Source organism: Phyllobacterium chamaecytisi (assembly GCF_020164455.1).
Classification (GTDB): Bacteria; Pseudomonadota; Alphaproteobacteria; order Rhizobiales; family Rhizobiaceae; genus Phyllobacterium; species Phyllobacterium chamaecytisi.
The window spans coordinates 57,672-173,014 of record NZ_JAIQWW010000015.1 but is presented as its reverse complement, the minus strand read 5'-3'; the positions used below and the strand labels follow the sequence as shown (position 1 = coordinate 173,014).

Sequence of the window (115,343 nt, the reverse complement as noted above, 5' to 3'; positions counted from 1 at the left end):
CGATTTGCCATCGAACCACGCACCGGATGACTGGAGCTGTCTGACCCCACAGCGAACGAAGGAAATTCGCTTCAAACCATCCAATCACCTGCTCAGTTCAAGAAGAGGCGTTTTATATTCTTGGTTGACGCAGGCGTTCGATCCATGTGCTGGTCCGCCGCATAGGCAAGGGCAAGGCCAACAATGGCTCGAGTGGTTTCATTCGTTGACCATCCTGCTACTCCCGCCTCGCTCGCAAGCGTATCGATCGCACGCCGGAACTCTGCTCCCAGGGCCATCTGACAATCGAAGCTCCGGCTCGGATAGTCGGTCGGACGCATCGGTCTCTGGATACGCATGTTCTCCTCCCTATGCCATGCACGAACTCTCGGGAAATGCGACAGACACCAAATTGTCTAGTGGCACCTGAGAAGCCTCAAATGCATGCGCTCGCGCCTATTTGCCTTACGCAGAGCGTACTTCCCAACCAGCGTCCTCTCGGTCAGCACAGAAACCAAAAACTTCGGATTGTGCTCCTCAACATCCGAACCTGATTGCCCGACGTAGCGCTTTTGGCAAAGAGGTAGAATGTTATCCCCCGCAAAATAGTATACGTGATTCATTCAAGTCTTCCCCTCCAGAAAGAGCTAAACAAATTTATCAATACAATAGTTATTTCAGATTACGGAAATATATACTGCAAATTTTGTCTGTCAATGGACAAACGTTTTTTGAAATAAAACTTTACCTAAAGGATATACCAACACTGATAAACGTTTGTGCGCGTCAATTTTTATTGACCGTCTGCGAAGTTAGGCATTGCTTGCGACAATCGGCTTCGATCAAAATTCGTACTCTGCTGCTCGTTTTTCCACTTTCCAGTGCTGCGAACGGCATGAGGGCGCATGAACATGGCCACGTCATCCCTTTAGTTTTCGTATCCAAAAATATGCGCCATAACTTTCCCTCTTTCACCCACCGGAAATGATTCAAAGTATCGATTAGAGTCTTCCAATGTAAAGCAATCCTTTATATATTTTGAAATTTGTGTCATAATACAATCCAGAGAAAATATAACCGATTATTCGGTCAAATAATGACAGACAATTCTACGATTGTCCATTAGCGGACAATGCATTGTGTCATTTTTTTATTTCGATATTTATAGCATTTCATCACGCAGGATTCTCTGTTCCCGCGAGAAGGGACGAGGATGTCAGCTTCACAATTTGCGTTTGAGAACAAGCTTCTCAGGCATATGCGCGCGAACGATTTTGAACTGCTGGCTCCGCATCTCGAAGCACGGAAGTTGCCGTTGAGGCACGTGATCGAGAAATCACAAACGCCCGTCACCGACGTCTACTTTCTTGAAACAGGCCTTGCCTCGATCGTCTCAAGAATGCCCGGTGGCCGCGACATCGAAGTGGGCGTGTCCGGCAGTGAGGGGATGACGGGTTCCTCGGTTGTTCTTGGCGGGATGCAATCGCCGCACGACAGCTACATCCAAGTAGCTGGTGTCGGCTACAGTATCGCTACTGTAGATCTTCAACGCGCCATGGAAACAAGCACTCCGCTGCGCAACTACCTGCTCCTCTATGTCCAAACCATGATCATCCAGACGGCCTCGACCGCATTGGCGAATAGTCAGGCGGACGTCTCATCCAGAATGGCTCGTTGGCTCCTGATGGTGCATGACCGCACCCACGGTCCAGACATTGTGCTGACGCACGAATTCCTGTCGGTCATGCTTGGAGTGCGGCGGCCATGGGTGACGGAAACCTTGCATGTCCTCGAAGACAAACGGTTGATCCGGGCAAAGCGAGGACAGATAACCATTGTCGATCGTACCGGGCTTATGGCCGAGGCCAATGGTTTCTACGGGGTAGCCGAGGCAGAATACAGACGGCTTCTCGGGATAAGCCTCGCCCGCTAGAGCCTTTCATGCCTGATAGAAACGAGTGGAGTGTGACAATTTTCTCGTCCCCGCCTCCCATCGCGTCATATTTTGTTCTATCATTTTGCCATCGCAACGAATTCTGGTGATTGATGCCTTCCGAAACCCCTGAAAAAAAGCCCGCGCGGACCCGGCGGCGTACGCCCGCCTATGTCAAAGCCACGCGCGGTGTGAAGAACTGGCGCGAAGCTTCCGAGTGGCTGGCCTGGCGGGATATCGAGGACATCGAATGCATTACCCCGGATCAAGCCGGTGTGGCGCGCGGCAAAATGATGCCGTCGAAGAAATTCACATCCAATACCTCGCTGGCGCTGCCTTCCGCCGTATTCATGGCGACGATCTCGGGTTCCTATCCGGAAGATGGGCATGGATTCTCCTATCCTGAGGATGACGGCGATCTGAAGCTGATGCCGGATCTCTCCACGCTCTCCGAAGTACCGTGGGAAAGCGATCCGACGGCGCAGGTCATTTGTGATCTCGTCAACAAGGACGGGGAAGCGGTGGAATTTACCCCGCGCAACGTATTGAAACGGGTTATGGCCGCTTATGCCAAGAAGGGCCTGAAGGCGGTCGTCGCGCCGGAAATCGAATTCTACCTCGTCAAGAAAAACCCCGATCCGGATTATCCCCTGACCCCGCCTGTCGGACGCTCTGGCCGGGCGATCGGCGGCGGACAAGGCTATTCCATCGCTGGCGTCAACGAGTTCGACGAACTCATCGACGATATCTATCATTTCTCCGAAAGTCAGGGGCTCGAGATCGACACGCTGATCCATGAGGAAGGCGCAGCGCAGCTGGAAATCAATTTGCGGCACGGCGATCCGATCGAGCTTGCCGATCAGGTGTTCCTGTTCAAACGCACCATCCGTGAAGCCGCATTGAAGCATGACATGTATGCGACGTTCATGGCGAAGCCTATACAAGGCCAGCCGGGTTCCGCGATGCATATCCACCAGTCGATCATCGACAAGAAAACCGGGCGCAATGTTTTCTCCAATCCGGATGGAACGGAAAGCCCGGCGTTCCGGCATTTTATCGGCGGCATGCAGAAGCATGTCCCGGCCTCGCTGGTGATGTTTGCGCCCTACGTGAATTCGTACCGGCGGCTGACACCGGCGGCCTCTGCGCCCGTCAACGTTAAATGGGGCTACGACAACCGTACCACGGCATTTCGCGTACCGCGCTCGGATCCTGCGGCGCGACGTGTCGAAAACCGTATCCCCTCCTCCGATGCCAACCCTTATCTGGCACTGGCGGCATCGCTCGCCTGCGGATTGATCGGCATGAACAACAAGATCGAGCCGGACGAGCCTGCCTCCACGACCGTCAACGACAATCTGATCGAATTGCCGCGCGGGTTGATCGAGGCGACGATCCTGTTCGAGCAGGACAGGGAACTGGTGGCCATGCTCGGCGAATCCTTCGCAATCACCTACGCCGCAATCAAACGCGCCGAGTTCGAGACCTTCATGGAGGTCATCAGCCCGTGGGAACGCGAGTTCTTGCTGCTGAATGTGTGATCCGGAAGAGGATACTTTTTGCGGCACAACTGCTGTGCGTGGTTCGACAAGCTCACCATGAGGGAGATAGTTGATTGCAAGCGGCCAAGTTCTGCAAGGTTGGTGATTGCTTGCAGTCCACCACCTCCCTCATGGTGAGCTTGTCGAACCACGCACAGCAGTTGCGCAGTAGATCAATGTAGAAGTTTGCAAATATGCCCTACCAATCACCAATTTCCCCCGGCATCTCCTGGTACGAGACTGCGGTCGATGACCGAACCGAATATCCGGCGCTGGATGGATCGCGCAACGCCGATGTCGTCATCATCGGAGGCGGCTTTACCGGCCTCTCCGCTGCCGTGCACCTGGCGTCGGCAGGTGTCGACGTGGTCTTGCTCGAGGCCTGGCGCTTCGGCGATGGCGCATCGGGGCGCAATGGCGGCCAGCTCGGTACCGGCCAGCGCGCCTGGGCGGAAGAACTCGAGGCGCAATATGGTTTCACGCGCGCCAAGGCGCTCTTCGATCTTGCCGAGGAAGCGAAGACCCATCTCTTGCAATTTGCCGAGACGCACAAGATCGACATCGAATATGTGCCGGGACAAATGTCCGTGGTGCACAAGAAGCGCTACCTGAAGGACTATCGGGCGCATGCGGAACTGATGGCGGAACGCTTCGGCTATCCGCATATCCATTATATGGACGCCGCGGAAACCGCGGAACGCCTTGGTTCGACGCGCTATCTCGGCGGAACATATGACAAGGGCACCGGCCATATCCAGCCGATGAAGCTGGTCGTCGGCACAGCAAAGGCGGCGGCGCAGGCCGGTGCGCATCTCTACGAGAACAGCAAGGTCACGGGGATCAAATCCGAAAATGGCCGCGTGACCGTTACGACGCCTTTCGGCAACGTGACGGCGGCGAAGTGCCTGATCGCCGTCAATGCCTATGGCGGAAATCTCGAACCAATCAGCGCTTCGCATGTGATGCCGATCCGCTCGTTCATCGGCGCGACGGTGCCGCTCGGGCCAGACAGTCCGGTGCTGCCGGGCGGCGAAAGCGTCGACGATTCGCGTTTCGTCGTGCGCTATTTTCGCCGCTCCAGGGATGGCCGGCTGCTGTTTGGCGGGCGCGAGGCCTATACGGCCGACAACCCGCTCGACATCAGCACACATATCCGCCGCCAGATCGCCGAGATTTACCCGGCGCTCGCCGATATCGAAATCACCCAGGCCTGGGGCGGTTCGGTGGGCATTACCCTGCCGCGTCAGCCATTTGTGCGCGAGGTCATGCCGAACGTGATTTCGGCCGGGGGCTATTCCGGCCACGGGGTGATGCTGTCGAACTTCGTCGGCAAGCTCTATGCCGAGACCATCGCCGGCAACCGCGACCGCCTGAAGCTGCTGGAGGAGCTGAAAGTCCCTGCCTTCCCGGGTGGGCGCACCTTCCGGGCGCCGCTGTTGTTTCTGGCGCTTAGCTGGTACGCGCTGGTCGATAGAATCTAGACTTCCACAAATAAAAAATCCAAAAATTCTTACGTCTAAGTATATGTTTTCTGTAATTATTCTGGATTATTCGTTAGATATTACGGATTATACTTTGATGTAACTAAATATAGGTATAGACTGTTATACTGCGACTGTGGGGTTCAAGGCCCCATAACGGTTGACCGCCCCGCAGCCCGAGAGGGCAGCGCTTGCCCTCTCACCAACGGGGAGGATTTAATTATGGCAACATTATCGCAATTTTACAGAAATATCCTGAATGTAGGCAGCGCGACGCTGCAAGAGGGTACAAACGTCAATGATCCACTACCAGTATGGACGCTGCCGCTAGGCGCCCAACACTATTACAACGGGCTGGATGGAAACGACACTATCACCAACCTCCTCCCGCTGGCCGGAAACAGTTATATCGAAGGCGGCAAGGGCGCTGATACCCTAACCGGCGGTCTTCTCACCGAGGATACGGTTGGATATCTGAACTCACAGTTTGCTGTCAACGTCACACTGACTGCCGCCGGAGGCATCACACTCAATGCTCAGAGCGGCGATGCCGTCGGCGACATAACTGCAGCTGGCTTCGAAAATCTCGTGGGATCCATGGGCGACGATTTTCTGAGAGGCAATTCATTCTCAAACAAAATTCTCGGCATGGGTGGTATCGACAGCATCAGCGGCAATGGCGGCGACGACTGGCTGTATGGTGGTGATGGTTCTGATCAGCTGAATGGCGGTGATGGCAATGACCAACTCTATGGTGAAAATGGCAATGACATCATATCTGGCAATGCCGGCAACGACATATTCGATGGCGGCCTTGGCAACGACACCATGCATGGCGGCGACGGCGATGACGTCTTTATCGTCGGGGCAGGTAACAATACCGACGGCAAAGATTATTTCCGCGGCCAGAGCGGCATTGACACGGTGGACTACTCAGCCAGCACTGGCCCCGACGGCATAGAAGTCAGGCTCGATTCAGAACCAGGTGAAGATGGCTTAGGCTATTACGATGCAGCCGGAGACAGATACGAGAGTATCGAAAACGTTGTTGGTTCTGCGCGCAACGATGACATCTGGGGCGGCAGTTCGATCAATACGATGTGGGGAGGCGCCGGGCGAGACAGATACCGCTATGAGGAACTTGCCAATCTCAATGGTGACGTTGTGCGTGATTTGAACACCGAAGAGGGGGATGTCATCAAACTGGAGGGTATAAGAGATCCCCAAATTACTGAACTCAGGAATGTGCCAGGACACTATGCGGACTTTACGGTTGAAGCTGGTAGTCAGTCAGGCACCATCAGAGTTTATTATACACCTCAGGTGGTGGGCTTTCCCGACGTGGATACCGTGTTTGGCTTATAGTTTTCGGCCGAAAGCCTGCCTCTAGCGAAGGAGGGCAATGGATTTGCCCTCCTTCGATCATCCTAAACCTTCCGCACAATAACACTGCCCACCGAATACCCCGCGCCGAACGAGCAGATGACGCCGAGGCTGCCCGGAGCCAGATCATCGGAATATTTCGAGAAGGCGATGATCGAACCGGCGGATGACGTATTGGCATAATCCTGCAGGATGTTCGGTTGTTCGCCGGGTTCCGGCTCGCGGCCAAGCACCTTGACGCCGATCAGGTCATTCATGCCCTTGTTGGCCTGGTGCAACCAGAGCCGCGACAGGTGGGCGGGCGCGATATTCTCGTCGGCGAGGTGGGTGAGAATAAGGTCGGAGACGATCGGCACCACCTGCTTGAATACCTTGCGGCCCTCCTGCTTGAACAGCATGTCGCGGCGGTCGGCCATGTGGCCTTCGCGCGTGCGGCGCAGAAAGCCGTTATTGTTGCGGATATTGTTGGAGAATTGCGTCAGGCAGCGGGTCGATACGATCTCGAAACGGTCCTTCGCGGTGGCCAGATCATCGCGCTCGAGCAGCACGGCGGTGCAGACATCGCCAAAGATGAAATGGCAATCGCGATCGCGCCATTCGAGATGCGCGGAGCAAATCTCTGGATTGACCATGAGGATCGCGCGGGCCGAGCCGGAGCGGATCATGTCGGCAGCGGCCTGGATGCCGAAGGTGGCCGACGAGCAGGCAACATTCATGTCGAAGCCGAAGCCTTCGATGCCGAGCGCCTGCTGCACCTCGATGGCGATGGCCGGATAGGGGCGCTCGTGATTGGAAGCGGCGCAGATCACGGCATCTACATCCGACACATCCCGCCCGGCTTTGGCGAGGGCAAGGCTGGCGGCATGTACGGCCATCTGCGCCATGACGGACAGGTCCTCGTCTGCGCGCTCGGGCAGGACCGGGTGCATGATCTCCGGATCGAGGATGCCGGATTTATTGAGGACATAGCGGTTTTCAATACCGGACGCGCGGACGATGAAATCCTCCGCTGACATGGTTATCGGCGCGCGTGTTCCTGCGGCGATCTCGTCGGCGTAGAGCTCGTTCTGCCGTGTGGCATAGGTGTTGAACGCCTCCACCAGCTCGGCATTGCTGATGGACTGTTCCGGCGTGAAAACGCCCGTACCGCTGATGACGACTTTATGCATGGCGCTTCCAAAATTTTGTGTTTGAAAAGCGATAGAGTTTCCGCGCGTTTCGCGCAAGTTGTGCCGTTAGGTTTGAAGCTCTCCGCATTTTCAACGAGGCTCCCATAGTAGAGCCCTCGCTCAGTCCTTCATAAGGAACTACCCTCCCCGTCATCCTCGTCCTCGGGTTAAACCCGAGGATGACCCGAGGACCCATGACTAAGGTGCTCCTGATTTCCATTGGCACAACGCAAGAAGCGCGTCATTAAAAATTCTAGATCTCTGGAACGCTCCACAGCAGTGGAACCCGTAGTGCTCCTTTGCCGTGGGTCCTCGGGTCATCCTCGGGTTTAACCCGAGGACGAGGATGACGGAGGTGGGGTCCGTCATGGCGGAGGAGTAGGTGGTCTACGACGAAGGTAGTCCGAATTGAGCCTCGTCTTGTCATCAAGGGTTCATGTGAGGGTCATAGCCTTTCCCCGTTAGAGCCCGTTTGGAAACCCTGCTGCGGCGGTCATCTAACGCGATTTTCTGCGCTTCCGGTGCTCACGTACTTAAGTACGCTGCGCTCCGGTTCTCGAAAACCACGCCACATGCCTCGCCGCAGCGAGTTTCCAAACGGGCTCTTAACCATTTGGGGATCTGGTCATGACGGTAAACGCAACTGATGCCAGTCTGCGCGCAGAGCATCCACTCGACAAACCAAGCAGTCTCGGTCAATGGCCGAATTATGCTGTCGTTGCCATCCTCCTCGCCGGGCTTGTCTATGTCGGTTATTCCCTCACCAATGAGTTGACCAGCTCAGTCGCGGTGCCGTGGATACTTCTCGGTCTGGCGCTGCTCATCGCGCTCGGCTTCGAATTCGTCAATGGCTTCCACGACACGGCAAACGCCGTGGCGACGGTGATTTATACCAATTCGCTGCCCGCCGAACTTGCCGTGATCTGGTCCGGGTTCTTCAATTTCCTCGGCGTGATGACGGCGAGCGGCGCTGTTGCTTTCGGTATCATTTCGCTGCTGCCGGTGGAGCTGATCATGCAGGTCGGCTCCAGCGCCGGTCTCGCGATGGTGTTCTCGCTGCTGATCGCTGCGATCCTGTGGAACCTCGGCACCTGGTATCTGGGCATTCCTTCCTCAAGTTCGCATACGCTGGTCGGATCGATCGTCGGTGTGGGCCTTGCCAACCAGTTTCTCGCTCCGGCGGGCACCGTGACGAGTGGCGTCGACTGGTCCAAGGCGACCGAAGTCGGCATGTCCCTTTTAATATCGCCGCTCGTTGGTTTTGGCGTCGCTGCGTTGCTTCTGCTGGTCATGAAAGTTCTCGTCAAAAGCAAAGCGCTTTATGAGGCACCGAAGGGCAGTACGCCGCCGCCCTTGTGGATCCGGGCCCTGCTCATCTTCACCTGCACAGGCGTTTCCTTTGCCCATGGCTCGAACGACGGCCAGAAGGGCATGGGGCTGATCATGCTGATCCTGATCGGCGTCGTTCCGACCGCCTTTGCCCTGAACCGCACGCCGGACGTCAATTATCTTGAGGCCTATAAGGCCGCTTCGACCGCGGCGAGCACGGCGTTGCACAAGTACGCCAAGCCGGAAATTGCGGTTACCGATGCCCGCGAGGTGGTCAACAATGCAGTTCGCACCAAGACATGGAACGACGAGATGTCCGCAGCATTGCCGCGCTTTATCGATGAGACGAGCGCGTCGATCTCGCCCTACGGTTCGGCTGCCAATGTGCCAAACGGTATGGTCAGCAACACGCGCAATGACATGTATTTGATCGGCGAGGCGCTGAAACTGGTCGAGAAACAGAAGCCCCTGCCGCTGCAGGATGCGGAAATGACAGCCGTGAAGTCCTATCACAAGGCTATCGACAACGCGACGAAGTTCATCCCGACATGGGTGAAGGTCGCCGTGGCACTGGCTCTCGGCCTTGGCACCATGGTCGGCTGGAAGCGTATCGTCGTCACCGTCGGTGAGAAGATCGGCAAGACGCACCTGACCTATGGACAAGGTGCATCGGCAGAACTTGTGGCGATGGGGACGATCTTTACTGCGGATAGCCTGGGCTTGCCGGTGAGTACAACACACATCCTGTCGTCGGGCGTTGCCGGTACGATGGTCGCCAACGGTTCAGGGCTGCAGATGTCAACCGTGCGAAACCTTGCCATGGCGTGGATCTTGACCTTGCCGGTCTCGATCGCGCTGTCGTTCACGCTGTTCCTGATCTTGCGGCATCTAATCTAGAAGCAGGCATTAGAACAAATTGGCCGGCTTTGCCGGCCATTTTTTTTACCATACTCGGCCAACCCAACCTTTGTAGTTGGCAAGTTCGTCGAATATCGTGTCGGCGGAGATCAATGGCAGTTCATGATTTATTGCTGTCGCAGCAAGCATCCGGTCGAACGGGTCGCGGTGAGCCCAGTCCATGGTACCGGCATTCAAACTGATCTCCGGAGTGAGCGTGGCAAGGCGACCATATTGCTCATCAAGGATGTGCGATAGGCTATTTAGATGAGGCTGCATCTCCGGCCATTTGCCGATGCGAACTTTCTGGGCGATTTCGAAAAAGCTGACTGGCGAAATAAATACAGCCTCTGCCTCTTCGATCATCGATAAATGTTTTGCTGGCAACAAATTGTCTTCAAGCAAAAACCAAGCCCATGCGTGGGTGTCAAGAAGGATTGATTTCACTCACGTCCTTCCCAAAGCGCCAACTCTTCTTCGGACATAGGTTCGAAGAAATCCGGCGCTGTCCCCGCGAGTTCCTTCAAGACCCCTACTTTGAAACGGCTCTTGGGAATCGGCACTATTTTGACGACAGGATTCTTGCCCTTGGCAATGATAACCTCTTCGCCAGCCAAGGCCGCGTCGATCAGTTTCGACAAATTGGTTTTGGCTGCGTGAACTGTAACCTGCATTGAAGTGCTCCATTAGCTAACTTAGCTAATACCATCGATTTTCGATTTCTACAATCGAAAGCTCACGCAGCCCGTCGTGACTTAGAGCCATTCCGTTTCTCTTCAAATCACGGAATGGCTCTAAGTTTGTTTCTACGCAATTCCGGACGGAAAACCGGTTCCCACTTTTCCTGGAATTGCTCTAGGTTTGTTTCTACGCAATTCCGGACGGAAAACCGGTTCCCACTTTTCCTGGAATTGCTCTAAGCGTCGGGGTAATCCGCACCCAGGGTCACCTTTTCCCACGCGCCGAAATCCTTCTGAAGGTCGGCAATCTTGGCGTGGGCGTTCTGGAATGCCTGTTTACCGAGCAGCAGGCGTAGCGGCGGATCCTTGGCTTCGACCGCCTGGATGATCGCCTTGGCCGCACGGACCGGATCACCCGGCTGATTGCCGCTGATGTTGCGGATCATCTCGGCGCGCTGACCAGACGTGGCGCGATAGTCTTCGATCGTATGTTTGGCTTCATTCGCCGAGCGGCCGGCCCAATCGGTGCGGAATGGACCTGGCTCGACGATAAGCACCTTGAGCCCGAGGGGCGCGATTTCCTTTGATAGGGCTTCCGACAGCGCTTCGACGGCGAATTTGGTCGCAGTGTAGAAACTGACAGCAGGGTTGGCCACCAACCCGCCTTGCGAGGAGATATTCACGACGGTGCCCGAGCGCTGTTTGCGCAGGGTCGGCAGGACTGCACGTGTCATATTTGCAAGACCCCAGACGTTGATCTCGAACATCTGCCGCACCTCTTCCATCTCGCTCTCCTCGAAGGAGGCGAAATAGCCGATGCCGGCATTGTTGACGAGTACGTCGATGCTTCCGAAGCGTTCTGTCGCGGCCTTGACGGCGTTTTCAATATCCTCAGGCTTGGTCACGTCGAGCTTCAGCAAAAGCGCATTGTCCTCATGGCCTTTGGCAATGTCTTCGATCTGTGAAACGTTGCGAGCGGTGACAACGGTCGGATAACCAAGCTCAAGCGTATGGCGCGCAAGTTCGCGGCCAAAGCCGGTTGAACAGCCAGTGATGAACCAGACAGGTTTCGATGTCATGTTTATGTCCTTGAAAGATGGGAGCGCCACGGGGGTCCGAGCGGGCCAGGGCAGCACAGGGGAAAATTTGGCTACACTGGTAATGTAGCTCACCTAGCCCATGTTTCAAGGTTTATCGTTCGATCAGATGCAGCGCCCGCCATCAACTTCCAGTGCAACGCCGGTAATAAAGTCGGCCTCGCTCGAGGCAAGCCACAACGCTGCATTGGCGACGTCGAGCGGTGTGGACAGGCGGCCAAGCGGAACCGTCGCCTTGAACTGCGCACGCTTTTCCGGCGTGTCTTCACCCATGAACAGGCCGAGCATCGGGGTTTCGCCCGCGACCGGGCACAGGCAATTGACCCGGATATTCTTCGGTGCAAGTTCGATCGCCATGGATTTGGTGGCGCTGATCGCCCAGCCCTTCGACGCATTGTACCAGGTGAGACCAGGCCGCGGGCGCAGGCCCGCCGTCGAGGCGGTTGTGATGATCGAGCCACCGCCCTGCCTTTCCATGATAGGCACCACGGCGAGCGCGGAATAGTAAATCGCTTTCATATTGACGCCGGTGATGAGATCGAACGTCGCCTCGTCAACGCCGAGCATCGAGCCATTGCGGTGGGTGAAGCCGGCATTGTTCACCATGATGTCGATCCGGCCAAACGCGTCCATCGCGGCCTGTACCATGACGTCCACCTCCTCCTTGCGCGTAACGTCGGCATGAACGGCAACGGAGGTCTTGCCAATGTCCGCGGCGACTTTCTCGGCGCCCACAAGGTTCAGATCAGCAACGACGACATTGGCCCCTTCCCCGGCGAAGCGCTTGGCCATTGCCTCGCCAAAGCCCGATGCTCCTCCGGTGATGATTGCTGTCTTGCCTGCCAAACGCTTCATGTCTTCTCCTCATACATGGTGGTGATTTGATCAATCGTGGCGGAAGATGATCGTCTTGGTCGCGGACATGTCGTAAAGGGCCTCGAAACCCTTTTCTCGACCATGACCGGATTTCTTGAAGCCGCCAAATGGCAGTTCGACGCCACCGCCCGCGCCGTAGGCATTGACGAAGACCTGTCCCGCACGCACGCGCTTGGCAACGCGATGCTGGCGCGCGCCATCTTTGGTCCAGATACCGGCTACGAGGCCATAGTCCGTGTGGTTGGCGAGCCTTATGGCCTCCTGCTCGTCGTCAAACGCGAACAGCGTGAGCACCGGGCCGAAAACCTCCTCCTGGGCGATAATGGCCGTCGGATCGACGGCACCGAACAGCACCGGTGCTACATAGTAGCCGGTGGCCGGGGCGTGGACGTCGATAGAACCTTGCGCAATGACATCGATGCCTGCTTCGGCAGCCAAAGCGATATAGTTTTCAACCCTGCGTTTCTGTGCCGGATTGATCATCGCCCCAAGGTCGAGATCGGCATCGTGCGGGCCGGCAACGAGCTTGTCAAAACGCTCGCCCAGCGCTGCAGCGACCTCATCGTAGATCGGACGCTCGATGAGAATGCGGCTGCCGGCCGAGCAGGTCTGCCCACCGTTCTGGATGATTGCATTGACGAGAACAGGGAGCGCCTTTTCGATATCCGCGTCGGCAAAGACAATCTGCGGTGACTTGCCGCCAAGCTCCATCGTAACGCCGCGATTGTTCGCGGCAGCGGCCTGTTGGATGGATGTCCCGGTTGCGGGAGAACCGGTGAATGTCACATAGTCAACACCGGGATGCGCTGACAAGGCTGCCCCTGCCTCGCGGCCATAGCCGGTGATGACATTGAGGACGCCATCCGGGAAACCCGCCTCGATGGCAAGTTCGCCGATACGGATCGTCGAGAGCGATGCGTCTTCGGCTGGCTTGATGACCAGTGTGTTGCCCATGGCAAGCGCCGCGCCAACCACGCGCGCCATAATCTGCATCGGGTAATTCCACGGAATGATCCCGGCAACGACGCCATGCGGTTCGCGCAGGGTCAGTGCCGTATAGCCATCGAGAAACGGGATCGTATCGCCATGGATCTTGTCGGCCGCACCGCCGTAGAACTCATAATAGCGCATGGCTGCGGCAACGTCCGCCCTGCCCTGGCGAATTGGCTTGCCGGTATCGCGCGATTCGAGCGCTGCAAGTTCATCACCGTGCTGCTCGATCAACTGGCCGAGCTTGGTCAAAAGCCTGCCGCGCTCGAAGGCTGGCATCCTTGACCAGGGACCATGATCGAAGGCCTCGCGCGCGGCGCGTATGGCACGATCCACATCATCGGCATCGCACCCCGGAATGGTAGCAAAGGCCAAGCCATCGGACGGACACAAAACAGTGATCGTTTCCTGGCTTAATGCGGCAACAGGTCTGCCATTTATGATATTCAGGAAATTCTTATCCTGTGCGACAACTCTGGATAGATTATGTACCATGATCACATCCCATTCGTTGCAAGCCTATTGGAAAGGATACGAATTGGAAATGCATTTTGACGCAGTTCGTGCTTCAGGACTGGCCATTTTAAATCGATTAGATTATACAACCCGCAAAGTCAGGCATAGCGAGACTCTCCCATGACAAGTCAGATTATCCCGGTTGATCCCTTTGATTGCATCGTGTTCGGAGGCACCGGCGACCTTGCCGAGCGCAAGCTGATCCCGGCGCTTTATCAACGCCAGCGCGGTGGCCAGCTTTCAGAACCGACCCGCATCATCGGCGCCTCCCGTTCGCCCATGTCAAACGACGACTACCGCAAGTTCGCGGAAAACGCGATCAAGGAATTCGTGAAGCCGACCGAATTCGACCAGAACCAGGTCGATCAGTTTCTGGCGCGTGTGTCCTATGTCGCGGTCGATGCCACCTCCGACAATGGCTGGGAGGAGCTGAAGGCTGAGATTGGCAATGATACCAAACACGTCCGCGCCTTTTATCTTGCCGTCAGTCCATCCCTCTTCGCCGACATCTCAAGCCGCCTGAAAAGCTACAAGCTGGTCCATGACCACACGCGCATTATCGTCGAGAAGCCGATTGGCCGCGACCTTCAGTCAGCCATCGCACTCAATGATACGATCGGCCACGTTTTTCACGAACAGCAGATTTTCCGCATCGATCATTATCTCGGCAAGGAGACTGTGCAGAACTTGATGGCGCTGCGCTTTGCCAACGCGCTGTATGAACCTCTTTGGAATTCGGCCCATATCGACCACGTGCAGATCACCGTTGCTGAATCTGTCGGGTTGGAAAATCGCGCTGGCTACTACGATACGGCGGGTGCACTTCGCGACATGGTGCAAAATCACATCATGCAGCTGCTCTGCCTCGTGGCGATGGAGCCGCCGGCATCGATGGATGCGGATGCGGTGCGCGACGAAAAGTTGAAGGTGCTGCGTTCGCTGAGCCCGATAACGTCGAAGAACGCCGACGGGCTTACTGTCCGCGGCCAATATCGGGCTGGCGCTTCTTCAGGCGGCGCAGTGAAGGGCTACATACAGGAGCTAGAACACCCCAGCAACACCGAAACATTCGTCGCCATCAAGGCCGAGATCGCCAACTGGCGCTGGGCCGGGGTGCCGTTTTATCTGCGTACGGGCAAGCGCCTGGCATCACGTGCTTCCGAAATCGTCGTGTCGTTCAAGCCAATCCCGCATTCGATCTTCGGTGAGAGTGCTGGCCGCGTTGTCGCCAACCAGCTCGTCATCCGCCTGCAGCCGGACGAGGGCGTCAAGCAGTGGATGATGATCAAGGACCCGGGCCCGGGCGGTATGCGCCTGCGTCACGTTCCTCTGGACATGACCTTTGCCGAATCCTTCGCTGCGCGTAGCCCCGACGCCTATGAACGGTTGATCATGGACGTGGTGCGCGGCAACCAGACGCTGTTCATGCGGCGCGATGAAGTGGTCGCAGCGTGGCAATGGGTGGACCCGATCCTGAGGGCATGGGCCGAAACCGAACAGCCACCGGCAGGCTATACTGCCGGCACGTGGGGTCCATCGGCGGCCATCGCGCTTATCGAACGCGACAACCGCACATGGCATGAACCTGAGTGAAATTTGATCCCATGACAGCAGATCCGAGATTGACCAGTTTTGCCGATGGCAATGCGCTTGCCGAAGCCCTCGCTTCGACCGTTGCGGCGCGTCTGGCGGACGCTGTGGAGGCACGCGGCAAGGCTGTGCTGGCCGTATCGGGCGGCACAACCCCTGCCCGGTTTTTCAAGGCGCTGTCACTCAAGGATTTGCCGTGGGACAAGATCACGATCACGCTGGTGGATGAGCGTTTCGTACCGCCGACCAGCGACCGTTCAAACCAGAAGCTGGTGACAGAAATGCTTCTGCAGAATCACGCGATCAAGGCCAGGTTTGTAGGCCTCTACAATCACGCGCCGAACGTCGAAGAAGGTGCTAAAATGGCAGGGCAAGCCATTGCGGGGATTGGACAGCCATTCGATGTCGTCATTCTCGGCATGGGCGGCGATGGTCATACCGCGTCGTTCTTTCCCGGCGGAGACCGATTGAGCGATGCGATATCGCCAGATCAGCCAGAGCTGGTGCTGCCGATGCATGCAGAAGGCGCAGGCGAGCCAAGGCTGACGCTGACACTGCCGGCAATCGTCAATGCACGCTTCGTGGCGCTGCATATTGAAGGCGCGGGCAAGCGTACGACCCTTGAGGCGGCTCTTGGACGTGGCGCGACAACCGACATGCCGATACGCGCGATATTGCGATACGAGCCGATTGAGCTCGAGATTTTCTGGGCTCCCTGAGGCTCGGAGCGTGTGATTGCCGGGAAGGCTCCCAAACTTCCGGGCAAACGCCATAAGGAGACATGAAATGACCGTCCTGCAACGGGTGAAAAGCATTACCCATCGCATCTGCGAACAGTCGAAGCCGACACGCGATGTCTATCTCGATCATCTTCGCGAAGCGGCATCGCGCAAGCCAAAGCGTTCGGCGCTCGCCTGCGCCAATCTCGCCCATGGGTTTGCAGCCTGCAGCCCTTCCGACAAGGCGGCGCTCGCTGGCGATGTCGTGCCGAACCTCGGCATCATCACCTCCTATAATGACATGCTTTCGGCGCACCAGCCCTTTGAGACCTATCCGAACCTGATCAAGGCCGCGGCGAAGGAAGCTGGCGGCGTAGCGCAGGTTGCGGGCGGCGTTCCCGCCATGTGTGATGGCGTGACGCAAGGCCAGCCCGGCATGGAGCTCTCGCTGTTTTCGCGCGACGTTATTGCCATGGCGACCGCCATCGGCCTGTCGCACGACATGTTCGACGCGGCAGTCTATCTCGGCGTCTGCGACAAGATCGTGCCGGGCCTCGTGATCGGCGCGCTTACCTTCGGCCATTTGCCGGCCGTGTTCATTCCCGCAGGCCCGATGACCACCGGCCTTCCCAATGACGAGAAGGCCAAGACGCGCCAGCTCTATGCGGAAGGCAAGGTCGGGCGCGAAGAACTGCTCGAATCCGAATCCAAGTCCTATCATGGGCCTGGCACCTGCACGTTTTACGGCACGGCCAATTCCAACCAGATGCTGATGGAGATAATGGGCCTGCACATGCCGGGTTCGTCGTTCATCAATCCGGGCACGCCCTTGCGCGACGCGCTGACGCGTGAAGCGGCGAAGCGGGCGCTTGCGATTACGGCACTTGGCAATGAATACACGCCGGTCGGGGAAATGATCGACGAACGCAGTATCGTCAATGGCGTTGTCGGTCTGCACGCCACGGGTGGCTCGACCAATCATACGATGCATCTCGTCGCCATGGCCGCCGCTGCCGGCATCAAGCTGACCTGGCAGGATATCTCTGACCTCTCAGACGTCGTGCCGTTGCTGGCGCGCGTTTACCCCAATGGTTTGGCCGACGTGAACCATTTTCATGCAGCTGGCGGCATGGGTTATATTATCCGCGAGTTGCTCGATGGCGGTCTTTTGCACGAAGACGTCAAGACCGTATGGGGCGGTTCGGAAGGTTTGCGCGCCTATACGATCGAGCCGAAGCTTGGTGAAAACGGCACTGTGTTGCGCGAGCCGGTCGCTGCGGAAAGCGCCGACAAGAAAGTTCTGTCGACCTGCAAGCAGCCATTCCAGGTGACAGGTGGTCTTAAGATGCTCAAGGGCAATCTCGGCACGGCGGTGATCAAGACATCAGCCGTGAAAGCCGACCGGCACATCATCGAAGCGCCAGCCATCGTCTTTGACAGCCAGGCAGCGCTGCAGGATGCCTTCAAGGCCGGGAAACTCGACCGCGACTTCGTTGCAATCGTGCGGTTCCAGGGGCCTCGCGCCAATGGCATGCCTGAACTGCACAAGCTCACGCCAGCGCTTGGCGTGCTGCAGGATCGCGGCCATATGGTTGCCCTGGTCACGGACGGGCGCATGTCCGGCGCGTCCGGCAAGGTTCCGGCGGCTATTCATGTGACGCCGGAAGCGCTCGATGGCGGCATCATCGGCAAGATCCGGGATGGCGATGTGGTTCGGCTCGATGCGGAGATCGGTACGCTCGATGTGCTGGAGGACCCGGAGGTTCTCGCAGCGCGTCCGACACCCGAGGTGGATATCAGCCACAACAGCTACGGCATGGGACGCGAACTCTTCGCGGCCTTCCGCAATGTTGTTGGGAAGGCGGAAAACGGGGCATCTGTTTTCGGACTTTAGTCGCATTGCGCTCGTGTGTAGACACTCCTATATTGGTGTCTACACACGAGGGTTTGTCATGCCACTGAATATTCGCAACGAGGAAGTGAACCAGCTCGCGGCAAAGCTGGCGGCTCGCAAACATATTACCAAAACTGAAGCCGTAAAACTTGCGCTGGAAAAGGAATTGCGGCTAACCGACAAGGAAGTCCCGCTTTTAGAGCGTATAAAAGTGATACAGGACAAGATAGCGGCCTACCCTGACAGGGAAGGTGTTGTCATCGACAAGGCATTTTTTGACGAACTCAGCGGCGATTATTAATGTTTGTTGATGCATCGGTTATGGTGGCTATCCTGCTGAAAGAGCCCGGGGCGGAAACGTATGCGGGGCACCTTGAAGATACAGACTCCCAGCTCATCACATCGGTTATAGCGGTATGGGAAACCACTGCTGCCCTCTTCGGCAAGAAGGGCATCGCCATGTCGCAAGCTCAATCGCTGGTAACAGCATTTATCAATGAAACGAGTATCGAGGTTGTTGCCATCTCAAATGACGACCTGTCATTCGCGTTACAAGCATTCGAGCGTTATGGGAGACACCAGTACCCAGCCGACAATCGCAATAGCGCGCTGAACCTTGCGGATTGCTTCCACTATGCCTCGGCAAAATCCCATCGAGCACCGATCCTGACCAAAGATGCCGGCTTTGCCCTCACCGATCTCGAAGCCATCGGCCCCGCCAAGGATCAATAGGTTGTGCGGCGCTCGTCGGAGGGTGAGCGGCCGAACTGCGCACGATAACTCTGGGCGAAATAGGAATGCGACGTGAAACCCGTCGCCAGCGCCACGTCCAGGATAGGCGAATGGGTCTGGCGCAACAGTTCACGCGCCCGCTCGAGGCGCAGGCTCATATAATAACGCCCCGGCGTCATGTTGAGATGGCGCAGGAACAACCGCTCCACCTGCCGGACCGACAGGCCAACGGCCTTGGCCAGTCGCACTGCGGATTTCGGTTGTTCGAGATTGTCCGCCATGAGCTCGACGATCTTGCGCAACTTTTCCGATTTGCCGGTGAGATCACGTTCGGGGCCGACACGCTGGCGGTCGGTCTGCGAGCGGATGCGTTCGTGATGGAACTGGTTCGCCACTTCATTGGCAAGCGCCGGGCTGAAGTCCTGCTTGATGATCTCCAGCATCAAATCTATCGAAGTCGTGCCTCCGGCGCACGTGTAGCGCTTTCGGTCGATTTCGAAGACATTGCCGGTGCACTCGATCTGTGGAAACCGCTCCTGAAAGCCGGCGCGATTTTCCCAGTGTATGGTGCAGCGATGACCTTCCAGCTGCCCCGCCTCCGCCAGAATGTAACTGCCTACATTCAGTCCGCCGAGCACGGCGCCGCGGCGTCCCAGGGTGCGCAAGGTGGCGATGACCTTGGCCTTGTCCTCAAACTCAGTCGTCATCCCGGCACAAATGAAGGTGATGTCGGCGCTGGGCAAATCCGCCAGCGCATATTGCACATTGATCTGCAGTCCATTCGAAGCTGTTACCGCTGCACCATTGGCGGAAACGGTAGTCCATGAATAGAACGCCTCCTCCGACATGCGGTTGGCCGTGCGCATGGTATCGATAGCCGCCGCGAGGCTGAACATCGGGAATCTGTCGACGAGCAGAAAGGCAAAGGTTCTGGTGACTTTGAGGGCTTCTGGCATGCGTTGTTCTAACCGGATTCCCTGTAAGAGCAAATGGATCAGAAGCGCGGCGGCACTTCGCCGATCGAGCGATAGGCGGCGACAAGCGTGTTGGCCATCAACATGGCGATGGTCATGGGCCCAACGCCCCCCGGAACTGGCGTAACCGCACCAGCGACCGTTGACACGTCAGCGAAGTCCACGTCACCAACGAGGCGGGTCTTTCCCTCGCCCTTTTCGGGAGCTGGAATGCGGTTGATACCGACATCGATAACCGTTGCGCCGGGCTTGACCCAATCGGCCTTGACCATTTGCGGCCTGCCGACGGCAGCAACCAGAATATCGGCTGTCCGGCAAAGGGCGGAGAGATCCTTGGTCTTGCTATGCGCAATGGTAACTGTGGCATTGTGGGCGAGCAAAAGGTTGAACATCGGCTTGCCGACGATGTTTGAACGGCCAATGACCACCGCGTTGAGGCCGGAAAGATCACGTCCCAGGATACGCTCGATCAACAGCATCGACCCGGCCGGGGTGCAGGGTACGAAAGCCGTCTCGATTTCGCCGGTGCCCAGCTTGCCGACATTGACGAAATGGAAGCCGTCAACATCCTTGTCCGGCGAGATGGTCTGGATGATGCGGCCGGAATCGATGTGCTTCGGCAAAGGAAGCTGGACGAGGATGCCATGGATCAGCTGATCGGCATTGAGTTTTTCAACCAGCGCGACGAGCTCGTCCTCTGAAGTATCCTCCGACAGAGTATATTGGACGGAGTGAAAGCCGCATTCACGCGCCTTCCTGCCCTTTGACGCAACATAGACCTGACTGGCCGGGTCTTCGCCAACGATAACAACGGCGATGCCGGGTGTGATCCCGCTGGTTTCGATCAGATCGGCGGCAGAAGCTTTGACCTTCGAAACCACATCCTCGGCAATTTCCTTGCCATTGATCGTCACTGCCATGTGCTGCTCCTGGAAGTTCACGGTTTTGAGCGCCATTCTGTTGATTTTACGCGCCAACAATACCGCCATAACGGCGTTCACTGACGCAATAGCGAAAGCGTCTCTATAGAGCAATGCGATGATACGACGCTCAGAGCCCATGTGGAAAATCTACTACGGCGGTCATCTGACGCGATTTTCTGCGCTTCCGGTGCTCACGTACTTTATGTACGCTGCGCTCCGGTTCTCGAAAACCACGCCATATGCCTCACCGCAGCGACTTTCCAAACGGGCTCTCAGGGCTTGGCGAACGCGATGAATCCAAGCATGATCGCGAAATCTTATTCGAATCCGGAATTCATGATGCGCTATTCAGCTTTCAGCCTTTTGAAAAATGCTCTCAACGGCAACAAGGACTGGAAACCCGCCTGGCGCAAGCCCGATCCGAAACCAGCCTATGACGTGGTGATCATCGGGGGCGGCCATGGGCTTGCTACCGCCTACTATCTGGCCAAGGAACACGGCATGCGCAATATCGCTGTCGTTGAAAAGGGCTGGCTCGGATCCGGAAATATTGGCCGTAACACCACAGCCATCCGCTCCAACTATCTTCTTTCAGAGAACCAGCATTTCTACGAAGCGTCGATGAAACTATGGGAAACCATGTCCCACGACCTCAACTACAACGTGATGTTCTCGCAGCGCGGCGTAGTTAATCTTGCCCACACGCTACCGCAGCTCGATGTCTATGCGCGGCGCGGCAACCAGATGCGGCTCAACGGCATTGACTGCGAATTGATGAATCCGCAGCAAATCAAGAAACTCATCCCCGGGCTGGACATCAGCAGTAACACGCGCTTTCCCATTCTTGGCGGTTTGATGCAGCGTAGTGCCGGAACGGCTCGGCACGATGCGGTCGTATGGGGTTACGCACGGGCCGCTGACCAGCTCGGCGTCGATATTATCGAGAATTGCGAGGTCACCAGTTTCCTGAAGGACGGCGACACCGTCACAGGCGTCATGACAACACGCGGGCCGATCAAGGCCAAGAAAGTGGGCTGTGCCGTCGCCGGACACACCAGCGAGCTCATGCGGCGCGCCGGTATCGATCGCCTGCCACTTGAATCGCATGTGCTGCAGGCCTTCGTCTCGGAAGCGCTGAAGCCTGTGGTCGATACAGTGGCGACGTTCGGCGGCGGGCATCTCTATTTCAGCCAGTCCGACAAGGGTGGCCTTGTTTTTGGCGGCGATATCGACGGCTATAATTCCTACGCGCAGCGGGGCAACCTGCCGGTGGTGGAGGATGTGATGAGCGAATTCGTTGCGCTCATCCCGGCGCTGGCGCGCGTCAAGCTGCTGCGCTCGTGGGGCGGGATCATGGACATGACCATGGACGGCTCGCCGATCATCACGACGGGCCCGCTGCCGGGCATGTATCTCAACACTGGCTGGTGCTATGGCGGCTTCAAGGCGACGCCGATCTCAGGAAAATGCTTCGCCTGGACAATCGCCAAGGATGAGCCGCATCCGCTGTCTGCACCCTTTACACTGGACCGGTTTTATCGCGGCTACGTCATTGATGACAAAGGGCAAGGCCCGACACCAAGATTGCATTAAAAGCCGCACCAGCCCATGCCGCGTTATCTCTCCCCTTGTGGGAGAGAAAGGATTTTCTTGAGTTTAGCCCCTTCGCTAAATTCTTAGAAAATCCAAGTGAGGGGGTAGTTCAGTGAAGCAAATCCCCTCTCTTGCGATTTCTAGCACTTAGCAAGGGCTAAGATGCTGAAATCGCGTTCTCCCCCGCAAGGGGGGAGATAAGAACTCAGCCGGCGCGCAAACGCAGGACTTCGCGCAACGCGGCGATCTCGGCCAACATTTCCTCGATGTTCGAATTGTCATGATGGCGTGGCTCGATCAGCGCGTCAGCATGCTCGTAGAGAAACTCGGCAATCGCGGCCTCGTCATCGGCGGAATGCGGTGAGTTCTCGAATTCAGCTGTGTCAGACACCATGGCCCGCGTTTGCGCACGACGGATTGCTGCGCCAAGCCGAGATTCAGAAGGTACTGCGGTCGCAGGGCTAGTGCTTTCGGGCAAAACGGTACGCCTCGTTCCGGATGGCGGCACCGGATCGGCGGGCGGTTCATCCTCGGCATAAACAGGCGCGCGATTTCCAGCGCGGAAGCTTTCGATCATGCCGAGCAACACGGCAATGCCGAGACCGGTCGAAAGCCCGCCGAGCAGGCCGCCAATTGCAACGAGCTTGCGCGAACCGCCCGTGCTTTCAAGCGCCGGACGCGCCGGGGAAATGACGCGGATATTCGTTGTGTTCATGCCTTCGAGTTCGCCAGTTTCTTTCGCGCGCAACAGGAAGGCTTCGTAGACTTCGCGCTTGGCGGTGACTTCACGTTCGAGCTCGCGCAGCTTGACCATGTCCTCGTTGTTGTTGGCGGTACGCGCTTTCAGCTGTGCCAGCCGTGATGACAGGTCCTGTTCCTGCTGGGTGGCACGCTGTAGTTCCACCTGCACCGAGGACGCTATACGGCCGAGCTCGTTACGGATTTCGTTGCGGACACCGGTCGCTTGGGACTGGGCTTGAATAAGCTGCGGGTGGCGTGGTCCAAGCTTGGTAGCGAGGCCGTCCGCCTGTTGCTTCAGTGCCCCGTATTGCGAGCGAAGGGCGACGATGACACCCGAGCGGAATTCTTCCGGCAGCGTGTTGCCGAGCACGCCTTCGACGGAAGTATTGCGGATAGAGTCGGCCTGCGCCTTTAGCCGGATCGTCTGGTTGCGCGCCTGCGTGAGTTCATCATTCGTGCGCGTGATTTCATCATCGCTGATCAACCTGCCCTGTACGTCGACAAGGTCATTTTCTGCCTTGAACTTCTGCACGGCATTCTCGGCGTCCTGAACGCCTGCGCGCAGGTCATTGAGACGCGCTGTCAGCGACTCAGTGGCCTGCCTTGCAGTATCGGACTGGATATTGCCCTGCTCCTCGCGGAAAACATCGGATACGGTATTGGCAATCAAGGCCGCCTTCTGCGGATCCCTTGATTTCACAGTGATATTGAAGATGAAATTCTTTGTGCTCCGCTCCACCTCAAGATGGTCGTAGAGATTGCGCAAGAGAACGGTTTCACGCGTTGTCTCATCCGGCGTGCTATCGGTAGAAAACAGATCCTGGATTGAAGCTAAAAGACCTCGCTCCTTAAGGTCGCCATTGAATTCCGGATCCTTGGCAAGTCCTGTGCGATCGATCACCTTGGTCAACACGCTGCTCGACTGAATGACGCGCAATTGGCTTTCGGCGATGGCTAGCGAAGCGTCGACGGGCAGCTGGCTCGACGAAATCTCCTTGTCGACGATCTTGAGATCGCGCGGATCGACAAGCACTTCAACGGTCGACGCGTAAAGCTTCGGCAATGTCATCGCATAGCCAACGCCAAGGAGCGTGCCGATGATTGTTGTTGCGACAATCAATCCCTTGGAACGGCCAACGCGATTGATAACGATACGCGGGTCAACGAGTGGCCGCCATTCATCGCTTTGATATTCGACCGGCTGTACGTCCACTTTGCGCGGAGCCGGCCGGCGCACCGGAACCGGTGTGACAACAGGTTCAGGGTCCGGCTCTAGCTCTTTGTTTTCCGGACGGAAACCCGGTTCCCACTTTTCCTGAAACTGTTCTGTTGGCTCGGGTTCGGATCTTGCAGTGACGATTGGAGTTTCCGGCTCGGCACGGACTGGTTTTTCAATCAACGGCAAAGATTCTTCGCGCTGTGGCGTAATTTGTTCGGCGGCATCGACGCGGCGGTTGAGCTCTGCCTTGATCGCGGCCATGTCGGCGCGCATGCGATTGACCGCATCCTGCTCGGCTTCTTCGGAACTGAGGTCCTCGGGAATATCACTCAACGATGGTTGCGAGATTTCGCTGCCGGCCGCCAAGCGCAAAGCGCGCATGCGGTGATAGTGCTCAAGATTATCCTCGCCGCGAATGGATGTGCTTAAGGGTTCGGGGTCGACATGAGTCTCTCCCGCCGGTTCCGGCTGACTGGCAAACGAGAGAAGCGAGCGCCGCGGCCGCTTCGCCGTCTCGTTTTCGCGATTACTCATTCCCACTTCAACTCCACGATCGCCCAACCAAGGCGATTCAATTGCGGCACCACAACCACAGTTAATTCAACCTAAAGTTCTATGGAAAATAAATCGTTAATTATCAGCACCCTTAGGTTAGACATCATCTATACCACGTTTCAAAACGGCTAAAACAAGCCGTTAAGTCTTTTGATGTAGAAATCCGGCGAATTCACGCTTGAGGCAGTGCTTTCCCCGCAGCCTTGATTCAGGCATATCCGGCAGGACATGGAATTGGTTGCACGCCATCTGAAAGCCAATGCGGGGCTTATCCGCGACTATTTCTCCGTGATCAGTGGTTCGGCGGGACGGCTTGTCATTTCGCTCGCCTATTTCGTTGCGCTTGCCAATACACTTTCGATCGCAGAGTTCGGTCTGTTTGCCACGGCATCAGCAACCGGTGTCGTGCTGTCACGCCTCGTTTCCTTCGGCTTTGTTTCACCGCTTTACCGGATTTCCACCGTGAAGCCGCAACTGATTGGCGCCTATACGGGCGGCTTTCTCGCGGCGGTGGTTGTATCATTGCCGTTCTTCATTCTTGCGGCCTATCTGATGCATCTGGTCTTCTTCGGTGCAGACCTAGCGCTTGGCACCTTTGCAGTGATCGTCGCAGCAGAAGCATTGCTTTGGCGGTCGCTGGAAGTTGTGGTCATCGTCAATAACGGTATGAACCGCTTTGGCCGGGCAGCATTGCTGGTTATTATCGGTACGGCATTGCGGGCAGCAGCGGCAGTGCTGTTCGCGTTCTCAAGCGTGACCAACCTCGCAATATGGAGCTGGTGGTATGCGGGGGCGAACGGCGTTGCGCTTCTTGTCGCAATCATCTTCTTCTACCCGCGTGTGCGGCTGCGGCTTATTCCCAAACTCTACCGCCGCAGGCTGGCGGATTCTTTTGCCGTCACAGGTGCCGAGGTACTCTTCTACGTCCAGTCCGAAATGGACAAGCTGCTGGTGCTTGCAGTCGGCGGACCACAGACGGCGGGTGTCTATGCCATCATCATGCGGCTTGTCGATCTGACCGCCCTTCCCGTCCGCTCATTCAACATGATGCTGGTGCAGAAGTTGATGCGAACGCCGGACATGCTGAAATCACTCAAAATCCGAGGCGGGCTGGAGCTTGGCGTATTTCTGGTGTCGACACTCGGACTGGCGGCGCTTGCCATCTTCCTCACCATTTTCCCGCGAGCGCTTGGAGCGAATGTTGCTTCGGTCGTTTCGCTGTTGCCCTTGGTCCTGCTCGTACCGGGACTGCGCAATCTCATCGAATACCAAGCGGAAATCCTTTATGCGCGCGGCCAATCTGGCTGGCGTGCGCTCAATCTGGCCTTGCTCGGCATCGCCAAGGCTGCACTGCTTTCGTGGATTCTTGTCGTGTTTCTCGATACCCACGATTGGATGATCTGGCTGAATGCCATGTTCGCCGTGCTTTATCTGTTGTCGGCATATCTCACATATAGAGCTATAAAAAAGCCGGCGCGGCGCGTGTGAGAATTTGCTACGCTAACAATTTCCGGATGCGCGCCGTATCGTCGCCTATGAAGGATTGCATGCCGATCGCGACCTGTTCCGGTGTCATCGCTTCGACAAAGGCAAGGAACTCCGCGTCCGTTGGCGCAGGCGCAAACCAGTAGACCCGGCAGAATTCAGCGGCGTCATGATAGTGCCCTTCGGCCATCAGCACTTCATCGGCATAGCGGCCATAGATCATGCATTCGGAAAACCGGCGGGAACGCCCGATCGCCGCGATCCAATGGCGGCCGGTGATCCTCTCGATATGATTGCACATGGTCAGCAAGGCGTCTCGCCGCCAGGCTATCAAGGTGCCGATATAGTCGTGTCCTGCGGCGCTCACCGGGACGAGCCCAAGTACCTGCCCCGCCTGTTCGGACCAGATGAGTTGATCGCCGGGCACAGGACGCAACAAATCGCCATCGCGGCGAAACAGCCGCAAATCGCTGCCACGCCAGACCGAGGCGCAATCGAAAGGTTTCAGGAAAGCGACATCGGAATCGATGTAGAAGAAGGCGTCTTCATCGGCATGTGATGCAATGGCGATACGGCGAAACTGCTGCACGTGCCAGCCGCGCAATGGCATCGTCCTTGGCGACAGCCAAATGCGGCGGCGACCGAAATTGCTCGGATCGGGGAACGGCCTGATCCAGCCGGGCAACAGATCGTTCTCGTCGATCACAACACGACGCGGGTTTTCCAGCTGCTTGAACAGTGCAACGTCGCGGTGCTCGACCAAAATATAGTGCCTGGTGTAGCCGGTGACGAAACGATCAATTGTTTCGCAGAGCAATCTGCAGCGCTCAAAATCGGGCGCATAACTCGCGGTAACAAGTGCCGTTTTCGTCATGCGCCCCCGCCGACTTTGAATTTCGCCTGCATGACGCGTAGCAGAAAAAGTGGATTTCCGACAATGTATCGATACCACAACCGGCCGGGTTCTTGCGCAAGGCGATAAAGCCATTCAAAGCGCAGTTTCTGGACAATCAGCGGGGCGCGCGGTACAGCGCCCGCCATGAAATCAAACAGCGCGCCAACGCCAAAGGCCAAGGTGCAATGTTCGGCCGTCAAGTTGTTCGCCATGAACATCTCCTGTCGCGGTACACCCATGGCGACGAGCAGGATATGCGGGTGATATTCTTTCAGGACACGCAGAATGTATGGCTGATGCTCGCTCTTGAAGAAGCCGTCACTGATCACGCGGATTTCATGATGAGGCGCAAGTTGCCTGAGGCTCTCCGCTGCCTTTTCGACCACTTCACGGCGGGCGCCAATGAGGCCAACGCGCAGAGGGCTGGTTTCTGCCTCAAGTAGGGCGGGCGTGAAATCCGTACCGTTAAGATTCGCCGGAAAAGGTGCGCCATGCAGGAGTTTCGAGGCGATATCGACCCCGAACCCATCGGGAAGAACGAGGAATTGGTTCAAAGCCTGACGGAAATCAACATTCTCCTGCGCGAGATTGGCATTGTGGGCATTGAGCCAGGTGACTAGAGTGAAACGCTGCTGGGCGATACGCTCCTGCATGAGTTCGATGGCGTCCACCCAAGGCAACGCCACAACTTGTACGCCGAGAATCGAACGATGTGGAATACCCGTTTCGCCCAAACTCATGCGGCTTCACGCCCATTTGCAATCCGGGTTTCGAGCCGGTCCAGTCCCAATCTTATCTGCTGGTCGAAGCGTACCAGCTGCGCGGCGCGAAAGGCGTCTCCCTCGCACGTCAAGTCCTCACCTGCGCGCACGCGGGCCACCATGGCATTTACCGCCTTGGCAAAGTCGACGGGATCATCGGCGACAACGCAATTATCCGGAATATCTGCAATGCCCCGCACGGAAAGCGCGGTGGCGACGCTAGGCAAGCCCAGTTCGAATGTTTCGATCGTCTTGAGCTGCACGCCGCTCCCCGCGCGGCTGATCAGCGGTATCACTGCACAGCCGCAGACAAAATCCGTCGCGTCGGCAACACGACCGGCGAAGGTAACGTCAGGCCATGCAACTTTGAGATCGGCTGGGGTACTTCCGGCGACGGTCACGCCGATGTCCTTGTCGAGATGCGGTACAACCTCGCGCAGGAACCATTCAAGACCGATGCGGTTCGGCTGCCATGTCCAGGTTCCTATCAAGCCAAGGTTGCGAACTATTTTGCGTCCTTGGCTTTTCGCCGTATCGGCGCCAGTCACGAGAGGCAGTGCCGCGGCACGTCCGGTGCCGGATAGGCCCAGCGCATCGATATCGTCATCGGCCAGCGTGAAGACGAACGACGCCCTGCCGCACAACCGCGTCTCAAGGCCCATCAGAAGCCGGGACTCCCGGCTGAACAGATATTTTTGCAGAGGGCTGGTTGCCGCTTCGGCATTCTCGCGCGCCGAGCGATGTTCGACATTGTGCGCGATGAAGATTTGCGGCTTGTCATCGAAACAGTCCTCGAATGCCCCGGGCAGTGGCACGCCGTTCAGCACGTAAGCGTCGAAGGGCTCCACCGAGGCGATTGCGGTACGGAACGTTTCCTTCGTGACGACGCGCAGCTTTACTGATGAAACCGTGAGGCCCGACATCATTGCCTTGCCGAACCAACGCAACTTTTGCGCAAAGTTCGCTGTGTCGTTGCGCACATCCACTTCACCGAGGACGATCGTGCTGTCGGGATCGAGCGGCTTGCTACCGGGCCAGACAAATCCGATCACGGTGACGCGAGCGCCGGCACGCACAAGGCCATCGATGATCGCTTTGTTAGCAATCTCATAGCCGGTCGTCGGCTTACCATCCGGTACCAGCGATGTTACGAACAGCAAATGCAAAGGCTTGCGGCCCTCCACGACGATTTCTTTCTCAATATTTGATTTGATCGCAGAATGTAATGAAATGTTGAATAACCAACTCTTATAAGTTGTAACCATGGATAACGGATAAATACTCCGGCGATGAATCTCGATCTCCCAGAAAATATCGGCGTCGTGGCACAGTCACCCGGCCTCAAGCCGGAAACGATTGACATCGTCGTGACGCTGCCGACGTTCAAACGTCCGGAACACCTGTTGAAAACCTTGGCGTCGCTCAAAGGCCAAGTGACCACACGGCGCTTTGCCGTCATCGTCATGGAAAACGAGACCGAAAAACGTGAGGGAGCGGAAGCAGCCAAGCCGCTGTTCGAGAGTGGCGAACACGAAGGCCTGCTGATCATCGCGCATGATCGCGGCAATTGTAATGCCTACAACGCAGGATGGCTGACCGCGCTGAAGGCCTTTCCAAATTTCACGTCACTGCTGGTTATCGACGATGATGAAGTCGCCGATCCGAATTGGCTGGAAAACATGTGCAAGACGCGCGAGACCTATGGTGTCGATTTTGTCGGTGGGCCGCAACTTCCGGTCTTTGCCAAGCCGGAACATACGAAATGGTCGACACACCCCGTTTTCAGCCCCCATCATACCCGCACTGGTCGCGTGCCGATCGTTTATTCATCTGGAAATCTGCTGGTCGGGCGCAATGTGCTCGAGACCATGCCGTTTCCGTTTCTCGATCTCGCTTTCAACTTCATGGGCGGCGGGGATTCGGATTTCATCAGCCGCAGCGTGGTCAAAGGCTTCACCATTGCCTGGTGCGCGGAAGCACCCGTTTACGAAACCATCCCGGCCAGGCGCGTCGAGGCGGACTGGATCCGCGCACGGGCACTGCGCAATGGCGTGATCTCCACCTTGATCGAAAAGCGCAAGCGTGGCGGCGAACCTTTTGGCGGAGCGAAGACTGTCCTGAAGAGTCTGGCACTTCTCGCCGTCTCGCCGCTGCGGGCCGTCGTCAAGGTAGTGCAGACAGGCTCTCTGTCCATCGGGGCTTATCAGATCTATGTTGGTGTTGGCCGCGTTCTGGCGGAATTCGGATATTCGAATGAGCAGTATCGACAACCTGAAAAGAACTGACGCGGTATCCGCGATTCCAATGCGACTGGTCGCCAGTCTTGTTGCGGCGATCATCCTTTGTGTGCTGTTGATTTCGTTCCGCCCATTCCAACCGGCGAGCACGGCAATCGCGGGGAGCGGTGGAGATCTCGTCAATCAGCTCGGTTTCGGAGCCTTGGGCGGCATCTCCGTGCTTGCGATGATGGTGCTTGCGAACCCGCGTACGCTAATTGCCCTTGTCAGCCCGATGTGGATCGTGATGTTCGGCTTTCTTTTCCTGTCGACATTTGTTGCCGTCGATCCTGGAGCCGCTCAACGCGCTGTGCTCTTCACTGTGATCGCCGCGCTTTGCATGATCGCGGTGCTGGCGCTGCCACGCGATGCCGATGGATTTTCGCTGGCGCTGGTGATCGCAGCCTTTGCCGTGCTGACGCTCTCCTATGCCGGTCTGGTTCTCGTTCCGGACCTCGCGAAGCATACCGCCAATGAGATCGAAGCCGAACATGCGGGGCTTTGGCGCGGTATCTTCGCGCATAAGAATATTGCCGGACCGGTCATGGCGGCGTTCTCCTTTGCTGGCATATATCTGCTGCGTCGCGGCTGGCGCGGGACTGGCATTGTCCTGCTGATGCTCGCGCTCTGGTTTGTTGCGCATACCGGTTCGAAGACTGCGACGGCGCTGGTGCCAATCGTGATTTTCCTCGTCATGTTCCCCGGAATGTTCGGCTTTCGTATGGTCTCTGCCGTGTTGATCGCCGCAGCTTTAGTCGGATTCTTCTTCTTCACCATAGGAACACTCTTCTTCCCGGCTACGCACGATCTCCTCGTTCAGCTCGGTGCGGACACCACGTTTACCGGCCGCACATCCATCTGGCAGTTCGGACTGGAAAAGCTCGCCGCAACACCGTGGCGCGGCTATGGTTTTGAAAGTTTCTGGGAAGCACCAGTCGTGCGGCAAGCGGAAAATCCGAGCTACTACCTCGATTGGGACGTGCGCGGCATCGTGCACGCGCATAATGGCTATCTCGATATTGCCATCGCGATGGGTTATCCGGCCTTGATATGCGCGCTCATCGTCTTGATCGTGCTGCCGCTTTTTGATTATGCGCGCTGCCTGAAAAAGCGCGAGAACGTATTCATGGCCGACTTTTTCATGATGTGCCTGACATTTTCGCTGATGAACGCTTTTCTTGAGAGCTTCTTTTTCCGGCGTGCAGATCCCGTATGGCTGCTCGTGGTCATGGCATGTTTTGGTCTGCGCATGACCGCCCGCGTTCCCATCCTCACTCGCATAAATTCCCACAAGACCAGTTGACCGGGCGCACCGGGCCGGATCAAAGTGCCGCGACATCAGCGGGAGAATGAAATGGATAATGTGGTTCTGGTCGGTTGCGGCAATATGGGCTTTGCCATGCTCAAGGGCTGGCTGGACGCAGGAATATTGCAGCCAGATCAGGTCACAGTGATCGAGCCAACCGATGCGCTGCGTGAACGGGCGGCAACGCTCGGTGTTCATGCGCATGCCAATGCAAGCCGGCTGGAGGACGATCTGTCGCCGCGCATTATCCTCATCGCGGTCAAACCGCAGGTGATGCGCGATGTGCTGCCCGCCTATGAGCGTTTCGCCGCCGGGTCAACGTTCGTGAGTGTTGCCGCCGGCGTCAAGGTCGCGTTGTTCGAGGAATTCTTAGGCGAAAAGACCGCGATTATCCGCACCATCCCGAATACGCCTGCAGCGATTGGCAAAGGCATGATCGTCACGTTCCGCAATTCGAACGTGAGCGACGAGGATGCCGAGTTTGTCGATACCTTGTTGAAAACCAGCGGAAAAGTTGCAGCCGTAGACGATGAAAAACTGATCGACGTGGCAACTGCGGTTTCGGGTTCGGGCCCCGCCTACGTTTTTCACTTCATCGAATGCCTGACCGAGGCGGCCGTCGTGGCTGGCCTCGAACGAAAGACCGCGGAGCTGCTGGCGATGCAGACCGTCTACGGCGCTGGCGTCCTCGCCGCTTCGAGCGAAGACACGCCAACGACGCTGCGCGAACAGGTGACGAGCCCGAAGGGTACCACTGCCGCCGCGCTCGACGTGTTGATGGGTCATGACAAACTCAAGCGGCTTATGATCCGGGCCGTTTTCAAGGCACACCAGCGCGCCATAGAACTTGGCACCTATTGAGCTTCCGCAAGCTGGATCATTGCGATAGCGTGCCGAAATGAGCGTGCATCCATCTGATCCAGCCATCGAAGCAAGACCGCAACGTGCCTTTGGCTCGGCGCATCTCGCCGTAAAACCCGTCAATGGTCGTACGCGTATCGACACACTCTATCAGGAAGGCTGCGCCAAGATTCGGTTGCCTGAAATTGATGATCGGTCGCTTGAGGCAGTGATGATCAACACATCCGGCGGACTGACGGGGGGCGACGAGATGCGTTGGAGGTTCGACATCGCGGACAACTGCCGGGCGCAGGTCACCACTCAGGCATGCGAGCGCATCTACAAGGCATCCGCCGGTAGCGCTGACGTGGCAAGCATCTTGAAGGTGCGGGAGCGGGCCTCGCTCGCATGGTTGCCGCAGGAGACGATTCTGTTCGAGGGCTCGGCACTGAAGCGGACTCTTACCGTCGATCTTGCCGAGACGAGCCGCGCGTTGATCGTGGAGCCCGTTGTGTTCGGTCGCAAAGCGATGGGTGAGGACGTGCAGAACTGTCTGTTCCGGGATCGCTGGCGCGTTCGCCGCGAAGGCAGACTGATCCATGCGGAAGATTTCACAATCGGACCCGACGCGGCATCGATGCTTGCCCGTCCTGCCCTGTTCGGGGGAATGCGCACCATGGCCACTGTCCTGCTTCTCGATGCCGACGCCGAACGTCATCTTGAGCCGAGCCGAAAAATAGTTGGCACAAAAGGCGGTGTTTCCTTCTGGTCTGGCAAGCTTCTTGCGAGGCTTGTCGATGGTGACGCCTATTCATTGAGGAAACGGCTGGTGCCATTGATAGAACTGCTCAATGAAAAGGCAGGCGTGCCTAAAGTCTGGTCAATCTAGACGCAAAACTGAGTATGACTAAAGGAAAAGCATGAACCTGACACCACGCGAGAAGGACAAACTTCTCATCTCTATGGCGGCGATGGTCGCCCGCCGCCGACTAGAACGCGGCGTCAAGCTCAATCATCCGGAAGCCATTGCATTGATTAGTGATTTCGTCGTCGAGGGCGCCCGCGATGGCCGATCAGTCGCCGATCTGATGCAGGCAGGGGCACATGTCATCACCCGGGAACAGGTGATGGAAGGTATTCCAGAGATGATCCACGACATACAAGTCGAGGCGACATTTCCGGACGGAACGAAGCTCGTCACCGTGCACGAACCGATAAGGTAGGAAACCGCAGATGATCCCCGGCGAAATCACTACGGCCAAAGGCGAAATCGAACTGAATGCCGGTGCCAGCAACATCATGCTAAAGGTGGCAAATACCGGCGACCGTCCGGTGCAGGTAGGGTCGCACTATCATTTCTTCGAAGCCAACTCGGCGCTGGTATTCGACCGCGATCAAGCGCGCGGCATGCGTCTTGATATTGCTGCCGGAACGGCGGTCCGGTTCGAGCCAGGGCAGGAGCGTGATATCACGCTCGTGCCGCTCAGCGGGAACCGGACCGTTTACGGGTTTCAGCAGAAGATCATGGGAAAGCTGTGACCCCTCCGCTTGACCTCATTTCCACGACAACAAGCGACCGGAGAAACACCGATCGCTGGGCATATTCCAGATATGGGTCAGGTAGGTGCCTGTCAGCTTGGCTTTTTGGTCACGAGGGTCAGCAGGCCTTTGGAATCGAGGCTGGCAATGACCACCGCTGCGGATGTCAGCCCCTTTTCCTTCAGGGCGGCGGAGACTTGTGGCGACTTGTCGATCGACGTGCGGAGTTTCTGCATGTCGGCGTCGCTGCGCTTGGCAAGGGCGTCGTTGACTTGAGTCTTGGTCGCATCCGGCAATTCATTAATGTCCACGATATTGATGGTGGTAATGGCCGTGGCACCTGGCTTTGCTGGAGTTTCACTCTTTGGAGCGGGCTGCTCGGCGCTCGGAGTCTGCGGCGCCGCGGACTGCGCATAGGCAGCCGAAGTCGCAAGCGGGAATGCCGCACAGAGCGCGAGGGCTATCATCTTTCGCATCGTTTTTCCTTTCACGAGATTGGCGAACGATCATCTACTGATGACGCGCGCACTTCACATGCGGAATTCGATCTCAAGCGGTCGCTGATCGGGTTTTTCCAAGGCAATATCGCGGCAGAAATGTGGCAGCAGGCGCCCGTGACTGCCCATTCCATTTTTCATACAAGAGGGAAGTTCCATGCCCGCTAAAATCACCCGCGCGGCCTATGCCCGCATGTTTGGGCCAACGACGGGCGACAAGGTGCGCCTTGCCGACACCGAACTCTTCATCGAGGTGGAGAAGGACTTCACCATCTATGGCGAAGAGGTGAAGTTCGGCGGAGGCAAGGTCATTCGTGACGGCATGGGCCAGAGCCAGATTGCCCGTGCAGACGGTGCCGTCGACACGGTGATTACCAATGCACTGGTCGTCGATCACAGTGGTATTTATAAAGCCGATGTGGGTTTGAAGGATGGGCTGATTGCTGAAATCGGCAAGGCCGGCAACCCCGATACGCAACCCGGCGTGACGATCATCATTGGTCCTGGGACGGAAATCATCGCGGGCGAAGGCAAAATCCTCACGGCTGGCGGTATGGATGCCCATATCCATTTCATCTGCCCGCAGCAGATCGAAGAAGCCCTGATGTCCGGCGTTACGACAATGTTTGGCGGCGGCACAGGACCAGCCCATGGGACACTGGCGACCACCTGTACGCCAGGGCCCTGGCACTTGGGCCGGATGATTCAGTCTTTCGACGCCATACCCATGAACATCGGCCTTTCAGGCAAGGGCAATACATCGCTGCCGAAAGCGCTGGAGGAGATGATCCTTGGCGGGGCGTGCTCGCTGAAACTGCATGAGGATTGGGGTACGACACCGGCGGCGATCGACAATTGCCTCTCGGTTGCCGACCAGTACGATGTGCAGGTGATGATCCACACCGATACGCTGAACGAGAGCGGCTTTGTCGAGGACACGGTGGCCGCCTTCAAGGGTCGCACAGTTCACGCTTTTCATACGGAAGGCGCTGGCGGTGGACACGCCCCGGACATCATCAAGATTTGCGGGCTTCCCAACGTTATTCCATCTTCGACCAATCCGACGCGGCCCTATACGAAAAATACCATAGCCGAACATCTCGATATGCTGATGGTGTGCCATCATCTCTCTTCGTCTATCCCGGAAGATGTGGCGTTTGCCGAAAGCCGTATCCGCAAGGAGACGATCGCGGCGGAAGATATCCTGCATGATATCGGCGCATTTTCGATCATCTCCTCTGACAGCCAGGCCATGGGCCGGGTGGGCGAAGTGCTGATACGCACGTGGCAGACCGCTGATAAAATGAAGCGCCAGCGCGGGAGCCTCGCGCAGGAAACCGGCGACAATGACAATTTTCGCGTCAAGCGCTACATCGCGAAATACACGATCAACCCGGCGATCGCACAGGGTGTTTCCCGGCACGTGGGTTCAATCGAGGTCGGAAAGCGCGCGGATCTCGTTCTGTGGAACCCAGCCTTCTTCGGCGTCAAGCCTGACATGGTCCTGCTTGGGGGCTCGATTGTTGCCGCACCGATGGGCGATCCCAATGCCTCGATCCCGACACCGCAGCCGGTCCATTATCGTTATATGTTCGGCGGCTATGGCAAGAATGTCAGCAACTCGTCGGTCGTGTTTGCCAGCAAGGCTTCGGTCGAGGCAGGCTTGCGCCAGTCGCTCGGTATCGACAAACAACTGGTCGGCGTCGAAAACACACGGAGCGGCATTTCCAAGGCATCGATGATCCACAATGATGCTACGCCGCATGTGGAGGTGGATCCGGAGACCTATGAGGTTCGGGCGGACGGGGAGTTGTTGACGTGCGAGCCGGCAACGGTGCTGCCGATGGCACAGCGCTACTTTCTGTTCTGACGGGGAGGAACAAAGTGAAGGATCAATTCAGGCGGCTTGCGTATTATAACAAATGGGCCAATGAGCGGATTTACGCGGCAGCAGGCACACTTGACCACGAAGATTATTTCGCCGACAGACGCGCGTTCTTCAAGTCGGTGCATGGGACACTCAACCATATTCTGGCTATCGACAAGCTATGGTTCGGTCGCTTCACGGGCGACCTCTATGCAATCCCTTCCATGGATGTCATTCTGCACGATAATTTCAATGACTTGCACGCGGCGCGCATCGCCCTGGACGATCACATTATCGACGTGGTCAACAATCTGGATGAGGCATCGATCCATGGCGTCCTTCACTGGATCACCACCGAAGGCCAGCCATATACGTCGACCTTGGATCGTGCGTTGACGCAAATCTTCAACCACCAGACGCACCACCGCGGTCAGGTACATACGCTGCTTTCGCAACTGACCGGTGACGCACCGCCGATCGACTTTTTCCTGTGCATGAACGATGATTTTCATGAGAAAGGCCAAGCGTGATGAAGCGCGTCACCAGCCATAGCCATGCCGGGCATTATCACGGCACGCCGTTCGATCGCGTTGTACTGGCCCATGACGAGCGGCATTTGCGGCGCAAGGTGCTGACACTAGAGCAGGGTGAACAAATCCTTGTCGATTTGCCCGAGGCTATCGCGTTCGAGCATGGCGACGTGCTCATTCTTGAAGATGGGACAATGGCCGAGATCATTGCGGCGGACGAAGCGCTCTACGCGATCACGCCACGGGATCGCCGGCATCTGTCGGAACTCGCCTGGCATCTCGGCAATCGTCATCTGCCGGCGCAACTGGAAGAAAGCCGCATCGTCATCCTGCGCGATCACGTGATCAAGGCGATGCTGCTAGGTCTTGGGGCGAAGGTTACCGAGATCACTGCGCCATTCCATCCACTGCACGGGGCATATCATAGCGGGCATGGGCATTCGCACGCGCATGATCATGACCATGATCATCAACACCACGATCATGCCCATGGCTGACCTTGCCCCAAACACCGCGCTTCTGCGCCTAATGACATGGCTTTCCCCAGCTTTTCCTGTCGGGGCGTTTTCCTACAGTCATGGCATCGAGCGGGCAGTGCATGATGGTTTGATCCACGACAAGGCATCATTGCAGGGCTGGCTTGCTGACCTCATGAACCACGGCTCGGTCTGGAACGATGCGGTTTTATTTGCGGCAAGCTGGGGGGAAGCGGATACGGGTGGCAGCTGCCTCGAACAATCAGAGCTCGGGGAGGCGATGGCAGGTTCGAAAGAGCGGCACATGGAGACCATGCTGCAAGGCAATGCTTTCGTGCAGGCTATTGGACACTGGAGCAACGCGGAATCCGGCGCGGCAAAAGAAATGCCCTATCCCGTCGCCGTCGCCATGGTTGCAGCCCGGAACAAGGTTGCATGTGAACCAGCGCTTGCCGCCTATCTTCACGCCGTCGTTTCCAACCTAATTCAAGGCGCCGTGCGGTTGGTGCCGCTCGGACAAAGCCATGGCGTATCATTGATGGCGGCAATGGAAACGCAAATCGTGGCGGTCACTGAGCGTGCCGCGCGTTCCAGCCTTGATGATCTGGGCTCGGCGGCCATCATGTCCGACATCATGGCCATGCAACATGAAACACAATATTCGAGGGTATTTCGCTCATGATTTCGCAAAACGGACCGCTTCGCATCGGGATCGGCGGACCGGTTGGCTCCGGCAAGACCACCGTCACCGAAATGCTGTGTAAAGCGCTGCGCCACCGCTATTCCATCGCTGTGGTCACCAATGATATCTACACGAAGGAAGACGCGCTGATCCTCAACCGGCTGCAAGCCCTGCCCGAAGACCGGATCATGGGTGTCGAGACCGGCGGTTGCCCGCACACGGCCATCCGGGAAGACGCGACGATAAACCTGCAAGCCATCGCCGAGATGAACAAGCGCCATCCCGACCTCGACATCGTCTTCATCGAGTCCGGCGGGGACAATCTGGCCGCGACTTTCTCACCTGATCTCGCCGACTTGACCATCTATGTGATTTCGGTTTGCCAAGGCGAAAAAATACCGCGCAAGGGCGGGCCCGGTATTACGCGCTCGGATTTGCTGATCATCAACAAAAAGGACCTTGCGCCCTATGTCGGCGCTGATCTCGATGTGATGGACGCGGATACCAAGGTCCAGCGTGGAGCGAAGCCCTATGTGTTCACCGACATGCTGCGCAGAAACGGCCTAGACGACGTGATCGCCTTTATCGAAGCGGCAGGCGGTCTACGCGAGGCGGCTTAGCGGCGCAGCTTCAGGCCGCTTGATCATGGTTTCAGCGAGAATCTCGTAAGAGCGGATTCTTGCTGGATGATCGAAAATCTGGCCTGTCACCATAATCTCGTCTGCGCCCGTGCGCACAATGAAATCCTGAACGCCGGCTTTGACGGTCTCCGGCGACCCGACGACTGAGCAGGATAGCGCCTGACGCAAAATCGCCTTCGCGTGGAGGTCGAGCGTTTCTTCATAGCCTCGCACTGGCGCTGGTAATGGTCCGGGATTGCCTGTTCGCAGATTGACGAAAGCCTGCTGCTGCGATGTTTGCAGAAGCTTTGCCTCGTCATCGGTTTCTGCGGCGAAGACGTTAAGTCCCAGCATCACATACGGCTTGTCGAGATATTCCGAGGGTTCGAACCGTGTTCGGTAAATCTCGACCGCCCGCTCCATTTCAGCCGGTGCAAAATGCGATGCGAAGGCATAAGGCAGGCCGAGTGCCGCCGCGAGCTGTGCGCCGAAGAGGCTGGAGCCCAATATCCAGACAGGCACTTTCGTTCCGGCGCCGGGAACAGCTATGACGCGCTGGCCCGGCTCGGGATCGCGGAAATATCCCATCAACTCGACCACATCCTGCGGGAAGCCGTTGATGTCCTGATCGAGATTTCGACGCAGCGCCTGGGCGGTGATCTGATCCGTGCCCGGTGCGCGGCCGACGCCGAGATCGATACGGCCCGGATGCAGGGAAGCCAAAGTGCCGAATGCTTCCGCCACCATCAACGGTGAATGGTTCGGCAGCATGATACCACCGGCACCAAGCCGGATTTTCGACGTACCAGCCGCAACATGCGCGATGACAACGGCTGTCGCCGCGCTGGCGATACCGCGCATGCTATGATGCTCGGCAAGCCAAAGGCGGTTATAGCCGAGTCGCTCCGCGTTTTGCGCAAGATCCAGCGAATTACGGAGGGATTGTGCGGCATCGCTGCCGGCGACAATCGGTGAAAGGTCAAGGACAGATAGCGGGGTCATTGCCTTCATATAGGCGATCGGCGAAAGCGCACAATAACTGGGTGCGATTTCATGATTCACAAAAATTGAAGCTTGATTGAATAGGACGGATGAGATTCAGAGGTGGCGGGAGCGGGACGATTCCAGGCGCAGTTCCATGCCGACCACGGCGCGGGTTTCCTGCGACAACTGCTCATCGGATTCACGGATCGCAGTTTCGATGAAATAGGCAATCATCTCGAAACCTGCATTGTCCGCCAGGGTGCACAATTTTGAGAGTTCTGTTTTTAATACTTCGAGTGTTTGTGCTCTCTTGTTCATGCTGTTCTCTCCATATCCCGTGAACCGCAATAGTGAGTTGTATCCCACTAAAATCTTCTCGCATTAGTGCAAGGACAAAAGCCATGCGACCAATGTGCTTATCAACAAATTCCCCGATACTTTCGACGGAATTTCTAGCGATGGTTAATTATGTTTTGTTGATTCCACCAAGACTGCGCTAATGACATTAATCTCAAAATACGCGAATTGAAAAGCCCTTTAATTACTACAAATATTCGTGAATAAATGGCGTTAATCTATAAATTTATTCTAAAATTTTACTGATCGATTTACAAGTGAATGAATGCATTGAGATATTTTATTCGACCACCGAATAATCTCGGCTAAAAACCAGAAAGTTGCACTTTGGCCTTGCCGCATATTTCTTTCGATCCGGACTCTTCTGCCTTGTCGATGTGGCCAGAAGCGAGATCAGAAACAATTTCGACCGCTATATCTTCCGGCAGTCCAGTTTCCCGCATCCCCGCTTTCATCGCCGCTTCGCTGGCTTCATCGGTTCCGCAAATATAGGCTCTGGCTTCAAGCAAGGCAGCCCGTTCGAATTGTCTGTTGCTGACCTCGCTAACGTCCTCCGGCACTTCTGTCTGATTTTTGATATTGAACGCATTGGCCGGCAATACAGCAGCCGACGTAAAGAGCGCCGCTGCGAGAATGGGTATCGATGATTTGTAGAAGCGCATTTTCCTGCCCCTTCCAACCACACCTGGAGGCCAGCGTTTATCGCCATATAAGCCTCGTTCATGGATTATTAACGGATGGGGACTGGTTCCGTTCCTAATAGATAGTCAATTGGCCGTGATCGGAGCGTGACGCTTCGGCGATGAGATTGCTGCATTGCACAAAATGCATTACTGCTATGCAATATTGTCTGTATTAAATCAGGACAGTTGAGTTATTCTCGAATCAGGAATTTTCGACAGCGTCACCTCCTCCCGGCCCTGTCGAAACGGATGGCCTCTTCTCCTCCCAGAAGGCCCTCCATAACCAACGAAACCCACCGCACCTCCTCCCGCGGTGGGTTTTGTTGTTTTGGGCCCCGTGCCTCTCCAGAAATTGACCTGCCGTATAAATACAAAACGCCGCCCCAACGTATGTAGTCGGAGACGGCGTCGCATAGCAAAAATGGGGTTACTGTGCGGCAGGCTTCGCTGCAGCCGCGGCAGCCGACTCACTCAGGCTGGGCTCCTTGGAGGGAGTTGCGCGCTGTGTAAGGGATTTGGGTGGCGGGACAAAATGCGTATCCTTGGCAGGTGAAGGTCCCGCGGGAGTGGTCGTCTTTGGTGTGGTGGTGCAACCCGTGACGACCATGAGAGACAGAGCGATCAGGGACAGTGCTATCCGCATTCGACTTTCCTTTGGATATTGCGCCGGACGATGGCGCGGATCGTTGTGTTGCATGCCAAGTTCACGCTGGCATGAATCGGCCACTGTTGACCACCCAAAGATGGCGATTAAGCGTCCGTCAGCCGACAATCAACGAATGAGAATGGCTCGCAGATCGTTGACATTGGTGCCGGTAGGACCGGGGACGAACAAATCGTCGATCGCAACAAATGCTGTCCAGGCATCATTTTTGTTGAGTAGGGCCGATGCGTCTTGCCCTTTGGCAAATAACCGCGGAATGCTGGTGCTATCGGCAAATGCGCCGGCATTGTCTTCGGAACCGTCGATGCCGTCGGTGTCTGCCGCAAAGGCGGTGATCCCGTCTGCTCCATCGATATCGATCGCAAGCGACAGAAGGAATTCGCTGTTGCGACCGCCCTTGCCCTTGCCCCGCACTGTCACAGTCGTCTCTCCGCCGGACAGTATGACGACGGGTTTTTTGAATGGTTGATCCTTGGCAAGGACCTGTTTCGCCATTGCCGCATGGACGTGTGCGACTTCACGTGCTTCGCCCTCGATTGCATCGGAGAGTATGACTGCCTCGACGCCTAAATTGCGCGCGGCCTTCGCCGCTGCCTCAAGCGACACACCGGCTGAGGCAATCACATGATACTCGTGGCCGGCAAAAACCGCATCGGAGGGTTTGGGCGCATCGGCGTTTGCTGAGTGAAGGTGCGCGAGCGCTGCTGCTGGCAGGTCAAGACTGTAGCGCTCGACGATCTTCAAGGCATCCTCCCGCGTCGTTTCATCGGTCACAGTGGGGCCGGAAGCCACGAAGGCGGGATTGTCGCCGGGAATGTCCGAGACGATCAGCGAATAGACACGCGCCGGGTGAGCCGCCGCAGCCAGACGCCCACCCTTTATGGTTGACAGATGCTTACGCACAGCATTCATCGCCGCGATTGGCGCACCGGATGCAAGGAGCATCTTGTTGACGGTGATTTCATCCTCAAGCGTCATGCCTTGCGGCGGAGACGGCAACAGCGCAGAACCGCCACCGGAGATCAACGCGACGACAAGATCGTCTTCTGTCAGCCCCGACACTATTTCAAGCAGGCGCTTGGAAGCCACCAATCCTGCAGCGTCCGGAACCGGGTGCGACGCTTCGATGATCTCGATATGTTTGCAAGGCGCACCGAATCCATAGCGTGTGACGACAAGTCCTTCGAGCGGAGTATCTCCATGTTTCGCGGCCCACGCTTTCTCGAAAGCGCTGGTCATTTGCGCCGAGCCTTTGCCTGCGCCAATGACGATGGTCCGTCCTTTTGGCTTCGGTGGAAGATGCGCTGCAATGGTCCGCTCCGGATCCGCCGCTTCGACTGCAGCCTGAAACAGCTTCGTGAAAAATTCCTTATCCTGCATCGGTCTCAAACTTCCATATCAAAAACAAAAACACCGTCAGTGCCACCTGCGGTCGAAGCAACGATCCGCCCTGCAATTTCCTGGTGTTCCGGATGAACAAGATAGGCGTCACGCGCTGCCGCATCGGCAAAATCGAGGATAAAGCCTTCAGAAAATCGCTTGTCCATGCCCTCCTCAGGACTGACATTCGCCCCGGACGTGATGGTTAGCGCGCCCGGCAGCTTTGCGCACAAAGTTTGAAGATCGCGGTAAATGGATTGGCGGTCCAACGACGGCACGTCGCCACGAAAACGCATAAACACACAATGACGGATCATAAAAGTAACTTTCCTTGTGAGGCGTGGCGCATCCTGACGAGATTCCCGGAAATTGCGAGGGCTATTTCGAGTTGTTTCATAATTATCATTTCAAATGGGCCGGCGACTATATAGCTCAGGATAGAAGCTGTTCCACGGACAGAGCCATGGCCAGCAGCCGCCTGTCCGCACCATGTTGAGCGACAAGCATCAGTCCGCCCGGCAAAGTCAGGCCCGGCATTGGCAGACTGATCGCCGTCAGATCGAACTGATTGGCGACCTGCGTATTGCGCAGGAGCAGCGTCTCAACCTGCTTGTAAACGGCGTCGTCCCTCACCGAGACGATCGTTGGTGCGGCAATAGGTGTCGTCGGCAGGGCGAACAGATCAAAGGCGGAAATTCGTTGATCCATCTGCCGCACCAGCGCCTGCCGCTTCTGCATCAGCTGGATATAGTCGGATTCGGAAACACCAAGACGACGCAACAGCGGACGCTGGACACGCTGGTCAACGTCGAGCGTCTCATCATGCAGCCACTCAGCATGAATCCGGCTGGCTTCAATACCAGCGATAGAACCGATCGACGTCGCCTGAGCCAACGCATCGATCAGATCATCAACCGAACAATCGGCGATGATCGCTCCTGCTTTTGCGCAAACCTGCAGGCATTGTTCGAAAGCATCGGCAATCGGCTTTTCCACCTCCGCGAGCAGTTGCCCTCGCGGCACACCTATCCGCAGTCCATTCAGGAAAATCGCCTCAGGGACCGGGATCGTCTCCCCGGCCATAACAGCATCGGCGATCGCGCAATCGGTAGCCGACCGCGCCAATGGCCCGATGGAATCGAGACTTGGCGACAGCGGAAAAGCACCTTGCAGCGGCACACGCTTGGCTGTCGGTTTGAATCCAACGACTCCATTCAGCGCTGCGGGAATACGAACCGACCCTCCCGTATCCGAGCCTATGGAGATTTCGCTGGTATCCTCCACCACCGATATGCCTGCACCAGTGGACGATCCGCCTGCGACGCGATCCGGATCGACGGCATTCGGCGCTATCGGATAGTGCGGGTTCAGACCGACAGCAGTGAAGGCAAATTCGGTCATGATCGTCTTGCCGATGATCACCGCCCCGGCAGCACGTAGTCTTTCAACAATGAGAGCGTCGGCAATTGCCGGATTGGCGGTACGCCGGATGATTGAACCGGCCAGGGTCGGTTCACCGGCGACGTCGAAGAGATCCTTGATCGACACAATCCGCCCGTCGAGCGGTCCAAGACGCGCGCCCTCGCGCCGACGCCGATCGGCAGCATCAGCCTCGCGGCGGGCGGTTTCGGGATAGAGCTTGACGAAGACGCGCTCATCTTTGTCGCGTGCCGTCAGACGCGCCAGTCTTTCCTCAAGCCCGTCTCGAGTGGTAGTTACCGGCTGTGACAATGGTTTATCCTGAACAGACAGAAGGATCGTGCTCTTCCTTGTATAGCCGCAAGTATCTGTCAATGAAAAGCCCCGCATCGACAGCTGACAGCGAGCGCTCATATCGGCCCTATACCGCTATGCACCATAAGCAATGCTGCTCTGCAACATTTGCAGTTTTAAATCGATACAAATCGAAGCATAGTTATTTCCAGGGAGGGCAATAAAAGGGGTAAGACCAATGAGCCTTCGCAACCGTATTCACAAATATCGTCAGTACCGGCAGAACCTTCACGAACTGCGTTCGTGCACCGATCGCAACCTTGCTGATCTTGGGATCGCACGCACCGACATTCGCCGTATTGCCTGGATGGCCTGCATCTAGTCAGACATTCGTGCCGTTGAATTGACAGCGCCGCAGCCCTTAGCTGCCGGCGCTGTTTTCATTAGATTCATAGACTCAGTACTCCCGGAACGCCCGTGACATGCTGTCGATAACCGGCTTGGCCAGGTATTCGAAGAATGTGCGCTCATGCGTTTGAATAAGAATATCCGCGGGCATGCCCGGTGTCGGGGTAAAGCCACGAATGCGGGCGAGTTCGTTGGCTGGGATGCTGATGCGCGCAAGATAGATGTCCTGTTTCTGCGCGCTCGTCGTATCTGCCATGGAATCGGCCGACACGTAGTCGACACGCCCATTGATGATCGGGGTCGTGCGCTGGTTTAGCCCACTTAATCGCACGTGAGCTTCCTGCCCTTCCTTTACCTCATCGATCTGCATGCGAGGAATCTGCGCTTCGATGATTAACGGGACACCTGTGGGCAGGATCTCGACGATCGGTTTGCCGGTTTCGATAACGCCGCCAGACGTGTGGTAATATAGTCGGATCACCGTTCCGGATACGGGCGCCTTGACTACCGTGCGGTCCAAAACGCTGGCGGCTTGCCGCGTCTGTTCGCGTATCGTGTCGAGCTCGGCTTCTGCGCTTTGAATTTCATCGAGCGCCGCCTGCTTCCTTGGTCTGGATCATTTCCTTTTGAAATTTCTCGATCTGGGCGTTGACTTCCATGATCTCGGCATCAAGCCGCGCCATGGTGCCTATTCCATCCGCGACGGCACGCTCGAGCACGCTCACCTCCGAGCGGGCCATCAGACCCTTTTTGAACAGCGAATATTTTGCCTTGCACTCATTTTTCAGGAGGTCGACCTGAGTCTTGGTGGCATCAATCTGGGCGTTGCGCCCAATTCGGCGAAACTCAAGCGCCGAAATGTTTCTCTCCATCATTTCCAGTTCGTTGGCGCCGATGCCGATGGATCGCCATTGTTACCTGGGTGCCAGTTATATTGATTGTTTTTGTTTCCACTCATGATTATTTTTCCGATTTTTGATCGGAGCGAGCAAAACCTCTATGCATTTCAGACGAGGTTACGATGCCTGCTCCATATGCTTTCAGGTTCAAGCAAACAAAAGCCGTCGATGCAGGATTTTGCGATAGAAAAAATACTTCATATCGAGATACGGTACTTATGTTTACTGATTGATACTCGTATTATCCCGAACAGATACTATAAAATCCAAGCCAGCGGACGTTATGCCGCGAAGGCTCCAATCGAAAGCTACCAATTTTGCTTAGACCCCCTGGCTGCGTCCCACTGCGCGAGTTGCCCCTCTGCCTAGTCCTTAAGTTATGAGCGTCTACGGTCGTTTTTTCTAAGCACGGTGCCCAAAATGGGGGCAAGGGAGCGGCAACTACGAGTTCTACATAATTAATATTGGGGAGGCCAAGATCCGGACAACCACTGTCTTTGCACGCGAAATCGGTTTCAAGAGTTCGAATCAGCCCATAATTCATCCTCTGCTTATGTCACGACCGCGTCACGCGGCATTTATTAATCCTCTATTAATCAACACGGGTAGCGGGGGCTTACTGTCAGGTTGAGGCAAATGAATAAAAGAACTTATTGGACTAAGCGAAAACGCAAATAAATCCTGAAGAGAAATACTCTTCTCATCAAAGGGCGTAGGGAACTATTATGAGTGGAACAACACCTGACCATATTCATTATGCATCGAAGATTGAGGGCGACTCAAAATTCAAAAGTGGCATATTCATCTATGCCGAATCGGGAGTGGTATTTCAGGGCCTGGTTCAATCCCTGGAAAGAACATTTCCCGATATCGATGTTAACCTTTCCAGCAAATTCGTCGAATTCGAAAAGTTTGATGAAGATGTTGGTCTCGTGCTTATTCACAGCGGCTTCGTCGCCGATGTAGCCGAGTGCATTACACGTTTCAAAAAGCGCTTTCCCAGCGCCTCGATCACAATGATGATCGATGAAAACAGCGCCGGCCTACAAGAGTTGAACAGCTTGTTCGACAACCGACAGGTCCAGGGACTTCTCCCTTTCAGTCTCAAACTCGATATCTGGCTGGCCGTAATCTGGCTGCTGCTGAATGGCGGTGAGTACTATCCTTCGGCTATCATACGTTCAATCGAGAAGAACTCGGCCGGCGGTCACGCGAATGCTTTCGGCAACCAAGGAAAAAATAGTTCCGGTGTCGTCAAGCAGATCAAGACGCTGACACTCCGCGAAACTCAGATCCTGGAGCTTCTCTCGGAAGGTCTGCAGAACAAGATCATTGCGGATCGGCTGTCGCTCTCCGAACACACCGTCAAGGTTCATGTGCATAATCTTATCCGCAAGCTGCGGGTTCACAATCGCACCCAAGCTGCAGCGGTATACCGGAACAGCATGGACCAGGAGGCGTACCAGCCCCCTTTTAAAGCGTACGGTACGGGGATGGGTCGCGTGGACGGCTCGCTTGAGATGGCCCGGGCCGTATAAGTCAGAAAACGTCTCGCATTAATGACGTTTGATGCTGGTGGGCAAACTTAACTATACGTGGACGAACACCGAAAGCTTGTTCATCTACCTTATTGCCCACCTGCTCAACACCAACAAGGGAGCTGCAACCGTATGACGCGCGAGCAGCGCCTGCGCAACGAATACAACCATTGTTATTTATTCTTTTGACGAGACAGGCAGCATTGCATCGACCCAACTGATGCGAATCGTCGACATGGACGACAATCTGAAATACGGAAAAGTCGAAGCTCTGGACGATGCCGAGATGAAGCGAATTCAAGCGACAATCGACACCGTTATCGACGTGAATAAATCGATCTGGGCATTCATAAAGCTCAAAAATATCCAGGTCTGACGCGCCAGGCGCACAAGCGCCACAAGTAATATCGTGAAACTAATCGCACGCTTCAAACGTGAAGGCTCCGTTTCTGGAGCTATAATAATTATTACTATGGTTTTGCTAGTACTGTTAATCAATTTTAATTATTGACGAAAAGTCAATATACTATAACTTATTTGTCAAAAGCGAATCGAAAAAACTAGAAAACAAAGAAGAACTATAAATACAAATAAGGTATTTTTGCCTAGTGTCCGCATTTGTACTGCGTTATAACTATCGGTACTTCTTGGTGAGAAAAGGGGAACGCAGGTTATATGGCATATAACCACGATCTTGGAAGTAATGCCTTGAGTTTTCCTGGACTACCGAGGCAGATAGAGAATTGAATGGGGTCGTTGGGGGGCCCGAGTTATGCCGTATAGAAGAAAACCGCTGAACGAACAGCGGAGAAAAAACACAATGGGAACGGGCCGCCTTCTCCATGAGATGGCGTCCTTTATCCCTGCGATTGCCGGGCTCACCGTCCAGTTCCCGGCATCGGCCAGAACTTTCCTGGCCACGCGTGGCAAAGAGTTTCTCCGTTGCGCATCCAGATCCAAGGCAGAAGGCAGTTGCCGAGCGTAGCGCCGGCCCTGCCCCAGGCCAAACGAACAGGAAAAGCAATCTCACGCAACATTTGCCAAGGGTATTCATGCGAAATCGCCTGCAGACATTCTGCCCCTCAAAGACAGTGCATTCACGCATCGTGAATGCGCTGTGGATCGAGTTTGGCGGAACCCCATGGAACATGCCGCCAGATTGGGAGCCCGAGCGTGCGTGGGCGCGACAGCTTGACCTGACGCTGATTCCCAATCTCGGCCCGATGTCCGTCGCAATTCTCGATCAATGGCTTGCCGCCGACGATGATGATGACGAAAGCGACGATGACACCGAACGGTCGGGGGGCGCAGAATAACACTCTGCTAGAAATTTTGAGCAAGGTACCAACAAAGAAAAACGCGCCCTGGAGGGGGCGCGCAATGCGTGGCTTTCACCTGTCGTTTTCTGAACTTTATTTTGTAACTAAACCCCCAACTTGACCAGTGCTACGCCGAAATTCTGAGTTTACTGTTTATATAATATTTAGAATTCCGGCGTAGGTCCCCCACTGACTGCCCGCTTGCTCCCACACGCTTGAATGCTTTTTTGTTTTGTTTTCATGCGTTAAACTTGCGACCATGGGATGAGATTATGTTTCACAGCGTTACGCAAGCGTGACTCAAATGCCTTTTTTGGGTGTTTTTTCAAGAAGTCCGGTAATTAATTGGGGTTAGGCGCAATCAGGACGAAATAATCAATAGGTTCAAACCCGAAGCTTGCTCCATTGCGTGGTTTCGTTGAATTGCCATCCGACGAAATCAGGCCGCAGCTCTCTGACCGGGGTAGCGCTTTTACGCTCCAGAAGAACGTCGAGCAGCATCGAGGCGTCTTCACGCTTGATATTGCGGATATGTGGTTTCAATCGTTCAGCCGCGCGGTCAATCTCGGACGAGACAACCTCGAATACACGCCGCCAGGTCCGTTCTTTGAAAAATACGGCATCGGCGCGCGCGCGAACGAGAGTGTATTCCCCGGCGGTGATTGTTCCGGCGGCGAGCGCCGCATCGAGCGTTGCGTCGATGGTCACCATGGCTTCGCTGAAGGCGACATAGCCGAAGTCGGCGGGCGCATGAACCTGCGCGACGGCGGCATCATCTTCCAGGCCGCCAAAGGCATAGCGCTCGAACACTTCGCCGATGCCGATCATGCCAAACGGATGGCACTCGGCGGCGCGTAGGGCGCCCATGCTGGCCGCGCCGTAAACAGTGGCTCCGCGTGACAGCGCGTAGAGAATTTCCTTGTGCCAGACCGCGGCAACATCTTCGAACCGCCCGTCGACCAGTGCGATGACGCGGAAGCCCTGATCTACCGCATGGGTGATATCACCACATTTGGCGGGGCCGCGGCAGGTCAACCCATATTCCGGCAGCACGCGGTCTTCACCGCCTCGCACAGGTACAAATTCAGTTCCAGAAAGGCTTGGGCCCGCAAACAGGATCTTCATCGCCCTCTCCTATTGCCGAAGCATGGCGTTGAGCGCACGCCCGCCAAAGCGATGCTTGCGGATACCGGCCGGGCTTTCCAGCTCGTTGACCAAAACACGGCAGACTGACATCCCGTAATCCTCGCCGCCCATTGGAACGACAACGACGCTGCCGATACCGCGCCGGCGCAAGGGTTCGAGATAAGTTTCGAGGCTGGCTCGATCCGCAGGTTCCGGCTCGTCAAACCGCCAATGGTCGGCCGGTTCGGCGTGGATGTAGACGCCGAGATCCGGCGCAAGGCGCTGCGCATATTCGGAGGGGTCGAAATCATCGCGTGCACCGGAAATATTGGTGATTCGTGTCTGGGCTGCCTCGGTTATAGCCCGCATAGCTGCAACGCACGGCGACAAATGGCAACCGTAACCAGCGGCGAGATCGAAATGCAGATAAGTGCCATGCTGTGTCGCCGGGCTGATCGTCGCCATGAAAACGGGCAGTCCGATATCCGACGTCACGTTGAACAGCCGCAAGACGAAGTTTGCCGCAGCGATCCGCTCGGCCAGCCAGTCAATGCCGCTATCGCCGAAAACCGCCGGATCGACGCAATGCGCCTGCACACCGGCGTCGCGTTGAAAGCGCCATAACTCAGTCGCATCGCGTTCGACACGCTCGCACAATCCATGAATAACCGCTTCCAACAGGCAATTGCCCGAGGCAAGGCCATCGGTTGACTGGCAATAATGCCAGGACTGCCGTGCCGAGGTGAAATCGAGCGAAACGAGTTCGCGCGGCACAAAAACCGGCTTTTGTTTCAAAAGGTCGAAGCCTTCGAGCCAATAATCGTTCTCATCGGCTCCGGCCTCGTCCGCGCCACGCATCAGCAGCATGCGCCCGTCAAATACATCGTGGCCGGCGTCGCGCAGCTCGCGGCGACTGGCGGCAAAAGAAGCGAGTGGAATATCTTCGGCAATGGCGATTTCGGCGGCCTCCATCACAGCGGAAGCGCGGGCATGGGCGGCGCTGATGCCTTTGCCCTGGCTGACAGCCAATGTCCGGCTGTTGGGGCGCACGGCCATCCACACGGGAATGCCGATCCGGTCGAGGCCGGTCACCTCGGCCATCCGGACGATGCCCAAACGAGGAAAGTGCGGCCGCAACCGGCCAACGGTTTCGTCCGCATCGATCAGTCTTGTCGATGACAATTCTCCCGGGCGGAAAGCAGAACGAAGGTTCGCTTCGTCTGCCGCCAGCCGGTCGAGAACCGGAATCTCGGCCAATGGTTTCATTGCCACTCCATCAGGCCGCAAAGCACGCATTTATTGCAAACTATCCAAATGCTGGATAACGCGCTTGCAACTGTGTTTAGTTTATTGCCGCGGGCCCAGCGGAATGCGCCCGTTCCGACGGATTGCTGCGGTACCCACTGGCCACAACCGGACCAGCGGAATGCGCACGCTCCGATGGATTGCTACGATACGCGCTGTCCACAACCGGACCGGCGGAATGCGCACGCTCCGACGGATTGCTGCGGTACACGCTGTCCACAACCGGACCGGCAGAATGCGCACGCTCCGATGGATCGCTGCGATACCCAGTGGCCACAACCGGACCGGCAGAATGCGCGCGCTCCGATGGATTGCTGCGATACCCAGTGGCCACAACCGGACTGCTCGAGTGAGCACGATCAGATGTTTCATCCCGTGCGTTCACTGTTACGACGATATCTGCTTCTTTCGACGCAGGGCCAAAGAAATGCGCACGGTCCGACGGATCATTCCGCCTGCCCGCCGTCATTACCATACCGCTAGAATGAGCGCGACCAGTAGCGTCACTCCGGCTTGCATCGGCAGCAAAGATATTTCCGGGTCGATTGGCAATCGAATCAATGAATTCACTGCCAGCCAGTCCGGAAGAGGCGATTAAATCACGATCGAGAGGCTCGATCGTTTGAGTTTCAGAGTCAACGAGCCAAAGCGTGTTCGTTTCTGGATCATTCATGATGTAAAACGTTGCCATGCGAATAACCTTTCTATGAAGGAGAGCCCACATGGCGAACGTATGACGATTCTATTTTAGATCAAGAAGAAGTATGAAAACGACCCCTTTTTCTGCAAATTTAACTTACTTGTTAACTGGGGTTGGATCAACAATATGCGATTTCGTTGCGCTATCGGATCTGTTATTGGTTGCAATCGCAACATCCACACCTTTTATGGTCGTTAATCCTTGCTGTCTTGCGGTCTCAATGACCTTGATCAAACCAGCGTCGCCCGCCCCGGCCGCCGGCGCAACTGTTCCATTTTCCACGTCAACCAGCCAAAGCTCAGCCTGCCCGGCTTCGCCGAGGATAAAATATTTCGCCATAGTATGGTCCCTTTACTTGAAGTTCGAATGTTGCTGATTATTGAAAACCTGCTTCCCGGAGCGAGTCTTCGTATTTCTGACGCTGTTCCGGGACCCTCAGGCACATGCCCTTAATCCAGTCATCAATTCTAAAGTTTGGATTGTCCTCTAGTGCTTGATCTCTGCATTCAAACGCTTTCTCTTTTTCGCCAAGCATGGCCCAGCAGGCTGCCATAGGACGCGCAGCAACGCGCGGGTTCTGCATGCGCTGTATAAAGTCGATTGCCTCAGAATACCGATCGAGGTCGTGAAGTGTGCCCGCGCCTACCCAATAATAGTAGTCAGGGGCTAACGGATTCAAAGCGATGGCCTGCTCAATCTTCTCAAATGAAAGCTCGAGATAGCCGTAGTGGTTAAGTGCATCAGCATAGTCGGCAAGGAGATCGGCATGCTGCGGATTAATGGACTCGCCTTGGTCGAAATATTCGAGACTGTCATCGAATTTACCAAGATACATGCTGATGGTGCCAAGTTCGCGCAGAGGCCGTTCATCATCCGGGTCGGCTGGTGCGGCACGCTTGGCGATCTGCTCACCCTCAAGCAGGATATCCTTCTCGCTTCGAGCACGCATCAACCATTCCTTTTGCATCGTGCGCGCGATACCACTCAGGGCGGGCACGAAATCTGGCGAAGCCGTCAGGGCATTCTTGAACGCCTGGCGCGATTGATGCAATTTTGGAAGGTCGAACTTGTCTATTTCCCTCTTGCCGATGAGATACCAGTAGTAAGCATTCGGATCCTGGTAAAGCTTGTTGTAGCGGTCGAGTTCAGATTTCTCGATGACCGAAACGACGGAGAGTATGATGCGGATCGACAGCTGGCGATATTGCTGCTCGGGGAGGACATAATCGAACTTCTGCTTTTCGGCCCAGACGATTTCCTGCGTAGCAACATCCACCAATTTCACCGACAGGAAACAGAAACCGTCGCGCCGCACGATCTTGCTGTCGACGGCATAGTTGACTCCGAATTGCGCATTCAGCCCTTCGAAACTGTCAATAGGAGATTCGGAGACGACCCTCTTCGAGGTATAGGGCGCGACAACCGAGAGTGTACGCAGGCGGCAAAGCCCGATGGTGATATCGTCTACCAGCGAGGCTGCAAGCTGCTCCATCGGATCCGCTGCATTGTGCGGCATATAAAGGACCATGACTCGCGGCAGGCCAGCCCTTTTGTTCTGCTCGATCTGGGTCGTCGCCAGGATCGATTGCGGGGTCTGGATTTCCACACCATTACCGACGAGCGGAGCAGTCGGCTGCGGCAGGATAAGGGTTCGCGTTGTCGCTGGTGAAAGCTTGGGTAGCAGTTTCTGGTAGAGCTCGATCGTTTCTTCTTCCGGATCGACATCGAGGTCGTCACGGAGCTTCTTGGCGCATTCGCGGAATGTGCGTTCGACCTTGGCTATCAGACCTAGTTGCGATGCCGTTTGCATCAAAGTGCGATAGCCGACCTCCTGATAGGGATCGATCTCGATCAGCTTGCGGGCGCATTGGCGTTTTTCATCGATGCTGACCCCAACCGGCTGGTTGACCATCCTCAAGAGTGTCGTGATCAGATCATCACGCAGCTTGACGCGCTGGACATCCAGCCATTCATCGAAATCGGAGTTCTGCGGTTCGTTGTGTGCGAGCAGGTCGCCTGAATAAAGACCGGCAAGGCTAAGGACAGATTCTATGTCACCCAACTGCGCAAACTCCAGATATTCAAGGAGATCGATGCTGAGCAGGTCAGCCCTCACCTGCGACAGGTTAAGATAGACATATGTGGCGTCGCCCTGAACAAGGTTGAGGCCGTACTGTTCCTGAAATTTGCGGATGCGCGCCAGGCTCTGGCGCAAATTCATGGAAGCATGGGCCTGATCCGTATCGGACCAGAAAACTTGAGAAAGCTTTCCGCGGGAAACAGAATGATTGGGACTCTCGAGAAGCAAATAGACGATTATGCGAAGAAAATTCGCAGGTACGCGCGGGACGAGTTGCCCGCCCAGACTAACAGTTGCCTCTCCAAAAACCGCCAGCTTCATTCCGCCTAAACCCCGGATTTTATTTGATTTTCTGTATACGTAGCCCTGTCAATCGATTAATGCCGTTCTGTCTTGCCATTAACTCTACTATAGCTTCAAATAGTTCACTAGAGGGAGTATTAGCATAAAGTCTAATAACTATGGATTAAGGCATTCCTCATGGCAAGCGCAATGACCCGATAAAGCGCTGAAACTCGAGACTTTGCCGTCAATTTCCTTCCTCACGCGGCCATGGCTGCGGTCATTCCAAAGAGAATTGATTAGTAAATAATAAATTCGATTGAGTCACTAAAATACTACAGATCACAATATTCAAAAAGCTATACACAAGAGAAATTCACGTGGAGAAATATAAGAGAATGGAAGCACTGTCATGCAATAGTCATGATGGCTGCTGATCCATTTCCAATGGGGCTTTAGAACGCGCGCTTGATTTCGAATATGGCTTTGGCGATGGCGATGTCGGCTTCCGAACCGGCGCTCTCAGCTGTCGCCTGGACCAGTTGTTCGCCAAGTTCGGACAAAGCGAGGGAAACCTCATACCTGTCCCAACCGGCGGTCAACGCGTCATCCACCAATTCCTCAAATGCTGCCCGGAGGGCGCTCTTGCATTCGTTGGTTCTGTTCGATTGATCATCGAATCTATGTGGCTGGAATAGCGTCATGCTATGATCTTACATCTGGTATGAGACCGTACAAGCCGCCAATTTGAGGTAGAAGGCCTGCATTAGAGGTAGTTGGACTGACCGTTGGGTCAGGTCGTGTGGACAGATAGCGATTGGGCGTGGCGCGAGCCGGATTTCTGAGTTGGCAAGGCGAAAAGACCGCTGTGGTGTCTCCCACCACAAGGGCTTTTCAACAAAGCCAGGGCGGAAATCCGCCGCGTCCCAAAGGGATATGGCCAAAATCACCCATTTCGGCGTCGCAAGCCCTCGACGGAGAACAACTCCGCCTTCGGGCTCGCTCCTGGAACTGGGCGATTTTTGCTCATACCACGCTCCAATCGATAACTGTCCACACGACCTAGTGCACAACTGTCGTGTCGAAGGGTTTCATTCCATGATGGTTCATGCTGTTGCGATAGATCGCCGTCGCTTGCGTGCGGTTGTGCGCGCGCAACTTGCGGATCAGATTATGCACATGAACCTTGACCGTGTGGATGGAGAGCGTCAGGCGGTCTGCAATGATCTTGTTCTGCAGGCCTTCCGATAAAAGCTGCAGGATCTCGTGTTCACGCAATGTCAGCGTTTTGACGGGCCATGCCCGGTTGGAAGCATTATCTGGCTGATTGTAGAGCTGCGGTACCTTACCAGACGCGCTGGGTGACTTTTCCATCGAACGGATGATGGTGGAGGGATAGTAATCGCCCCCATTAAGCAGTAGCCAGACGACCGCAAGCCAAACATCAAGTTTCAAGCTGAAGGGCAGAAGCCCCTGGATTGTCTTGCTGTCAAAAAGACCGGTGAGTTCCTGTGTGGAAGGACTGTTCTCATCGATCATCAGCGTAACGGATGCATTCGGGAAACGCATTTTGCAACGGGCAATGCAGTCGACCACGTCGGAAGCAAAGTCGGCGTGAAGCAGCACGAGGCCTACATTGGGATCGGGTGTGCCCGTGTCCCCAACGTTATTCGAGAGGCTGACCTGAATATCAGGAAAGGTTCTTTCGAGAGATTGCATCAACCCCTGGAAAACAACTCCCGCTTCGGCATGAATAAATATGCCGCCACGGAATTTCGATCCGCCATCAACCGGGGATCCTTGCTGAATAAGGTCAGTTCCCATACGCGCAACTGTTACACTCATGTTCATACCCTACGCCACCTGGTGAAAGAAGTATTCCCCTTGTACTTATCTTATTTCGAAAGGAGTTTCTGAAAGGCCACTTCAATTCTGTTTTATGCTGCTAATACTTGCGGATCAGCAAGGCTATGTAACCAAACGTGACGCGACCGTGACACGGAGTAACGATGGTGGCCTATCAGTACCCAATTTACCCAGAATAGCCCTTTATACGCGCGATTCTATTAGTCCAAAGGGACACAGCGGGGCTCATCCTTCAGGAGGAACTGCTTCTCACTTCTCCTAAATGGTGCCGCGTGAATGGCAGCGGTATTCTCCATGAAAAGCATTCCGTACGGCCGTGACGAGGTGAAAACATCTTGCACGAGGGATGCACAATCAGCTGGAGGTGTGTCTTGTTTGTTTGGATCACCAATTGTCTCGCAGCTATGGCAGTCAGTGCCTTGCTGATCGTTGTTTTGAAGAAGGTGTCGCACGCCTGTTCTCTTGTCGATTATCCTGACAGGAGAAAATTGCATGATGGCGTCGTGCCCCTATGCGGCGGTATCGCTATATTCGCCGCCTTCGCAATGGTCATGCTCGTTCAGGGGAATGAGCCGCTACTCGCCCTGAACTTCTGGGTCGGCCTCCTCATCACAATCATTGTTGGCGTGATCGACGATCGCAATGAACTCTCGGCAACGAAGCGTCTTGCCGCGCAATTTGTTGCAGCAATTATACTGGTCAATCCTCTGTCAGGATCGACCATTGTGACCGGTATCGCACTTCCGCCTGTCCTTCTCGACATATCCTTCCTGCTCCTTACGGTCGTGGCTATTTTGTTCGTAGTTGGCCTGATCAATTCCTGGAACATGATCGATGGCATAGATGGTTTGGCGGGCGGGAGTGCGGCCGTGGCTCTTTTCTGGCTCGCTGTGGTCGCCGGATGGAAAGGCGCGGGCGAACTGGTGCTGCCGATCGTCGTGCTGTTGGCTGCAGTCAGTGGTTTCCTTGCATTCAACATGCGCAGCCCCTGGATCGCGCGCGCCAAGATATTCCTGGGAGATGCCGGCAGCACGACGCTAGGCGCTGCAATCGCCTATCTGATAATCCGCTTGTCGACCAATACCCATATTGCGTTTTCCGTACTCCTTTGGATCGTCGCAATTCCCGTGATCGATACGCTCAGCCTGATCGTCCGGCGGCTTTATGCAGGCCGCAGTCCGTTGGCGGCCGATCGCTCGCACCTTCATCATCTCTTGCTCGACAGGTCGATGTCCCCACGGACGACGACCAACATCATTCTTGCAGCTTCGGCGTTCTGCGGCGGCATCGGGTGCTTCGGCATCATTATCGAAGCTTCGAACTATCTGATGACGGTGGCCTTGCTGATACCGTTAGCTGCGCATTCCGCCTTCGTGTTTTTCTCGAGCGAGGCGGGTACAGATTGGGTTCAGCAGTCGCATTCAGTGGCGGTCGCCCAGTTGAACCCGATGCCGCCTGCTCCAATACGTGCAGAAATCGTTCATACGCCTCCGCCCCCTAATGCCAACAACAACGCCGGCATGTTTTCAGACGCCGTCTAAGCTAGCCAAAAGTGTGGAGTAATCCCTTGTCAATATCCGTCCTGATCATGACCTTGAATGAAGAAGAGAGCTTGCCGGCCTGTTTGGCATCGCTGACATGGTGCGACGATATCGTCGTGCTGGATTCCTATAGTACCGACAAAACCCTCGAGATTGCCAAGGCCGCCGGCGCGCGCGTCTATCAACACAAGTATGAGACTGAAACAAAACAGCGCATGTATGGACTGAAGGAAATCGAATTCAAGCACAAATGGGTCTACATGCCCGACGCTGACGAGATCACTCCCGAGGACCTACGCGACGAAATGCTGGCAATCGCTGCCGATCCGGACAGGCCCGAAGCAATGTTCAGCGCTCGCTACAAAAACATGTTCATGGGTCGCTGGATCAAGCATAGCAGCCTTTATCCCACGTGGATTACGCGCCTCGCCCGACCGGAACGTATCCAGTATGAGCGCGAATGTCATTCGCGTCCCGTTGGCGATGGTCCGACCGGGCGTCTGCAATCGCATTTCGTTCACTACAGCTTCAACAAGGGAATGACCGCCTGGTTCGACAAGCATAACCGCTATTCGGGTTTCGAGGCACGCGAGTCCCTGCAGATCCTGCGCAGCAAGAAAATTCCCTGGACCTCTTTCTTGAGTGCCACGCCAGAAGCCAGACGGCGGGCGCTCAAGGAGTTCTCGTACCGCCTGCCATTTCGTCCCGCTGCCAGATTTGCCTATATGTACTTTCTCCGCGGCGGTTTCCTCGACGGCTGGCAGGGCTATCACTATTGCCGGCTCATCGCGTCATATGAATACATGATCGTTATCAAGATGAGAGAATTGCAGCGGCGAGAGCTCGGCCTTTCCGTATGACACGCACCCAAACCCACCCTGGATTGAGCATTCGGCAACGGCGCGCTCGCAAGCGATCGCGCAAGTGGTTCTTCGCTGGCCTTGGTCTCGCCGCGGTACTGGCGTTATCCGCCGCCCCCTTGGCGCTTTTCCTGGCCGACCCGCTCCTGACAATTCGGGATCCAATCGGCAAAGCCGACGTGATCGTCGTTCTTGGCGGAGATGGTCCCTCACGGGCCACCAGAGCCGCAGGCTTGTGGCAGACGGGTGTCGCGCCAAGGGTCTTGGTCAGCGGCGACGGCGATTGTTACTGGATACGCGAAGCAATGGTCGACCAAGGGGTCGACAGAAGTGCCATTTCCGTCGAGTGCCAGTCGGGAACGACTTGGGAGAATGCGCTTTTTACATCACCGATCCTCAAGCAAATGAATGTACGCAGCGCCGTTCTCGTGACGAGCTGGTATCACTCGCGCCGAGCCATAGCGAGTTTTGAGGCTGCGTCCGAAGATATCCGCTGGATGTCGATTCCAGTGGAACCACGTCAGCCACTCGAGAAGATCGCATTTGGTCCCGATGGAATGCAGATCATAAAAGAGTATCCAAAGACGGTCTGGTACGCCGTTCGCCAATTTCTCGGCCTGGAATCCACCCGCATTCCGGCGCCATTCCCGTCGCGGGAGGCGAGAATATGAACTGGCTTCTGACATGGCTAATGCTGGGAACGGTGCTCATGCTACTCCTGTGGGGCATGCTGAAGCCCGAACGCATCTATCAGTTTCCTTTTCTGGTGGGCGTTATCACCTTCGCTTTTATTTTGCCGCAGATTCCGGCACTGGCGGATGATCGTTTTCTTCCGGAAGGCGGGTATGCGAAGACGATCGCTTTCACGATCCTTTGTCTTTCGATGTGCTGGTTGGGATGGTCCTCAAACGCCAGGCCCTTTGCCTTTTTTCGCTGGGATTTCGATGAAAAACGCCTGCTGATCGCGGCTTTTTTTCTTTCTCTCACAGGCGCGTATTTTTACTTCAAGCTCAGCCGGTTGCCAGGTGAGATGATGGTTGGAGTGCAGATCAGCGGCGCGCCGGTCGCGTGGCTCTTTTTTGCACGATTCATGAGTTATGGCATGGCCATCGCCGTTCTGTGTTTTGCTCGCCGTTATTCGTGGACCGCTGCGTTCATCATAGGCGTCGACCTGATATTTTATTTCGACCGGATTGTCGTTACCGGAAAGCGCGCAGAAGCAGTCGAGCTAATCATCATTTTTGCGCTGGCATTCTGGTATTATAAAGGTTGGGTCATACCGCGAACCGTCATGCTGGCGGGCGTTCTTATCGGTACGGTCCTGCTAAATAGCATGGGTGATTATCGCACGATTACCAGGGCCAATTCCGCGCCCGTGTGGCAGGACATCGCCCAAATCAATGTCGCCGCCAATTTCGATGATTTGCTGAAAAATGGTGGTCCGGAAATGCGAAACGCCATTTGGCGCCTCCATCACACAGAAGAGACGATGGACTTCGACTACGGCAAGTTCCACTGGAACAGGCTGGTCTTCAATTATGTACCAGCCCAGTTGGTCGGAGCGAAGTTCAAAGAATCACTCATGATGAAAATGCCTGTCGCAGCACGTGATTACGATCCGCTGACCGGCACGACGGAAACGGGCATGGCCGATGCGTTCCAGTCCTTCTGGTATTTTGGCGCCCTGAAATTTCTTCTCCTCGCCTATCTGATGAGCCGCTTGTGGGCCTCGGCAAAGAGCGGAGAGATGTCGGCTCAACTCGTATACATATTTTCGATCGTGCCCGCCATTCATGCCATATCACACCAGACTGACTGGGTTCTGACTGTCTGGGTTCACATGCTGATATTCTTGCTGCCGACATTGGTGTGGTGCCGGAGTCGTTCGCCAGATCTCCATCCGTATTATTCGAGCGAAATGTCGCTTCCTGCCAATTTTGGCGTGGCAACAGCTCGATAAGGAAAGTCATATCATGCGATCACGCTACAGCGATCCAACATTCGACAGCACGGCGCAGCCCCTGCCGCGCTTGGGCGGTGCCACGTTTGCATTTCGCTTCCGGCTGATGAGACTATTCTGGACGATCTGCTGGATATTGCTTGCAGCCTGGACGCCATCATTTTTATATCCCTGGAGAAGCTGGCTCCTCCGGCGGTTTGGCGCGCGCATTCATTCGACCGCAATCGTGCGCAGCAGCGTGAAGATATGGTGGCCTGGAAACCTAACCATGGGACAGCACGCTTCCATGGGACCGGGTGTTATCTGTTACAACGTCGCGGAAATCACGCTTGAGGACTTTGCCATCGTGTCACAGCGTTCTCATCTGTGCACGGGCACCCACGACGTCAATGATCCAGGATTTCCGTTGAAGAGCAGGCCCATCTCAATTGGATCCAATGCCTGGATCGCAGCCGAAGCGTTTGTGGGACCCGGGGTCATCGTTGGCGAGGGAGCGGTGCTCGGTGCCAGGGGAGTTGCCTTCAGCAAGCTCGATCCATGGACAATTTACGTTGGAAATCCGGCAAAAGCTGTCAAAGGGCGCAACCGGGATGCTGCAGCTCAGTGATCCGTAGCAGCCACAAGTCTACCTGTGCTAGATAGAGTCTTTGGATTGTGATTGGGAGTATATCCCTGGATCGTCAATTCGGCGATGCGCGGCCATGTGTAATTCTCGCGCACAAGCCGTTGACCATTCTGCCCCATGGTCGACGCCATTGCCGGATTGTCCAAGACACCTGCGAGCGCGGAAGCAACATCGGCCGGATCAAGTGGAACCACCAAGCCGGCATTTGCCATTCCAACCTCTGGAAAGTGACACGCATCGCTAATTACTACTGGCAGGCCGCAAGCCAGAGCCTCGGTAATAGCGACGCTGAAACCTTCTTGGCGGCTCGGAAGACAAAAGCAGCTGGCATCGACCAATGCGCGCAGTTTGTCTCCGCCATAGATGGGGCCGATCAAATGAACCCGATCCGCGATATGCAGTCGATCGATCTGGGATACGAAACCTTCCCGGGCTCCGCCATCAGGACCTGCCACAACAAGGTCGACGTCTGGATGCGATGTGGCGATGATTTTGAAAGCGTCCGCGAGGATGTCTAACCCCTTCTTGGTATGCAGCCGTGACAGAAAGAGAATGACACGTTTCTCACGTGCGAGAGAAAGCCGGTTGCAAAAAAATCCTCTGTCGGGCAGATCAGCAAACTCTTCCAAGAATATGCCGTTCGGTATCGTGAGAGTCGGTGCTTTAAGGCGGAGTGGCTCAAGCAGCCGGGATTCGTCGTTGTTGAGCGTCACCAAAAATTGCGCCTGATCAAGCATCTTGCGATACCCAAGAAGCAACGCGATCCGCTTCTTCAATTGTTTTTGCTTCATGCTCCAGGCATCGAGCATACCGTGTGGCTGGACGCAGTACGGGATGCGGCTCGATCTTGCCGTATTTGCAGCACTTCTGAGAATAGGCTCCCACACGCCATGAATGTGGACGAACGACGCGCCCTTCAACACCTGGCGCAGCTGGCGGGAACCTTCGACGCACAATATCTGTTCCATCCGGTCCGGATCATCCAGCAAGTGCCAATGAACAAGCGCAACGAATGGAACGTCTTGAGCAGATTTGAATGCTCGCTTTTCAACTTCCGTGCCGCCATAGCTAATGATGTGAACGTCGTGGCCCAGTGCAGACTGGGCAGCTGCCAATCGCACACAGCCACTCTGCGGGCCTCCTTGGGCAGGATCGATCGAAGATATGACATGGACTATTTTCATGCGACACACACGGGCGCGCGCTGTTCAGTAAGACCCGATAGTGCGGAAAGCAAACGTTTGCCGTAACGTTCAACAGTGAAGTCCGCGGCGCGCGCCACGGCGCTTTCCGACATTGCCGCGCGCATCCCGACATTGTCTGCCAACGTAGTGATCGCTTTTGCTATCGCCGTGCCGTCGCGAATAGGAACAATGAAGCCATCGATCCCGTCGCGGACCACGCTGCCCGCATTTTCCGTGCAGACGACGGGGAGTCCGGCGGCAAGCGCTTCATAAACGGCAGTTGCCGATCCTTCGCAAATGGAGGGAAGAAGGAAGACATCGGCCCATTCATATTCTGCAGCCATCTCTGCACGCGGGACGATTCCCCGGAGTTCGACATGCTTCGAAAGGTGCGCCACAACACGGTCAGGAAGGCTGCTCGGACCTGCCATGCGAAAGATCGCCGATGGGCCGAGCAAACGCGCTGCCTCTGCGACATAAGGTGAACCCTTTCGAAGACCGACTTGTCCTACGGTCAACACGCGCAAAGGCCCGCCAATTCGAATAATGTCCTGAGGCGGGTATTGCGGATCTATGCCATACGGAACGACCACACATCGTTCAGCTCTTCCGCCGCGTGCAATGACGTTGCGTCGGACGAATTCCGAGGGACATATGATAATGTCCGCGAGCTCCCACTCGGCTCTCTCACGCTCTGCAAAAATCTTGGCATGTGCATTGTCAGTATGTGGTCCGGCCCAATCAGGAAAACTTTGCTGCTCGCTCCCAACCAGCTCTTCAACAACTTCACGCGGGGCAATCATCTGTTCGACTGCAGTCCACATGCCTTGCTGTTTTGCCGCAACCATTTGCTCCAGCGCATCGCCGGCAAAAGCGTAAAGGCCCGCTGCGCCATGAAAGCCGCTTGAAACCACCAAACGCGAAAATTCGGATCCGGCCCACACGGCATGTTCCGTTTCCTCGACGACGTTCGCAAGGCGAAGCCTGCGGACCGCCGAGCGGAGACCGAAACCAGGAAAGGTCGAGATCAATTCTGGTGCTACACCTTTTGGGACACGTCCAACGAGGCGTTTAACCGAAGAGGGAAGGAGGTTTTTTGGAAGACCATTGACAAGGCGCGGCCAGCTTTTGGTTGCGCAGATGTCAGTGTAAAAATGTGCGAGCTGATTTTCGGATGCAAAGATGCGGGGCACGGCGTAATGCATGCGAGCACCCAGCTGGCTAACGACAACAGTACCGCTCATTCTGCGGGCTCATAAACAGAAGATTTTGATGGAAGCCCCGTCGGCCTATCGAATCTGAGCATGACGTCCGACCAGGCAGCTACGGCGCTCTCCCGTGAAAACAGAGTCTCCAGGACACGTCTTGCGTTTTGACCGTTCTGTAAACGACGTTCGGGGGAGTTTCTCATCTCGAGGATGACATCCGCGAGTCTCCTTCCCTCGCCGATTTCCACAGCCGCGCCGCAGTCTTCAGCGGCCACCACGCGCGCTACCTCGCCGTTTGGATCGCCGACGAAGAGAGTTGGCCGGCCAGCCGCCAGGATTCCATAAAACTTGCTCGGAACGATGCAGTGTTCGAGCCGAGGCAAAAGCGACACGATATGAGCATCGGCCGCGCTCAGGCTTTCAGCGATATGTTCGGCCGGCTGAAGTGGCTTGAAAACTACATTCGTCAAATTACGATTCCGCACAACCTCTTCGACGTGGGCCCTCTGCTGGCCGCCACCAATCATTAGAAACTGAATATCGTCATGCCCACTCAAAAGCACCGCCGCTTCCAACAGTGTCGAAAAGTCGTGGGCACGACCAAAGTTGCCCGAATAGCCAACAACGAACTTGTCCTGCAAACCCCAGCTCGCCCGCAGGCTGTTGGATGCCGGTTCCACGGGATAGATCTCATCGCCGTCGGACCAATGGTGCATGACAAAAACCTGTTTCTCGGAGAAACCGCGGTCGGTGAGATAGGCTGCCATCTTGGCGGTCGGACAAACGATCATGGCCGATTTGCGCATCGACCAGTTGCGCATCGATCGGCTGACCGTCCCTGACAAGCTTTTATTCGACAGCATGCCAAGTTCCATGGCGACTTCAGGGAAAAGGTCCATGATCCAATTGACCATTCGCGCGCGACGCCAGCGAATGGGCAAGGAAGTGGTGACGGAGAGCAAGGGTGGATCGGTGCAGACTACGCAGACGTCGCCGCCCTTGAGGTTCCACAAACACCAGAGGAATGCAGAGACGTGGAAGGTGAGATAATCGATAGCCCGCCCGAGAACATTGCTCCGTCCGAACCGTGTAGCCCATAGACGGCTTACCTTAACCCCTGACACCACTTCTTCCGCTGGCAGTGTCACGTCAGGTTGATCGTGCGGTGTGCGACTAGCGATTGCCGCGACTTCAAAACCGCGGCGAGCTAATGCGAACGCCAACCCCGATACCATACGGCTGGTTGCTGATTGATCAGGTGAGAAATAGCGGTTTGCGAATACGATCTTCATTTGTGGATGCCTCAAGCTCGGGCCGTCTGTCAGACACAGATTCTTGGTCTTGATTGTCGCAGTTCGCAGTTGGCGAACAAGTTCAACAAAGGCACTACGGCTTTCCGCGACCTATCATCCTGCCTACTCCTTCTGGAGAGGTTGCGGTCGATTTCCACCCCTTTTAGAGGCCCTAGTCCGCCCGATATGCCTTGTATTCCCTAAGGTTGAGAGCCGATCTTATCCCTATTGCCGAAGTGTGCCGCGCTGTGCGCCATATATACTGAAATCCAATAACTCGCTTTCTCCGACTGCATTTCAAGAGTGTGCAATGGACCATGGTCACGGTCCACATTCGATGAGCTGTCTTCGAAAAGCGAACCATCATCCACGAAGAAGGGCGGAATGATCTCCATGGTTGAGTCGGAAAATCACCACTTCGATCTCCGGGGTAAACGAGTATGGGTAGCAGGGCACACCGGTCTTGTGGGCTCGGCGCTGACACGGCGCCTGCAGTCCGAGGGTTGTGAACTGCTTGAAGTTACCCATGATGATCTCGATCTGACGCGACAGCTTGAAACGGAAGAATGGATGGCTAGCGCGCGTCCTGATGCCATTTTCATCGCTGCGGCGAGAGTTGGCGGAATCATTGCAAATTCGACATACCCAGCCGATTTTCTCTACGACAACGCGATGATCGGCATGAATATCATGCACGCTGCCCACAGGCTTGGCGTCCAGAAATTGTTGTGGCTGGGGTCGAGTTGTATTTTCCCGAAATATGCCGAGCAGCCGATCCGGGAGAGTTCCTTGCTCACCGGCGCGCTAGAGCCAACCAACGAAGCTTACGCGGTAGCAAAGATCGCTGGACTCAAGCTTGCCGAAGCCTATGCGCGGCAATATGGACAAAATTTCCTGACCGCGATGCCGACAAGTCTCTATGGCCCTAACGACAATTTCGATCCGCAGAATTCCCATGTTCTTCCGGCCCTCATCCGCAAAATGTATGAGGCAAAAATCTCGGCAAGCCCCACAGTTGTCGTGTGGGGTACGGGGACACCGAAACGCGAATTCCTGCATGTCGATGATCTGGCCGACGCCTGCGTATTCGTTATGAAGCAGTATACTGGGCCTGAATTTATCAATATCGGGTCGGGACACGAAATCTCGATTCATGATGCCGCGATCTTGATTGCGAAGATTGTTGGATATGATGGGACCATCGTGTTCGATACATCGAAGCCGGACGGTACACCGCGAAAGCTGGTCGATCCTACACGTTTGCAGGATATGGGATGGAAGCCGAGTATCGACCTCGAGACCGGACTGACCGATCTCTATATGCGTTGGCAACAGTCGATGCTCACATCAACCAACATCGCGCCTATTGCTACGGCCGCACGTTAGATTAACGCCAGGGATTAAAAAAGCAGCCAGGTCATGACCTGGCTGCTTTTTTGTGTACAAGGACCGCTCGTGGCTTGGCTTAACCGGGCGGGTTGATGCTGTTTGCTGCCACATCCTTCGGAACTGCCAATTGGGCTCGTAGAATATCGCCCGCCTTGATCGGATCGTGTTCGGTCAACTCCGATTCCTGATACTCACCATTTACAATCCGGGCGACGGAGAAAGTCAGCCTCACAGACTGGTCGCGCGTTGTTGCGCGCTGCGCCGTCGCACCAATCTCAGCCATCGTCTGGACGATGAAGGCCAGTCGCTTTCTCAGGCGAATGAGATCCAGCTCAATGTCACGCAATTGATTGGCGGCGTCGTTTGCCCGCTGCTCGTTCAGAGCTAGCAGGCGCTGCCCGATAGCGTTTTCGTTTTGCCGGGCGCGTGCGAGAAATGAACCGAATTCAAGGGCATCGCGGCGCATGGCGGAAAGTTGCCTTTGGCTGTCCCTCAATGTCGACTGTGCCGTGAGCCCCTGAGATACAAGCTTCTCGGAAGATCCTACATTCTGTTCCAGAAGAGAAATTTCCTCGTTACGAAGCTTGGTACTTTTTTCTAGCGTATCGATCTCTTCGCGATAATTCTGTTTCTGGTCCTGGAGAGCTTTTTCCTCGCTGTGCAAGGCTGCCAGGCGCAAATCGAAAACCCGGCGCTCGGAGTCGACCACCTGCTGGCGGGCCGGCAAATCATCCGTGATGGTTTCCTTGTCCAGAACGTATTCAAACGGCTTCTCGTCGAGCTCCGCCTGGAGGCGCGCACGCCTCACGTCTTGGGCGAACACTTGCAGAGACGTGTCCGAATAGTCCTGACGCGCAGTGACCAGCTGGGTCCCTGCTGTGTCCATCTTGTCCGACGCCTCTTTCAAGCCACCGCTCAGTGCGAACAGTTCGAGCGCAATCATGCCGGGGCGAAATTCATATTTACCCGGCTTCTGGACATCGCCAATAACAAACACTGGCGCATATTCCTTCATTGCCACGGAGACTGAGAGCCCCGGAATGTGTTGAAGCAGCTTCTGGCTGATGGTGCTGCTGATTTCCGCAATGGTTTGATTTGCAACGGGGATATTGCCAAGAATGGGATATCCTATCGTTCCTTCGACGCTGACGGGAAATGTCCCTGACAGTCCAGTATCGCCATAAACGGTGATCAGGAGGACATCGCCCGATGCAACTTTATATGGCTCGTCCGCCCACGCCGCCGAAACCATTGGCGACAACAAGAGGATCGAAGAAAACGCACAAGCGGTCATCAGCTTGTTGATCCGGTGAGCAAATCCCGGGTGGCTATTTTTTTGATTGATCAACATTGTCGACCTCATGCCTTTGCGGTGGAAGAGCGGGTTTTTGCGTAGTCAGCAAGCTCCTTGACGACACGTCCGGAGACGAGTTTGGTGGGAGCAAGCGGAGCGCTCAAGGCGACCGGGCCTCGGCTTTCGTGGTCGCTGTTGAGAACGATACCGCTGACTTTCCGACCGTCGGCGCGTAGTTTCGTAACGGCGGTCACGACGTCCTCCATCCTGGCGACGTCACGGCGCACGACCAATACCGTCGTGTCGGCAAGCGACGCCGCACGTATGGCATCCGCGCTGTTGGCGATAGCTGGCGTATCAATAAGAACGATGTCGTACTGTCGCTTAAGCTCTGCGATCATTTTCGCGAATTGCTCGTGGCCCAGCAGGAATTCTGCCGGAACCTGACAGGTCTGCGTCGCCACAAAGTCGATTGCGGATTCCGCGTCGTGCTGCACCGCCGCTTCAAGTGTATGCCGGCCGCGGATCACTTCTTCCAGATAGGGACCGAATTGATCGCCGAACTCATGGGCCACCATCGGATTCCGGAAATTGGCGTCCACGACGACAGTCCGTATCCCTGTAGCTGATAGTGATCTCGCAAGACCTGCTACGATCAGCGTCTTGCCTTCCTGGTCGCCAGCAGAAGTAATAGCAATTGCCCGAGCAGCTTTCGTCGACGCCGACAGCAATAGCTGTGCCTGAAGGTCCGCGATCGCGCGGCCAAAGCCCGAATTGCCGTCGGTAACCATTCGTGCGGCTTCTTTCCGCTCCCGAACTGACAATTGGGGTATCCGGCCGATAATGGGCAGCCGCACCGCTGTTTCGAGAGCCACGCTCGATCGGATGGATTTGTCACGCAATTCCATAAGAAACGCGCCGGCCATGCCGAAACAGATGCCGCCAATTCCACCCAACGCAAGCCATGACGAAAGACGCGGACTTACCTTCGATCTTGCCGGAACAGCACGCGAAATCATACGCGCTTCGGCGGTGGCGATACCGTCCTGCTCGATCGTTTGTTTGTAACGTGTCAGGTAGCTTTCATATATCGCGCGGTTTGCCGAGGCTTCGCGATCCAGCTGATCGGCCTGGACAGTGGCTTTGTTGGCCGTCGACATGCTGTCTTGTAGCTCTTTGAGATTTGCCTCAACCGACGCTTGCTGAAGATGCGTGACATTTATCTCGTTTCGGAGGCTATCCAGAATTTGTTGAACCTCCGCACCGATCTGGCCCTTCAGCGATTCAAGCTGCGAGTTAAACTGCGGGAGCTGGACGCTTTGAGTTGCCCCGCTCTCCTTGATTTGCTGAATATTCCTCTCGATCCGGGATTGTTCCGTCCGTAGTGCCAAGATGGCCGGGGAATTGAGAATCTCCGACAAAGCCACGCCAGAGTTATTCTTTGACGCCTCGATTGCGGTTGAGAGCCGGGCTTCAGCACCTGCAAGTTTTCCCCGCAGGGTCGCGAGTTCCGCATTCAGCGCTGCAATTTGCTGCGACTGCAGCGTCATACCGTTGGCCTTCACGAGTCCTGATTGCTCGCGAAAATCGGCGGCGGCGCGTTCAGAGTGTTCGAGCGTTGCCCGCAGGCTGGTGAGTTTTCCGCCAAGCCAATCGCTGACACGGCGCGTGGCCGAGGTTTGCAAATCGATTTGATAGTTGAGGTACGCTTCACCGAACGCATTCGCGACGGCAGCAGAATATTCCGGATTATTCGCACGGTAACTGATGTAAATCGTGTACGATCTGCCGTCATTGAGAACATTAAGGTTTGACAGAAGCTCATCAATTCTTGACCGATCGGACGGCGTTTCCTCATCTGTCGCGACAAGATTCCCTTGGCCGGGCACAATGATTTTGCCGTTGGAGTCAAAACCTTGACGGTCTAGGTCGGCGAGTACCTTCTCGGCCATGGAGCGCGAGCTGATAATGTCGAGTTCCGTCCGCAAAACCGGACTTTCCTGCGGAAGCGGTGAAACGACCGATTCATTTGGAAGTGCCTGCAATTTGCGAACGTTGAGGGCCAAGATCGCTTCGGAGCTGTACTTGGCCGGGGCGGTCATATAGCCCACTATCGCCAGCCCCATGCACACAACAATGGCTGATAGAACTGTAAGCCATCTGTTCATCAGGAGCGAAAGGATTCGCGACAATGGCATTCCGCCCTGGGGAGGCAAAACTTCAGAAACGATCATGATCAATACCTCTGAAAATCAGATATCGGTTAGCTGGTAGGCCGTTCAGAATCTGGATTCATGCGGAATCATGTCGCTAATTTTGTACGCAACCTCCGTCCGATTAGTAGCACCCAGTTTCTTCATGATATTGCGAATATGGACCTTTACCGTGCTTTCGCAGAGGTTGAGCTCATAGGCGATAATCTTGTTTGCCTTGCCACGACGAAGACCCTCAGCAACGGCGGACTGCCGCGCCGTAAACGAAGTGGTGATGTGACGAAACTCGTCGCTTCGGCCGCCCAGGAGCTTACGCAAAGTTAGAACGCTACTTGCCGGAACAAACTTTCCACCGGCGATTGCCAGTTCAATTGCCTGCATGCAGATCTCGATGCCAACTGTTGTCGGGATATATCCACGAACGCCGAGTTCCAACGCCTTCAGAATAAAGGTCAGATCATCATTGTCGGCAACGACAACGACAGCTGCAGTCTGGAAAGTCGCGACAAGCTCGCTGATTTCAGCGGTTAGATTGGCATCGTCCAGCGTGCGATTGCCAGTGTTGATCAACACGGCGCGCAAATTGGATAGTTCTTTTTTAGAGGCTTGCCATTCTTCCAGGCTACCGAATGTAAATACTTTGAGGCCTATGTGATGGTTGATCAAAGCCTGAGCGAGACATTCGCGTTCCAAAGCGCGCTTGTCGACAATAGCCAAGTAATCTTCTGTACTGTATTTTTGGAATTGACGATTACCGTTGTATTTATCGTTTGATTGTTGGCTGTTATTTACAATGATCTCACGATCATATGGCTCTTGTTCATTGTTGCCCAAACGGGATGGATGAATATTCTCCATTGTATTAACCCCAATTTTTATCTTTTGTTGCGAGTTGATCTATTGAACGCACCTAAACACGTCCAGCCGCACTTCTTTTTCACGAATATTAATTTACGCTCTTTATTTGTTAGTGTCTTTAATCCTCTTATAATTCCTTCGATTGTAAAAAATTTGACGGTGTAGCCAGCTATAGCCCGATCCTATAGGCTGGATTAATTCGTCGAGGATGCTTATTAGTTCATTCCCCCCGCAGGGGCCGGCGAACTAAACATATAAAGAAAGGCTTATACTTGAGATTAGTGTCGAGCAGGGCGCTGGACGACGCGAACGCAGTGATTCGCATCGCTTTAAACACGTGATTCGTTAGATTCTGAGATGTCGTCGTGGATGGAAGAACGGGCTGCATTTTTAACGCAGGTGGAGCGACCAAGGGTTATCCTATAGTCAATGCCAATTTGCGATTTGTGAAGGCTTCGGCGAAACGCTCTTCAGCACGGCATTCCATGCCCCGTAGGCGGGCCAAGCCTTTGAAAGTCAATTCATCGAACCAGTCTTTCGAGCGCTGCGTCCCGAAGTGCTCCAGAAGAAGTTCGGTTTTCCGGTCCATGATTTTGGACGGCAAGGGCATATATGTGTTGTGCTGCATGAGATCCCCGTCCCATTTTGGAATTTCATATTCGAGCACAAAATGATTGCGGAACACATTGGTTGTCAGACGGTTCACTTCCCTGTGATCTTGGTGCGAGTCGTCGCGCGTATGCGTGAAAATCACGTCGGGCGAGACGCGTTCGCGTACAGCATTGAGCCATTGTTTGATCTCACGGGACTGGCTGGGGAAATAACTGTCTTCAAACTCGGCAAGTTCGATATTGCTCTTGGCAGCGCCTTCAAGAAAAGCAACAGCTGAAGCATTTGCTTCACCCGCACGGATCCCGGGTGCGCTTAGCACACACCAGTGGACGTCAAGCAGAACACCATCGGCAATAAGACGCAGGATCGTCCCCCCTGCACCTATTTCGATATCGTCCGAATGCGCTCCCAGGCAAAGGACAGAAAGACGCTCTCCGCGTCTCGCCAAAGGCAATTGCTTCATAACGCCTTGACCAAACGGATGTTGGAGCCGTCTTTCAGTGCGCCATGAGCTGTCCAAGGCATTTCACCGCGCTCAACCATTTCCTGGAGAGCCTGCCAATCGCGCAGCGTATCCATTGAACGCCAGAAACCTTCGTGCTTGTAGGCCATCAGCATGTCATCTGCGATGAGCCGGCTGAAGGGTTCGAGTACGAGTTCCTCGGATTCCCGCATGTAATCGAATATCTCGCCACGGAAAAGGAAGTAACCACCATTTATCCAGATGTCGGAACGGTCAGAGGAGCGGAACTCGCGCACACGTCCGTCTTCGGCTATGTCCGCCAGATGATAGGTAAGCGGTGGGCGAACGGCGAGGAAGCATGCGATTTTTCCGCTGGCTTCAAACTTTTCTATCATGTCGTCCAGATCGACATTGCTCAGGCCGTCACTATAGTTGGCGAGAAATATCTTTTCGTTTCTGACTTGATTGCGCACCGCCCAGAGGCGCTCGCCGATGTTGCGCCAGATACCCGTGTCGATCAGAGAAATACGCCAATCTTTTTGCGACTCTCCCAACACCTCTACGTTGCCATCACCCGTGACCACACAGTCCGAGAACGTCTGCGGGCGGCAATTGAGGAAAAAGTCCTTGACTACGTTGGCTTTGTAGCCAAGGCAAAGGATGAAATCATCATGTCCGTAGTCGGCATAGTACTGCATGACGTGCCGCAGGATCGGCTGAGAGCCAAGCGGGATCATGGGTTTTGGAACGTTTTCCGAATATTCGCGAATGCGGGTGCCCATACCACCACAGAACAGAACAACTTTCATGGCTTGAGCTCCTTCGGGTCGATTACGGCGACACCTGGAATAGGAACAACAAATTTTGCGCCCCATTCCTGGACGTGCCGCATCTGTGCAACGATCTCGTCCTTGAGATTCCAGGGCAGGATCAGGATGTAGTCTGGTTTCACCAGGTCGATGGCTTCAACGGGTTCGATCGGAATATGCATGCCTGGTGTATAGCGGCCGTGCTTGTAGGGATTCCGGTCTACGGTGAAATCGAGGAAATCGGTTCCGATACCGCAATAGTTGAGCAGCGTATTGCCTTTACCGGGTGCGCCATATCCACAGATGGTCTTGCCGGCCTTTTTTGCTTCAATCAGGAACGATAGAAGCTCACGCTTTACCTGGCGGGCATTCTCTACGAACGAGGTGTATATCTCGATCCTGTCGAGGCCTGCATCGATCTCATTTTTCACAACTCGGGCCACACTTGGCTGAGTCGGACGCTCACTAGCCGCATGCGCGAGGTGAACGCGCAACGAGCCACCATGCGTACCGAGTTCTTCTACATCGATGACTTTCAACTCGTGCCGTTCGGCCATGAGTTCAATTGTGAGAAGTGAGAAATACGAAAAGTGCTCGTGATAGATCGTGTCGAACTGGTTTTCGGCGATCAGTTTCTCGATATGAGGAAACTCCAGGGTGATAACACCTTCGGGCTTCAACAGGATTTTCATGCCGGCGACGAAATCGTTGAGGTCCGGAACCTGCGCCAAGACGTTATTGCCGGCGATGAGGTCTGCACGCAGTCCTTCATTCACTAGCGTCTGAGCATATTTTTCACCGAAAAACTCCACACGAGTCGGAATACCCTTCTCAATAGCGACCTTGGCAACATTGGCCGCCGGCTCGACGCCGAGCACGGGAATGTTCAACGGAAGGAAGTGCTGAAGCAGGTAACCGTCGTTGCTGGCGAGCTCGACGACAAGGCTATCGCGACCAAGCTGGAGTTGCTCTGCCATCTGATGGCAGTATTTCTTCGCATGCGCGACCCAGCTGGTGGAATAGGAAGAGAAATACGCGTACTCTTCAAAAATGGCCTGTGGGCTGACATATTCGCTTAATTGCACCAGCAGGCACTCTTCGCAAACATAAGCGTGGAGCGGATAGTATGCTTCCATAGAATCGATCAGTTCGCGCGGAACAAAGCTCTCACAGGGAGGCGACATTCCGAGATCAATGAAAGTGTACTTCAAACCGGTGCCGCACAGGCGACAGGAATGTTTTTTGTCGCTTGGGCGGTTCGCCAATAAGAGAGTACTGGTTTGAATATTCATACCTTGGCTCCTGATCACCACGTGTGTTCCCCTGTCCGCATGAGATTCTCGGGACAAGCGGCATCCTCAGGCTATGAAGTTACGGCCTTCAACACGCGCGGGCGATATGACAATGCGATCAGTGGGCTCATCCGAACGGTGGAACGTCTCCATATGGTGTCCGTCAAACGGAGTGTGACCCTTGATGCTCCGCAAGCGTTCAATCCACGTGGCAGGAACATCGGCGATGGCTGGCCTACCTCTTATTGTGACTTTCGCGTGTACGCGGAGTTTGACAAAATTGGTGGTTCAGAAATGGTTGAAATGAGGCAGACAGAATGAGATTTACCGAGACAGAACTTAGCGGTGCGTGGCTAGTCGAGACGGTTCCGATCTCGGATGCACGCGGATCGTTCGCCCGAACGTTTTGCGTAGACGAGTTCAGAGAACATGGACTCGAAACAACATTTGTTCAGCACAGCATGTCGCATTCGGTAACCAAACATACTTTGCGAGGTATGCACTTTCAGACGGCACCGCACGCCGAGTTGAAGGTGGTTTCCTGCATAAGGGGCGCAATACTGGACGTGATCATCGATCTTCGCCCTCACTCGCCTCAGTACCGGCGCTGGACTGCCTACGAACTTTCCGACAGCAATTGCCGCCAGCTCTATATCCCGAAGGGATTTGCGCACGGTTTCCAGACGCTGCGCGACGACGCGACTGTCTCCTATCTCATATCGGAGTTTTATAATCCGCAGGCCTCGACGGGCGTAAGGTGGAACGATCCGGCATTTGCAATCGACTGGCCAGCGAAGCCAACCGTCCTGTCTGACAAAGATCAGGCTTGGCCGCTGCTGGATGCCTCACCCGCCTGATCTTGTTCCGGTGCCTCGGCAAGCAGGCCGTTTGCGAGCAGCAGTTGCGCGGCGCGGGCAATATCGCGGAAGGACATGTTGGATTTCTGTGCGATATCGAGCAGCGTGTGATTGCCATCTGCCAGATTGAGCACCCAAAGGTACCCCATGGCGGTTTCTCCGGCAGACTTATCGCCGCCTAGTGCGGAATAAAGACCACGCCTGCCGAGCTGAGGCTCGCCTTTCGGGAAAAGATTAATCGGCGTCCAGTTCATCTCCAATATATCGATCGCATCCATGATCATCCGATAGGACGAGCCCAGATGCTCCGGCGAGATGAAATCCAGATTGTCAGCAGATGTGTGATATTCAGGAAATGTTCCAAAGGCACTCCGTTGGAACAGTCCAACCGGAAGATTGAATCCCGGCGAACAATATTGGCGTTCATCATAGCCGTAAGGGCTGAAATCGCTAATCTTACCCTGTCTGCCGTCCGCGTTCAGTACGTACTGCATTGCCTGATCAATGAGGGTATTGCCGCGGCGGCTCCGCTTGTAGTTGGGTCCGCCGCCATCGCCGACACAAGAAACGATCAGTCCATGGTCGATACGTGAGATCTTGTCTTCATTGCCGGCAAGCCATGTAAGCGCACCGATCGTTCCGGGTGCGAAAAGGAAGCGATAATTGTAGCGTGTTTTGCGTGTACGTAACGCTTTGGCCAGACAAGCCAACAGTGCCAGGCCGGAACAATTATCATTGGCCAGTGATGGATGACAGATATGGGCGGAAAGCAGCACATCTCTATCTGACTGACCCTTATGGACATATTCGCCATAGGTCAAATGTCCGTCACGCTTCTCGGAATCAATCAGAACTTCGTATTCGCCCTCCTCCAGTTGAAGGAGCTCGTTGTGCGCCATGCACACGCCCCATTGCTCGCTGTAGTAAGACGTTCTGTAGGGAATAAGGTCCGGCTGTTCGGGCAAGGTATGGATGTGAGTTTTCAATTCGCTGAGGGGCATCGTCCGTCGCACGGCCGCGCTGTATCCCAGTACGTGCAGATTATTGTCAGCGAAGTCGAGAACCTTCCTACCAGATGGGGCCTTGATATAGGCGTCGCGGATATTCCATTCCTGGGGCACCGTCCAATCAAGCACCTGCGTTCCAGTCGGGATCTCGTATTGTGTCAGGTCGATGTGCTGGCCGAGGACCTGCAGTGTTTCACGCACGCCATCCCCGGTTATGCTCCGGCAGATCGGAAAAAGCCGGGCGGCGAGCGCGTAAATGCGGATCCCCACATCAACCTCGACGTCGCCCGTCGCCCTGATCGTATCAAACGATACCATAAAGCTGTTCATGGCAGACACGGATGGTCATATGACGGCATCGGCCAAGGCCGGATGCCGAGATGACGATGGAATACGGCGTAGGCTCTGGTTCAACGTGCCCTCATCCAGCGACTTCCGGATGTTGCTGATGCGTTGATAGCGGGGGCCCTCGAATTCCTGAAGGGTCAATCCGGCACTCATGTAAGCTGCATGCAGCTGTTCTGCACCGGCCTTTGCGTCCCAGACCGGTTTGAATGCTGGCAGAACCCGAGCGATTTTTTCGAAACTTACACGGTAGGAACGCGTGTCGGGACCCGCATCATCTGCAAATTCAAGCCGGCAACCAGGCACGACCTGCGCCACGATCTCTGCAATTTCCCGAATGCGGTAATTATGCGCCGACTGACCGACGTTAAATGCTTCGTTGTGAACCTTGTCTTTTGGAGCTTCCATAGCAGCGAGGAAAGCGCGCGAAATATCTTCGATATGGACGATCGGACGCCAGGGCGACCCATCGGATTTCAGCAGGATGACACCTTCAGTGACCGCCCAGGCGACGAGATTATTCAGGACAATATCAAATCGCAGCATCGGAGACAGGCCATATGCGGTCGCAGGCCTCAAATAGACAGGTGTAAAGTTGTCGTCGGCGAGCTTTGCAATGTCCTTCTCGGCAAGCACTTTGGACGAGCCATAGGCCGTAACGGGATTGAGCTGTCCGGTCTCGTCTATCATGCCCTCGCCCGACTTGCCGTAGTTGCTGCAGGACGAAGCAAAGAGAAACCGGGAAACGCCAGCCTTCTTTGCCGTTTCAGCAAACTTCACGCTGCCGCGATGGTTGATTTCATAGGTGATATCCGGATTGAGATTGCTGAGCGGATCATTCGACAATGCCGCGAGATGAATAATCGCGTCGAAGCCTTTGAGGTCGCTTACCGTCACGTCACGTACATCCTTGCAGACCGCGGGAATGTCGGCGATGGCCCCCCCCGGGGCGTAGGAACAACTGCGATAAAGCTCGGCGTCGTAGCCGTGAACCTCATGGCCGGCTTTCATCAGGAAAGGCGCCATGACCGTTCCAATATAACCGCGATGCCCTGTCACAAGTACTTTCATTGTGTATCGTCCTTCTACGCATAGATGTTTTTCTGGTAAACGGTACTTGCGGGCGGGCAGAACGGCGAGAGAGGAGTTCGGAGGATCATCATCGATACGAACTACACTTTCGGCAAATGTGCTACGCCTTTTGTCCGATGCAATCGTCTGAACGCTGACGCACTCAGTCGGTATTGCTCAGCAGAAGGAGCCAGTCCGAAAAACCTGCCGAATTTTGTGCCTGTGGGGACTCGAATGTGATGGTGTTTTCCTTGGAGTCACTTTTCGCGATCGCTTCACTGAATTGCCCGGATGAAGGATCAAACCAGCGAGCATGTTGCGTTGTTGGCGCTAGCGCTGCTTTGTCGAGGATGACACTGCTCCGGTCGGACAGGTAGATCACTGCAAGGTTACCCTTCGCCGAGCGACTGCCAATAGCATACCCGGGAAGCGGTGGATCCGGCGCGACGAGAAGTTTCGCCTGCTCTGGTTCGAGCGTCCACCAGGCAATGGCGTCGAAGACGGTCTTGAGATGACTCATGCTTTGAGCGCCGCGACTGGAAAGCGCCTTCTGCCAGGTTAACGGCCGTGGGAAAAGAGCCGGACCCGCAAAATGCCAGACCGGATTATTGCCAAACACCTGGCCGGCGGCTCCCGAAAGAATTGCGCCATACGCGATCTCCCGAATGGTTTGCTCGGTCGTGTTGTGCTCTCCTTCATACATACCCTCGATGAAAAAAAACGGGCGCGCTTGTCCCGAGAGATACCGTTTTAGAGTGGCAGTTCGGACATCGCCATAGGTGTAAACCGTATCGATGTCGAGCCATTGTTCCTCCCAACTGTGAAGAACGTCGGTGTCCCGCCCCGCATGCACCGTTTGGAGGGCTTCAGGGTCAGTCTCCTTGATTCCCTGTGCAAGCGCATCCACCAAGGTTTTTGTGGGCGGGTCCCAATCGCCGCCTTGCACCCAGATGATGTTTTTGAAACGCTGGTAACGCTGACCAAGATAGCGTCCATATGATCTGAGTGCCTCCGGCCCCGCATCGTGCATTTCCTGATACCAGCCCTCGTCACCGCCATTAGTTCCAAGGTACGCTGGTGTCAAAAGAACCAGAAATCCCCGTTCTCGAGCGCGCTCCAGAATCCAGTCCGCATCAGCAAAATAAGCCTCGTTGGGCCTTGTGAAGTTTCCGCCGGAAGCAAACGGAGCATGTTTGTAATAATTATTCGGAGCATTTCTGCTGAAGCGATGTTCGATCAAAGAAACCAATATCGTGTTAAAACCTCGACTCTGACGATTGGCGAGATACATGTCCGCGTCCTCGCGCGACAAATCTCCGATCAACGACCACGCGGTATCGCCTGTCAGGAGAAAGGGGCGACCTGATGCGTCCTGGAGATAGCGATGGTTTTCGGATATCTGCAGGGGAAAAGCCGGCTGCTGTGCCTGGGCGACGAACGAGCAACACATCGCCGATACAAGAAACAGCCAGAAGAATCTTTTTTCGGCCCAGTCAGGCATTGCCCGCTAGTTCCAGCGCGCGTTCGGCGACCGGCGGTCTGTTAAAACGCCGGAATACGACTTGCGATGGCTTGCCCACGAGATAGTTGTCAACACCGTTCTCGAGAGCCTGCTTGTAGATACCAAGCGCACCATCGACGGCGTCGACCGTGCGCGCAACGTCTTCATTGCTGTGCGTATAGCTGACTACCAGCGACGGCATAAGCACGCCGCGCTTGATGGTTTCCTGTAGGAACAACGTCCTGAATGCTTGAGACGGCGTCTTGGCTTGATCCAGCGTCGCATAAGCGAGGCAGCAGGATCGACCGGTGACCCGGAAATATTCATTAAGACCGTGACGAGCGACAACTTGATCTATGCCTGTGCGCAGAGCGTCACCTTGATGGTACAGGTGCTCGATGACAGGCTCATCCTGATAGATGCGCATCGTAGCAATGGCTGCTGCCAATGCATGCGTTTCTGCGCCATGAGTTGTGGAAAGCAGGAATACGCGCGGACTACCCGTTTGTTCAAGTCCGCCAAGTTTCATGTATTCGCGTTTGCCAGCAAGCGCAGAGACGGAAAATCCGTTGCCCAGTGCTTTGCCGAAACAGGACAAATCAGGCTCAATGCGATAGAGCTGCTGGGCTCCACCTTTGTGCCAACGAAAACCTGTGATCATTTCGTCCAGAATAAACAAGGCTCCGTTGCTGTGGCAAAGGTCACGCACTGCATGAAGGAAATTATTCTTCGGGTCGTCGCCGCGCGACGGCTCAAGGATTAGCGCCGCGATTTTCCCCGGAAACCTGTTGAACAGCGCGCGTACGCTATCGAGGTCATCGTATTTGAAACTGACGGTGAGCTTCTGCACCGCATCAGGGATGCCTGCGTTCATCTCGGTGTCACCGATGAACCAGTCGTCTGTCGAAAAAAATGGATGATCACCGCAGCGTGCGATCATATCTCGCCCGGTTACCGCTCTTGCCAACCGGACCGCGCCGGATGTTGCATCCGATCCATCTTTGCAAAACTTCACCATCTCCGCACCAGGGATGGTCTCGAGAAAGGTTTCTGCGCATTGCACTTCTATGTCGGCGGGGCGGGTAAAATTGCAGCCGAGCTGCAACTGGCGTGTCGCTGCCTCCAGGACGGGAGCGTATGCGTGGCCCAGCCCGACGGAACGGTTTCCCATTCCGTATTCTATGTATTCATTGTCATCGACATCCCATACGTGGCTACCGAAACCTTTGGCTATGAAGCCTGGCGACAGTTGCGGATATTGATCGTCACCCTTGGCATAGGTATGTGCCCCCCCGGGAATCACATGGTGGGCAAGTGCGCGGAGGCGGCTTGATTCCTCGAAATTGTTGATAAACTCTGTCATCTGCCCAACCTTGTCGACATCTTGGCCAGCACAGCTGGCGATAAAACGCTGAGCGAAACTATGGGGGTTTTAGGCCACATTTTCACTTCGGCAATTCAGTTAGGAGAAAGAGCCAAAAGGCGTATAGGGGTACCGCTCTCTCATAACACGCAACCAGTTCTTGACCGGCCGTGGCACGTATGTGCGCAAGCCGGAACGAAGCCCCCGCGGGAAAGCCCAGTTATTCAGATCAAGCGGAGCGGCTATAGCTGGCCTGGTAGCGACAACACGATCAATGACGTGGTAATATCGGTTGGCCATTCCTTCGAAAGTGAATGCATGTTCTGCTGCCTCTCTTGCCGCAAACGAAGCACTGGCGAGTTCGGCTGGATCAGCATTGAGCTTTGAAATTATCCGTGCTGCCTCAGCATAGTCACCGACCGGAAAAAGAAAGCCGCTTTTCTTATCAGCAACAATAGTATCCGTCACACCTTGTATATGCGAAACAATTGGCACACACCCTGAAGCCATCGCCTCGATAAGGGTCATCGGGTAACCCTCGAATCGGGACGGCATGACAAGAACGTCATGTTCGAACAGCAGTTGTGGAATGCGATCCGGTTGAATCGCCCCTAGGAAGGTTACTCTGTCTTTGTGATGGGCCAGCTTTCTTTTCAGTTGCTCAAGATCTGGTCCATTGCCAGCAATCGTCAGGCTCACCGATGCGGGCGAGTTATCCATAATACCGGGCAGCCAGAATACACCCTTGGACGCGTCCTCAATACGGCCGAGAGATAGCATTTTAAGGCCATGTGTCCCGCGAGAAACGCGTTTGAGAGCCGTGAATGGTTCGATATCGATAGCGTTGGCGATTACAAACGTGCGTTCCTTATCAAATCTGTATTTCTCTATCAGATCGCGGCGACAGCGCTCTGATACGCCAATCGTAGCGTGGACGTGATCCTTGATAGCTACAGCCGCCGCATAGGTTCCCGGAGTGATATTGTGAACGATCATGATGCGCATGACATCGGCAGGCAAATAGCGCGCGATGTTCATCTGGATGCGGTCAGTCAGAACGTTGACAAATACGCCATCGAATCCGCCATTCTGTACAGCAGAGGCGACCAATCTCGCTTGTTCCTGTTCATCTGCCGCCTCGCTCGCATCCACCATGGTGCCGAAGGCCGCCTCAGATTGCCATTCTGGCAATAGAGGATCGCCGAACCCGAGCCAATGCACGTCTATCCCGTGCATTGCCAAACCTTTGCGCAATTGCTTGAACACGGTGTAGGTGCCGCCGAGGTGCGGACGAACAAAGTACGCGAACTTCATGGGCATTGACCTCAAACTGTCCCGACGCCTGCCGCCGAAACCCAATTGAAATCATCATAGAGCCAGAAGCCTACAGAGCAGAATGCGCCGTGAAGGGTAATAGATGCAGCCTTTTGGAGGAGAACCCCAGTCGTTCGGTTGCTGCTGATATTCCAATGGCCATGTGTCGTTTGTCAGCAGATCGCAGCAAGATCAAAATGATAAACAAGTGGATCGGCTCGCGTCTGCGGGCGCGTCCGACAGCTTGAGTCGAGTCGTTGAAATGAAGCGTGTCCTGTAGCAGATCAAACAGGTCGATTGAGAGGCCTTGGATGAAAATCGCCTTGCTGGGTCAATTCGGCAGCGGAAATACGGGTAATGACGGCTCACTCGAAGCCATGCTGGACTTTCTGCGTTCGTCAAAGGTCGACGCGGAGCTCCTCTGCATTTGTTCCAATCCGGAGGCCATTGCGAAAAAATATAATATTGAAGCAATAAGCATCCGCGTAATTGTCGCGAGAGGCCGCTGGTTCAATCGCATCAATCGAATACTCGGTGATATTCCCCGACAAGTGATCGGATTCTATACCATCCTCGCTCAACTCAATGGGCTGGATCTGATGATTATCCCAGGAACAGGGATACTGGACGATTTTCAGGAGACCGCATTTGGCTGGCCCTTCGTGATCCTCAGGTGGTGTTTAGCCGCCAGACTGAACCGAATGCGCATTGCCTTCGTCAGCATCGGCGCCGGACCAATCAGACTGCCTCTAAGCCGCCTGTTCTTGAAAACCGGGGCGCGGATGGCACACTACCGTTCCTATCGCGATAAACTATCGCGAGATTTCATGAAGAGCATCGGTTTTGACGTTAGTCGCGATCCTCTGAGCGCCGATCTCGCTTTTGGTCTTCCTGCCGCAGCGGAATCCAGTCGTGAGAACCCGACTGCAGTCTACGTTGGGGTGGGCGTAATGGCTTATTCCGGTTGGAAGAAAGCCGACGAAGACGGAGAGGCCATTTATCGCACGTATTTGGACAAAATTGCCGAATTCATTTCCTGGCTGCAGGAGCGCGGACTGAACGTAAGATTGTTGACGGGAGATATTGTTGATCGTCGGGCGGTTGCCGACATCATGAAAATGTTTCCCCAAAATGAAGCCAATAGTGGTAGCAAGCATATTGTGGCGGAAGAGATGACCTCCCTGCATGACGTGATGGCGCAAATCGCGCATACCGATATCGTTGTTGCGACGCGCTACCACAATGTCGTCTGTGCGCTGCGAATGGGCCGCCCGGTGATCTCACTGGCCTACTCGTCAAAAAACGACGCGCTGCTTAACGCAACCGGCCTTGAAGAATATTGCCACTACGTCGAAACATTCGATGTCGAAGTCTTGAAATCCCAAGTTGAGAAAATGCTGGCCGATCGTGCACGTCTTGTATTGGAAGTGAAAAAAGGCGTGGCTGCCTTCAGGACGCAACTGGCCGAACAAGAGGCTTCAATTCAAGCAACCTTGTTTGAAATTGCAGAAAAGCACGGCGAAATCAGGGACGTGAGCCAGCTTCCCCAATCCTGAAACGCTTTGTTCCACGCGCCCACATGTCGACGAGGCGCTGGAGGCGACGCAGTGTATCGGGCCTTTGGAGCAGATATCCGACAGGTGGCAGAAACGCTGTTACCGGGCGCCAGCGGAAAGCTAGCTTCAACAGCTCGACCACACCCTTTTCTCCGCGAAGAAGATGCGAGATCGCCGACCAATAGGCGCGCTCCGCCAAGCCTCGGCGTGCGAGGCGATGCAGATATTTGGCGTCGGGCATTTCGCCACCCTCGTGGGCGAAGAAGCATTCGGCCGCATCGGCAGTGTGCAAAATATGCAAGATCTGACGCGCCCACAAATCGCTGGAACGATTTGTGCCGTGCGTGCGAATGCCCGCCTGGACGCAATCGAGCTCAGCTACACTGCCGTGTAGCGCCAAGCGTAGCCACACGTCGTAGTCGTCGCTATGCGGAAGTTCCGTGCGATAGTAACCGGTGCGTTTTTGCACGCTGGTCCTGATGATAATCGATGGTCCGGGTATCTGGAAAACCCCTAAACGACAGAAGCGCTCGATGAAGGAACGGCTGCTATCCAGCCGATACGGCGGTTGTGTCTGTTGCCCCGCTATGCTGGGAATGGGGGAGTCGCCCTGAATGTCCACATCTCGACCATAGGTATAAGCAATATCGGGATTTTCTTCCAGGATGGTGACGGCACGGTTGAGCGCGCCCGGCACCAAAAAATCATCGGAACACAATATCAGGAAATAATCCGATTCCGCCCAATCGATCCCCTCGTTGAACGATGCGTGCGGGCCGAGATTTGTTTCGTGCAGCCGCAACTCGACCCGCGGATCCATCGCTGCAAGCTCTCGCGCGACTTCCGGACTGTCGTCGGTTGATGCGTTGTCGACGATCAGGACGCGCAGTTTCTCGACATCCTGCGACAGCACGCTGTCAACGCATGCCCGCAAATAGCGACCGTAATTGTAGTTTGGTATGACGACGTCAACGGACTTCACAGCATGCCCCCCAAGCCTTTAGCAATCTCGCGTTAGTCATTCGGCTGGTACTCCCTGCTTGCTCGGCAGAAGCCGAGGCACAAACAGGCCGACGATTCGGATAAGCTCTTCGAGGAATGGATGCTTGACTATGACCAGAGCCGCCACCCACCCGATTGCCGAAAATAGGCCAGCAACAAGTGCCTGTAGAATGGACAGATCGAATGCAAAGCCATGCGCGGCAAGAACACCGAGCGGTCCCAAAATCCCCCCGAGGGTTACCACCGCACTTTTGGCGAGTATGGCGAACAACTCCTGCCAGTGGAATGGCGCATGCCGGCGAACATAGGTGAGCGAAACCAGCATTTGGAACGGCAGGGCGATGAATTGACTTAAGACGAGCGCATACAATCCAAAGAAGCTTGCGGTACAGATGACAATTATCGACATGCCTCGTCCGATAAAATTTGCTCGAAATGCTTCCCGGTTCGCGCCAAGAGCAACCAATACCGGAAACGTCAGTATATTAGGAAACCAGAAGATGGCCGCGACTGACAGGATTTGCACAAGCGGAACTGCAGCATCCCATGCCTGCCCGAGCGCAACATGCACTATCGGATGCGCAAGAATAGCAACGACGAGAACTGCGGGCCAATAGAGTGCCGTAATATAGCCGATGATTTTCAGATAGGCGTCCTTGACGCTTCGTTGCGCTCTGGCTTCGGCTGCAAAAGCCGGAAACGCGACCGAAAAGATCGCGGACAGCAATATCTTGTCGGGAAGTCCACATACAACATTCGCGCGGTTGAAGAGACCGACGGCAGTCATCGGCATGATGCGCCCCAACACAAGCTGGGGCAGCGCCTCATATGTTCTGTCGAGAACTGTCGAAGCACCTTTGTAGCCACCGAAAACGAAGAATTCGCGCCAGCCTTTCAGTCGAGGATTAAACATCCAGAAGATCGGTCGGGCATGGAATCCAAGAACCATTCTGACCAATGCAGATGCCAGTGTCCCCCAGGCAAAACTCATAAAGCCAAAGCCGAACCATGCAAACGCGATGGTTACCAAGGCGTTGACAATGCTCCCTAGTGCGTTGATGCGTGTGAGGTTGCCAAATTCCATATCCCGGCGCAGCAGTGCAGCGATGGTACTGACTGGCGCATCGATCACACCGGAAATTGCCAGAACACAGACAAATCCGCTAAGGCCTGCTGCGGAATAAAAACCCGCGAACCAGTGAGCCAGGAGAATAAGAAACGAGCCGATCGCAACTGAAAAGCCGAATATAAGAGTAAAGCCGGTGCGAACATCTTCTTGCGAAACATCTTCACGTTGAATGAGATATTCCGATGTCACGAACTCTCGGAAATTAAACGCAATGGTTCCTATCCCCAGGCCGATGACCGCAAGCCCGATCTCCGTGCTGTCCAATAGACGAGACAGAACGGCAATCATCGATATGCTGACAATCACCTGTGAATATTGTTCCAAGGCCGCCATAAAATATGCCCGGCGAACATTCCCCACCTAGATACCCCCGCGTGTGTTGGACCCAGCCAACGCCTGATGAGTGCAAAAAACTTCGGTTTGAACTATTATTCAAACACACAGAATCGCACAGAACGTCGATCTCATTGGGACGATAACTGCTCCCGTCATTTCATTTAAGCTGACCAATGAGATGAACAGTAACATAGCCATTTGACGTAATCACAAAGGGCAACCAAACATACTTGAATCAATCCGAGGTAGCCCGGTTCATCCTAACATCGCTCAAATGTGGAGCGCACCAACATACTCGTTGTTAAGCAAGCACGCATGATCCGCTTTTGGATGTGCCCCATGTCTCTGAAGCCAATTGTCAATTTTGCTTGTGAGCGTCTTTAGTTAGACGGCTGTATTTGGATGGATCGGACCAGAGAACCTATGATTGAAGACGAACAGATTCGCATCGAACTCATGGCCACACAATTCTGGCTACGCGCTCTGTTCATGCATATGGCGACGGGGACGCCCCCGACTTCCATTTCCGTCCAGGAATATCTGACCGAACTCAAGAATTCGGCGCCCCAGGACTATGGCAGTAGCCTTTCCCCTGCGGATTGGGACAAAGAACATCTCTTGCACTATCCTTGTTATGAGCGGGTCGGGCTTCAGATTATAGAAACCCTTCAAAGCCTTGAAAGGAAGCTCGCACCTTTTGCCGTGCATGGAGGGCACTGACAATTGGAACGTGTGGAGTGCCTAATAGCGGGCGGAGGCGTCATCGGGCTGGCGATCGCTCGTGCGTTTGCGCGTCGCGGTATCGAGACCCTGATTGTCGAAGAGGCCGAAACAATCGGAACGGGCACCAGTTCGCGCAACTCCGAGGTTATCCACGCCGGCATCTATTATCCGCAAAACAGCCTGAAAAGCAGGTTATGCATCGAAGGTCGAAATGCCCTTTATGCCTTTGCGGAAAGGCACGGAGTTCCGCATTCTCGCTGCGGCAAGCTGATCGTAGCCACAAACGACGTTCAAATCCCAATATTGAGTACCATAGCGACAGGAGCGGAAGCGTGCGGTGTTTCTGATCTCCAGCATTTGTCGGAGCTGGAAGCGTGCAGACGCGAGCCAGATCTTACGTGTACCGCAGCATTGTTTTCGCCCTCGACGGGCATCATAGACAGCCACAGCTTGATGTTGGCACTGCTGGGTGACGCTCAAGACCACGGCGCGGCGATTTCATTTCGGACCACGATAGTTTCCGCTGAAACCAATACCGATGGTTTGCGAATAGAAACAATCGAAGCCTCCAATGGACGCACGTTTGAGCTCCAGGCATCCATGTTCATCAATGCGTGCGGTCTCCAGGCGCCGGCCATCGCTTCATCCATTGCCGGATTACCGCGACAGTTCATACCTGACAGGCGATTTGCCAAGGGCAACTATTTTTCAGCGACAGGCAAGACACCGTTCACGCACCTGATCTATCCAGTCCCGGAAGAAGGGGGTTTAGGCGTTCACCTCACGCTTGACCTGGACGGCCGGATGCGGTTCGGCCCCGACGTCGAATGGGTGGAATCGATCGAATACAGTGTCGATCCTAAACGGGCAGACCGTTTCTACGACGAAATCCGTAAATACTGGCCCAACCTCGCCGACGGTTCACTGCAGCCCGCTTATAGCGGCATCAGGCCAAAGCTGACCATCGAAGGCGAATCCATAACGGATTTTGTAATCCAGGGCCCGGCCACACACGGCGTCAAAGGTCTTGTGAACCTTTTTGGTATCGAAAGCCCGGGGCTCACATCCTGCCTTGCGATCGCAAACCATGTATCGAACATGGTGTGACGTAACTCCTGAACGCGAGATAATGCTATAAAAACGAAAACGGTGAGCCGCGGGGCCCACCGTCTCGTGAGAATGAGGCGACTGGAGATCACATCATCACACTCTGGCGTTGCAGTCCTTCTACAACACCAAATTAAATCCTGGTCCAGTATGAGAACCGGGGACCTGAGCCCCCGGATTTTTTTTGACACTGGCGCTTAGAAGTTGCGCTGGAAGCGGATCATGCCACCGAATGCGTCGTCGTTGCCGCCATTGAATTCGGAAACGTCGGCACGTGCACCGTCGAACTTGGTGTAGTTGATTTCCGGTGTGATCGTGAAGCCAGGAACCAGCTCGTAAGCTACGTTGAGAGCGAGAGCATAGGTGCCTTCGTCTTCCCAGGCAGCCTGCGCGTTGATGGTTGCCTTGTCGGTAACCTTGGCAGAAACACCGCCCCAAGCTGCCCAATCGCCTTCCCAGGTGCCGAACCAGTTGCGTTCGTCAGTATTTACGAGCACCAGATTGCCGTCACCATTAACTCCGAGGACTGGATCAGAATATCCGGACTGATAACCACCCATGATGAATGCGGAGAACATTTCGTTGAACTTCACATCCAAGCGAATCTTGCCAGCGAATTCTTCAACATTGGAGTCGTAACCGACAACAGCCGAAACGCCACCCCAGCCCTGCTCGAACTTCGCACCAGCGAGAACGTGTGGCATGTAGTCTTCGATGACATAGTCGCCGCCGAGGCCGGTAACATCATCCTGGCCCTGTTCAGCACCGATCATTGCGGAGAAACCATTGCCGCCAGTGAAGGTGTAGCTGACCTGGTTGCTCTGGCCGGACTGGTAGTTGATCACGTCGTCGTTGATGACGTTGCCAGCATAACCGGTCCACGAACCGAAGAGTTCGTCAGCAGTACCGATGCGGAAGCCGCCGAGTTCGATCCATGCCTGTGGCAGCGAACCGCCATTATCTTCACCGTTGGTGTACTGGAAACGGCCCTGGATGTACGAACGCAGAGTGCCGAGTTCGGTTTCCGAACGAGCGTCGAAACGGACTTCACCGCGTGTACGCTTGTACCAGGTTTCGTTACCCTTGGCACCAACGTTCCCACCGCTATAAACGTCGTCGCCACCCTTAGCATCATAACGGACATAGCCGCTGATCTTCAGGCAGGTTTCAGTTCCCGGAATGTAGAAGAAGCCAGCGCCGTATGCGTCGCAAACGCGAACGTATTCGACGGGCTCTGGTTCAGCAACAACGACTGCATCTGCAGCGCGTGCCCCCGAAACTGCAACCAGGGCTGCAGCGGAGCCGATAAGAAGGCTCTTAATGTTCATTGTTGATCTCTCCATATGTGTCTTGTTGACGTGGCGATCTAACTTAACTTTGGCAACAGGGTCAAAGAGCTTATGAGCCAAACCGCCAATCTTGTGCAACTTAAGGTTACAGTGTTGCTGTTTTATCACGAAAACGTGAGCCAATCGTGAGTCTTCGCTCATAAGCTGTTGAAAACGAATCATTATTTGCGTGAATCTTCGTGATTCTTTAAAAGTTGTTTAACTCTCTCAGCCTTCGAGATTTCGGTACTCTGTATTAATTGTTTAATTCAGCCCAACTGTCATAGCACTGCCATTTTATGAAACAGGCTTTAAAAGTGTAATTGCTTACATCTGATTTTGTACTTTACACCTAAAACTAAGGTATAAGGAAAAATACTTGATATCGTAGATGGAGCCGGACGGCTTATGACGTCTGTCTACAACTCTACGCATCAAATGCCGCACAAGATGCGAGTCCGCGGGCGCGCAAAACTTTCGCTGGCGATTGACCACCGCGATACGTCGCTGAGGTCAATCGCCAGCGAAACGTTTGAGGCCAGAAAGGCCGAACTGAAAGGCGATGGCAAGCGGGTCGCTGGTACTCCCCGTTGCAGTTGCATGTTTTATCCAAGATTGGCAGCATGCCCGTAGAACGCATCCATCAAAGCGACATCAAGGATACGTTGTCGCCGATCTGGCATGCCAAGGCCGATGTCGCTAGAAAAGCCTTGAACCGGCTGAACATCGTCTTGCGTTATGCGGCAGCGAAGGGGCTGGATGTCGATTTGCAAGCGACGACCAAAGCTAAGGAATTGCTTGGCAGGAGCCGCCACCACCTTTCCGTCTCTCGACGATGTTTTGAAAGCGTTTCGCATGATGCCTGCAGCTTCAATGCTGGACAAGTGTGACCGGGCTATGGTCGCCCTGGTTGCTCTGACCGGCATCCGTGACGGCGCCCTGGTTTCGCTGAAGGTCAAACATTTCATTCCTTCGATTAAGCGCGTCCATCAGGACCCGCGCTCCGTCGAGACGAAGTTCGGCAAGGAGATTTTTTCGTTCTTGTTTCCTATTGGCAAGGAGTTTGAAACGGAATTCATGGACTGGCATAAGCTCCTGGTCGGCGAATTGAAGTACGAGCCGGAGGATCCCCTGTTTCCAAAGGCTAGCCATGCCAGCGGCAAGGGTAAGCGCATTGGTGTCTATGAACTCGTCCCCTTGCATCTTGGCGATGCGCAGACCGTCATTCGCATGTTCAAGCAGACCTTTGAACGTGCGGGATTACCGCCCTTCACCCCACACCGCTTTCGCGACATGTTGGTGGCCGAAGGATACAAACGCTGCCGCACCGTGGCCCAGTTCAAAGCCTGGAGCCAGAACCTCGGGCACGCGACGCCGAAGACGACGCTCGCGAGCTACGGCAAAATCCCGACGCTCGAACAGGGCCGGTTGATCCTCGACGGCGCTAACAAAAACTCGGAAAAACGGTATTCTGCAGATCAGGTTGCGGCCCTATTGAACGACCAGGATGATTGACGATCATCCATAGTGCCGGAGCTGCGTCGGAGAGATCTTGCGCAACTCTGATACTTCCTGGCAGCGCATATTCTGCGTTTGCGCCAACAGCGGACGCTAGCCCTGACTTGAACGAATGACTGATTCGGGGCCGGTAGCGGACTGGCAGCTCTTCAGTGACGCGGGCGATAAAGCGGCCGTTTACGCAACTGCCCCAAGCAGCAGTTATTGGTACGAGATCTCGGATCGGATCGTTGTCGGCGGTCGTTCGAGCACCAAACCTACGCAAAATCGCAATAGCTGAAAGGCCCGTCGCTGGGACGACTCATCGCACTGCTTGGGGGCAGCTTGGATGCGCGGCAATGAACCGTTTACAAGCAAGCCCACCGGTACCGTCATCTACCATCCCTCATGGATGCCTCATGCCATGCGCACCAGTTCCACGCCTTTGATGGCGTTGTATATGTGGCGCGGAGGCGATTTGACCGCCAAGGCGACGATCATCGCGCCGTCTTAGCAGGATACGGCGTCGGTAATCCTGCCGCGAGCCGAGACGCAGGTGTGTTTGGCGATTTCCCGTTGGCCGAAACTGGCCAGATGATCCTAAAAAACCTCAGTTTTATCGAAATAGGGCCAATCCCAACCCGGTCCGAACGTCCGCTTTGCGCCAGAACCGGACATTCGCCTGTAACGTATGGGTCTCCACGGAGCTGATGAAGCACTCGGTCATTTCTTGCAAAAAACGGGGTCGGCTGCGGGGCGCAGCTGTTGTCAAGCGTCCATCTCTGAAGAAATTATTTGAAGTATATCCGTGGGCACTGGACCTAACCACTTCGCGCTAAAGACCAACACTAACCGCGTGTGCTAGAATTAAACCCAACGCCTCATTTGAATTGGGGGTTCCATATCATGATGACCGCAAGGGAATACGCGAAGAACGCGACGGCCGTTCTGCATCATATCCTGCACATCCCGGCGGACGAGTTCGATAACGACGGCACCGCCGCTGTCATCGAGCAGGCCATAAGAGACGCCACGCGCGACCGCGACAGCAGGGTCGGCGAACAACTGAAGGAAGCGCAGGCGGCCGCGGAGCAGCGTGTGGCCCGGCTGCTAAGTTCGTCACCTGCCGTAATCTACAGCTTCAAGGCGACCGGTGATTTCGCGCCCACGTTCGTAAGTGAAAACATTAGGGCCGTGTTCGGCTATGCGCCGGAGGAGTACCTGGAGCACCCGTCATTCTGGCGCGACCGGGTCCACCCCGACGACCTGACCCGCGTCGAGGAGGCGATCTCCCAATTCTTCCAGAATGGAACCCACGCGGTGGAGTATCGTTTTCGCCGCAATGATGGCTCCTATTGCTGGGTGAATGACGAGCAGCAACTGATCCGTGACAAAGAGGGCCAGGCGCTGGAGATCGTCGGATCATGGAGCGATATCACGGCGCGCAAGGCGGCGGAGGAAGCGCAGGCGGCTGCGCAGCAGCGTTTGGCCCGGCTGCTGAGTTCGTCACCTGCCGTGATCTACAGTTACAAGGCGACAGGAGATTTCGCGCCGACCTTTGTCAGTAAAAACATCAGGAGCCTGTTGGGCTACGAGCCGCAGGAATACCTGGAGAACGCGGATTTCTGGCGGCGCTGCGTGCACCCCGATGAGCTTGCCGCTGTGGAGGGCGAGTCTCTGCACTTGTTCAAACAAGGCCACCATACGGTCGAGTATCGATTTCTCAAGAAGGATGGTACCTACTGCTGGGTAAATGACGCACAGCACTTGATCCGGGACGCAGACAGTCAACCGGTGGAAATCGTCGGCTCGTGGAGCGACATCACTGACCGCAAGCGGGCGGAAGAAGCCGCGGCGGCCGCCCAGGATCGGGTCTCATATCTACTCACCTGCGTGCCGGCGGTGATCTACAGCTTCAAAGCAACGGGCGACTTTTGGCCGACGTTCATCAGCCCGAACGTAAAGGACCTGCTCGGATATGAGCGTGAGGATTATCTCGAGAGCCCGGATTTCTGGCGCAGCCGTGTGCATCCCGGGGATCTGCCGCGCATCGAAAAAGATTATGCGAGGCTTTTCGAGGAGGGTTGCATCGCCAACGAGTACCGGTTCCGCAAGAAGGACGGCAACTATTGCTGGATCAGTGACGATCTGCAGTTGCAGCGCAACGCTGCAGGGGATCCGATCGAGGTGGTCGGTGCGTGGAACGACATCACAGCCCGCAAGCAAATCAGTGAAGCGTTGGTTGCCTCCCAGGACCGCCTCGTACGCGTGTTGTCGTCTGCCCCTGCGGTCATCTACAGCTTCAAGGCGACCGGCGACTACGCGCCCATCATCATCAGCGAGAATATCAAGACCTTGCTAGGATACGAGCCGAGCGAGTACCTGGAGAATGCCGATTTCTGGCGCGACCGAGTGCACCGCGACGACCTGGCCGCAGTGGAGGCCGAGTCCGTCCATTTGTACAAGAAAGGCCGCCACACGGTCGAGTATCGATTTCGTAAGAAGGATGGCAGCTTTTGCTGGGTGAATGATGAACAGCAATTGGTTCGCGATAAGGACGGTCAGCCACTTGAAGTCATCGGCTCGTGGAGTGACGTGACCGCCCGCAAGCACGCGGAGATCGATTCCCAGCGCAGCGAGCAGCGTTTGACGGACGCGATCGAATCAATCTCGGAGGGGTTTTCACTGTACGACGCAGAGGACCGGCTGATCGTCTGCAACAGCGCCTATGGCGAACTCCTCTATCCGGGACTGGGCACGCCAGCGCCGGGTACGCCTTACGAAATGCTCATTCGTAACGCGGCGGAACAAGGCCTTGTCGAGGACGCGAAAGGACGGGTTGACGAATGGATCGACGAGCGACTGGCGAGACACAGGCAACCGGGCCACCCCCATGTTCAACAGCGAGCCAATGGCCGCTGGATTCAAATCAACGAGCGCAAGACGACGGAGGGCGGAACCGTTGCTGTATATACGAACATCACGGCAATCAAGCAGGCCGAAGCAAAGATCCGCAAGGCCAAGTCCAAGGTGGAATTGGCAAATGCGCTCGTGACCGAGAAGAACAAGACGCTAGAGGCTTTGTCGAACAAGCTGTCGAAATATCTGTCACCCCAAGTCTATTCATCGATATTCGCGGGTACACAGGAAGTAAGGATAGCCTCAAGCCGCAAGAAGCTAACCATATTCTTTTCTGACATCGCCGATTTCACCGAGACGACAGATGATCTGGAATCCGAGGAATTGACCGCTCTGCTCAACCACTACCTGACGGAGATGACGAAGATCGCACTGGCGCATGGCGCGACCGTTGATAAGTACATCGGCGATGCGATCCTGGCGTTCTTTGGCGATCCTGAGACGAGGGGTGTCAAGGAGGATGCGATGGCCTGCGTCAACATGGCGATCGCGATGCAGCGGCGGATGTGGGACTTGCAGACAGAATGGCGTGACAAGGGACAGCAGAAGCCGTTCCAGCTGCGGATCGGCATCAACACGGGCTATTGCACGGTCGGCAATTTCGGCAGCGAAGACCGCATGGAGTACACCATCATCGGCGGTGAAGTGAACTTGGCCGCCAGGCTGCAGTCCCATGCCGAGCTTGGCGGCATCCTTTTGAGCCACGCGGCCTATTCGTTGGTCAAGGATAGGGTTCTGGCCGAAGAGCGGGAACCCATAAAGGCCAAGGGCATCGCCAAGCCGGTGCGAAACTACAGGGTGCTCGAGCGGATCGACGACATGGTCCAACATGGCAAGGCGATACGGGAAGAGCAAGACGGGCTGAGAATCCTTCTCGACTTGCAGAAGCTTGACAAAGCAAGCGCCGTCAAGACGTTAGAAGGCATCCTCTCGCGCCTCAAAACCTGATTTTAATCGGGTCGCATCGTTTGACAAAGTGGATGCCGCCAGTGAATGTCCGTTTCGCATCGACGGCGATCATTGAAGCATCTATGATTTTGGGCAGCCTTCGACCTTGACCTACATCGACGGGCCGGATGTTGGCCCGGCCCGCGCTTTTCGGATGATAGTCAGAACTTCACCTTGAAACCCGTGGTTCCATTGACGCTGTAACTGTCGGCAAAGTCGCTGAGGCTGGTATTCAACGACACCTCGCCATAGAGCGCGTATTTGTCATCGGCCCAGCTGTATGACCCGCCAGCGCCGACGCCGCCCCAGGTGCGATCGCTTTCATTGGCGAAATTGACGCCGGCAAGGTCAACCTCCGAACCATCGAGGAATTCATGATAGAGGTTGGCGAGCCCGTAGACATTGCTGCGTGCCATCCTGCCCGAGCTGTCCTGCCATGCATTCTGGTAGTCGGCGGAGACGCCAAGGCGACCCTTCAGGCTGTCGCTCTTGTCCAGCGAGACGTCCGCGCCGAAGGGATCGGTGAAGTCATCAAAATCGACATTGGAATAGGCCAGCTGTGCTTGCGGCGTGATCGACCAGTTCTCGTCGACGACGATCCGCTTGCCGGTTTCGACGCTCAGCGCGTAGCCGAAACCGTCATTGCCGTCGGTCAGGCTGCGGCCGAGCGTGTCGGAGGTAATATCGCTGTCGTACCAGTTGAGTTGTGTCTGCCCGTCGACATAGAAGCCGTTCTGGCCAAGCCAGGTCAGCGTGCCGCCAAAACCGTAGCCGTCGGTGTCGATGGAACCCTTGCCGAATACCGAGGAAACGTCGGTTGAAATCTCGCCATACTGGAACGTCACGCCGCCCATCAGGGTGCCGGACTGGTTTTCGTAGAGCTTGCCGTCAAGGCCGGACTGCAACCTCCAGGTGTTGTAGTCATAGTCCGCCTGCGTGCTAGAGCGGTCAGGATCGACCCGCGAATGCGCGCCGTCGATGCGTGCCCATATGGCTCCCGCATCAATGGTGGCCGTGCCGCCTTCGGAAGGCAAAGGCGCAGCCTCGGGCGTTCCCGGTCCATCGCCTTGGGCAATCACCGCGCTGCCTGCGCCAGCCCAATAGCGATTGCCGATGCGCTGCTGCATCGAGCCAACGCCGTTGAGCACCTGCAGGCTCTGGGCGTAGGTCTCGTAAAGCGGAGCCCCTGGCTGGTAGAGTGGCGCCGTAGGTATGTTCGGCGATGGTGGGTTGGTCAGTGACGAGCGCAGGTACCAGTCGCCATCCGTGGGCGTGCTGACGCCATTCTTGTAGAGCCGGTAGGCATAGGCGCCGCCGATGACTGCCTCGTCGCCCTCAAAAACGTAGTCCCCAGCCAATGCGAAGGTGCCGTTGGATGCTCCCGCCACATCGACAATCTTGATGCCTTCGACGGTCCGGCCACCATTGCCTCCGGCATTGCTGACCTTCAGTGTCGATGCACCGGCGGTACTGCCGCCAACCCGCAACAGATCGGTCGCAGACGCATCAGTGCGGAGGGCGGTGTCGAGCGCAAAGGTGCCGCCACTGCCCGTATAGCTGCCGGCAACATTGAGCGTTGCACCAAGCGCGGCGAAGCGGACAAGCCCGGCATTGTCGAGGGCGGCGATGGTCTGATCATGGCCGTCGAGATCTAGAGTTGCACCGTTGCGAACAGTGTATGCGGAGGCGCTGCTCAGGACATTCGCCGTTCCGGCCCTCAACGTGCCAGCGCTAACGGTCGTGTTGCCACTATGGGTGTTGCTGCCAGTAAGCAGCAGGTTGCCATCCCCACCCTTGATCAGGCTGCCGACACCGGTCAGGGCGCCGGTCAAATTGAGGCTGGTTCCAGCGTCGGTCAGAAGAGTACCAGTACCGGCCGCAAAATCGATGGATCGGCCCGTGGTCATGCTGGCCGTGGTGTGCAGCGTGCCGTTGTTAAAGCCCAACGTTCCTGCCACATCGCCGAGGTTGGCATCGCTCGCGATCTGCAGCACGCCGCCATTGACGTCCGTTCCGCCGCCATAGGTATTGGTGCCGGTAAGGACCAATGTGCCAAGATCGGTCTTGACCAGCCTTGAATTGCCACTCAGCACGGAGTCGATGGTCGCCGTGTAGCCCGCTCCAGCCGTAGTTCCGTCGCCAACGCGGATGGTCGAAGCAGGCGAGCCGGCCAGAGCGACACTCCCGCCCTCAATCACATAGCCATCGTTCGCGAACTGCATGCCCGACGCGGTGACCTGGCCAAGGCTGTTGTCTACGGTCACTGTTCCGGGCCGCGCCATGAAAACAGCGGAGCTGCCGTCGCTGAACGGAGCGTTAAGTGCACCGGTGTCGGTGGTCCAGCTGTCGTTGCCGCCGGAAGCCTGCCAGACCCCGTCACCGCCATCGACCGCATTGTCGTTCTTCGGTCCCGCTGCGCCATCCCAGAAATTGAGCGTCACCCCGGCGGTGTTGACCAGGTTGACTTGACCCGCCACCGAGGTTTGCACGTTGAGGCTGGGCGATGGCGAGCCAAGCGTCAATCCATTATTGGTCAAGCTGCCACCATAGTTGAAGATGCGATAGACGCCTGCACCGAAGGTGCCGCCCGGCGAGGTGGCGATGTTGAGCGTACCGTCCAGCGTAAGATTGCCGCCAACATTGGTCAGGTCGTTGAAGGCGCCCCCGATGACATTGGCCTCTCCGAAGCTGTAGGCCAGAACCGATCCGCTGCCGAGCGCCAGACCGCCATTGATGGTTAGTGTGCCCGGCGCACTCCCGACGTTCCCCGGCGACAAGGTGGCGCCATCCGCAATCCTCACATCGCCGCCGATGATGCCGATGCCACCCAGTGTCGCACCGGATGCGACGGTGGTAAGGCCGCTCGCGCCCGACTGGTTGCCACTGATATAGAGCGACCCACCCGCAACCGTGGTGGTCCCGGTGTAGGTATTCGTGCCCGCGAGTGATTGGATGCCGGTGCCGGTCTTGACGAGGTGGACCGTGTTGCCAGTGCCGTTGGCGATGACGCCGGAGAACGAGCCGTTGTTATTGGTGTGACCGAGCGTGACGGTGGTGACGCCACCGCTGGCCGTGAAGTTGCCGACCATCGCACCCGTGCCGTTCAATGCCCCCATGTGGAAGACGCCAGGAGTGCCGTTCGCCCAACCAATGCCTCCATTGAGCAATTCCATGCTGCCGTTGAGCGTGATGTCGGCATTGGTCAGGCAGGTCGTGCAGCCGCCGACACCGATGCCACTGCCAGTAAACGCCGCGGTACTGGCGATGCCATTGACGACCAAGCTCCCGGAGAAGGTTGTGTTGTTGTTGCGGAAGTTCACGCCGCTGCCGGCATTGGCCGCATTTATGGTAACGGTGCCGCTGCCTTTCAGACCGCCGTCCAGATAAAGGCCCTCGCCACCTACTCCGGTTGCATTGCTGGTCTGGTTGATGCTGGTTGTGCCGGTATTGGTGACGGCGCCATTTAAGACCGTCCAGTTCGCCGGATTCACGTTCTCCAGCGTGCCGCCGTTGTTGAGCGCAATGGTGTGGGCCGCGGAAGTGGCAAGGTTCGTGGTGCCCATCCACGATAGCGTGGCGCCGGAATTGACGTTGGTGGCCGACCGGAAGCCAGTGGCGTTGCGCAGCATCAAGCGTCCCGCATTAACGGTTGTGGAGCCGGTGTAGTTGATTAAGGAGCCGGACAGAGTCTGCGTGCCCGTCCCGCTCTTGACGAGCGCGAGCGTGCCCGAGCCGCCGGCGGTGTCGCGCATGAAACCGTTGAAGGAATAGCTCCCGCTACCGGTGAGCGTGAGCGTACTGTTCCCGATTCCGACCTGGGACTCCGTGCCTTCGATCACTCCCGCGCTCGCACTGTCGACAACGCCAAGGACGGACTGACTGGTGCCGAGCAGTTGCCAATAGGCCCACCTCGGACCGACGGCGTTGAACGTGACAATGGCGTTCGGCAGCTGGTTGTTTGCCCGGTTCTGAAGGATCGCCACTACGACGGCGCCTGACGACGGAGCGGTCCCGATGGTGACCGCGGATGTTGCCAGCGAACCGCCAGGCGCCAGAACCACACTGCCCGTCGTAACGCCGATGACACCGTGCCTGATCGTCAGTGGCCCGGTAAACGTATTCGCTCCGGAAAGCGTGAGCGTCGCGTTGCCACCGCCTGTCGTCATCCCGGCTGTCCCGGCGATCACTGAACTGATCGTACCGGTGCCGGTGATAGTTGGCGTCGTGCCCCCGAGCGTCAGCGTGCCGCCGTTGAGCGTACAGTTGCTTAGGAAGGTGATGTTGTTCACGGTGATCGGGACGCTGAGCGTCACCGTGCCCGCAGTGCCGCCGAAGAGCGCGCTGTCGACGGCGGCGTTATTCCACGTCGACACCGAGCCGTCGGTGCCAGAGGAGCTGCTGTTCCAGAAGGTGTTTGTGGTGTTCCATGTACCCGTTCCGCCGAGGCCTGCGGTATTGCCGTTGATGTCCCAGTACCTGTCCGCGGCGGTTGCCGGCGCCGCACCGGCACAGACGAGCGCCAGGCCCAATGCCGCCAGAGCGCTACCCGGGAACCGGTGGCGGCCTGGCAAAGCTTCGCAATTGGCACGGACAATTTCGGGGGCACCCACAAGCGCACTGCGCGTTGCATACTTGCCGTGGCTCGCGGCGAGATCAGAAACACCCCCCGATGTACTCAACGCTTTCAGAGGCAGTTGGCTGTTGTTCACTCCTCCCCTCACATCCTTACGCTGTCACATATGCTGTCGCTCGCATCACTACAGGGCAAGTTCTTCGCGCTTGACCGCAATATTCCCCGCGAAAGTATCGGTGCCCGGGGCGGCTCTTTCAAAACCATCGTGGTCGCCGAGCGGATCTCCGGACAACGCATTTCACGAGCTAAAATACCCCCCATTATCTTTCCGTCCACTTAATTGTGTAATGCCGGGAAGCTGTACATTCCGACCGCACGCATTTCCAACGTTCGCTTTCGCCGCAAAACCAAAGCGCTCTCTGTTTTCGTGTAGCCAGGTCCTATTTCATTGCGTCAGATATAACGATCAGCAGCACCGGGCGGAAAAGCATTCGCGTTTGGGGGATTGGTTTGCTGATTTCCAGACGCAGGTCTGCGAGATATCTGCACGTGGGAGCAATTCTGCCGCTTCGCTCGCAAAACATGACAAGCCAGCGACGGTGGTTGTGAAGGTTGGTATATCTTACCAATGCCGATGATGCTGCCGAGCAGTAGCGATACGATGGAGGCGGACAAATCTTCAATGTCCGCTTTGGGGCCACAAGCAGACACTATGTCAACGTTGAAGGGGCTGAACCGGAGACTCTGAAATGCGGTTCCATTGGAGACCTTATGCAACTTTCAAGGCACAGAGCGAGAACATCGAGACCGTTTTAACTCAAAGTTGTGACAACCGATAGTAAGACGAAATTCTGCAATGACTGCCGTGTGCTCATCAAGTCTGATCCCACTAGCGGAAACGCGACTTGCCGATGCAGGACAGACGACTCGCCGTGGCTATAGTCTTCATGCGTTGCGTATCTCTTCGCTGGTGGGGCATTCTGATCAAGATAAGTGCAGCGCCTACGCTGCATCTCTGTCGAGGTCATATCTCGGCCTGACAGCAAGGTTTGCACCCGCCCAGCGATGTAGTTCAGTCAGCGGAACCGACAGGTTTTCGCTGGTAAACGTGGATGTAGTCGACTAGTAGAAAGGACGGGTTCGGCGTTTCATCGATCGGCCAACCAGATCCGAGCGCAAGGTTCACTAACGGATAAAACGGGGTGTGGAACTCCTTTGGCGTGTCGAAACTCCATATGGATTTGCGATCGAGATAAATGGTCGTCTTGTCCGGTGAAATTTCCACGCCGTAGGTATGATATTCATTGCTCAACGTCCCGTCCTTGACAGTTGTCCAATGGCCGCCGGTGGTATTCTCACCGCCCTGGCTCTGACGCCAGATATGAAAACCGCTGCTGAATTCGTACGGCACGCGACCGTAATATTCCATTACGTCTATCTCCGCAGTGTATTTCGACCGGTCGATGCCGATGAGCCAGAAGGCCGGCCAGACTCCCTTGCCTGGCGGCAGCTTCATCCGGGCCTCGAAGTAGCCGAATTGCTGCGAGAACCCCTGCCCTTTCGCGTTCGTCGAAGCCAGGAGGCCCGAGCGCCAGTTTCCATCGGAGCCTTTACGCGCCTCGATCCGTAAGATCCCCTCGTCGACGGTAAAGGGAAACCCGTCGGTCGGATCGGTGAAACGGGCATCGCCAAAATCTCCATTCCAGGGTGTATGGGCAATCCAGCGCGAGCCGTTCTTTCCCCAGGCCGAGACATCCAGCTTATCGAAGTTCTCCTCGAAGGTCATTTGGAACGCATCGATATTGATCTGCTCTTGAGCCGCGGAGGGCTGCTCCAGGAATCCTAATGAACCAAGGGCGATGAGAAAAACGAGTCTCTTAGCAAATCTGCAATACATTCTGCTTCTCCGGAAATGCCAAAACAACCGTCGGATTAGTCTGAATTTCGATCACGAGGTGAGAGCCCCGCTTCTTCGTGGCAAAATTTTCTGAACGACGATGGTCTCGAGGCCATCGGGCCTTCCAACGATTTGCCATAACAACAGCGCGGAGACCCAGAAGATCGTGACCGCAGCTCCGCCGCAGAAGGTCAAACCTGTAATGAGATTCAGGCCAGGAGGCATGGCACTGAGCACTGGCTGCACGCACAGCAGGAAACCGATCATGGGCAAACTGGCAGCAAGCGGCCTGAAAAAGGCATTCAGCTGAGCACCGAATGTCGCGCCGATCAGGTGGCGCGTTATGACGAGCGATGCAGCATAGGCGACAAGAACTGCCACAATACGCGCGGCGAGTGCCCCTGCCAGTCCGAAATAGGCGATGCCCAGGATCGTTACCGGCACTCTTATGGCGAACTCGACAAACATTCTAAGTGCGACATAGCGGGTGTTGTCCATGATCATAGCCAACGCGGGCATGATGGTTGCGGGAAGACCGATCAGGCTGACGAGACACAGCCATTGGAGAATCGGAATGGCGAACGCCCATTTCTCGCCGACAATGATGTGCACGACCGGGTCGGCAAGCAAAGCAAGGACCAGAAGGACCGGAGCTGCGACCAGGGTGATTGCGTTTGTCGCTTTCAGATACGCGGTTATCAGCTTTCGATGATCGTCGACATTGGAGAAGGCGGCCATCAATGGGCGCATCAGCGGCCCTACAAAGGTCTGATGCGGAATGCCGGCCAGATTATCCGCCACGCTGAAGGCGCCGAATGTCGACAGGCTTGTAAAGCGCGGAAGGAGCAGCCGATCCAGTTGCCAGTTGATGGAATTCAGGACCTGCGCAAGCGTGTTCCAACCAATCATGTCCTGAAAATGCTTCCACTCCGAAAGGGTCAGAGTGGGGCGCATGGGAGCGAAGACATATGAGGTGATCGCCGCCGCGAATGGGCCCGCAACCGCTCCGATCGCCAGTCCCCAGTAGCTGCCGGTCACTAGCGTCACCCCGACGCCGAACAGGAGCGTCGAGCCCTTGGCAATGATGTCGAGCGCAAACTCGCGTCTGAAATCAAAGTGTTGCATGAAAAGAACCATGCGCGGACTGATCAGGCTGCGCATAGCAGGTGCGAGGGAGAGAACGGCGACAAGTGAGACGAGCCGAGGATCATTATAGCTAAGCGCCATCGGCCAGGCGACGATCACCATCAAGAGGCTGATGGCCGCCCCCCTGAGAACGCTTAGCGTGAACGCCGTGGCGAACATCCGGTCTGAAGGAGATCGCTGACGTACCAGGGCTTGGGTCAGTGGCAGGTCCAGGATCGCCTCGACGATTACCAAGACCGAAGTCGCGATGGCAACAAGGCCAAAATCCGCCGGGCTCAGAAGCCTTGCCAAGACCAGAAGACTTACGAAATCGAGCAATCGTGCGAGGAATTTTCCGCCAATGGTCCAGATGCTCGCCGTCGCCGTCCTTTGCGATACGCTTGACACGCCTCTATTCCTCGTCGACGGGTTGAGACGAATTAGACCGGGCAGGAAAAGAATGACGGCTGCACCGTCGCCGTTTCCCAGTGAGGCGCCTCAATCTGCGCAATACATCGATGTCCGCCCGACCCATCAATGCGACCGTCCTTGGAAAGATCTCGCGGATGCGTCAGTACGCCTGGACAACTGTTCGTCAATGAGGGCGGTCAGCCGATCGCGGAAGACCATGGAGGAGAACTTCAGGGCATGATCGCGGATCGCATGCGGATCGAAATCGTCCTCGATCTCCTCGAACGATACCATCGCATCCAAAAGTGATTCCTTGGATTGTACTGCGAAGCGGAGCCCGACATGGGATGAAGAAACGGTCTCGCGGGCCCCGCCAGCGTCGAAAGCCAGAACTGGCCGCCCCGATGCCATAGCTTCCACCGGCAGAATGCCGAAATCCTCGGTGCCGGGAAAAAGCAGAGCGCGGCATCGCGACAGATGATCACGCAAAACGGGGAAGGGCTGGTGGCCGAGGAATTGAACGGTGGGTCCGGCAATCGACTTGAGATATGCCGCCTGCTCTCCCTCTCCAATCACTATCAATTTCCGGCCGCTCTCGGTGCAGGCGCGAACGGCAATATCTGGCCGCTTGTAGGCCGTCAACTGCCCCGCATAGAGGTAAAACTCGCCCTTTCCCCTCCCCACTGCAAAATCATCAGTCGCAACGGGCGGATGAATGACGGCGGAATCCCGATCGTAGAAGCGTTGGATGCGGTTTGCGACGTAGCTGGAGTTCGCCACAAAGACATCGACCCGCGAAGCGGTTGTCACGTCCCAGGCACGTAGCATCGGTGCCGTGATCGACATCAATGCCCGGCCCAGCCACGGAAGACCCAGCCGATACACGTGAAACTGATCCCAGATGTAACGCATCGGCGAATGACAGTAGCATATATGAAGGGCGTCCGCGCGCGTGATGACGCCTTTGGCAGGTCCGGATTCGCTTGACAGCACCAGATCGTACTCCTGCAGATCGAACTGCTCGAGCGCGAACGGCATCAGCGGCAGCATCTTCGTGTAATGCCGTTTCGCACCGGGAATCTTCTGCAAAAAAGACGTGCGGATATTGCGCGTCTTGAGAAAATCGCTGATGCGATCCGGATTGCAGACAAGGGTGAAGATGTCAGCCTGCGGAAACATGCGGCAAAGCTCTTCGACGACTTTTTCGCCGCCACGCATCGATACAAGCCAGTAGTGCACGATGGCAACGCGAAGCTGCTTGGTATCGCTTTTGCTGCTGGTCTCGATGGCGCGGCGTTTCGTCATAACTGGCGCTTCAGCCAGAAATGCTACGGCTTCCGGAAGAGAGGTTGTTGCTTCGAGGGTCAACTGAGTGCTCCTTGTTTCATCACCGCGTCCGACGGCCCGGGCATTACATTTGTCGAAATCAGGCTGTGGTATTCTTTAAGAAGGGCATCGCGCCATTCTTCGTGTGTTGAGGCGAGGTTTGGCGCCAGTCGGAAAGCACGCTCGCTCATCCGGCGAACCTCGTGCTTCGGCATCGTGCGAAATGTCGTCAGTGTATCGGCAAAGGCGCGCTCGTTGGTCGTGTCGCAGGAAAGCGCGATTCCAGCCCCTTCCATCTCCTCGGCGAGAAAGGCGCCTCGAGTCATGATGACGGGGACGCCGCTCCCGGCAGCTTCAATAGCGACAAGACCGAACGGCTCGGGATAGCGCGAGGGCATAAGCAGCGCGCTTGCCTGACGAATCGTCTTGCCCATCTCTGCCTGCGACTGCCAACCGACTGTCCGCACGTGATCTCCGGACATTGCCACCCGTTCCATCAGCGGCCCGTCCCCGATCACGCAAAGTTTTGCGCCCGCTCTGCGCGTGGCAGCCACGGCGTCTTCCACGCCTTTTTCCTCGTCCAATCGTCCGATGAAGACGAATTCGTCGTTGGCTTCTGCCTCAACGCGTTCGGTAGACAGCGGTGCGATGGGATTGCGGATCGTCGTCAGGCGTTCAGCCGGATAGCCCGCACGAAGGAAGAAGCTCGTCATCTTCTCGTGCAGTAGGACTATTCTACCGAAATCGGCCTGATTGCGCAGAAGCCGAACGAGATTGGAGCCGCGGGCAACTCGCCATAATTTGTGCGAATAGTTTCTCTTGTCGCAGGCGGTGGCGATGCAGCTCACCCCGAGCGGACGCCGAAGACAAATCTCTTGCGCCTGATAATCAAAGAAGGCGCCGTTGGGACAAGCGGTGAAGAAATCGTGCGCGTGAACCACACATCGCCTCGCGACGGGCACCAGCGCCTTGAATATCGCCGGAGACAGGATCTTGGACCAGCCATGGACGTGATAGCTTGTGTTCGGTGTGTCGTTTGCACGGATCCAGGTCGCGATCATCCGAACGGCGAGGACATTGTGAATACCTGAGACAAAAGCCTTCGCGCGCTCGGCGTTGATCAGATCGCGGCTGTTGAGCGGCACGATGGAAACTCCAAGGGCAGCAAGTTCTGTGTTGGCGCCGTCGTCCCCGCAAATATAAGTCACCGGGATGTCGAGGCCACGAAACAGTTTAGCCGACAGTACGGATAGAGCTGTCGCGCCGCCTCTGGCCGTCGAATAATCATCGATGATGACCACGCGAGCAATTGTTGAGCTATACAGCGCGGCATTTCCAGGCCACTTCCCATATCTCCCGGGAACCAGTGATCGTACGGTCGACCAGGCCGATCCAAGTTGGTCAGAACAATCCGGGTTGGGAAGGAAAGTCGGCATCATTTCACCAATGCCGCGCCATCGGCATAAGCCTCAAGTGCTTTGCGGTTAAGAATGCGAATCTTGCCTTGAGATCCGTCGACTATCTTGCGCTCGCGCCAGCGTCGCAGACACTGATTGACCTTTTCGCGGGAAGCCGGAAGAGTTGCGGCCAAGTCGTATTGCGAAATGATCAGCTCGTCCTGGTTGTCCGGAGTATCTTTCCCATAGACGGTGGAGAGCCGCAAAAGCGTGCTGGCCAGCCTGGATTGCAAGCACGACCCTGCGTTGGAAATGATCCGCAGCTCGAGCTCCGCAACACGAGCCAATGCCCTGTAAACAACTTTCTCCCGGAAACGAGGATCGCTGGCATATCGTTCGCGCAGCAAGCGGCCTTCGAAAAAATGCAGTTCGCAATCGGAACTGGCTCGATATTCGAGATTCAACATTTGCCGGCGCAGGACCTCGAGATCGCCGATGAGCCCCGCTTTGGGAATAATTTCAACGATAAATTCCCTGCCGTCGGGCAGCATCGTGCTCGCGCTGACGAAGCCCCGCTGAACGCGAGCAAACATATCAACGAGGACACCGGCCCCAGCGATGATCTCACCGCGCTGGAAGCTTCGAGCGTTTGAATGGCAGAGGGGGAATTCATCATCCGGTACACTACGGTTGCTTAACTGGATGCCCTCTGGAACCGCTGCCTTGGCGATACCGACTCTGCAATCGTGTGTGTGTGTAGCCCCGTCCATGCGCATAACTCCCAAATTCTGGATGGTTATAGTTGATGCTGCACTGCATCATTTATAATGGCTCAGTTTGAGTGTCAAGTAACATTGCATGTCGAGTAAGGTATACATGAATAGAGAGTATCGAATATATTATTGGAGACGATATAATTTATTGCAGATTGCCTAACAATTGTATAGTAATGTGCTCACATATGAACCATTCGTGACAAAAATCCTACAATGCTTAGTTAAAAGCAGCGAATTTATACGTGTAAAGTAACTCTCGATAGACTTTTTTATTTATACTGTTAGTCACTTAGATTTAGTCATCGGAGCTTGCCGTCGCAGGATTCCCCTGCGTCGTCTTATTACCATAAAGAATTTGTTCACGATTATGACCTCGGTCACAGACAATCCGGTTGCAGTGCACCAAAGTTTCACTGGTAACCGGAAATTGTAGGAGACGACCGATGACATGGGATGCACAGGGCATTGAAGTTGGCGAATCCTGGTCGGGCGTCCAGAAGCCCGAGCAAGGCGGTGATCTCCACGTTGCCCGACCTCACGCGATCGGCAGATGGTCAAAGCGAACGGTAGACCTTTTGATAGCGATCGCCGCTTTGGCGCTCCTCTCCCCGCTTTTCCTGATAGTCGCAATAATCGTGAAGCTTGGTGACAAAGGCCCGGTCTTTTATTCCCATACCCGGATCGGCTTTGGTGGCGCTGCGTTTGGATGTCTCAAGTTTCGTACCATGAAGACTGATGCGAGTGACCAGCTTGCGCACTTGCTGCAAACCGATCGGGCGGCAAGAACTGAATGGGAGGCAACGCGCAAGCTCAAGAACGATCCCAGGGTCACGGCCGTCGGCGAGATTCTTCGAAAATCGAGTATCGACGAGCTTCCGCAACTGCTCAACGTCGTGCGCGGCGATATGAGTCTGGTGGGACCACGGCCGATCACGCTCGAGGAGCTGCCCCGCTACGGCGAGCATATCTCGGCCTACATGGAGGGGAGACCCGGACTGACCGGTCACTGGCAAACCAGTGGGCGCAACGATGTCAGCTACCAGCATCGGGTTTCTCTCGACGTTCACTACCTCGACAATTGGTCGCTCAGTCGGGATTTTCTCATCATGGCGAAGACCATTCCGGTCCTGTTTTTAAGGCGCGGGTCCTACTAGACGGATTCGGGGAGCACTGCCGTCCTTGTCCAGAAATCGAAAGACATTCCTCTACATGTTTAACCTGCGACTAGCCCCTGGCTATACCGTGATCGTGCCATTTTGGATTGAGACTAAATGACCTCCAGTCGCATCTTTAGCGGTGTTTCCTCAATACCCCTGCCCACCCCAACCACGGGTGGGAGTTCACCGCTGACCATGCGGGACATGGTCTTTTTTCTAAGGATGCGCTGGGCGTGGATCATCGTTACGACCAGTGCCTTCCTCGGCGTGGCCGCGGCCTATGTCCTCACCGCCCAGCCGACATTCGTTGCCAGCACCCAACTTTTGGTCTTTCCCCAAGTGAACGGTTCTGACGCGCAACGGGCCGTCGAGGCGGATGCATTCCTTGAGGCACAGCTGGAAATTGCCAAATCCAGCGATGTACTCGGTCAAACGGCGAAGGCGCTTGACCTTGCCAATGATCCTGCATTTGCCGACAAGGCGCCTTCGCTGCAGGACACTGCAAAAGGTTGGCTGACGGGAAATTTGCAAAAGGATGCGGAAACAGACGATCCGGTAGCTGCGGCGCAGCCAGCATCGCTGGCCAAAGAGACGCAGCGGTCAGATCGGGTTACCGCCAGGTTGCGAAACATGGTGGCACTGCGCCGGATTGGACGCTCGACGATCATCGAGGTGTCGGCCGATGCATCCAGCCCCAAGAAAGCGGTCGAAATTGCCGATACGGTCGCCGAGGAATACATCCGGAAAAACATACTGATGAAGGCCGAAGCCGCGCGGCAATACAGCGCGTGGCTGGAAAAATTTGTTATCGAGCAACAGCGCGGACTAACCGAAGCTGCCAATGCTTTGGCCACGTTCAAAAGTAATCCGCGCGATCAGTTCAAACTCGCGGAATTGCAAAGTGCGGCGGATGCGCGCCGCACTTTATACGAGAATACTCTTAATCAGTTTACTGAGGCCAAGCAGCGTATATCCTTCCCTGTTTCCGATGCCACGATTGTCTCGCAAGCCACGTTGCCGCTTTCCAAGGCAAGGCCGCGCAGCGGGCTCATCGTTGCCTTCGCTACAGCGGTAGGAGCGGGCGCCGGCCTGATGCTGGCCATGATTCGGCACGCCGGTGACCGCCGGATCGTCCGCGGCCAACGACTCGCGGAGGCGGCTGAACTGCCCTTCGTTACATTATTGGCGAGATCGGAAAAGACTCGCCATGGCCACGCTGGATACTTCGTGGCCGCTGAAGCCCGCAGCGGCAGCACGGCCACTTATCCGATCATACCTGGTATGGCGGAATTGGGCGCAACGATCGCAGGACTTCGGCGGAGGCGAAAGGTCGTCATCGGGATCGTTGCCGTTAATCCGGGGAGCGGAGCGTCGACTATAGCTTGCGAGCTTGCGGTCCAGTCAGCCGAGTCGGGATCTCGCACACTCCTGATCGATGCGGCGGCGGAAAAATCTTCCCTCAGCGGTTCGATCGCGCCGCATTGCTCGGCAGGCCTTATCGACGTTCTCGATAATGCCGACCTGATCCAGACCGCTGCATTGCCCCTCACCCCGACGTTGAAATTTCTTCCCCTTGGCAAGATGCGCGGGATAACGCCGGCCATTCGTTTGAGCTCCGGTCGCACCCAATTGAACTTCAACGATCTGAAAAAGGAATTTGACGCCATATTCGTCGACATTTCCGCCGTCTCCACATCCCCGGATGCCAATGCGATAGCGCCAGAGCTGGACGGAGTCCTGGTAATCACGTGGCATGGACGCACCTCGATCGACGATGCCGTGCGAGTGATAGACGGTATACGAAATGTCGGCGCGGAGGTTCTCGGCGCGATCATCAACAAAGCGCCGCCGGGAATGCAGTCATGACCCGGCAATTAAGAATTTCCGTGGGCATCGCTTCAGCAGGCCGCCCTGCAACACTGCTGGCGACGATCGACTATCTTGCCGGCCTGCGAAACCGCCCAGCGCGGATCATCGTCTGCGTACCAGACATCGACGATGCAGCCGAGCTCGATAATCGCCTCGACGTGGAGCTTATTGTCGGCTCCCGCGGGTTGACCTGCCAACGCAACAGGATTCTCCGGGCGGCCGTCCCCGATACGGATATTCTGATCTTTCTGGACGACGACTTCATTCCGGCCCCGAACTTCATATCACGTATGGAAGCGGTCTTCGCTCACGAACCGGACGTGACCATCGCAACTGGCGAGGTCCTGGCCGACGGCATCCTTGGCGGTGGCCTTACCATGTCCGAGGCCCTTGAAATCATCGAGACGGCTGGCGAGCGGGCTGTGTTGGTGACGGATGTCTATAACGCCTACGGGTGCAACATGGTGGTCCGCCTGTCGGCCGTTATCGAGCATGGCCTTACCTTTGATGAGCAGCTCCCGCTCTATGGCTGGCTCGAGGATGTCGATTTCAGCAGATCCATCGCCCGCTACGGCAGATCGGTCCGCGTTGCGGGCGCTCGCGGTGTTCATCTGGGTGTCAAATCCGCGCGTCAGCCCGGTCTACGGCTCGGCTATTCGCAGATAGCCAATCCTGCCCACCTGATCAGGAAGGGCACGATGTCGAAGGCGCGCGCGATCGCACAAATTGGCCGCAACATTCTGGCAAACGCTCGCGGCGCGCTGCTTGGCGACCGTTCTGTCGATCGGCGGGGGCGTTTGGGCGGTAACATGCTTGCCCTGGCAGATCTTCTCATAGGTCGTGCGTCTCCCTTGCGCATCCTCGAATTCGGCATTTCTTCTAATCGTGAGATGTCTTCACCATCCATCGCAACGAAACGGAGGTAGCAGACGTCATGCAATGCATGTCCTTGCCAGTGCTCAACAGGCGGTCAAGTCCCCCTACAGGACACACCGGCAGACTGCTGCGTCTGTCATACTCGAAAATTCGGATTTTGCCCGAGCGCCTCGTATTTGCCGGCCTTCTCTTGCTTGTCTTCTCGTGCATGAGCAACTGGAGCGCGGCCAGTGCCGACACGTATACGCTGGTGGCAGAAGACAAGATAAAGTTACGCATCGTCGAGTGGCGATCGTCGGATACCCGATACGCCAGTTGGGACGCGCTTGAGGGAATATATGCCGTCGACGATATGGGCAATCTATCGATCCCGATCGCGGGTCAGATAAAGGCGAATGGGAAGACGACAGAGCAACTCGCCGACACTATCGCGAGCGCGCTGGCCGAGAAGGCCGAGTTGCCGGGAAAACCCTTCATTGCCGTCGAGATCGCCGAGCACGCGCCAATCTTCGTGACAGGAACCGTGCAGACCCCGGGGCGCTATCCTTTTGTGACGAACATGACCGTAATGAAGGCGGTGAGCATCGCGGGCGGCTTTTTGCGGGCGCGTGAGGGGAATGCCGTCTTCGAGCGCGATCGGATCCAGGCTGCCGGGGCCTATCGCACCGCCATCCTCAGCCGGCGTGATCTTCTAATGCGGCAGGCCCGTTTGCGCGCCGAGATCGCCGGCGAACCCAGCTTCGCTATTCCTGGCGAACTCGTGGGAACGCCGGATGTCGAGAAACTGAAGACGGAGGAGTCCAACCTGATGCGGCTGCGACGCGTCGAGTCCGACAGCCAGATCGCGGCGGCGAATGATCTCAGCCGTCTGTACAGTCAGGAAATCCAGTCACTCGAAGCCAAGATCATCTCTCAAAAACGACAGATCGCCCTTGCGCAGGAGGAACTGGATGCTGTCAACGGCCTCGCGAGCAAAGGTCTGTCGAACAACGCACGCCAATTTTCACTCGATCGCGCATTGGCGGATGCCCAAGGCAGCATGCTCGATCTGGAAATTGCCCTGACCAAGGCCCGTCAGGCGCTGAGCGACAGTGAGCGCGAAAAGACAGGGATCATCAACAAGCAGAACGCAGAAAACCAACAGCTGCTCAATACGGTTGATCTTGATATCAGCAAGGCGGCAATCGACATCCAGGTAGCGCAGCTGCTGGGCGAGCAGGCGGGGTATAGTGCTCAAGTCGCCCGGATTGGGACGGAGACGACGAGCCTCGGAAGTACACAGAAAACCTTCAAGATCGTGCGTCGCAGCGATGATGGAACCTATCATACGATCGAAGCGGATGAGACGACCACCCTGCTGCCGCACGACCTCGTCGAGATCGGTGTCGACGCGGACGCTCAAGCGTCCTCTCTGCTTCCACCGCAGGCATCGGCTGCCTTGCTTTCCGAGGTCGCGCCAAGCGGTCCGTCGGTTTCCCGCTTCGATGTCTCAAGCAAGATCGAAAGTGGAGGCATCCGTGATTGAGGAAGATGTCATCGGGGCCGGTGGCCCGGCCTGCCCTCTTTCTTTCCGGCAGATCCGGGAAAGACGGCTGGAAACGCCACCGCGTGCATTGCAAATGCAGGCCATGCAATCACTGTCCAGATCGGAAGCTGAAGCATGACGATAGAACCGATCGGCTACTTCGTCCTCCTGCTTGGCGCACTTAGTGTGGTCTACGGAGCACGCTTTGCAATCGGGACACTTTGTTTGTCGACGCTCTTTGGAGCAGCGGCGGCGCTCCAGCTGCCCTCGCTTGGTGGTGGTAGCATCCAACCCAGCCATCTTCTGGTGCTTTTCTTTGTCGCGACCGCCTTGCTACGCCCCATAGAAACACAGGCCGCCTTGGCCAGCATTGCGTATCCGGGCCCCGGCTTCTGGTTCGCTGTCTATATCCTGTTCTCCGCCGTATCGGCTTTCTTTCTGCCCCGCATCTTTGCCGGTGCAACGCTCGTCTACTCGTCCGCCCGCGACGCGTCGGGGACGATGTCGACAGTGGCCTCTCCGCTGGCTCCAGGTTCGTCCAATTTTACACAGGCTGCCTATCTGCTCGGCGACCTCGCATGCTTTGCCGTCATCAGTGGCCTCACCCGGCTCGGGCACGCCCGTCTCATCGCTCGAAGTTTGATCGTGACGGCCATGGCGTGCCTCGGCCTGGCGCTGCTCGATATCGGAGCGTTCATGACCGACCAGGCCGAGCTACTCGATTTCATACGCAATGCCAACTATACGATGCACACGGCTGAGACGATCAGCGGTTTCAAACGCATCGTCGGTTCCTTTCCCGAAGCAAGCTCCTACGGATCGGCCGCATTGGTCTTCTTTTCTTTCACGCTCTTGCTTTGGCTGGAGCGTTTTCCAAGCCGCCTGACCGGTCTGGCAACGGTATCTGTTGGCGCGACTATCATACTGTGCACGTCAACAACTGCCTACATTGCCGGTCTGCTTGTTCTCGGCCTCGTCGTACTTCTAAGCCTGAAACGCCTCCCCAGTGGCCGGGCCACGGCCCCCTATGCTGCTTTCCTGGTCGTCACACTGTTCATGGTTCCCTGCGTGATCGTCGCACTCATGCTGATACCGGACGCGTGGAATTCGGTGACGGACCTCACGAGCATTACCTTCGCAGACAAGCTCCAGTCTCAATCGGGCGAAGAACGCACCGCCTGGAACACTCTGGCGCTCGTCTCATTCGTTGAGACCGCCACTTTCGGCGCTGGGCTCGGCACAGTCCGGGCTTCCAGTTTTATTGCCGCATTGCTGTCGAATGTTGGATTGTGCGGCACCGTGCTTTTCGCCATCTTCCTGTACAGCCTCTTGACAGCGGCCAGTCGCCACAAATCAAGTGATCGAGAGGACCGGGCAATCGGAATTGCCGCCGTGATGGCGTCAATCGCCCAGATCGCCTCGGCGACGATCTCCGGGAGCAGTACTGACCTCGGCTTGCTGTTCAGTATTACCGCAGGGCTGGCCACCGGTTGCCTTGCCGGCTCCCACGTCTCACCACGACGCGCGGCTCCGTCGCCTGTGAGCCCATATCCCCAGGCGGCATCTTCGATGAGAACGCCGATGGTTTCAGCGCCATGATACGCCACTTGCGATCCCGACCAATCATAGCCGCATCCGGGCGGACCCGAAGGTTTTCTACGCGTCGCGCCTTGAAGATCGTTGATGACAGGTGGTTGGCGCACGAAAGCAGTTCGGCAAGCCCCTGCGGAAAGTCAGCTCCCGCGGTGCTCGTCTGCCGCATGCGCCGGATCAGCGGCGGAACCATTTTTTGGAAGTTTGCGAGTGCGACGCCAAAGTCCCGACAAAAAGACGCCCACCAGGTAACTGACCTCCATGAGCGCAAGGATAGCAACGCTGGAGAGCGCAGCGGCAATCAGGGAAGAGCCCTGGGTGAAGGTTACGACCCCCAAGCCAGTTGCCACGAAAAACGCAAAGATTGCGAATGCCCAGACACGGATGGCGGTCCCGGCCGTGATCGAAATCACCATCACGACGATTGCGCCGCTCAGCATTGTCATCCTCCCTCCCGTTGCATCACGACCAGGTCCCAACTGCCGGTCTTTGCGATTTGGCACCCCAGACTGACGATATTGGAACGCCCGCCGCGGTTAAAATTTCAACAATTAAACGCTCAAAAATCGTCGTCAACCAGCCCTTTATTTCAAACCGACGGCGCTCAGTTACGCATTTGGCAACAAAATACCGGATCGCGTTTCCATACGACAGTATCAGTGACGGGTTCAATAAGGGGTGTTCCCGGCGAAGACCAATCAGAGGGGCGGTGATATGAACAATCAATGCGTCGTTTACGTTACGGATGTCGAGTATGCGTTTCCCACTATTCTTTCGGCCCTCCAGGCTCGCAAATTCGCCAGCGCAGCGACCGACGTCTGCGTCCTCATGTCGGAACACCTTGATAATTTTGCAGAGTTGAAAGGTCTGCTCGCGATGAGCGGGGTCGAACTGATCGATGCGACTGCAGCATTGAAGGACTCGCTCGGCAAACTCGACGGCTCGCATTTCCAGGGACGCATCAGCGTCAGCACGATGGCCAAGCTTGTCCTTTGCCAGGTCCTGCCCGCTGAGTACACCCAGATTATTTACCTCGATGGGGACACACAGGTCGTCAGCAATCTGGCTGAGCTCGAAAACGCCGTCGCCCCTGAGGGAAAGTTCTTTGCAGCGCGTGATTACACATCGATCCATAAGCTCCTCCACAGCGGAAGAGACAGCCACTATTTCAACGCGGGTGTTCTGAAGTTTCACCGTAACGGCTGGATCGGGCAAGAGGCGTTAGAACTTTTTGTGAAAAATCCGGCGGCCTGCGAGGGTAAACATGATCAAGGTGCACTGAACTATGTTTGCGGATCTTCACTCATCCTCGTGTCGAACCGCTGGAACTTTCCGAAGCAGTTTCTTCATCTTGTGAACATGTCCTCCTTGTCCATCGTGCACTACATGGCGCATCCAAAGCCGTGGCATGGGACCTTCTTTCCATGGAGCGATGCAGAAAGCCAAGTTTACGTCGACTTACGCAAATCGCACCCGGTATACGACGCGCTATACCGCGGAATAACATTCGACCGTAAAATGTTATACAAGTATCGTTCAATTCGGGAACGTATCAAACACGCGTTGCAGGAGGACAAGCCCAACCCGCAAGTCCAGGGTCTGCTTGTCGGCGATTATGTCGTGTGATGGTCGAAAGAGCATGATTAACAGTGCTTCCCTTGCCAGCATTTCACACTACGCAAAGGCCCGACTGCGGCGGTCTCTGAAAGCCAGGCAGGTCAAGTGCGACCTGCTGCGCAGCGGGCTCAAGCACGCGCGCCATGTTGTCATATGCGTCATCCGCGACGAAGGGCATCGGCTGGCCTTCTTTCTGCAGTATTATCGCGATCTTGGATTTGAGCATTTTCTTTGCATCGATAACGGGTCGACCGATGGGACGGTAGAACAGCTGTCCAGCTTCGACGACGTGTCCCTCCTTTCGGCCAACGGGTCCTACAAGGCAGCAAGGTTTGGAAACGACTGGATCAACGAAGTCATCAACCGGTATTGCCAGGAAAAATGGGTCCTTTACGTCGATGCCGATGAATTTCTGGTTTACCCGCATTGCGACACAAGGCCGATCAGCCAGTTGACCGCTTACATGGATTCCGTGGGCGGTCGTTCTCTGCGATCGGTCATGGTCGATATGTACAGCCGTAATCCAATTGTTGAAAACGTATGCGAGCCCGGAAGAAACCCCCTGGGTGTTTGTAACCTCTTCGACCGTTCGGGTTACGAGTCACATTTCGACAAACGCAATTTGACGATATGGATCAAGGGCGGGGTCCGTGGGCGGGTCTATTTCCAGGGCCGTATCTGGGATGGTCCTGCACTCAACAAGATACCCCTCGTTTACGTGGCGGGAGAGTTCCTGTTTCTCAAGTCATCGCATCAGGTTTGGCCGTTGTCCCTGAATTTGGGCGATATGCGTGGAGCACTTGGCGTATCGGGTGCCCTCTTGCATTTCAAGTTTCTATCGACCTTTGTTCATAAGGTTTCGGATGTGGCAAACCGATCGGAGCACACCGAAGAATACGCCGTATATTCCTCAGGCGAGGACGTGCGTCATTTCTTGTATGAGGACACGGGTGTTTACAAAAACTGGAAAGATTTGGCTGATCACGGTCTTATACAAGGGGAAGGTTGGAAATACTGGAAGAATGCTTCAACTGTGAAGTCTAGTGGATTGATCGAGACTAAAGAGTTCGATCCAGGTGTTGGCACTTCACGCAAAAAAGTTCCGGGTCACTTGTGCAATCCAATCCCGCCGAGGCTGACACAATTGGCGTCGAACTGGCGAGGCTGGATCGCGAGATGACTCCCACATTGGTGTGATTTTTGCAACTGGTCATGCTGATATGTCGTGGGGCTTCGCATCCGTCGTCATTTTGGTCGAACCTTATGGAGAAAGTGGTTTCGTCAGTACCATCAGTCGGGCCATACTCGACCGATATAGTTCATGTACCTTGCCATTCCGGAAAGGGAACAGGGACCGAGTCATTCTTCGCGAATGCGCGCTGCCAAAATCCAGTCAACTGCCGCGGAAATGTCATTGACGGTTGCGGTTGGTGGGGGGTTGAAACGATCCTCGTCGCCGGGGCGGTATTTGCCCGTGCGTACCAGCAACGCGCGAGCAAGTCCGGTCCGCAAGGCCCCTGCGATGTCGGTTTCCGCATCGTCGCCGACTATTACGGCTTCTGCAATCGGGCATTGCATGCTGGCTAGTGCGGACAGGAAGAACGCAGGCGACGGCTTTCCCAAGACAACAGCACTTCTTTGACTGGCGAATTCCAGTGCCGCAACGAATGCTCCCGCGTCGAGACTGAGTTCTCCATCTGCATCCTTGAA

Annotated in this window: 101 protein-coding genes and 2 pseudogenes (1 of these 103 only partly in view); 48 read left to right on the top strand and 55 right to left on the bottom strand. The window is 55.7% G+C overall.

The window, feature by feature from the left end; translation table 11 throughout:
- Positions 1-92: 92 nt before the first annotated feature.
- Positions 93-338: a hypothetical protein gene (locus LB462_RS21530; protein WP_224512253.1), complete on the bottom strand. Its 246-nt coding sequence runs from the start codon at positions 336-338 to the stop codon at positions 93-95.
- An 854-nt stretch (positions 339-1,192) separates the two neighbouring features.
- Between LB462_RS21530 and LB462_RS21525 the strand changes: the two genes are divergently transcribed.
- From LB462_RS21525 to LB462_RS21510, 4 genes are all read left to right on the top strand, one after another.
- Positions 1,193-1,912: a Crp/Fnr family transcriptional regulator gene (locus tag LB462_RS21525; RefSeq protein WP_224512251.1), complete on the top strand. Its 720-nt coding sequence runs from the start codon at positions 1,193-1,195 to the stop codon at positions 1,910-1,912.
- Between the two features lie 113 nt (positions 1,913-2,025).
- The gene (locus tag LB462_RS21520; RefSeq protein ID WP_224512250.1) at positions 2,026-3,453 is read left to right on the top strand and encodes a glutamine synthetase family protein; all 1,428 of its coding nucleotides are present in this window, start codon (positions 2,026-2,028) and stop codon (positions 3,451-3,453) included.
- Positions 3,454-3,647: 194 nt separating this feature from the next.
- The gene (locus LB462_RS21515) at positions 3,648-4,934 is read left to right on the top strand and encodes an NAD(P)/FAD-dependent oxidoreductase (RefSeq protein WP_224512240.1); all 1,287 of its coding nucleotides are present in this window, start codon (positions 3,648-3,650) and stop codon (positions 4,932-4,934) included.
- A gap of 222 nt (positions 4,935-5,156) precedes the next feature.
- Complete coding sequence (locus LB462_RS21510; protein WP_224512238.1) at positions 5,157-6,299, top strand: calcium-binding protein; 1,143 nt, start codon at positions 5,157-5,159, stop codon at positions 6,297-6,299.
- Between the two features lie 62 nt (positions 6,300-6,361).
- Here LB462_RS21510 and LB462_RS21505 read toward each other — a convergent pair whose 3' ends face one another.
- A complete protein-coding gene (locus LB462_RS21505; protein ID WP_224512236.1) occupies positions 6,362-7,486 on the bottom strand; it encodes a beta-ketoacyl-ACP synthase III in 1,125 nt (374 codons plus the stop codon).
- A gap of 627 nt (positions 7,487-8,113) precedes the next feature.
- Here LB462_RS21505 and LB462_RS21500 point away from each other — a divergent pair.
- Positions 8,114-9,712: an inorganic phosphate transporter gene (locus tag LB462_RS21500; protein ID WP_224512235.1), complete on the top strand. Its 1,599-nt coding sequence runs from the start codon at positions 8,114-8,116 to the stop codon at positions 9,710-9,712.
- A gap of 45 nt (positions 9,713-9,757) precedes the next feature.
- Here LB462_RS21500 and LB462_RS21495 read toward each other — a convergent pair whose 3' ends face one another.
- From LB462_RS21495 to LB462_RS21475, 5 genes are all read right to left on the bottom strand, one after another.
- Positions 9,758-10,159, bottom strand: coding sequence for a type II toxin-antitoxin system VapC family toxin (locus tag LB462_RS21495; RefSeq protein WP_224512233.1), 402 nt, complete (start codon positions 10,157-10,159; stop codon positions 9,758-9,760).
- On the bottom strand, positions 10,156-10,386 hold the full coding sequence (locus LB462_RS21490; RefSeq protein WP_224512231.1) for a type II toxin-antitoxin system Phd/YefM family antitoxin: 231 nt from the start codon (positions 10,384-10,386) through the stop codon (positions 10,156-10,158). Before LB462_RS21490 ends, LB462_RS21495 begins: the two co-directional genes overlap by 4 nt.
- Before the next feature lie 242 nt (positions 10,387-10,628).
- Entirely contained in the window at positions 10,629-11,471 is an 843-nt protein-coding gene (locus LB462_RS21485; protein WP_224512228.1) for an oxidoreductase, read from the bottom strand.
- A 123-nt stretch (positions 11,472-11,594) separates the two neighbouring features.
- Entirely contained in the window at positions 11,595-12,344 is a 750-nt protein-coding gene (locus LB462_RS21480) for an SDR family oxidoreductase (protein ID WP_224512226.1), read from the bottom strand.
- A 30-nt stretch (positions 12,345-12,374) separates the two neighbouring features.
- On the bottom strand, positions 12,375-13,850 hold the full coding sequence (locus tag LB462_RS21475; protein WP_224512224.1) for an aldehyde dehydrogenase family protein: 1,476 nt from the start codon (positions 13,848-13,850) through the stop codon (positions 12,375-12,377).
- A gap of 141 nt (positions 13,851-13,991) precedes the next feature.
- On the opposite strand from LB462_RS21475, the gene zwf reads away from it, so the two are divergent.
- The 5 genes from zwf (at position 13,992) to LB462_RS21450 (ending at position 18,806) form a co-directional block, all read left to right on the top strand.
- The gene (gene zwf / locus LB462_RS21470; RefSeq protein ID WP_224512221.1) at positions 13,992-15,464 is read left to right on the top strand and encodes a glucose-6-phosphate dehydrogenase; all 1,473 of its coding nucleotides are present in this window, start codon (positions 13,992-13,994) and stop codon (positions 15,462-15,464) included.
- 11 nt (positions 15,465-15,475) lie between these two features.
- Complete coding sequence (gene pgl, locus LB462_RS21465) at positions 15,476-16,180, top strand: 6-phosphogluconolactonase (RefSeq protein ID WP_224512219.1); 705 nt, start codon at positions 15,476-15,478, stop codon at positions 16,178-16,180.
- A 67-nt stretch (positions 16,181-16,247) separates the two neighbouring features.
- The gene (edd, locus tag LB462_RS21460; RefSeq protein ID WP_224512217.1) at positions 16,248-18,074 is read left to right on the top strand and encodes a phosphogluconate dehydratase; all 1,827 of its coding nucleotides are present in this window, start codon (positions 16,248-16,250) and stop codon (positions 18,072-18,074) included.
- 58 nt (positions 18,075-18,132) lie between these two features.
- Positions 18,133-18,375 (top strand): type II toxin-antitoxin system VapB family antitoxin, encoded by a 243-nt coding sequence (locus LB462_RS21455; protein WP_224512215.1) that lies wholly within the window; start codon positions 18,133-18,135, stop codon positions 18,373-18,375.
- A complete protein-coding gene (locus LB462_RS21450) occupies positions 18,375-18,806 on the top strand; it encodes a type II toxin-antitoxin system VapC family toxin (RefSeq protein WP_224512212.1) in 432 nt (143 codons plus the stop codon). Before LB462_RS21455 ends, LB462_RS21450 begins: the two co-directional genes overlap by 1 nt.
- On the opposite strand, the gene LB462_RS21445 is transcribed toward LB462_RS21450, so the two are convergent.
- Complete coding sequence (locus LB462_RS21445; protein ID WP_112526107.1) at positions 18,800-19,762, bottom strand: GlxA family transcriptional regulator; 963 nt, start codon at positions 19,760-19,762, stop codon at positions 18,800-18,802. The two genes, LB462_RS21450 and LB462_RS21445, sit on opposite strands and share 7 nt — an antisense overlap.
- A 38-nt stretch (positions 19,763-19,800) precedes the next feature.
- A complete protein-coding gene (gene folD / locus LB462_RS21440; protein ID WP_224512291.1) occupies positions 19,801-20,700 on the bottom strand; it encodes a bifunctional methylenetetrahydrofolate dehydrogenase/methenyltetrahydrofolate cyclohydrolase FolD in 900 nt (299 codons plus the stop codon).
- A gap of 339 nt (positions 20,701-21,039) precedes the next feature.
- On the opposite strand from folD, the gene LB462_RS21435 reads away from it, so the two are divergent.
- Positions 21,040-22,296, top strand: coding sequence for a sarcosine oxidase subunit beta family protein (locus tag LB462_RS21435; protein ID WP_224512289.1), 1,257 nt, complete (start codon positions 21,040-21,042; stop codon positions 22,294-22,296).
- Between the two features lie 205 nt (positions 22,297-22,501).
- On the opposite strand, the gene LB462_RS21430 is transcribed toward LB462_RS21435, so the two are convergent.
- Positions 22,502-24,790, bottom strand: a complete 2,289-nt coding sequence (locus LB462_RS21430) for a GumC family protein (protein WP_224512209.1) — start codon at positions 24,788-24,790, stop codon at positions 22,502-22,504.
- Between the two features lie 255 nt (positions 24,791-25,045).
- Between LB462_RS21430 and LB462_RS21425 the strand changes: the two genes are divergently transcribed.
- Positions 25,046-26,299 carry a lipopolysaccharide biosynthesis protein gene (locus tag LB462_RS21425; RefSeq protein ID WP_224512207.1) on the top strand — a complete coding sequence of 418 codons (1,254 nt, stop codon included), beginning with the start codon at positions 25,046-25,048 and terminating at the stop codon, positions 26,297-26,299.
- A 7-nt stretch (positions 26,300-26,306) separates the two neighbouring features.
- On the opposite strand, the gene LB462_RS21420 is transcribed toward LB462_RS21425, so the two are convergent.
- Genes LB462_RS21420 through LB462_RS21410 form a run of 3 tightly spaced genes read right to left on the bottom strand, consistent with a single transcriptional unit; the run spans position 26,307 to position 29,118 of the window.
- The gene (locus LB462_RS21420; RefSeq protein WP_224512205.1) at positions 26,307-27,170 is read right to left on the bottom strand and encodes a DUF6492 family protein; all 864 of its coding nucleotides are present in this window, start codon (positions 27,168-27,170) and stop codon (positions 26,307-26,309) included.
- Positions 27,167-27,931, bottom strand: coding sequence for a WecB/TagA/CpsF family glycosyltransferase (locus LB462_RS21415; protein ID WP_224512203.1), 765 nt, complete (start codon positions 27,929-27,931; stop codon positions 27,167-27,169). Before LB462_RS21415 ends, LB462_RS21420 begins: the two co-directional genes overlap by 4 nt.
- Positions 27,928-29,118 (bottom strand): glycosyltransferase family 4 protein, encoded by a 1,191-nt coding sequence (locus LB462_RS21410; protein ID WP_224512287.1) that lies wholly within the window; start codon positions 29,116-29,118, stop codon positions 27,928-27,930. The genes LB462_RS21415 and LB462_RS21410 overlap by 4 nt, the downstream gene beginning before the upstream one ends.
- Positions 29,119-29,241: 123 nt before the next feature.
- Between LB462_RS21410 and LB462_RS21405 the strand changes: the two genes are divergently transcribed.
- From LB462_RS21405 to LB462_RS21380, 6 genes are read left to right on the top strand one after another with little or no spacing between them, the layout of a single operon-like run.
- A complete protein-coding gene (locus LB462_RS21405; RefSeq protein ID WP_224512202.1) occupies positions 29,242-30,237 on the top strand; it encodes a glycosyltransferase family 2 protein in 996 nt (331 codons plus the stop codon).
- The gene (locus LB462_RS21400) at positions 30,206-31,531 is read left to right on the top strand and encodes an O-antigen ligase family protein (RefSeq protein WP_224512191.1); all 1,326 of its coding nucleotides are present in this window, start codon (positions 30,206-30,208) and stop codon (positions 31,529-31,531) included. The genes LB462_RS21405 and LB462_RS21400 overlap by 32 nt, the downstream gene beginning before the upstream one ends.
- Before the next feature lie 51 nt (positions 31,532-31,582).
- Positions 31,583-32,395, top strand: coding sequence for a pyrroline-5-carboxylate reductase (gene proC, locus LB462_RS21395; RefSeq protein WP_224512189.1), 813 nt, complete (start codon positions 31,583-31,585; stop codon positions 32,393-32,395).
- Between the two features lie 37 nt (positions 32,396-32,432).
- Positions 32,433-33,263 carry an urease accessory protein UreD gene (locus LB462_RS21390; protein WP_224512187.1) on the top strand — a complete coding sequence of 277 codons (831 nt, stop codon included), beginning with the start codon at positions 32,433-32,435 and terminating at the stop codon, positions 33,261-33,263.
- Between the two features lie 31 nt (positions 33,264-33,294).
- Entirely contained in the window at positions 33,295-33,597 is a 303-nt protein-coding gene (locus LB462_RS21385) for an urease subunit gamma (protein WP_106715462.1), read from the top strand.
- 10 nt (positions 33,598-33,607) lie between these two features.
- A complete protein-coding gene (locus tag LB462_RS21380) occupies positions 33,608-33,913 on the top strand; it encodes an urease subunit beta (protein ID WP_224512185.1) in 306 nt (101 codons plus the stop codon).
- A 92-nt stretch (positions 33,914-34,005) separates the two neighbouring features.
- Here the strand turns inward: LB462_RS21380 and LB462_RS21375 are convergent, their stop codons facing one another.
- Positions 34,006-34,389, bottom strand: a complete 384-nt coding sequence (locus LB462_RS21375) for a hypothetical protein (protein ID WP_112526131.1) — start codon at positions 34,387-34,389, stop codon at positions 34,006-34,008.
- Between the two features lie 178 nt (positions 34,390-34,567).
- On the opposite strand from LB462_RS21375, the gene ureC reads away from it, so the two are divergent.
- The 5 genes from ureC to ureG are packed head-to-tail and all read left to right on the top strand — an operon-like array spanning position 34,568 to position 38,585.
- On the top strand, positions 34,568-36,280 hold the full coding sequence (ureC, locus tag LB462_RS21370) for an urease subunit alpha (protein WP_224512164.1): 1,713 nt from the start codon (positions 34,568-34,570) through the stop codon (positions 36,278-36,280).
- A 14-nt stretch (positions 36,281-36,294) separates the two neighbouring features.
- Positions 36,295-36,807, top strand: coding sequence for a DinB family protein (locus LB462_RS21365; RefSeq protein ID WP_224512162.1), 513 nt, complete (start codon positions 36,295-36,297; stop codon positions 36,805-36,807).
- The gene (gene ureE, locus LB462_RS21360) at positions 36,807-37,304 is read left to right on the top strand and encodes an urease accessory protein UreE (RefSeq protein WP_224512284.1); all 498 of its coding nucleotides are present in this window, start codon (positions 36,807-36,809) and stop codon (positions 37,302-37,304) included. The genes LB462_RS21365 and ureE overlap by 1 nt, the downstream gene beginning before the upstream one ends.
- On the top strand, positions 37,264-37,965 hold the full coding sequence (locus tag LB462_RS21355) for an urease accessory protein UreF (protein WP_224512160.1): 702 nt from the start codon (positions 37,264-37,266) through the stop codon (positions 37,963-37,965). Before ureE ends, LB462_RS21355 begins: the two co-directional genes overlap by 41 nt.
- A complete protein-coding gene (gene ureG / locus LB462_RS21350; protein WP_224512159.1) occupies positions 37,962-38,585 on the top strand; it encodes an urease accessory protein UreG in 624 nt (207 codons plus the stop codon). Before LB462_RS21355 ends, ureG begins: the two co-directional genes overlap by 4 nt.
- On the opposite strand, the gene LB462_RS21345 is transcribed toward ureG, so the two are convergent.
- The 7 genes from LB462_RS21345 to LB462_RS21315 all read right to left on the bottom strand — a co-directional run bounded on the left by LB462_RS21345 (position 38,568) and on the right by LB462_RS21315 (position 44,384).
- Positions 38,568-39,587: an LLM class flavin-dependent oxidoreductase gene (locus tag LB462_RS21345; protein WP_224512283.1), complete on the bottom strand. Its 1,020-nt coding sequence runs from the start codon at positions 39,585-39,587 to the stop codon at positions 38,568-38,570. The genes ureG and LB462_RS21345 overlap by 18 nt on opposite strands.
- Positions 39,588-39,683: 96 nt before the next feature.
- The gene (locus LB462_RS21340; protein ID WP_112526143.1) at positions 39,684-39,887 is read right to left on the bottom strand and encodes a hypothetical protein; all 204 of its coding nucleotides are present in this window, start codon (positions 39,885-39,887) and stop codon (positions 39,684-39,686) included.
- A 344-nt stretch (positions 39,888-40,231) separates the two neighbouring features.
- The gene (locus LB462_RS21335) at positions 40,232-40,588 is read right to left on the bottom strand and encodes a hypothetical protein (protein ID WP_224512157.1); all 357 of its coding nucleotides are present in this window, start codon (positions 40,586-40,588) and stop codon (positions 40,232-40,234) included.
- Between the two features lie 448 nt (positions 40,589-41,036).
- A complete protein-coding gene (locus LB462_RS21330) occupies positions 41,037-41,252 on the bottom strand; it encodes a hypothetical protein (protein ID WP_158482243.1) in 216 nt (71 codons plus the stop codon).
- A gap of 129 nt (positions 41,253-41,381) precedes the next feature.
- The gene (locus tag LB462_RS21325; protein ID WP_370637254.1) at positions 41,382-42,653 is read right to left on the bottom strand and encodes a glycerate kinase type-2 family protein; all 1,272 of its coding nucleotides are present in this window, start codon (positions 42,651-42,653) and stop codon (positions 41,382-41,384) included.
- Positions 42,654-42,658: 5 nt separating this feature from the next.
- Entirely contained in the window at positions 42,659-42,970 is a 312-nt protein-coding gene (locus tag LB462_RS21320; protein ID WP_224512153.1) for a Dabb family protein, read from the bottom strand.
- 115 nt (positions 42,971-43,085) lie between these two features.
- Positions 43,086-44,384 carry an amidase gene (locus tag LB462_RS21315; protein ID WP_224512151.1) on the bottom strand — a complete coding sequence of 433 codons (1,299 nt, stop codon included), beginning with the start codon at positions 44,382-44,384 and terminating at the stop codon, positions 43,086-43,088.
- Between the two features lie 220 nt (positions 44,385-44,604).
- On the opposite strand from LB462_RS21315, the gene LB462_RS21310 reads away from it, so the two are divergent.
- Positions 44,605-44,748 (top strand): DUF1127 domain-containing protein, encoded by a 144-nt coding sequence (locus LB462_RS21310; protein WP_112526153.1) that lies wholly within the window; start codon positions 44,605-44,607, stop codon positions 44,746-44,748.
- Positions 44,749-44,823: 75 nt separating this feature from the next.
- Here the strand turns inward: LB462_RS21310 and LB462_RS21305 are convergent, their stop codons facing one another.
- Both LB462_RS21305 and LB462_RS21300 read right to left on the bottom strand, forming a co-directional pair.
- Entirely contained in the window at positions 44,824-45,294 is a 471-nt protein-coding gene (locus LB462_RS21305) for a beta-barrel domain-containing protein (protein WP_505483634.1), read from the bottom strand.
- Between the two features lie 64 nt (positions 45,295-45,358).
- Positions 45,359-45,649, bottom strand: coding sequence for a hypothetical protein (locus LB462_RS21300; RefSeq protein ID WP_224512149.1), 291 nt, complete (start codon positions 45,647-45,649; stop codon positions 45,359-45,361).
- Positions 45,650-46,398: 749 nt separating this feature from the next.
- Here LB462_RS21300 and LB462_RS21295 point away from each other — a divergent pair.
- The 3 genes and pseudogenes from LB462_RS21295 to LB462_RS21285 all read left to right on the top strand — a co-directional run bounded on the left by LB462_RS21295 (position 46,399) and on the right by LB462_RS21285 (position 48,527).
- Positions 46,399-47,211: a helix-turn-helix transcriptional regulator gene (locus tag LB462_RS21295; protein WP_224512148.1), complete on the top strand. Its 813-nt coding sequence runs from the start codon at positions 46,399-46,401 to the stop codon at positions 47,209-47,211.
- Between the two features lie 31 nt (positions 47,212-47,242).
- A pseudogene (locus LB462_RS21290) lies at positions 47,243-47,587 on the top strand (hypothetical protein).
- Between the two features lie 676 nt (positions 47,588-48,263).
- A complete protein-coding gene (locus LB462_RS21285) occupies positions 48,264-48,527 on the top strand; it encodes a hypothetical protein (protein ID WP_224512146.1) in 264 nt (87 codons plus the stop codon).
- Between the two features lie 387 nt (positions 48,528-48,914).
- On the opposite strand, the gene LB462_RS21280 is transcribed toward LB462_RS21285, so the two are convergent.
- The 7 genes from LB462_RS21280 to LB462_RS21250 form a co-directional block, all read right to left on the bottom strand.
- Positions 48,915-49,655 carry a TfuA-like protein gene (locus LB462_RS21280; RefSeq protein WP_224512145.1) on the bottom strand — a complete coding sequence of 247 codons (741 nt, stop codon included), beginning with the start codon at positions 49,653-49,655 and terminating at the stop codon, positions 48,915-48,917.
- Positions 49,656-49,664: 9 nt separating this feature from the next.
- Positions 49,665-50,921, bottom strand: a complete 1,257-nt coding sequence (locus LB462_RS21275) for a YcaO-like family protein (protein WP_224512143.1) — start codon at positions 50,919-50,921, stop codon at positions 49,665-49,667.
- A 76-nt stretch (positions 50,922-50,997) separates the two neighbouring features.
- The gene (locus tag LB462_RS21270; protein ID WP_224512141.1) at positions 50,998-51,651 is read right to left on the bottom strand and encodes a hypothetical protein; all 654 of its coding nucleotides are present in this window, start codon (positions 51,649-51,651) and stop codon (positions 50,998-51,000) included.
- A gap of 105 nt (positions 51,652-51,756) precedes the next feature.
- Positions 51,757-51,999: a hypothetical protein gene (locus LB462_RS21265; protein ID WP_224512139.1), complete on the bottom strand. Its 243-nt coding sequence runs from the start codon at positions 51,997-51,999 to the stop codon at positions 51,757-51,759.
- A 37-nt stretch (positions 52,000-52,036) separates the two neighbouring features.
- Positions 52,037-54,061: a BTAD domain-containing putative transcriptional regulator gene (locus tag LB462_RS21260; protein WP_224512137.1), complete on the bottom strand. Its 2,025-nt coding sequence runs from the start codon at positions 54,059-54,061 to the stop codon at positions 52,037-52,039.
- Between the two features lie 416 nt (positions 54,062-54,477).
- Positions 54,478-54,726, bottom strand: a complete 249-nt coding sequence (locus tag LB462_RS21255; RefSeq protein WP_224512135.1) for a hypothetical protein — start codon at positions 54,724-54,726, stop codon at positions 54,478-54,480.
- 358 nt (positions 54,727-55,084) lie between these two features.
- Positions 55,085-55,867 carry a helix-turn-helix domain-containing protein gene (locus LB462_RS21250; RefSeq protein WP_224512133.1) on the bottom strand — a complete coding sequence of 261 codons (783 nt, stop codon included), beginning with the start codon at positions 55,865-55,867 and terminating at the stop codon, positions 55,085-55,087.
- A 392-nt stretch (positions 55,868-56,259) separates the two neighbouring features.
- On the opposite strand from LB462_RS21250, the gene LB462_RS21245 reads away from it, so the two are divergent.
- From LB462_RS21245 to LB462_RS21225, 5 genes are read left to right on the top strand one after another with little or no spacing between them, the layout of a single operon-like run.
- Positions 56,260-57,429 carry an MraY family glycosyltransferase gene (locus LB462_RS21245; RefSeq protein WP_224512122.1) on the top strand — a complete coding sequence of 390 codons (1,170 nt, stop codon included), beginning with the start codon at positions 56,260-56,262 and terminating at the stop codon, positions 57,427-57,429.
- 26 nt (positions 57,430-57,455) lie between these two features.
- A complete protein-coding gene (locus LB462_RS21240) occupies positions 57,456-58,289 on the top strand; it encodes a glycosyltransferase family 2 protein (protein WP_370637253.1) in 834 nt (277 codons plus the stop codon).
- Positions 58,286-58,960, top strand: coding sequence for a YdcF family protein (locus LB462_RS21235; protein ID WP_224512119.1), 675 nt, complete (start codon positions 58,286-58,288; stop codon positions 58,958-58,960). The genes LB462_RS21240 and LB462_RS21235 overlap by 4 nt, the downstream gene beginning before the upstream one ends.
- Complete coding sequence (locus LB462_RS21230; protein WP_224512117.1) at positions 58,957-60,249, top strand: hypothetical protein; 1,293 nt, start codon at positions 58,957-58,959, stop codon at positions 60,247-60,249. Before LB462_RS21235 ends, LB462_RS21230 begins: the two co-directional genes overlap by 4 nt.
- Before the next feature lie 13 nt (positions 60,250-60,262).
- The gene (locus tag LB462_RS21225) at positions 60,263-60,856 is read left to right on the top strand and encodes an LbetaH domain-containing protein (RefSeq protein ID WP_224512116.1); all 594 of its coding nucleotides are present in this window, start codon (positions 60,263-60,265) and stop codon (positions 60,854-60,856) included.
- Here the strand turns inward: LB462_RS21225 and LB462_RS21220 are convergent.
- The 3 genes from LB462_RS21220 to LB462_RS21210 are packed head-to-tail and all read right to left on the bottom strand — an operon-like array spanning position 60,850 to position 64,501.
- A complete protein-coding gene (locus LB462_RS21220) occupies positions 60,850-62,058 on the bottom strand; it encodes a glycosyltransferase (protein ID WP_224512114.1) in 1,209 nt (402 codons plus the stop codon). The genes LB462_RS21225 and LB462_RS21220 overlap by 7 nt on opposite strands.
- Positions 62,055-63,302, bottom strand: a complete 1,248-nt coding sequence (locus tag LB462_RS21215; RefSeq protein WP_224512113.1) for a glycosyltransferase family 4 protein — start codon at positions 63,300-63,302, stop codon at positions 62,055-62,057. Before LB462_RS21215 ends, LB462_RS21220 begins: the two co-directional genes overlap by 4 nt.
- Positions 63,299-64,501 (bottom strand): glycosyltransferase family 4 protein, encoded by a 1,203-nt coding sequence (locus LB462_RS21210; RefSeq protein WP_224512271.1) that lies wholly within the window; start codon positions 64,499-64,501, stop codon positions 63,299-63,301. Before LB462_RS21210 ends, LB462_RS21215 begins: the two co-directional genes overlap by 4 nt.
- Before the next feature lie 441 nt (positions 64,502-64,942).
- Here LB462_RS21210 and LB462_RS21205 point away from each other — a divergent pair, with 441 nt between their 5' ends.
- Positions 64,943-65,944 (top strand): GDP-L-fucose synthase family protein, encoded by a 1,002-nt coding sequence (locus tag LB462_RS21205; RefSeq protein WP_224512111.1) that lies wholly within the window; start codon positions 64,943-64,945, stop codon positions 65,942-65,944.
- Positions 65,945-66,023: 79 nt separating this feature from the next.
- Here the strand turns inward: LB462_RS21205 and LB462_RS21200 are convergent, their stop codons facing one another.
- The 6 genes from LB462_RS21200 to LB462_RS21175 all read right to left on the bottom strand — a co-directional run bounded on the left by LB462_RS21200 (position 66,024) and on the right by LB462_RS21175 (position 73,488).
- Positions 66,024-67,298, bottom strand: a complete 1,275-nt coding sequence (locus LB462_RS21200; RefSeq protein ID WP_224512109.1) for a polysaccharide biosynthesis/export family protein — start codon at positions 67,296-67,298, stop codon at positions 66,024-66,026.
- An 8-nt stretch (positions 67,299-67,306) separates the two neighbouring features.
- On the bottom strand, positions 67,307-69,475 hold the full coding sequence (locus LB462_RS21195; protein WP_224512107.1) for a GumC family protein: 2,169 nt from the start codon (positions 69,473-69,475) through the stop codon (positions 67,307-67,309).
- Positions 69,476-69,520: 45 nt separating this feature from the next.
- A complete protein-coding gene (locus tag LB462_RS21190; protein WP_112526193.1) occupies positions 69,521-70,312 on the bottom strand; it encodes a response regulator transcription factor in 792 nt (263 codons plus the stop codon).
- Positions 70,313-70,727: 415 nt separating this feature from the next.
- Positions 70,728-71,387: a PIG-L deacetylase family protein gene (locus LB462_RS21185; RefSeq protein WP_224512105.1), complete on the bottom strand. Its 660-nt coding sequence runs from the start codon at positions 71,385-71,387 to the stop codon at positions 70,728-70,730.
- On the bottom strand, positions 71,384-72,196 hold the full coding sequence (locus tag LB462_RS21180; protein ID WP_112526197.1) for a sugar phosphate nucleotidyltransferase: 813 nt from the start codon (positions 72,194-72,196) through the stop codon (positions 71,384-71,386). The genes LB462_RS21185 and LB462_RS21180 overlap by 4 nt, the downstream gene beginning before the upstream one ends.
- On the bottom strand, positions 72,193-73,488 hold the full coding sequence (locus LB462_RS21175; protein ID WP_224512103.1) for a class I SAM-dependent methyltransferase: 1,296 nt from the start codon (positions 73,486-73,488) through the stop codon (positions 72,193-72,195). Before LB462_RS21175 ends, LB462_RS21180 begins: the two co-directional genes overlap by 4 nt.
- Positions 73,489-73,805: 317 nt before the next feature.
- Here LB462_RS21175 and rfbC point away from each other — a divergent pair, with 317 nt between their 5' ends.
- Entirely contained in the window at positions 73,806-74,345 is a 540-nt protein-coding gene (gene rfbC, locus LB462_RS21170; protein ID WP_224512101.1) for a dTDP-4-dehydrorhamnose 3,5-epimerase, read from the top strand.
- On the opposite strand, the gene LB462_RS21165 is transcribed toward rfbC, so the two are convergent.
- From LB462_RS21165 to LB462_RS21145, 5 genes are all read right to left on the bottom strand, one after another.
- Entirely contained in the window at positions 74,309-75,670 is a 1,362-nt protein-coding gene (locus LB462_RS21165) for a DUF4910 domain-containing protein (RefSeq protein ID WP_224512099.1), read from the bottom strand. The genes rfbC and LB462_RS21165 overlap by 37 nt on opposite strands.
- Positions 75,671-75,697: 27 nt before the next feature.
- A complete protein-coding gene (locus LB462_RS21160) occupies positions 75,698-76,768 on the bottom strand; it encodes an NAD-dependent epimerase/dehydratase family protein (RefSeq protein WP_224512097.1) in 1,071 nt (356 codons plus the stop codon).
- 163 nt (positions 76,769-76,931) lie between these two features.
- The gene (locus LB462_RS21155) at positions 76,932-78,269 is read right to left on the bottom strand and encodes a glycoside hydrolase family 140 protein (RefSeq protein WP_224512095.1); all 1,338 of its coding nucleotides are present in this window, start codon (positions 78,267-78,269) and stop codon (positions 76,932-76,934) included.
- Positions 78,262-79,632 (bottom strand): glutamate-1-semialdehyde 2,1-aminomutase, encoded by a 1,371-nt coding sequence (locus LB462_RS21150; RefSeq protein ID WP_224512093.1) that lies wholly within the window; start codon positions 79,630-79,632, stop codon positions 78,262-78,264. The genes LB462_RS21155 and LB462_RS21150 overlap by 8 nt, the downstream gene beginning before the upstream one ends.
- A 99-nt stretch (positions 79,633-79,731) precedes the next feature.
- Positions 79,732-80,991, bottom strand: a complete 1,260-nt coding sequence (locus LB462_RS21145; RefSeq protein WP_224512091.1) for a glycosyltransferase family 4 protein — start codon at positions 80,989-80,991, stop codon at positions 79,732-79,734.
- A gap of 266 nt (positions 80,992-81,257) precedes the next feature.
- On the opposite strand from LB462_RS21145, the gene LB462_RS21140 reads away from it, so the two are divergent.
- Positions 81,258-82,502 carry a polysaccharide pyruvyl transferase family protein gene (locus tag LB462_RS21140; protein WP_224512089.1) on the top strand — a complete coding sequence of 415 codons (1,245 nt, stop codon included), beginning with the start codon at positions 81,258-81,260 and terminating at the stop codon, positions 82,500-82,502.
- Here LB462_RS21140 and LB462_RS21135 read toward each other — a convergent pair.
- On the bottom strand, positions 82,471-83,484 hold the full coding sequence (locus LB462_RS21135; protein WP_224512088.1) for a glycosyltransferase family 2 protein: 1,014 nt from the start codon (positions 83,482-83,484) through the stop codon (positions 82,471-82,473). The two genes, LB462_RS21140 and LB462_RS21135, sit on opposite strands and share 32 nt — an antisense overlap.
- Positions 83,485-83,520: 36 nt before the next feature.
- On the bottom strand, positions 83,521-84,966 hold the full coding sequence (locus tag LB462_RS21130; RefSeq protein WP_224512086.1) for an oligosaccharide flippase family protein: 1,446 nt from the start codon (positions 84,964-84,966) through the stop codon (positions 83,521-83,523).
- A 426-nt stretch (positions 84,967-85,392) separates the two neighbouring features.
- On the opposite strand from LB462_RS21130, the gene LB462_RS21125 reads away from it, so the two are divergent.
- Both LB462_RS21125 and LB462_RS21120 read left to right on the top strand, forming a co-directional pair.
- A complete protein-coding gene (locus tag LB462_RS21125; protein ID WP_112526220.1) occupies positions 85,393-85,689 on the top strand; it encodes a hypothetical protein in 297 nt (98 codons plus the stop codon).
- A 3-nt stretch (positions 85,690-85,692) separates the two neighbouring features.
- Positions 85,693-86,799, top strand: a complete 1,107-nt coding sequence (locus LB462_RS21120; RefSeq protein ID WP_224512084.1) for an NAD(P)/FAD-dependent oxidoreductase — start codon at positions 85,693-85,695, stop codon at positions 86,797-86,799.
- A 197-nt stretch (positions 86,800-86,996) separates the two neighbouring features.
- On the opposite strand, the gene LB462_RS21115 is transcribed toward LB462_RS21120, so the two are convergent.
- The gene (locus LB462_RS21115; protein WP_224512082.1) at positions 86,997-88,127 is read right to left on the bottom strand and encodes a porin; all 1,131 of its coding nucleotides are present in this window, start codon (positions 88,125-88,127) and stop codon (positions 86,997-86,999) included.
- 525 nt (positions 88,128-88,652) lie between these two features.
- Here LB462_RS21115 and LB462_RS21110 point away from each other — a divergent pair.
- From LB462_RS21110 to LB462_RS21095, 4 genes and pseudogenes are all read left to right on the top strand, one after another.
- Positions 88,653-88,943 (top strand): annotated as a pseudogene (locus LB462_RS21110) (phage integrase central domain-containing protein); the annotation flags it as partial.
- A gap of 39 nt (positions 88,944-88,982) precedes the next feature.
- A complete protein-coding gene (locus LB462_RS21105; protein WP_224512079.1) occupies positions 88,983-89,642 on the top strand; it encodes a site-specific integrase in 660 nt (219 codons plus the stop codon).
- 331 nt (positions 89,643-89,973) lie between these two features.
- The gene (locus LB462_RS21100) at positions 89,974-90,138 is read left to right on the top strand and encodes a cupin domain-containing protein (protein WP_224512076.1); all 165 of its coding nucleotides are present in this window, start codon (positions 89,974-89,976) and stop codon (positions 90,136-90,138) included.
- 392 nt (positions 90,139-90,530) lie between these two features.
- Entirely contained in the window at positions 90,531-93,491 is a 2,961-nt protein-coding gene (locus tag LB462_RS21095; protein WP_370637252.1) for a PAS domain-containing protein, read from the top strand.
- Positions 93,492-93,652: 161 nt separating this feature from the next.
- Here the strand turns inward: LB462_RS21095 and LB462_RS21090 are convergent, their stop codons facing one another.
- The 6 genes from LB462_RS21090 to LB462_RS21065 all read right to left on the bottom strand — a co-directional run bounded on the left by LB462_RS21090 (position 93,653) and on the right by LB462_RS21065 (position 104,990).
- On the bottom strand, positions 93,653-98,200 hold the full coding sequence (locus LB462_RS21090) for an autotransporter outer membrane beta-barrel domain-containing protein (RefSeq protein ID WP_224512073.1): 4,548 nt from the start codon (positions 98,198-98,200) through the stop codon (positions 93,653-93,655).
- Positions 98,201-99,136: 936 nt separating this feature from the next.
- Positions 99,137-99,961 carry a glycoside hydrolase family 16 protein gene (locus tag LB462_RS21085; protein WP_224512267.1) on the bottom strand — a complete coding sequence of 275 codons (825 nt, stop codon included), beginning with the start codon at positions 99,959-99,961 and terminating at the stop codon, positions 99,137-99,139.
- Positions 99,962-100,012: 51 nt separating this feature from the next.
- Complete coding sequence (locus LB462_RS21080; RefSeq protein ID WP_224512071.1) at positions 100,013-101,494, bottom strand: lipopolysaccharide biosynthesis protein; 1,482 nt, start codon at positions 101,492-101,494, stop codon at positions 100,013-100,015.
- A gap of 126 nt (positions 101,495-101,620) precedes the next feature.
- Positions 101,621-102,865: a glycosyltransferase family 4 protein gene (locus LB462_RS21075; RefSeq protein ID WP_224512070.1), complete on the bottom strand. Its 1,245-nt coding sequence runs from the start codon at positions 102,863-102,865 to the stop codon at positions 101,621-101,623.
- Positions 102,862-104,259 carry a glycosyltransferase family 4 protein gene (locus tag LB462_RS21070; protein WP_370637257.1) on the bottom strand — a complete coding sequence of 466 codons (1,398 nt, stop codon included), beginning with the start codon at positions 104,257-104,259 and terminating at the stop codon, positions 102,862-102,864. Before LB462_RS21070 ends, LB462_RS21075 begins: the two co-directional genes overlap by 4 nt.
- On the bottom strand, positions 104,259-104,990 hold the full coding sequence (locus LB462_RS21065; protein ID WP_224512068.1) for a Crp/Fnr family transcriptional regulator: 732 nt from the start codon (positions 104,988-104,990) through the stop codon (positions 104,259-104,261). Before LB462_RS21065 ends, LB462_RS21070 begins: the two co-directional genes overlap by 1 nt.
- Before the next feature lie 449 nt (positions 104,991-105,439).
- On the opposite strand from LB462_RS21065, the gene LB462_RS21060 reads away from it, so the two are divergent.
- The 5 genes from LB462_RS21060 (at position 105,440) to LB462_RS21040 (ending at position 112,022) form a co-directional block, all read left to right on the top strand.
- The gene (locus tag LB462_RS21060; protein WP_224512065.1) at positions 105,440-106,150 is read left to right on the top strand and encodes a sugar transferase; all 711 of its coding nucleotides are present in this window, start codon (positions 105,440-105,442) and stop codon (positions 106,148-106,150) included.
- A gap of 117 nt (positions 106,151-106,267) precedes the next feature.
- Positions 106,268-108,019, top strand: coding sequence for a GumC family protein (locus tag LB462_RS21055; protein WP_224512063.1), 1,752 nt, complete (start codon positions 106,268-106,270; stop codon positions 108,017-108,019).
- Positions 108,016-108,948: a glycosyltransferase family 2 protein gene (locus tag LB462_RS21050; protein WP_224512061.1), complete on the top strand. Its 933-nt coding sequence runs from the start codon at positions 108,016-108,018 to the stop codon at positions 108,946-108,948. The genes LB462_RS21055 and LB462_RS21050 overlap by 4 nt, the downstream gene beginning before the upstream one ends.
- A 158-nt stretch (positions 108,949-109,106) precedes the next feature.
- Positions 109,107-110,423, top strand: coding sequence for a polysaccharide biosynthesis/export family protein (locus LB462_RS21045; RefSeq protein ID WP_224512262.1), 1,317 nt, complete (start codon positions 109,107-109,109; stop codon positions 110,421-110,423).
- Between the two features lie 135 nt (positions 110,424-110,558).
- Positions 110,559-112,022, top strand: a complete 1,464-nt coding sequence (locus tag LB462_RS21040) for a hypothetical protein (protein WP_224512059.1) — start codon at positions 110,559-110,561, stop codon at positions 112,020-112,022.
- Between the two features lie 134 nt (positions 112,023-112,156).
- On the opposite strand, the gene LB462_RS21035 is transcribed toward LB462_RS21040, so the two are convergent.
- The gene (locus tag LB462_RS21035) at positions 112,157-112,462 is read right to left on the bottom strand and encodes a hypothetical protein (protein ID WP_370637250.1); all 306 of its coding nucleotides are present in this window, start codon (positions 112,460-112,462) and stop codon (positions 112,157-112,159) included.
- Between the two features lie 268 nt (positions 112,463-112,730).
- Between LB462_RS21035 and LB462_RS21030 the strand changes: the two genes are divergently transcribed.
- Together LB462_RS21030 and LB462_RS21025 are read left to right on the top strand one after the other, a co-directional pair.
- Complete coding sequence (locus LB462_RS21030) at positions 112,731-113,642, top strand: glycosyltransferase family 8 protein (RefSeq protein ID WP_224512057.1); 912 nt, start codon at positions 112,731-112,733, stop codon at positions 113,640-113,642.
- Positions 113,643-113,655: 13 nt separating this feature from the next.
- Positions 113,656-114,813 carry a glycosyltransferase family 2 protein gene (locus LB462_RS21025; RefSeq protein WP_224512054.1) on the top strand — a complete coding sequence of 386 codons (1,158 nt, stop codon included), beginning with the start codon at positions 113,656-113,658 and terminating at the stop codon, positions 114,811-114,813.
- A 179-nt stretch (positions 114,814-114,992) separates the two neighbouring features.
- Here the strand turns inward: LB462_RS21025 and LB462_RS21020 are convergent, their stop codons facing one another.
- Positions 114,993-115,343, bottom strand: the final stretch of a protein-coding gene (locus tag LB462_RS21020; RefSeq protein ID WP_224512259.1) for a TIGR01458 family HAD-type hydrolase. It continues 429 nt past the right edge of the window; the window shows 351 of its 780 coding nt (coding positions 430-780); its start codon lies off the right edge, out of view; it ends in the stop codon at positions 114,993-114,995.

What these genes read in the sequence shown, in the direction of transcription:
- LB462_RS21030 (WP_224512057.1), top strand. Translation starts at nt 112,731, where the DNA reads ATGAACAATCAATGCGTCGTTTACGTTACGGATGTCGAGTATGCGTTT.
- LB462_RS21060 (WP_224512065.1), top strand. Translation starts at nt 105,440, where the DNA reads ATGACATGGGATGCACAGGGCATTGAAGTTGGCGAATCCTGGTCGGGC.
- LB462_RS21255 (WP_224512135.1), bottom strand. Translation starts at nt 54,726, where the DNA reads ATGACGCTATTCCAGCCACATAGATTCGATGATCAATCGAACAGAACC.
- LB462_RS21125 (WP_112526220.1), top strand. Translation starts at nt 85,393, where the DNA reads ATGATTGAAGACGAACAGATTCGCATCGAACTCATGGCCACACAATTC.
- LB462_RS21070 (WP_370637257.1), bottom strand. Translation starts at nt 104,259, where the DNA reads ATGCCGACTTTCCTTCCCAACCCGGATTGTTCTGACCAACTTGGATCG.
- LB462_RS21100 (WP_224512076.1), top strand. Translation starts at nt 89,974, where the DNA reads ATGCGCGGCAATGAACCGTTTACAAGCAAGCCCACCGGTACCGTCATC.
- LB462_RS21435 (WP_224512289.1), top strand. Translation starts at nt 21,040, where the DNA reads ATGATGCGCTATTCAGCTTTCAGCCTTTTGAAAAATGCTCTCAACGGC.
- LB462_RS21105 (WP_224512079.1), top strand. Translation starts at nt 88,983, where the DNA reads ATGATGCCTGCAGCTTCAATGCTGGACAAGTGTGACCGGGCTATGGTC.
- LB462_RS21280 (WP_224512145.1), bottom strand. Translation starts at nt 49,655, where the DNA reads ATGAAGATCCTGTTTGCGGGCCCAAGCCTTTCTGGAACTGAATTTGTA.
- LB462_RS21285 (WP_224512146.1), top strand. Translation starts at nt 48,264, where the DNA reads ATGCGAAATCGCCTGCAGACATTCTGCCCCTCAAAGACAGTGCATTCA.
- LB462_RS21330 (WP_158482243.1), bottom strand. Translation starts at nt 41,252, where the DNA reads ATGCGGATAGCACTGTCCCTGATCGCTCTGTCTCTCATGGTCGTCACG.
- LB462_RS21390 (WP_224512187.1), top strand. Translation starts at nt 32,433, where the DNA reads ATGAGCGTGCATCCATCTGATCCAGCCATCGAAGCAAGACCGCAACGT.
- LB462_RS21215 (WP_224512113.1), bottom strand. Translation starts at nt 63,302, where the DNA reads ATGAGCGGTACTGTTGTCGTTAGCCAGCTGGGTGCTCGCATGCATTAC.
- LB462_RS21335 (WP_224512157.1), bottom strand. Translation starts at nt 40,588, where the DNA reads ATGCGCTTCTACAAATCATCGATACCCATTCTCGCAGCGGCGCTCTTT.
- LB462_RS21430 (WP_224512209.1), bottom strand. Translation starts at nt 24,790, where the DNA reads ATGAGTAATCGCGAAAACGAGACGGCGAAGCGGCCGCGGCGCTCGCTT.
- LB462_RS21235 (WP_224512119.1), top strand. Translation starts at nt 58,286, where the DNA reads ATGACACGCACCCAAACCCACCCTGGATTGAGCATTCGGCAACGGCGC.
- LB462_RS21515 (WP_224512240.1), top strand. Translation starts at nt 3,648, where the DNA reads ATGCCCTACCAATCACCAATTTCCCCCGGCATCTCCTGGTACGAGACT.
- proC (WP_224512189.1), top strand. Translation starts at nt 31,583, where the DNA reads ATGGATAATGTGGTTCTGGTCGGTTGCGGCAATATGGGCTTTGCCATG.
- LB462_RS21420 (WP_224512205.1), bottom strand. Translation starts at nt 27,170, where the DNA reads ATGACGAAAACGGCACTTGTTACCGCGAGTTATGCGCCCGATTTTGAG.
- LB462_RS21040 (WP_224512059.1), top strand. Translation starts at nt 110,559, where the DNA reads ATGACGATAGAACCGATCGGCTACTTCGTCCTCCTGCTTGGCGCACTT.
- LB462_RS21165 (WP_224512099.1), bottom strand. Translation starts at nt 75,670, where the DNA reads ATGGTATCGTTTGATACGATCAGGGCGACGGGCGACGTCGAGGTTGAT.
- edd (WP_224512217.1), top strand. Translation starts at nt 16,248, where the DNA reads ATGACCGTCCTGCAACGGGTGAAAAGCATTACCCATCGCATCTGCGAA.
- LB462_RS21200 (WP_224512109.1), bottom strand. Translation starts at nt 67,298, where the DNA reads ATGTTGATCAATCAAAAAAATAGCCACCCGGGATTTGCTCACCGGATC.
- LB462_RS21445 (WP_112526107.1), bottom strand. Translation starts at nt 19,762, where the DNA reads ATGCCAGAAGCCCTCAAAGTCACCAGAACCTTTGCCTTTCTGCTCGTC.
- LB462_RS21405 (WP_224512202.1), top strand. Translation starts at nt 29,242, where the DNA reads ATGAATCTCGATCTCCCAGAAAATATCGGCGTCGTGGCACAGTCACCC.
- LB462_RS21475 (WP_224512224.1), bottom strand. Translation starts at nt 13,850, where the DNA reads ATGGTACATAATCTATCCAGAGTTGTCGCACAGGATAAGAATTTCCTG.
- rfbC (WP_224512101.1), top strand. Translation starts at nt 73,806, where the DNA reads ATGAGATTTACCGAGACAGAACTTAGCGGTGCGTGGCTAGTCGAGACG.
- LB462_RS21525 (WP_224512251.1), top strand. Translation starts at nt 1,193, where the DNA reads ATGTCAGCTTCACAATTTGCGTTTGAGAACAAGCTTCTCAGGCATATG.
- LB462_RS21320 (WP_224512153.1), bottom strand. Translation starts at nt 42,970, where the DNA reads ATGATCCGTCATTGTGTGTTTATGCGTTTTCGTGGCGACGTGCCGTCG.
- LB462_RS21385 (WP_106715462.1), top strand. Translation starts at nt 33,295, where the DNA reads ATGAACCTGACACCACGCGAGAAGGACAAACTTCTCATCTCTATGGCG.
- LB462_RS21490 (WP_224512231.1), bottom strand. Translation starts at nt 10,386, where the DNA reads ATGCAGGTTACAGTTCACGCAGCCAAAACCAATTTGTCGAAACTGATC.
- LB462_RS21180 (WP_112526197.1), bottom strand. Translation starts at nt 72,196, where the DNA reads ATGAAAGTTGTTCTGTTCTGTGGTGGTATGGGCACCCGCATTCGCGAA.
- LB462_RS21325 (WP_370637254.1), bottom strand. Translation starts at nt 42,653, where the DNA reads ATGCAGGATAAGGAATTTTTCACGAAGCTGTTTCAGGCTGCAGTCGAA.
- LB462_RS21260 (WP_224512137.1), bottom strand. Translation starts at nt 54,061, where the DNA reads ATGAAGCTGGCGGTTTTTGGAGAGGCAACTGTTAGTCTGGGCGGGCAA.
- LB462_RS21115 (WP_224512082.1), bottom strand. Translation starts at nt 88,127, where the DNA reads ATGAACATTAAGAGCCTTCTTATCGGCTCCGCTGCAGCCCTGGTTGCA.
- LB462_RS21205 (WP_224512111.1), top strand. Translation starts at nt 64,943, where the DNA reads ATGATCTCCATGGTTGAGTCGGAAAATCACCACTTCGATCTCCGGGGT.
- LB462_RS21175 (WP_224512103.1), bottom strand. Translation starts at nt 73,488, where the DNA reads ATGAATATTCAAACCAGTACTCTCTTATTGGCGAACCGCCCAAGCGAC.
- LB462_RS21510 (WP_224512238.1), top strand. Translation starts at nt 5,157, where the DNA reads ATGGCAACATTATCGCAATTTTACAGAAATATCCTGAATGTAGGCAGC.
- LB462_RS21270 (WP_224512141.1), bottom strand. Translation starts at nt 51,651, where the DNA reads ATGGCAACGTTTTACATCATGAATGATCCAGAAACGAACACGCTTTGG.
- LB462_RS21140 (WP_224512089.1), top strand. Translation starts at nt 81,258, where the DNA reads ATGAAAATCGCCTTGCTGGGTCAATTCGGCAGCGGAAATACGGGTAAT.
- LB462_RS21130 (WP_224512086.1), bottom strand. Translation starts at nt 84,966, where the DNA reads ATGGCGGCCTTGGAACAATATTCACAGGTGATTGTCAGCATATCGATG.
- LB462_RS21155 (WP_224512095.1), bottom strand. Translation starts at nt 78,269, where the DNA reads ATGCCTGACTGGGCCGAAAAAAGATTCTTCTGGCTGTTTCTTGTATCG.
- LB462_RS21220 (WP_224512114.1), bottom strand. Translation starts at nt 62,058, where the DNA reads ATGAAAATAGTCCATGTCATATCTTCGATCGATCCTGCCCAAGGAGGC.
- LB462_RS21250 (WP_224512133.1), bottom strand. Translation starts at nt 55,867, where the DNA reads ATGAGTGTAACAGTTGCGCGTATGGGAACTGACCTTATTCAGCAAGGA.
- LB462_RS21455 (WP_224512215.1), top strand. Translation starts at nt 18,133, where the DNA reads ATGCCACTGAATATTCGCAACGAGGAAGTGAACCAGCTCGCGGCAAAG.
- LB462_RS21375 (WP_112526131.1), bottom strand. Translation starts at nt 34,389, where the DNA reads ATGCGAAAGATGATAGCCCTCGCGCTCTGTGCGGCATTCCCGCTTGCG.
- LB462_RS21055 (WP_224512063.1), top strand. Translation starts at nt 106,268, where the DNA reads ATGACCTCCAGTCGCATCTTTAGCGGTGTTTCCTCAATACCCCTGCCC.
- LB462_RS21485 (WP_224512228.1), bottom strand. Translation starts at nt 11,471, where the DNA reads ATGACATCGAAACCTGTCTGGTTCATCACTGGCTGTTCAACCGGCTTT.
- LB462_RS21210 (WP_224512271.1), bottom strand. Translation starts at nt 64,501, where the DNA reads ATGGTATCGGGGTTGGCGTTCGCATTAGCTCGCCGCGGTTTTGAAGTC.
- LB462_RS21300 (WP_224512149.1), bottom strand. Translation starts at nt 45,649, where the DNA reads ATGATGGAGAGAAACATTTCGGCGCTTGAGTTTCGCCGAATTGGGCGC.
- LB462_RS21185 (WP_224512105.1), bottom strand. Translation starts at nt 71,387, where the DNA reads ATGAAGCAATTGCCTTTGGCGAGACGCGGAGAGCGTCTTTCTGTCCTT.
- LB462_RS21195 (WP_224512107.1), bottom strand. Translation starts at nt 69,475, where the DNA reads ATGATCGTTTCTGAAGTTTTGCCTCCCCAGGGCGGAATGCCATTGTCG.
- LB462_RS21065 (WP_224512068.1), bottom strand. Translation starts at nt 104,990, where the DNA reads ATGGACGGGGCTACACACACACACGATTGCAGAGTCGGTATCGCCAAG.
- LB462_RS21505 (WP_224512236.1), bottom strand. Translation starts at nt 7,486, where the DNA reads ATGCATAAAGTCGTCATCAGCGGTACGGGCGTTTTCACGCCGGAACAG.
- LB462_RS21230 (WP_224512117.1), top strand. Translation starts at nt 58,957, where the DNA reads ATGAACTGGCTTCTGACATGGCTAATGCTGGGAACGGTGCTCATGCTA.
- LB462_RS21160 (WP_224512097.1), bottom strand. Translation starts at nt 76,768, where the DNA reads ATGAAAGTACTTGTGACAGGGCATCGCGGTTATATTGGAACGGTCATG.
- LB462_RS21045 (WP_224512262.1), top strand. Translation starts at nt 109,107, where the DNA reads ATGAGCAACTGGAGCGCGGCCAGTGCCGACACGTATACGCTGGTGGCA.
- folD (WP_224512291.1), bottom strand. Translation starts at nt 20,700, where the DNA reads ATGGCAGTGACGATCAATGGCAAGGAAATTGCCGAGGATGTGGTTTCG.
- LB462_RS21025 (WP_224512054.1), top strand. Translation starts at nt 113,656, where the DNA reads ATGATTAACAGTGCTTCCCTTGCCAGCATTTCACACTACGCAAAGGCC.
- LB462_RS21450 (WP_224512212.1), top strand. Translation starts at nt 18,375, where the DNA reads ATGTTTGTTGATGCATCGGTTATGGTGGCTATCCTGCTGAAAGAGCCC.
- ureG (WP_224512159.1), top strand. Translation starts at nt 37,962, where the DNA reads ATGATTTCGCAAAACGGACCGCTTCGCATCGGGATCGGCGGACCGGTT.
- LB462_RS21085 (WP_224512267.1), bottom strand. Translation starts at nt 99,961, where the DNA reads ATGTATTGCAGATTTGCTAAGAGACTCGTTTTTCTCATCGCCCTTGGT.
- ureC (WP_224512164.1), top strand. Translation starts at nt 34,568, where the DNA reads ATGCCCGCTAAAATCACCCGCGCGGCCTATGCCCGCATGTTTGGGCCA.
- ureE (WP_224512284.1), top strand. Translation starts at nt 36,807, where the DNA reads ATGAAGCGCGTCACCAGCCATAGCCATGCCGGGCATTATCACGGCACG.
- LB462_RS21355 (WP_224512160.1), top strand. Translation starts at nt 37,264, where the DNA reads ATGACCATGATCATCAACACCACGATCATGCCCATGGCTGACCTTGCC.
- LB462_RS21190 (WP_112526193.1), bottom strand. Translation starts at nt 70,312, where the DNA reads ATGGAGAATATTCATCCATCCCGTTTGGGCAACAATGAACAAGAGCCA.
- LB462_RS21265 (WP_224512139.1), bottom strand. Translation starts at nt 51,999, where the DNA reads ATGGCGAAATATTTTATCCTCGGCGAAGCCGGGCAGGCTGAGCTTTGG.
- zwf (WP_224512221.1), top strand. Translation starts at nt 13,992, where the DNA reads ATGACAAGTCAGATTATCCCGGTTGATCCCTTTGATTGCATCGTGTTC.
- pgl (WP_224512219.1), top strand. Translation starts at nt 15,476, where the DNA reads ATGACAGCAGATCCGAGATTGACCAGTTTTGCCGATGGCAATGCGCTT.
- LB462_RS21225 (WP_224512116.1), top strand. Translation starts at nt 60,263, where the DNA reads ATGCGATCACGCTACAGCGATCCAACATTCGACAGCACGGCGCAGCCC.
- LB462_RS21500 (WP_224512235.1), top strand. Translation starts at nt 8,114, where the DNA reads ATGACGGTAAACGCAACTGATGCCAGTCTGCGCGCAGAGCATCCACTC.
- LB462_RS21345 (WP_224512283.1), bottom strand. Translation starts at nt 39,587, where the DNA reads ATGACCCCGCTATCTGTCCTTGACCTTTCACCGATTGTCGCCGGCAGC.
- LB462_RS21310 (WP_112526153.1), top strand. Translation starts at nt 44,605, where the DNA reads ATGAGCCTTCGCAACCGTATTCACAAATATCGTCAGTACCGGCAGAAC.
- LB462_RS21150 (WP_224512093.1), bottom strand. Translation starts at nt 79,632, where the DNA reads ATGACAGAGTTTATCAACAATTTCGAGGAATCAAGCCGCCTCCGCGCA.
- LB462_RS21400 (WP_224512191.1), top strand. Translation starts at nt 30,206, where the DNA reads ATGAGCAGTATCGACAACCTGAAAAGAACTGACGCGGTATCCGCGATT.
- LB462_RS21275 (WP_224512143.1), bottom strand. Translation starts at nt 50,921, where the DNA reads ATGAAACCATTGGCCGAGATTCCGGTTCTCGACCGGCTGGCGGCAGAC.
- LB462_RS21340 (WP_112526143.1), bottom strand. Translation starts at nt 39,887, where the DNA reads ATGAACAAGAGAGCACAAACACTCGAAGTATTAAAAACAGAACTCTCA.
- LB462_RS21095 (WP_370637252.1), top strand. Translation starts at nt 90,531, where the DNA reads ATGATGACCGCAAGGGAATACGCGAAGAACGCGACGGCCGTTCTGCAT.
- LB462_RS21295 (WP_224512148.1), top strand. Translation starts at nt 46,399, where the DNA reads ATGAGTGGAACAACACCTGACCATATTCATTATGCATCGAAGATTGAG.
- LB462_RS21480 (WP_224512226.1), bottom strand. Translation starts at nt 12,344, where the DNA reads ATGAAGCGTTTGGCAGGCAAGACAGCAATCATCACCGGAGGAGCATCG.
- LB462_RS21530 (WP_224512253.1), bottom strand. Translation starts at nt 338, where the DNA reads ATGCGTATCCAGAGACCGATGCGTCCGACCGACTATCCGAGCCGGAGC.
- LB462_RS21380 (WP_224512185.1), top strand. Translation starts at nt 33,608, where the DNA reads ATGATCCCCGGCGAAATCACTACGGCCAAAGGCGAAATCGAACTGAAT.
- LB462_RS21520 (WP_224512250.1), top strand. Translation starts at nt 2,026, where the DNA reads ATGCCTTCCGAAACCCCTGAAAAAAAGCCCGCGCGGACCCGGCGGCGT.
- LB462_RS21050 (WP_224512061.1), top strand. Translation starts at nt 108,016, where the DNA reads ATGACCCGGCAATTAAGAATTTCCGTGGGCATCGCTTCAGCAGGCCGC.
- LB462_RS21415 (WP_224512203.1), bottom strand. Translation starts at nt 27,931, where the DNA reads ATGAGTTTGGGCGAAACGGGTATTCCACATCGTTCGATTCTCGGCGTA.
- LB462_RS21035 (WP_370637250.1), bottom strand. Translation starts at nt 112,462, where the DNA reads ATGACAATGCTGAGCGGCGCAATCGTCGTGATGGTGATTTCGATCACG.